Source organism: Corynebacterium sp. (assembly GCF_030532715.1).
Classification (GTDB): domain Bacteria; phylum Actinomycetota; class Actinomycetes; order Mycobacteriales; family Mycobacteriaceae; genus Corynebacterium.
In genome coordinates this window covers 55,065-170,407 of the sequence record NZ_JAUNKO010000003.1, presented here as the reverse complement: position 1 = coordinate 170,407, position 115,343 = coordinate 55,065, and the positions used below count along the sequence as shown (strand labels likewise).

Here is a 115,343-nt window from a genome sequence, read left to right as displayed (position 1 = left end):
GCTGGAGGGAGGCTGGCGAAGTGTCTTCCAAGCAGTCCGCCGGATCATGAACGAACGCTGATACAACGCGCCGTCACTCACCAGATGGCGCGTTGCGCCTTTTCAAGAGTGCCTCACCTCTTGTATAGTGAGGCGCTATAACCAATAATGGGTTTCTACCCAAGATTATCTTAAGGTGGTGACTTTTCCCGTCATGAACGACCAACCCTTTACCGACTCCGAGCGACTCACCCTTGCCCGGGCGGAGATCGAACTCCTCCCCGACAACCTCTTTAGCCTCCGCGGGAGCTGGGCACTACTCAAAGACGCGCTCTACGGAATCGCACACGCGGCATAGCGCAATCACTCGCATCGCAATGACAGGCTAAGCTCGCGCGAGGAACGGTTACACGTCGCGCACGCTAATGGAAATAACGCCAAGGATAAACAAGCCCACCGCCCACGCGATGAAATAGTAAAGGGAACCCACGTAACCCCATGACGTGTTGGCCAAGTCTCCTTGCGTAACAAAAGCCTGCAAGTTACTAAACGGGCCGTGGTTGGAAATCTTCGGACCGTACTTGGGCAGGAAATACACAAACGTTTCTAGGCCGAGGAACCACGACATCATAATGGCGATCGCACCCGCGGTTTGACGCACCAGCATGGCCACCCCCATGGAGAACGTGACAATCAACAGGATCGTGAGCGGATACACCCACAGTGCACGCAGCAGGTATTCATTGTTCCAGATATCAATCTGCTCGCTGACGCTCGAGCCACCGATTATTTTCGCCGCGTACACTCCGCCGAGCAGGGTGGCAGCCGTCATCACCGTGGAAATCACCGCGTAGAGGAACCACTTGCACAGCAGCACGATGAAACGCTGCGGGGTCGCGGCAAACGTCATACCGACGCTGTTGTGTCGGTATTCGGTCGTAACCACCATGATGGCTTGGACAATGATCGCCAAGGTGCCGAAGTAGTAAATGCCTTGCGGGAGCAGATTGAGCTCAATGAAGCCGATCTCGGATTGGCGGGCGTTCCAGGCCAGCAGCACTGGGATCAACGCCCCAACCAGCACGAAGAACAGGCTGGTAAACGCCAAGGCTTTCGTCGTGCTGAGTTTAATCCATTCAGAACGGATGGTGTAGAACGGATTCACGGCAGGCGCTCCTTTGCTTGGTATTCCACGGCGTGCCCAGTCATGGCCATAAACGCGTCCTCCAGGGATGCTTTGCGCTCCGTCAGCTCAAGCACATTGATCTGCGTCGAATAAGCGAGATTACCCACATAATCGCTGCTGCGATCAGGGATGACAAACACCAAGCGGCCTTCCTCATCCTTTTCCTGAGTGAATTCCATCCCCTCCTCTTCGAGAACGCCTGCGAACTCTAGCACGTGCGGAGTACGCACCAGCACCGAGGTTTGGGAAGACTGCTTGATGAATTCATACGTGGAGGAATCCGCCACTAACTGGCCCCGGCCGATCACCACGAGGTGGTCAGCGGTCAGCGCCATCTCAGAAAGCATGTGCGAGCTCACCATCACCGAGCGACCTTCCGCGGCTTGGCCTTTGAGGAAGTTACGCACCCAACGAATACCCTCCGGGTCGAGGCCATTGACGGGTTCGTCGAGCAGCAAGATGCCCGGGTCGCCGAGCAAGGCCGTAGCGAGCCCCAAGCGTTGCCCCATACCAAGCGAAAACTTTCCAGCCTTTTTGTTGGCCACATCCGTCAAACCCACAATGCCCAACACTTCGTCCACGCGCCGCTTCGATATCCCGTTCGACGCCGCAACCCAACGTAGGTGATTAGCCGCAGTACGGTTCGGGTGCACAGCTTTCGCATCAAGAAGCGAACCAACCTCCCGCAGCGGATTGCGCAGGCTGCGGTACCGCTTCCCGTTGATCAGGGCGGTACCGTGGGTCGGTCGATCCAGCCCCAAGATCATGCGCATTGTGGTGGACTTACCTGCGCCATTCGGCCCAAGGAAGCCGGTGACAATGCCTGGCTTCACGGTGAAACTCAGGTTGTCAACGGCGGTCACTCTGCCGTATCGCTTAGTCAGCCCTTTGACTTCGATCATGCACACTAGTGTGGCACATCATCGATCTATTGGTCGCGTTCGGGGGAACTCGCACGGCCCCAAAATCGCTTCGGAATTCGGCCCGCCAAATACGCCTCCCGCCCAGCGATCACCGCGTGCTTCATCGCCTGCGCCATCCGCACTGGGGAGTCCGCGCGGGTCACGGCCGTGGCCAACAGCACTGCGGCGCAGCCCAACTCCATGGCCTGGGCGGCATCGGAGGCGGTGCCAATCCCGGCGTCGCAAATCACGGGCACTTTCGCCGCGGAGGTAATCATCGAAATATTATGCGGATTCTGAATGCCCAAACCGGTGCCGATCGGGGCTGCCAACGGCATCACCGCAGCGCAACCCGCCTCCTCAAGCTGCCTGGCCAAGATCGGATCGTCGCTGGTGTAGGGCAACACCACAAAGCCGTCGTCGACGAGCTGTTCCGCGGCGTCGAGAAGCTCAATGCCGTCGGGCAGCAGCGTACGATCGTCCGCAATCACCTCGAGTTTGATCCAGTTGGTGTGCAACGCTTCCCGCGCTAACCGCGCAGTCAGCACCGCCTCCGCGGCCGTGCGGCAGCCCGCCGTATTCGGCAACGCGCGAATCCCCAATTCCTCCAGCAGCCGCACCATCCCCGTGCCCGTTTTCGAATCCACGCGCCGCATCGCCACCGTGGTGAGTTCCGTACCGGACGCCACCAGCGCCTCCCGCAGCACATGCTGATTCGCCGCACCCCCGGTACCCATAATGAGGCGAGAGCTCAACTCCTCGCCCGCGATCACTAATTTATCCACCTTGCACCGCCGTGAGCACATCAATGGTGCGAGGCGCGAGATCACCGACGGACTCGTCCCAACGGTCCCGTGGGAACACGGTCCCGTCGAGGGCTACAGCAACACCTCGATCCTCGCCCGCGTATTCAACCACCAGTTCGCGAACGCTAGTGGCGTCACCCACCTCGCGCAGCTGACCGTTGAGCTCAACGTTCATTATTGTTCCACTTTCTCAAAGCGGTGCGGATCCGTCAGGCGCATAATCGGGAGGGGTTCTCCAGCGATTTCAGCGAGCACCGCGTCCGCCGTGAGCGCCGACAATAGAATACCGTTTCGCCCATGCCCGCAGGCGGCGATAATTCGATCGTCAACGGCACCGATATACGGCTTATTATCCGGGGAATAGGGGCGCAAACCGGCAACTACCTCGTCGAACGCGTAATCGTCGATGCCGGGGAAGATCAAAGCGGCGTCATCAAGCAATTGTCGGACACCCCCAGCAGTGGGTTCCAAATCGTGCCCGTGTTCGTATTCAGTGGCGCCCACCGCAAGCCCCCAATCACGCGGAACTAAATACACCGCACGACCGTGCACCTTGGCGCGAATCGTGCGGCGTGGGGGTTCTTGCGACGAAGCGCGGCGCCGCAACCGCAGCACCTCGCCCTTCACCTCCCGCATGGGCAAACCAATCAGCTTCTCCGAACCCGCACCCGCGGCAACCACCACGCGCTCCCCCGACACCTGGCTCACATCCTCCACAATGGTGCGCACCCACTTCACCCCGAATTGGTTGCAGCCGCGCGCCAAAGCCGTCATGGCCAACCGGTTATCCACGGCAAGCTCCTCATCACACACGATGCCGCCGCGCAACCCCCGCCGCAAACTCGGCTCCAGCACCCGCAACTCGCGGCGAGTCACGGTACGAAACGCGTCCGGATAATAGCCCGCCACAAACTCCCGAATGGTGGCCAACTCCGCAGCATCCGCCTCGTCCACGGCGGTAAGCAACGAGCCTTCCGCCGTAAACATTTCGCCACCAAGTTCGGATCCCATGTGCATCCAACTGTCCAGAGCGGCCACCCCAAGGAACAACATGTCCTCTTCACCCGGCCACGCCTCCGAGTACGCGCCGAGCATGCCACCAGCGACCCAACCTGCGCCGTCGGTACCTGGCATCTCAGGCGCATACAAAGTTACGTCACATCCAGCACTCGCTAGACGGTATGCACAAGCCAAGCCGACGATGGAACCGCCGATGACACTTACGTTCACTGCCCCTCCTTAGTTCGTTGATTGATTGCAGTTCGTAATTCCCTCACCGCCGCGGCAGGATGAGAGGCTTCAGTAATTGCCCGAACAACAACAATACGCCGTGCACCTGCAACGATGGTGGTACCGACACTCCCTAGATCAATCCCTCCGATAGCAAACCACGGCTTTTCCACACCTTCGGCCACCCCGCACTCCGCAACCTTTTGCGCGGCATAACGCACCAGCTCGAGCCCCACCGCCGGACGCCCCGGCTTCGTCGGGGTGGCCCACACCGGGCCGGTGCAAAAATAGGTCACGTTTGGGTCCACAAGCGCCGCATCCACATCGGCCATAGTGTGGCAGGACCGGCCCAACGCCACGTCTGGGCCGAGGATTTCCCGGGCAATCCGCGGCGAAATATCCGCCTGCCCCATGTGGAACACGTCCGCACCCGCGGCGTAAGCGATGTCGGCGCGGTCATTCACAGCCAGCAGCGTGCCGTAACGCTCGCACACCTCCCGCAAGGCCGCCAGGAATTCTAATTCCTGCGCCGCCTCCATCGCGCCGTATTCCGCCACACCTGGCGAATGTTTATCCCGCAGCTGAATAATGTCCACGCCGGCCGCGCACACGGTCTCAGCGAACTCTACAAGTCCACGCGGATTATTCCCATGCACGTGACGCCGCGCGTCAGTGACCAAGTACAACGTTGCGGAGTCCATGGGACCCCAGCCTAGTGCTCGGGGCGGGTATTCTGAAGCAATGAGCACCCCCGTCACTGAGGATCATTGGCTGGATGCGGTGGACTCACACGAGCCCTCCAAACGCCAACGCGCCTTCGCCATAGTGCGCGGCTGGCTGAATAGTCTCAACGTTCTCTCAACCACACCCGGTAAACTCGCCGCCGTTACCGCGCTGGTAAGCATAGCCATCTTCGCCGCCGGCTACGCCATGTCTGCCACCTCGACGGAACGGCAACAAGCGTTGGACACGCTCATCACCAACACCGAACCCATGTCCTTCGCCTCGCACAATATTTACTCTTCCCTGTCCATCGCAGACACCACCGCCACCACCGGGTTCGCCCAAGCCGGCGTGGAAGACCCCAGCACCCGGGAGCGCTACACGGAAGCGATTCGCCTGGCCAGTGTTTCCCTAGCCGAGGCCGCCGCCCAACAGAACGACGACACCGCGCCGCTGATCCTCACCGTCCAGCAGCAATTACCGGTCTACACCGGATTGGTGGAAACGGCGCGCGCAACCAGTCGGGTTGGCAACCCGGTGGGAGCGGCCTATATGGCGGAGGCCTCCGCGCTGATGCGGGAGGAAATTTTGCCCACCGCCGCCAAGCTGTACAGCAAAACCTCCGACGAAATGACCACACAGCAATCGCTTGTGACCAAAGTGCAGTGGATTCCCATCTCCGGGCTGGTAGCCGCCGTGGCGTTGCTCATTGCGGCCCAGTGGTGGTTGTATCGAGCGACCAGGCGACGCCTCAACGTCGGGTTCGTTGTGGCTACCGCGCTGATGGTGATCGCCACCGGCTGGGTGGGCGCGGCGAACTTCACCAATTTCAGCGCCGGGTCTGCCGCGTACCAGGAGGCCGCCGCACCGCTGTATTCCCTGACCAACGCGCGCATTCAAGCCCAAAAGGCCCGCACCGAGGAAACGCTGTCGCTCATCCGCCGGCAAAACATCAACTCTTCGGACACGACGTTTGCGCAGGCAACAAAGCGGATCCACGATGCCTTGGACCAATTCGAGCGCAGTTCGCTCAACGAAACCACGGCGGATAAGCAAACGCTGCTCACCGCACGCAGCAACGTAGAATCGTGGACTACGCATCACCGTTATGTGCGGCAAGCGCAGGAAACCGGGGATTATTCCGCGGCGATTGCGCACACCTCCGGCACCCCGTCGGCTTTCGACGCCCTCGACCAGGACCTCGCCGCTCTAATGGGAAAGGCGCGGTCCTCACTGCGCAGTTATATCAACGATGGCCTGTCCGCCACCCGCCGCGTGGCTACGCCGGTATTGTTACTGTCACTGTGTTCCATATTCGCGGTTTGGATTGGCATCCGACCTCGATTCCAGGAGTACCTGTGAAACGTTTGTTCAGTGCCCTTTGGAGTGTCGCCCTGCTCACCGCCTGCGGCGCGGGGCCCACGCAACAGACGGAAGAAAGCTGGGTGGCGCCAGTCCCGCGCCCCCTGCCCCACGGCGCCGTACTGGACGAACCCGGCGTGGAAAGCCGCACCATGTCGCGCGAATTTCTAGGCTCCTACCGTCCGGACGGGCGCACACCCGCCGAACGCGTGCCCCACATCCTAGCCCGCGGCCGCATCATCGTTGGGGTGGACCAATCGCAATACCTGCTGAGTTTCCGCGACCCCAGCTCCGGCGAATTGCGCGGCTTCGAGGTGGAGCTCGCCCGCGAGATCGCGCAGGATATTTTCGGCGACCCGAACCGGGTGGAATTCCGCTTCGTAGATTCCACCGACCGTGTCCGCGCGCTGGAGTCCGAGCAGGTGGATATTGTGGTGCAGGCCATGACCATTACCCGCACCCGGCAGGACCAGGTGGCGTTTTCCACCCCGTATTTCACGGCGCAGACGCGCATACTTACCTTGGTGAATGCGCAGGTGTATTCAACCAAAGACTTGGTGGGGAAAACGGTGTGCGTAACGGACCAATCCACGGGGTTGGACACGGCGCGTCGAGAAGCGCCGGAAAGCCACATTCTCAAGGTACGCAATTGGTCGGACTGCCTGGTGGCCCTGCAGCAAAACCAAGCCGTCGCCGTGATATCCGACGACGCAATCCTGTCGGGGCTGGCGGCGCAAGACCCCTACACGCGCATCCTCGACGATGTCCTCGGTGAGGAAACCTTCGGCGTGGCGTTGGCCAAGCCTGGGACTAGGCACGACACCTTGGGGCTAATACGACAAGTGAATTCCACGATTGAACGAATACAGGAGGATAACACCTGGTGGGCAATGTACCACCGGTGGTTGGAGCAGTATCAAACCACACCTGGACCGCCGCCCACGAAGTACCGGGAGGAACGATGAGCGAACCCAACACCCAAGTGTGCGCCGAGCCTGTCACGGAACCAAGCAGCGAGGCGCGGACCGCGGCCGTGCCGTTCGACCCGTTCGCCGACGACGATGAATTCTCCGAGGTCACCGTCGGCATCCCCGTGGATTCCTCCACTCGGGCACGCAACGATGCGTTGACCAAATTCCGGGAACGCCGGGGCAGCCACCGCACGCAGCGCGCCGTGGCGAACGGCATGGTGCACTTGCCGTTTGTGGAGCCTACCGACCCAGCGCGGGCGCTCATCGAACCCGGCGATAAGTTCGACCCCCCAATGCTGCGGCGGGGCGACGTGGTGGCCGGACAATATGAGGTGTTGGGGGTCCTAGCGCACGGTGGGTTGGGCTGGATCTACCTGGCAAATGACCGTAATGTGTCCGGCCGCGTGGTGGTGTTGAAAGGCTTGGCGCGGTCCTTGGCGGACCACGACCGCGCCGTGGCGGAAGCCGAACGCGAATTCTTGGCGGATATTACCCACCCGGGGATTATCAAGATTTTCAATTTCATTGACGATCCCCGCGGCGACCTCATTGTGATGGAGTATGCATCCGGACCATCGTTGCGAGACCGGCGGCGCGACGGGGTAATCAGCCCGGATATTGCCATCGGCTACATGTTGGAAATCCTCCCCGCCTTGGACTACCTGCATTCCCGCGCAGTGGTGTACAACGACCTTAAACCGGACAACATTATTATCACCGAGGACCAGGTAAAGCTCATCGACCTTGGCGCGGTGTCCGGCATCGGCGCGTTCGGCTACATTTACGGCACGAAGGGGTTTCAAGCCCCGGAGGTGGCGCAGGAGGGGCCGTCGGTCGCTTCGGACATTTATACAGTGGGCCGCACCCTCGCCTCACTCATCTGTGACCTTCCGGTCATCGACGGCGCATTCGCCCCCGGCATACCGTCCCCCAGCGACGAGCCACTCTTCCGCCGCTACTTAAGCCTGTACCGGTTGTTGGTGCGCGCCACGGACCCGAACCCGGCGTATCGCTTCCGCAATGTGCGCGAGCTGCAAACCCAATTGTATGGGGTGTTGCGGGAGATTCTGGCGGTGCGGGACGCGCGGCAATTTCCCGCCCAATACTCGTTGTTTTCGCCGCAACGTACCACGTTTGGCACCAAACACACCGTGTTTCGCACCGACCAATTGATCGACGGTATCGAGCGCACGGTGCGCATCACGCCCCCCGAGATCGTTGCCGCGCTGCCGGTGCCGCTGTTAGATACCACCGATCCGGGCGCACACATGCTCAGCGGCTATTCCTACGCGGAGCCCCACGAGGCGTTGGAAACCATCCGGCAGGCGATGGAAGAATACCCCACCAGCACGGAGATTCCGCTTGGAATGGTCCGCGCCCTGCTCGACCTGGGGCTCACGTCGGAGGCACGCGCCATGCTGAACACGTTGGATCGGCTGAGCAACGATTGGCGCCATCAGTGGTATTCGGGGATCACGGACCTCCTGCTCGACGATTACGAGGCCGCCCAAGAACACTTCAACAACGTACTCAATATTCTTCCCGGGGAAGCCGCACCGAAGTTAGCGCTCGCGGTCGTCGACGAATTATTGCTGCAACAGGCCGGCCTCGACCAAACCCCGCTTCTCGACGCCGCAACCATCAGCGCCGCGCAATTACTTAACCTCGCCGAGGAAGACACCCCCCAATTCAATTTCGTGGACCCCACGTGGTCCCACCTGACCCGCGAACCCGCGGCGTTGCGCTTCCACGCCATGCGGCTGTACAGCTTGGTGTGGGCGACGAACCCCACCACCATTTCCTCCGCCTTCGGGTTAACTCGCATGCTCATGGCCGAGGGGCAGGTGGAGCAGGCCGTCGCCGCCTTGGATAGCGTGCCGCAACCGTCCCGCCATCAGCGCATGGCGAAGCTCACCACCATTTTGCACTTGGTGTCTGGGCCCGCCGACCAACTCACCGAGCATCGCATCCGCCGCGCCGCCCGCCGGCTGGAAGAAATTCCCACCAACGAACCGCGCTTCCTGCAAATCAAAATTGCAGTGATGAACGCCGCGCTGAACTGGCTGCGCGCCATGGACTTAGATTGCCCGGCCTCCACCGGAGACCTTTTCGACGTCCCATTCACCCAACGCGGCCTGCGCACCGGCATTTCCCAAGCGCTCCGCCTCCAGGCGCGTTCCGCGCCGTTTGCCAGGCACCGTTACGCGCTTGTGGACATGGCCAATACGGTGCGCCCCACCACCTGGTTTTAACGCTACGCTTGGGTGGCGATCTTCATTGCCTTTCGTGCGATAGCGAGCTCCTCGTTCGTGGGGATCACAAACACCTTCACCTGCGAATCATCCGTGGAAATCTCGCGGGCGCCGTCATTGGGCAGGGCGTTACGTTCGGGGTCAATCTTGATGCCGAAACCTTCCAACCCGGCGAGCGCGTCTGCACGCACATTCGCCGCGTTTTCGCCGACCCCAGCGGTAAAGGTAATCGCATTCACCCGGCCCAACGCAATCATGTACGAACCAATGTATCGCCGAAGCTGGTGAATGTAGACGTTGTAGGCCAGCCAAGCATCCTGATTCTCCTGCTCAATCAAATTGCTAAGCTCGCGGAAATCGTTCACCCCAGCAATACCCTTAACCCCCGACTTGCGGTTGAGCAGCTGGTCGATCTCATCGATGCTCATCCCGGCGCTGCGGTGGAGGTGGAATACAATACCGGGATCAATGTCCCCAGAGCGCGTGCCCATCACCAAACCCGCCAGCGGAGTCATGCCCATCGACGTATCCACAGCCTGGCCGCCCCGAATCGCTGCGGCCGACGCCCCGTTGCCCAAGTGCAAGGTGATTTGGTTTACGGCCTCCGCCGGCATGTCCAACAATTCCGGCACGTGCTGAGACACATATTCGTGGCTCGTGCCGTGGAATCCATAGCGGCGGACACCGTGCTCCGCCGCAACCTCGGCATTAATCGCATACAACGCCGCGGCCGGGGGCATGGAGTGGAAGAAACCAGTATCAAACACCGCTACGTGTGGAACATCCGGCAAGATAGCCCGGGCAACCTCGATGCCATCAATATTGGCGGGGTTGTGCAAGGGGGCGAGCGGGATCAGGTCACGGACCATGCTCATGATCTCGTCCGTAATCAGCTCCGGCTGGGAGAACAAAATCCCGCCGTGCACCACGCGGTGCCCGACCGCCACAATATCCACATCTGACGGGCCGCACCCGTGCTCCGCCATCAAATGAAACGCCATGGCCAGGCCGACCGAATGGTCCGCGATCGGGGCTTCCTTGACGTACTTTTCACCCTCGAACTTCAAGGTCACACGGCCGTTAGCCTCACCGATTTGTTCTACCAGCCCCGAGGCGAACGGCTCGTCCTTGGCGTGCTTCGTCGGGTCAACGAGCTGAAACTTAATGGAAGACGACCCGGAGTTGAGCACCAACACAAGCGCAGAAGACATTTACTTACCCCCAGCCTGAATGGCGGTAATAGCCACGGTGTTCACGATGTCCGGCACCGTCGCACCGCGGGACAAATCGTTCACAGGCTTGTTCAACCCCTGCAGGATCGGGCCGACCGCGAGCGCATGGCCCGTCCGCTGCGCGGTCTTGTAGCCAATGTTTCCGGCCTCCAAATCGGGGAAAATAAACACATTCGCACGACCCGCAACCTCCGACTCCGGCATCTTCTTTGCGGCAACGCCTGGGTCACACGCGGCGTCGAACTGCAAGGGGCCGTCGACAAGCACGCCTGGGTCAAGCTCGCGGGCGGCAGCCACAGCGGCGACAGCGCGATCCACGTCCGGCCCCGTGCCCGAGGTGCCCGTGGAGTAGCTCAAAATTGCCACGCGCGGATCAATGCCGAATTGCTCAGCTGTACGTGCAGAAACCACCGCAATTTCGCCCAGCTGTTCGGCGGTGGGGTTGGGGTTGACGGCGCAGTCGCCGAAAGCCCACAGGCGGCCGCGCATCACCATGAGGAAAATGGAGGAGACCACGGATGTGCCTGGTTTGGTCTTAATGATCTGGAAGCTCGGCTTAATCGTGTGGGCGGTGGTGTGCGCCGCACCCGAAACCATGCCGTCGGCGAGCCCCTTGTGGATCATCATGGTTGCGTAGTAGGAAATATCCTTCATGGTTTCCCGCGCCTCATCCAAGGTCACGCCCTTGGACTTCCGCAGCTCTGCAAACTCCTGCGCGAACTCCTCCGCGCGCGGATCAGCAAGCGGGTTCGAAAGGTGCGCTTTGGAAAGGTCGAGGCCAAGGGCACTAGCCCGCGTGAGAATGTCCTCGGGGTCGCCCAAGATGGTCAACTCACACACATCCTTAGCCAGCAATTGATCAGCGGCCTGCAGGATACGGTCGTCTTCCCCCTCTGGCAGCACGATATGCGCCTTGGTTTGCTTCGCCCGCTCCAACAACCAATGCTCGAACACCACGGCGGACATGACCTGCGCCGCGGTAGCACCCGCGCTAGCCTTGGCGAGTTCCGCGGGGTCCGCCGCAACAGCAGCAACCACCGCTCCCAGGGATTCGGCTTCGCGCACCGTGAGGTCCGCAGCAACGCCGGGTTCGCTGAGAATGGCAAGCGGCACCCCGAGGGCGGCACCGCACTGCGCGTCAAAGTTAAGGTTACCGGTACCGAGGTACACCACGGGTTCGGTGGCGGCATCAGCGACCACATCGGAAATTTCGGCAGCGCCGCGGACCAACGGGCGGACCGGTAAGCCAAAGGGTTGGGCGGCTTCCGGATCCAGACCGCGACCAAGCGCCGTGAGCAGGATCGAGGGGGGGGTATGAGTCACCTGAGGTCCTTTCCTTCACTGTGTGTTTTACGTTTGTTTTAGGTGTGAGTTAGGTTTGAGTTACGTGTGAGTTACGTGCCACATACAATTTTGTGTGATTCGCCCCATAAGTGTAGCGGAGCAAGCGCCGCTCGTCGCGCTTGTTGGGCAAGTAAGAAATAAAATGCCCGCCTCACCAGAAGCGGCAAGACAGGCTGCGGGGCGTGCCCAATTGTGGCGGGGCTTCGCGCGAAATTACTCCGTAAAGCGCACCACCAAAACGAGCTGCTCAGGACTATAGGCGTACCCCATGCAATAGCGGGTGCTGGTTTGAGAAAACGCGTGAAACGCCTCGTCCTCCAAGAACTTCGAGGCCACGCTTTGGGCATTGAGCTGCGCACCCAAGTCGTAGACATAGGCGACTTCCTTTTGCCCCTCAAGCGGCTCCGTCGGAGCCCCCTGCAGAATCTCAGCCGCGCGAGCATTTGCGGCTGCCACATGCTCATACTCGTCGTCGACCATAAGGTTGCCAAAATTAGCTGGCATTTGGTTTCTGATGGCGGTGGCCATGGTGTTGGCCTCAGACAACGTCAAATTAATGTTCTGGATATTCTGCGGATTGGTGGCTTGTTCGCCGCCTACCGCCTGGCCATCCGGAGCGCCCGTGATCAGGGCGATCAACAAGCTCACAAGAAAGCCGAACGTCGAACCGTGCTGCCGCAAAAAATCCATCACGGGTTTCAACACCGAACGCGTCACCCTAGTACCTCCTCTACACAACCTTCAAAAGCGCTGATAGTGGACGTAACTGTGTTTCCCGCAATAATTCCCACTGATCAGCGCTAAGAGCCCAAGCTCACTCCTATCAGTAGGGTACCACCTACGCTACTTCGCTCAGTAAAATATGAGTGCTACATACCCCCGTTGTGCAGGGTTTCCCAATGGTGATCTTGACCTAACCTCGAGCAAAAGTCATCACCGGCAACAGCGTATGGTAGTGAAGAAGAACAAAACCTCGAACACCTCAAGGATGCCTACTGTTATGTCTCGACCGCTGCGTGTCGCCATTGTTGGGGCCGGCCCCGCCGGAATTTACGCCTCCGACCTGCTCATGAAGTCCGACACGGACTGCACCATCGACCTCTATGAGCGCATGCCAGCCCCCTTCGGCTTGATCCGTTACGGCGTGGCACCCGACCATCCACGCATCAAAGGCATTGTGAATTCTTTGTATAAGGTGCTGGACAAGCCAAACCTGCGCCTCTTGGGAAATATCGATGTTGGATCCGAAGTCACGGTCGATGAGCTGCGTGAATTCTACGACGCAATCATTTTCTCCACAGGCGCCACCGGCGACCGCGACCTCGATATCCCCGGCGCAGACCTTGAAGGTTCCCACGGTGCGGGCGAGTTCGTAGGTTTCTACGATGGCAACCCAGAGTTTGAGCGTTCCTGGAACTTGGACGCCAACAAGGTCGCCGTCGTGGGTGTGGGTAACGTGGCGCTGGATGTTGCGCGCATCCTCGCCAAAACGGGCGACGAACTGCACGTAACGGAAATCCCGGACAACGTGTACCACACGCTACAGAAAAACCGTGCGGAAGAAATCCACGTGTTCGGGCGCCGCGGGCCAGCGCAGGCGAAATTTACCCCCTTGGAGCTCAAAGAACTGGATCACTCGCCCACCATCGAGGTGATTGTGAACCCGGAGGATATTGATTACGACGAAGCCTCCGAGCAAGCCCGCCGCAATTCCAAGACCCAGGACCTCGTGTGCTCCATTTTGGAGCAATACGCGATGCGCGACCCGAAGGGCGCCCCGCACAAGCTGATTATTCACTTCTTCGAGTCCCCGGTTGAGATCCTCGGCGAGGACGGCAAGGTAGTGGGCCTGAAAACAGAACGCACCGAGTTGGACGGCACGGGCAATGTGCGCGGCACGGGCGAGTTCACCATTTGGCCGGTGGAGGCGGTATATCGCGCTGTAGGGTACCGTTCCGACGCCGTGACCGACGTGCCGTTCGATAGCGAGCGCGCCGTAATTCCCAATGATGGCGGACATGTGATCGACCCGGAAACCGGCGCTCCGGTGCCCGGGCTGTACACCACCGGTTGGATCAAGCGCGGCCCCGTGGGTTTGATTGGCAATACCAAGTCCGACGCGAAGGAAACCACGGATATTCTCCTGAACGATTGGGCGGCGGGCGCTCTTACCCCGGCACCGCAGCCGGACGCGGATGCCGTGATCGAGTTCTTAACCTCCAAGAACATCGCCTACACCACGTGGGAGGGCTGGCATAAGTTGGATGCCGCGGAGCGCGGCCTTGGCGAGGCCGAGGGCCGGGAACGCAAAAAGATTGTCGAATGGGACGACATGGTGGGTCACGCCCGCCACGATGCGAGTTAGATCCATCACACTCTGAGGCGTCGGCGGTACACGCTGCCGCCCCAGCACCCCATCTCAATACCCCCAGGGTGCCCCGTTTCGGTACTCCGGGGGTTTATTGGTGCCCGTTTTTCAGCTAGATTGGTTGGCGCAACCCCGCACGTCCCCGTCCTGAAGTGTATGTTGATTCGCCATGAACTATTACTTTGCTGTTTCCCACCTCACCCAACTGAGCGCGCTTGAGGTTCACAAGCTGTACAAGCTGCGCGTCGATGTGTTCGTCCATGAGCAGCGCACACCCTACGCGGAGATCGACGATATCGACGCCGCCCCCACCACCTTCCACATGCAGGCTTGGGATGCCCAAAAGCACCTGCTTGCCACGGCCCGCCTGTACCCGGAGGATAATCGCTGGCACTTGGGCCGCGTGTGCGTGGCGCAGCAATACCGGGGCACTGGGATTGGCGCGGACACCATGAAACAAACCTTGCGCTTGGCCTACGAGCAAGATTCCAGCTTGGACGTGTTTATTGAGGCCCAGGAGCAGCACCTCGGATTCTACGAGCAGCTTGGTTTCCACCGCGTCGGCGATACCTTCGATATGGATGGCGTGCCGCACGTTCCCATGGTGATGAAGGCCGGCGACGTCGCAAAACTGTTTGCAAGCCAACCCTGAGTGAATCGTGCACTTCCTTGCGGCAGTAAAGTTAGTGCATGGCATACCATGCAGACTCCATTGAACTCGCCGACAAGGAAGTGCTCACGTGGGAGCTTTTTGGCACCGCCTCCCGCGAACTCGCTGAACAGGTCGCACGCAGCGGTTTCCGCCCAGATATCATCATCGCTATCGCCCGCGGTGGGCTGATCCCAGCGGGCGCGTTATCCTATGCGTTGGGCGTGAAACTCAATGACACCATGAACGTCGAGTTTTATACCGACGTCCACGAAACCCTCCCCGATCCGATTCTGCTCGAACCTTTGCTCGATGAGAATTCCATCGCCGGGAAACGCCTCCTCGTGGTTGACGACGTTGCCGACTCCGGCCGCACCCTCGCACTAGCGCTCGAACTTCTCACTCGGCAGGGCGCCGAGGTGCGCAGCGCCTGCTTATATGCAAAGAGCCGCTCCGTGGCCACCCCCGACTTTGTGTGGAAACACACCGACGAGTGGATTGTGTTCCCCTGGTCGGATCAGCCGCCTGTCACCGCACACTGATCTCCGTGGCGGCTTGTTGCGCGCGCTCACGGGCAATGGTGGTGTTATCCGCCGTTGCCAGCGCCACGCCCATCCGGCGTTTGGTAAACGCCTCCGGCTTACCAAAGAGACGAACATCCGTTTCCTCGATCGCAAGCGCCGCGGCCAACCCGGAATACTCCACGTGTTGCTTATCCACGCCGCCGTAAATCACCGCGGAAGCCCCCGGCGACACGCAGGTCACGTCGATCGGTAGCCCCAATACTGCGCGGGCGTGAAGCTCGAATTCGGAGAGGCGCTGGCTCACCATGGTGACCATACCGGTGTCGTGCGGTCGCGGGGACACCTCGGAAAAGTACACGTCGTCGCCTGCAACGAAGAGTTCCACGCCAAACACCCCGCGCCCGCCGAGCGCGCCCGTGATCCGAGCCGCAACCGAACGCGCATTCGCCATGGCGATGGGGCTCATTTGCACCGGCTGCCAAGATTCCACGTAATCGCCGTCTTGTTGCACGTGCCCGATGGGTTCGCAGAACCAGGTGGCATCGTCGCCGGTGGATGGGTCGATGGAACGCACTGTAAGCAGCGTGATTTCATAATCAAAATTGACAAAACGTTCGATGATCACTCGGCCGCCAGCTACCCTGCCGCCGCTGCGCGCGTGCTCCCACGCCGGGTACATGTCCGCCTCGGAATGCACCACCGATTGCCCCTTGCCTGAGGAACTCATCACCGGCTTCACCACACAGGGAAACCCCATGTGCGCCACACCCTGCTGATATTCCTCGTACGTACCCGCGAACGCGTACGCAGATGTTGGAAGTCCAAGGCGTTCGGCGGCCAGCCTGCGAATTCCCTCCCGGTTCATGGTCAGCTGTGTTGCCCGCGCCGAGGGAATCACGGTCGTGCCCGCCGCCTCGATCTCCACGAGCGCGCCGGTAGCCAGCGCCTCAATCTCCGGCACAATGAAGTGCGGTTTGATGCGGGCGACCAGCTCATGGATCGCCACGGGGTCAGTCATGTCCAACGTGTAGTAATAGTGAGCTACCTGCTGCGCCGGCGCGTATTGGTACCGATCCGCCGCATGCACCTCCACCCCTAAGCGTTGGAAGGCGATCGCCACTTCCTTGCCAAGTTCGCCCGACCCAAGCAGCAACACGCGAGTCGCCGTCGGCGAAAGAGGGGTACCAATCTTTTCCGGCGTAAGCACGTCGAGGTTGCTCCTTTGATCAGTTCAAGGGCGATGGGCTATACGAAGTATAACTAACCATCAGTTTCCGTTCAGAGTCCTGCAATCAAACACTTGAACTAGGATTGCATCACGTCGTGCACCACGATCGTCTGATCGCGGCCCGGGCCGACCCCGATATAGGAAATGCGGCAGCCGGAAAGCTCCTCCAACCTACGCACGTAATCCTGCGCGCGCTGCGGCAATTCCTCGAAGCTGGTACAGCCGCTGATGTCTTCCTCCCACGCCGGCATAGTTTCGTAGATCGGCGTCGCATGGTGGAATTCGGATTGCGTCACTGGCATCTCGTCGTATCGCACGCCGTCCACCTCGTAGGCCACACAAATCGGAATTTCCCCAATGCCGGTGAGCACATCCAGCTTGGTCAAAAACAGGTCCGTAAAGCCGTTCACCCGCGACGCGTACCGAGCGATCACGGAGTCGTACCAGCCGCAGCGCCGCTTACGGCCGGTATTCACACCGAACTCACCGCCGGTGACCTGTAAATACTCCCCCCACTTATCAAAGAGCTCCGTGGGGAACGGCCCCGCGCCCACGCGCGTGGTGTAGGCCTTCACAATGCCCAGCGAACAGGTGATGCGGGTGGGGCCAACCCCGGACCCGACGCACGCCCCGCCGGCGGTGGGGTTGGATGAGGTCACGAAGGGGTAGGTGCCGTGGTCCACGTCCAGCATGGTGGCCTGGCCGCCCTCCATCAACACATGCTTTCCCGCATCCAACGCCTGGTTAAGCTCCAATTCGGATTCCACCATCATGGGGCGCAGCCGCTCAGCATAACTCAGGAAGTACTGCACAATTTCCTCCGCAATGATGGCTTTGCGGTTGTACATTTTCACCAGGATCTGGTTTTTCACATCCAGCGCGGATTCCACTTTTTGCCGCAGGATTGATTCATCAAAAATGTCCTGCACGCGGATTCCCACGCGGGAAACTTTATCGGCGTAGGTGGGCCCGATGCCGCGACCGGTGGTGCCAATGGCACGCTTGCCCAAGAATCGCTCCTGTACTCGATCGAGCACCTGATGGTACGGCGCAACTACGTGCGCATTTGCGGAAATCCTGAGACGGGAGGCGTGGCAGCCACGCGCCTCCAACCCATCAATTTCCGTGAACAGAGCTTCGAGATTAATCACTACACCGTTGCCCAACATCGGCACGGCGTTTTCTGAAAGGACGCCCGCAGGAAGCAGCTTCAGTTCGTACTTTTCACCGCCGACTACAACCGTGTGCCCCGCGTTGTTGCCGCCGTTGGGTTTGACCACATAGTCGACCTGCCCGCCGAGAATGTCCGTGGCCTTGCCTTTGCCTTCATCGCCCCATTGGGCACCGACGATTACGATTGCGGCCATTGAAAAGTCACTTCCTGTAGGAATATAAAGAAGACGGCTTCGTATTCTACTACGCGCTAAACTCTCATTCCATGCGCGTGCACGTCCTCGTTTGTGGCCCCTACCCAGGCACTGTCCCCAGTGGGCTGGCCGTTGATTACCTTCCGGAGCTTCCGAGCCGCCGCGACCTCGCGTTACTCAATGCCACCACGTCCGAACACCTACCGCAGGACCCTACGCCGTCGCTCGACGAAATCGCCCGCCAACCCGACGTCGCACATTTGGGCGAACCCCAGCGCGCCCCTCAATTCGAGTATCTTTCCGAACCGCTGCGCATCGTCGTAGTGGGTTCCGACGCCGCCTTTTCCGCCGTGCTCACCCGCCTTATGCGTATCGACGCCATCTGGGCGGACGTCGCCTTTATCCCCCAGCCCTCGTCCCCCACCGCCACGCACTGGAATATCGGCGATGACCCGTGGGAGCTCGCCCTCCACGGCAGCGTCCGCCCCCTGCCTTTGATTCGCGACGACGCGGGCGTCGCCGTCGCGGGGTCCGCCTCCGTGACCTCTTGGGACGGCACCGAACTCTATGGCGAAATCATTGTGGATTCCGACACCCTATGCGCCGGCCTCACCCAAGGCAGCCGCCGCAGGCATGGCGTCTACGGGGCAAAGCTGGTTCCCATGCTTACCGCCCCCGGTATCGCGGCCGTACCCTACACCACCAGCTTGGAACCCCGTACGGGCCGGCTCGGTTTGCGGGATCGCAGCCCGCGGGGCGTGGTGGATCCCAAGCAACTTGCCACCGGCCGCGCGCTCCAAGCCGGTGGCCGCAATCTGAAAGTGACCATCGACGGCATATCCCGCACCCGCCCCGTCGAGCACGTCACCTTTTACCGGCACCTCCGCGACCTGCAGGCGGTACGCCCGTAGCGCGCCGCGGATCGACCCAATCACTCACGCGCCGCGCCCGTTATCCCACACCTCTGGGGGCTGCGCAGGCGTTTCCGACGTAGGCTTCAGCACTGCTGCCGCGCTCCGCCGGGATAGCCCACAGATTTGCAAAAGGTCCACGATGAGGGATCGAGATTGCGCCAAAATAACGTGCGCGGACAGCACCCGACCCGTTGCGACGTCCATCCCTACCTTGCCACCGAGAATTCGCAGCCGTCGTACCAATTCAGGCAGTTCGGTATTTTCGGTGAGGCTACCGGTGCCGCTAAAAAGTTCGTACAACCGCCGGGTAATCGCGCCAAGTTCAGCGATGACTTCGATTTGCTCGTCCGAAACGGTATCGCCATCTTCGGCGAGGATGAGTGCACGCCGAGCGAGCACTCGCGTGTTCCGAATGGCATTATCCACCGGATTCAAAATCCGAATAAGCGAGCGAACGCGGCGGCGTTGGTGCCACAGGAGCGGCGAGACGTCGATACTCTCTTTGCCCGCCTTAGCCGCGGCGATCATCGCATTAATTCCTTCTTGCGTGCCGCGGGCACTAGCAAGGGCGGCAGAGATCACGATGGTGTCATTAGTACGTAAAGCAGCGGCGACATCATCGAGCACGCGTGCGGTAATACCCAGGATTTTGGCGATCTCGCGTCGTCCGCTACGAAGTGGGGACTCCGGCACAAGGCCCATCACAATCAGGCCAACCACGCCGCCAACAAACGCGTCGATCATGCGATCGGTTCCACCGGTAGAGCCGGGCGGCAGGATCGTAGCAATCAGTATCGAAGCGAACGCCGCTTGGTTGGCCACGAGCACGCCTTTATCCAAAAATGTACCAAGCGCGATGGCAACGATCACCGCCACGGAGATCTGCCACACGCCGGAACCAACGAGGTGGATCATCAGGTCCCCAAGGCCAACCCCGAGGCTTACCCCAGCGACAAGTTCAAGGGAGCGGCGAAACCTCTCCCCACCGGTAGTGGACAACACAATCACGGTGGCCATGGGCGCGAAGAAGGGTTGCGGGTGCCCCACCACGTGCAACGCCACCCAATACGACAACCCAGCGGCTAGCCCCACCTGAAGGATGTACAACCGGGAAGCATGCAGCCGCGCCCACCCCGCGGCGATGCGGGCCGCCGCAGCATGAGTCACACGCGAGGTAGCAGGTGCCATAAGATTCCGCGCTTCCTTCCGAACGTAACACTGGTGGAACGTGGGTGATGTGCACTCCATGGTAGCCGCCCCGGACAGCACAAACCCGCCGCCGGCGCTCTACTTTCAAGCACCGGCGGCGGGAATCGAGCCGAAAATGTTACTTGCTCAGGGTGGTTCCCACGGAGTGGAGGTCCTGGCACGCCTCAACAATGCGGTCGGCCATGCCCTGCTCAGCCTTCTTCATGTACGAGCGAGGATCGTAGACCTTCTTGTTGCCCACTTCGCCGTCGATCTTCAGCACGCCGTCGTAGTTGGTGAACATGTGACCAACGATCGGGCGGGTAAACGCGTACTGGGTGTCCGTGTCCACGTTCATCTTGATGACGCCGTAGCGCAACGCCTCTTCGATCTTCTCCTTCTCGGAGCCGGAACCGCCGTGGAACACAAAGTCGAACGGCAGGGCGTCGTCGGCCAGACCCAGCTTCTTGATCGCAACCTTCTGGCCCATGTCCAGCACCTCAGGGCGCAACTTCACGTTGCCCGGCTTGTACACGCCGTGCACGTTGCCAAAGGTGGCGGCAAGCAGGTAGCGGCCGTGTTCGCCGGTACCCAGGGCGTCGATAGTCTTGGCAAAGTCTTCCTCGGTGGTATACAGGTTGGCGCCTGCCTTCGCCTCAACACCGTCTTCTTCGCCGCCGACAACGCCGATCTCTACTTCGAGGATGATGTGCGCCGCGCGGGCCTTCGCCAGCAGCTCTTGGGCGATCTCCAAGTTTTCGTCGATCGGCACGGCGGAACCGTCCCACATGTGAGACTGGAACAACGGCAGCTCGCCGCGATCCACACGCTCCTGCGAAATCGCAAGCAGCGGGCGAACATACTCATCGAGCACTTCCTTCTGGCAGTGGTCGGTGTGCAGCGCAACGTTAATGTTGTAGTGCTTAGCGGCCTCGTGCGTAAATGCTGCAAGGGCGGCAGCACCCGCAACTTTGTTCTTCACGGACAGGCCGGAACCGAACTCCGCACCACCGGTGGAGAACTGGATGATGCCGTCAGACTCCGCCTCGGCGAAACCGCGGAGCGCGGCGTTAATGGTTTCAGAGGAGGTGCAGTTGATGGCTGGGAACGCGAACCCGCCCTTCTTGGCGCGATCCAGCATCTCGTTGTAAACCTCAGGCGTTGCAATAGGCATATATGTTCCTCCAAGTAGATGGGTTCTTCTGGTTTCGATTATGCCCCGCCCCAGCGCATCAGGTGAGGCCCTTGAAACACTTTTTTGGTTTCGGCTACCGAATTTGTCTGATTAACGTGGGGTTATTTCCGAATCCCCATCGAAAGTGACATTGGACACCTTCGCGGCGGCCTCCATCAGCATCCACCCGGACAATTGCACCGACAGGTCGCGCTCGGGCACTTGCGAGCTGGTCACAGCCCCAGCGATCGAGGAACCCACCGCCCCAGTATTGCGTGGCAGCTTCGCATCCGCCGTCCAATCCGCCGCGAAAACCGGAAGCCCGTCCACTTCCAATCGGTGATTCCACACGCTCTGAGCGGAAGCAATCACAAGCCGGGCGGCCAATTTCTTAGTCGCGCGATTGAGCTTGGTGTCCCCCGGCAACCGCACCGCAACCTCAGCCAAGTACCGAACAAGGATTCCTTTAAACAAACCACCGTCGCCGCCGCCGGTCTCCCAATCAATCACACCCGCAGGTGTTGCCATTTCGCTGGCCACCGCCTGCACCAACTCCCGCAGGCGAATAATGTACGTCATTGACGGCGAAGCCTGCTCCGCCCCCGCGAGGGAAGCAAAGTCCGCGGCGGACTCCACGCCGGATTCCTCCCGCAGCTTGTCGGCGATTTCCAAGCAGGCGCCGATCATCACACCCTGACAGTACGGGTGAATATCTTTCACCACCTCGGGGCCGTGCATGCGCAGCCGCACACCGTCCATGACCAACCCGCGGTCGTTGATTAGGTTGTCAAACACCCAATCGGTAAGTTCCTTCGCCTGCGCGACCTCCCCGATGCGCGCCATCATAATCGCCGCCGGCCCGTTCGTGGGCACGTTATAGAAGGTTTCGTGGGTGCGCCACGGCAGCACCCCAGTGAGCGAATCAATACCGGACATAATGTCCGCTTCCAGCGTTTTTAGCCCCTTGTGAAACCGCTGGCGGCGCAGCAACCCCGCGCGGTGCGCGGCGAGCGCCAACCACGCCTTATCGTCGTAATACCTGTTGTGCTTCCACCCGCGAAGGTTTCGGATACGAATGCCGCGCTGCGTATCTTTAATCCGCTGCTGCCGCAACCGCGTGTTCCGCCGGTGCGCCGCATCCACCAGGCAATCCAAATAATGCGCCTGCCACCAATAGTGCCAGTGCTGGAACAGGTTATCGCGCGTGGTGGGCGGCCAGCACACTACGCAGAGATTCGTACTGGGAATACCCCACAGCCGGCGCGCGTGCCTATCGTTGATCGCAGCCTCAGCAAGGTCCGCGCGATGCGCCCATTTTTCTTCCACCACCGTGTGTGAGCCTTTCTTCGAATCGGATTGCGCTACCAGGCACAGGACAAATCCGCGTGTTGGCGAATCCACGCGTGCATGGCGATGCCTGCCGCCACACCAGCATTGATCGACCGCGTAGAACCAAACTGGGCAATAGAACACGTCATCAACGAGCCCTCCCGCGCAGCCGCAGTCACCCCGGGACCTTCCTGCCCAAACAGCAACATGCATTGCTGAGGCAATTCCGCAGTTTCCAGCGGCACTGAACCCGGAGTGTTATCAATGCTCACCACTGTCAGCCCGTGTGCTATCGTCCATGTTAACAGGGAATTCACGTCCGGATGGTGGAGCAAATGCTGATACCGGTCCGTCACCATCGCACCTCTGCGGTTCCACCGCCGCCGCCCAACAATGTGCACGGTGTCTACTGCGAAGGCGTTGGCCGTGCGCACCACTGTGCCAATGTTCGCATCGTGCTCGAAGTTTTCAATGGCGATGTGCAAGCTGTGGCGCCGCGCATCAATATCCGCGACGATGGCTTCCCGCGTCCAATACCGGTACGCGTCGACCACGTTTCGACGATCACCTTCCGCAAGCAACTCGGCGTCGAAACGCGCATCCGTGGGCACCGGCACACCCGGGTGTTCGACCTCCCAGGGGCCCACGCCCACGCTCGTCCCCCACTCGGTAGGGCCAGGCTTATCCAAGGTCAAGGTCCTCCAAGCCCAGCAAGTAGCGGTACTCCAAACCCTCCGCCGCAATCACATCGCCGGCACCCGTCGAGCGGTCCACCACCGTAGCCACACCCACCACGTCCGCGCCAATGTCCCGCAGCGCCGCCACCGCAGTCAGGGGAGAATTACCCGTGGTAGTCGTATCCTCCACCACCAGTACCTTCTTACCCACCACGTCGGGGCCTTCGATACGGCGTTGCATGCCGTGCTTCTTGGTATCTTTGCGCACCACAAACGCGTCCACGGGGCGGCCGGGAGCGTGCATGATCGCCGTAGCCACTGGGTCCGCACCCAAGGTCAACCCGCCTACCGCGACGTACTCCCAATCAGCCGTGAGCTCCCGCAACAACTCCCCAATAAGTTTCGACGCCCGGTGGTGCAACGTCGCCCGCCGCAAATCAACGTAATAGTCCGCCTCCGCCCCCGAAGACAAAATCACGCTCCCATGAACCACCGAAAGCCGCTTCACCAAATCGGCAAGCTCCTGCCGCTTATCCATTCTTGTGTTCTCCTTTGTGTTTCCCGTCTACTGTAATGCCCAACTCGTCCGAAAGATCGTCAAAAATGCTCGACCCGCGGGAAAGATCACGCGCCACCTTCGGCGAAATCAAATCCTCATCCGCTGGACGATAGCCCCGGTCCCCGATCCCCTCCACCGCATCGCCGCCAACCATGTGCGCGGGGATCTCACCGCGGGACTGCGCCACCGAACGCGACGGCAACTCCACGTGCCGGCGCGGCGTCTTCGGCTCAAACCTCGGCTGCCGCTCCGGCTCCGGTTCCGGCTCTGGTTCTTGCACGAGTACTAGCTCCGGCTGGTGCGCGGCGTCCTCGGGCGTCTCCCCGCCATCGTCTGCCGCGGCCTCCGCAACCCGCAACGGGGTCGGCAACGGCCTCGTCGCATCGCCTTGTTCCAGCTCCAGCGGAATGGTTTGCGCAGGTGGGAGGGCGCGAGCGGCGTCGGAAAGCAACGTCAATGGTTCCAGCGACGCCAACTCATCGGCAACGCGCGCGACCACCCACTCCCCCTCAATCCACACGTGGTCCGCAGCCTCCAATGCCTCCAGCGCGGCATCCACCCGCTCATCCACAAAACGCTCCGCCGCGCCCGGGTCATTCGACACCACGGCAAAACCGGAGGTGTACAACACGCGGTCAAGCTCGCTATGTATCGCATCCAACGCGTTCGCGCGGATCGCCTGAACCATCACGTCCGAAGTTCCGCCTCGACGAATCCCCACAAACGTATCCTCCCCAAGATCCGCAATAGAAAAATCCACGCCGCGGGCAGTACCCGAAACCACGTCGTGCGCCACCCCCTGGCGCTGACCGTGCGCAAACTTCCATTCCCGAAACAGCGGCTGGTTTTTCCGGGCGTACGAATAACCTTGGGATTTCGCCCACTGTTTCCGATCACTGTTCGAACCTACGGGCTGCCGCGCATCCCAATACCAAAACGCGCCACCGCAGGCGCCGAGGAGGACGCCCGCACAAATGACCAGAAAACCATACATCACCCGTGTTAGTTTACCTGGCGGTTAGCCAAATCATCAGCAGCGAAAAGCAACAATTGTGCACTCCCGTATGTTGCTGTCACAGCAGCATCAAGTAGCGGATGATCTAAACGCTTGTTCGCGAGGATGAGGGCGTCGGAGACAATAAACAACGGACCGCCCCAGGAATGAGAAACGCTGGCATAGGTGGCCAGCACCGCGCCGTAGGCAATGAGCTTGGGATCCCGAATAATAGGGATGGCCGCCAACCACGCTCCGGCATACAGCCAGGGGCATTGCGGGCGCGCGCCGCGCCGAAGCTGCCGCAGCGTCATGGCCACGTGCCCGAGGGCGAACCAAGCCGCACCATGCGACAACTTCCGGTTGGCGCGCAGCAACACAAGGTCGCCCATTGCGTGGCCGATGCCGCCGACAACCATGAGCGGGTCTCGGTAATCAATCAGCGGCGGCACGATGAGCATCTTGCTCACTCGCTGCAATGTTCTACGCTTGGTGAGCTTGCCTACCAGCGTTGCCGCGGAGGCTCCAGCTGAAACAAACCGCAACGGCGTGCGAAAATCAGACGGCTTCATACCGCCGTAGACTAGCGTGTTCGATGCCGATTGCGCACGCCCCCGAGTTCCTAGGGGTCTATTTTTTGCTCCCCTACGGTGTCGTTTTCAAAGTTAATCTTCGCGGCGCCGATCTCTGGCAATTCACCCGTGTGTGTTTTCAGCAACTCCGAAACACCCGCCCCAACAATCGTGTTGTCCGCGAGCGACACGCCGTTGATGTCGCCAACGATACGTTCATTACCTACCTGCCCGCCGGTCACCTCTGCACCCACATACACCAGTGGGGTTGCCGGGTTGCGCGGCGTAAACACGTTATCTTTCACAGTAACGTTGTTCAGCGGGCCGCGACCGCCCCCGTAGGTGACTTTCGATTGGTCCACCGGGCTTTCGATGGTGCCGTTCGACATATAAGAATGCAGATTCGTGGGCGCACCGTTGAGATTGGATTCCGTGGAACGGCCATCCCAGATCGATTCGATACCAATGACCGCGCGACGAGCACCACCATCAATCGTGTTGTTCACAAATGAGTTGTCATCCGAGTCGGTGCCAACATACAACAACCAGCTGGGCTGCTGCTCGCCAACCACGGTGACGGAATTGCCGCGAAAAGTATTGGCGTCACTGTCTTGGTACGCCTGCAATAATCCTTGGCCGTGTGACACCTCCGTAAACACGGTGTTGTTAAGCACCTGATTCCGGTTGGAGTTATACGCGATGTGCACGCTGGAAGAATAGCTATTGCTGAGCTCGTTGTGCTCCACAACGTTATCGTTGCAATTATTCTGCATCGAAATATTACGGGTGTTCGCGGTTACCTGATTATCCCGAATCTCACTGTTGGACACTCCAGAGAAGCTAATCCCGTAATACCCACCATGAATATAGTTGCCAACGATAGAAATGTTGCTGTTTTTGTAACGGTTTGGGCTCACAGTGCCATCGGTAACATACCGATCCCAAATCGGGCTGGCGCTATCTTTGAACCGATCATCCGGATCATTGCGCTCCGAGTTCACCGAAATGGATATGACCTGGCCCTTGGTCTCCTTCTCCCCGACGATATTTTCAATGCGGTTCTTTTCTACCCGGATGTTTTCTAACGGGCCGCCGTCCGCGGCCAGCTCGATACCCCGGTAACTCAACCCCTTCATGGTGATGCCGATAATCGCAATATCAGTAACAGCAACCGCGGCAATACCCCTCGTAAACTTCGAATCGCTGAGATCTAGGGTGAAGTCTTTCAACGTGGTGCCACTCGCCCCACGGACAAACTCAAACGTACTCGTAGGGTTATCTTGATCCGCGCCAGTATTCACGTCGATGCTCGCACCCTTGCCGTCCAAATACTTCACCTGTTTCGGCACGGATACCCGCCGGGTAATCACGTATTGCTGTGTCGGGCTCAAGCTCACACCAATCCCACGATCCCCGGCAACGCTCAACGCATGTTGGATCACCTCAGTAGCATCATCGGAAAATTCAAACGCTAACAACGAAACTTCGTTTTCGAACTTAGTTCCATAAATCGCGTTGCCAATTTGGATTTCTAAGTCCGCCCCCTTGTCCTTATTTAAATCTCGCACAAAACGGGCTTCCGAATGCCCATCCGTCACAATAAACTCACGCGCGGTGATGTTCGCCCGGCGCGCTTCCGCAATCGACGCCACCGTTCGAACCTCCTGCTCATCTGGAGTTTCGGATTCCGAAGTCTTGGAAGTTTCCTCCGTGCTCGTCGATTCCTCGGCGCTGGTGGATTCTTCCGTACTCGTAGATTCTTCCGCGCTTTCGGAACCATCCGCATCATCAAGGGGTTCCGGGTCGGGGTCGCGGCCACGATCACCCCGCACGCTCGGGATGCTGGCATTCTCGCCGGCGTTCTCTCCAATACTCCCGCTGGTTCCGCCCCCACCACCGCTGGTTCCACCGCCCCCGCCGCTCGTTCCACCACCGCCGTTACCAGGCTGCGGCTGCACCGGAGCTGCCGGAGGGGCCGAATATTGCGGTTGGGTTGGTGCCGGCACGACTGGGTTGTTGTTTTGTACCGGCGGCGGCGTGGGTTGGGCAGGAGGAACTTCGGGTTGCGGTGCAGTTTCGGGTTGTTGGGGCGTGATGGGCTCGGCGGGCGCAGGTGCGGGAACTACCTCCTGCTGTTGTTGTTGGGGTTGTTGCTCCTGCGGTTGTTCCACGGCGGCCACCGGCACGGGGAAGTTATGCGGCCTTGCAACCTCATCTCCCGAGATTTTTGGGGCTTCGGGCAGCTCGCTTTCCTCAAAATGCGGTTCACTGCGGCGGTGCAACGCTGGGCTGTCCGGCACCGCTACGGCCGGCTGCGCTTCGACGCGTTCCGGCACTTGTGCTGAGGGGGTCGTTTCCTGGCGGTCATCCTGCGATTGCTGGACGGGTTTGTGATTCACTGTGGATTCTTCACAACCGGTAAGGAAGAGACATGCGAGGACTGCAGCGGCCGTTCCCTTCTGAACTCGGGATGTGGGTCGCATCTCTAGGCTCCAATCGGTTTCATCAACTTCGTTGGGCACAAGAATGTGTTAGCAAACTTGCATCCGCCGATGTTAGCAGCATGAAACCGCCTTAAGCAGTGACGAAAACCACCCACCCCCGAATGTGGAGTGGGTGGAAACGCCAGGTCAGAAGCGGCGTCGAAAAGCGATTCGCTTAACTTCCGGTGATGTCGAGCCTGTCGCCAGCGTCAGACACGCGCACGTGGACGGTATCCCCGTCGCGGATATCACCAGCCAGAAGCTTCTTCGCTAACGCGTCGCCGATGGCCTGCTGAATCAACCGGCGCAACGGGCGGGCACCATAGGCGGGGTCGTACCCACGTTCGGCCAACCACGTGCGGGAGCCTTCATCGAGGTCCAGCGTCAGGCGCCGGGCCGCGAGCCGAGCCGCGAGCTGCGCCACCTGGATTTCGACGATGCTGGTGAGCTGCTCCTGGCTGAGCGGCTCGAACATCACGACGTCGTCAAGGCGGTTAATAAACTCCGGCTTGAACGCATGTTTAACAGCTTCCATCATCTGCTCCGGCGTCCCGCCCGCACCCAGGTTCGAAGTTAGGATAAGGATGGTATTCCGGAAATCCACCGTACGACCCTGGCCGTCGGTGAGACGTCCCTCGTCAAGGACTTGCAGCAACACGTCGAACACATCGGGGTGCGCCTTCTCCACCTCGTCGAACAACACCACGGAGTAGGGGCGTCGACGCACGGCTTCGGTGAGCTGGCCGCCGGCGTCGTAACCCACATAGCCGGGGGGCGCGCCAACCAAACGTGCCACCGAATGCTTCTCCCCATATTCCGACATGTCGATGCGAACAATCGCGCGATCATCGTCGAAGAGGAACCCTGCAAGTGCCTTCGCCAATTCCGTCTTGCCCACACCGGTGGGGCCAAGGAACAGGAACGAACCCATCGGCCGGTTCGGGTCGGCAACGCCTGCCCGGGAACGACGCACCGCGTCGGACACCGCCTGCACGGCGTCGAGCTGCCCCACCACGCGGGTGCCGAGCTCGGCCTCCATAGCCAGCAGTTTCTCCGTCTCGCCCTGCATCATTTTGCCGGCAGGAATACCGGTCCACGCGGAAACAACCTCGGCGATGGTGTCGGGGGTGACTTCCTCGTCCAACAGCGTGGTGTCCACCGTAGTTTCGGCGAGCTGCTTTTCCAGCTCGGGGATGCGCCCATACCGGAGCTCGGCAACGCGGCCATAATCGCCATCGCGTTCGGCGATTTCCGATTCCTGCCGCAGCTTCTCCAACTCCTCCTTCACCTCCCGCAACGTGTCCAACGCGCGCTTCTCGTTCGTCCACGTCGCAGTGAGCGAACCGAGCTTCTCACGCTCGTCGGCGAGTTCCCTGCGGAGCACCTCAAGGCGGTCTTTCGACGCCGCGTCCGTCTCCTTCGCCAGCGCCATTTCCTCGATCTCCAACCGCCGTACCGAGCGCTCCAGCTCGTCAATCTCCTGCGGGGAGGAGTCGATTTCCATGCGCAACCGGGAAGCAGCCTCATCGACGAGGTCGATGGCCTTGTCCGGCAGGAAACGCGACGTAATATACCGATCCGACAATGCAGCAGCGGCGACCAACGCGGAGTCTTGGATGCGCACGCCATGGTGCACCTCGTAGCGTTCCTTCAACCCGCGCAAAATACCAATCGCGTCCTCCACCGAAGGTTCACCCACGTACACCTGCTGGAATCGGCGCTCGAGTGCCGCGTCCTTTTCAATGTACTTCCGGTACTCCTCAAGGGTGGTGGCACCCACCAGGCGAAGTTCGCCGCGCGCCAGCATCGGCTTAATCATATTGCCGGCATCCATCGCCGATTCGCCGGTGGCACCGGCGCCGACGATGGTGTGCAGCTCATCAATAAAGGTGATGATCTCGCCGTTGGAATCCTTGATCTCGTCCAGCACCGCCTTGAGCCGCTCTTCGAACTCGCCACGATACTTCGCACCGGCAACCATGGAACCCAAATCCAAGCTAATCAGCGTTTTGCCCTTGAGCGATTCGGGCACATCGCCGGCGACAATGCGCCGCGCCAAGCCTTCCACGATCGCGGTTTTACCCACGCCAGGTTCACCGATCAGCACCGGGTTGTTCTTCGTGCGGCGAGACAGCACCTGCACCACACGGCGAATTTCCGAATCCCGGCCGATTACCGGGTCAATCTTGCCCTCGCGGGCGCGCTTGGTCAGATCCGTGGAGTACTTTTCCAGCGCCTGGAACTGCCCTTCCGGATCTTCTGTGGTGACCTTTTTATTCCCGCGCACGCTTGGGAAGGCTGCGCGAATGTCGTCGTAGGACGGCAACAACTTCGCCGTTTCATCGCTGCCGTGTGCGATTCCAGCGACAATCACCTCGGTAGATAAGAACGTATCTCCGAGTTCCGAAGCTAGGTCGCGCGCAATTCCAAGGGCGGCAACCATGTCTCGGTTGAAATTCGGGCTCGCCATATTCGCCCCGGCGGCGCGCGGAAATGAATCGACTTGGGCTCGAGCACCAGCTCGAATGGCGTCAACATCACCACCGGCGGCCTGCAGCACCGGAATGGCGATGCTATCCGGCTGCTCCAAAATCGCGGCCAACACGTGTGCTGGCCGAATGTCCGGGTTACCCAACGCTGAAGCGCGTTGCACAGCGACCTGTAAGGCCTCCTGTGTCTTACTCGTGTAATTACTCATATGTTCTTTCTCCTCGTCGTACTTGCGTCTACTACACTCAACCTATCAGAAAATTATTTATTCCAGTTGAGTCGTTCGCACTCAACCTGCAAATATGAGGCAAAATATAGGCGTGATCATCGACTGCCTTCGCGCCAATGCAGAAGAGTTCCGGAAACGAACCCAAGAACTCTTTACAAGAGCACGCCCAGAAACGTTGCTACTGTTCCCTACACCTGCGCATAGTTCACTCGTTGACGCCGTTTGTTACCTGATTCAGCGCGCCCCGTTTGACGACAAAACGGTGGCCGTCCTTCGGCAACTCGCCGCCGAGCACCTCCGTTTCGGTGCGCGGCCCGAGCACTACGAAATCTTTGCGCAGGCCATGTGTCGCGCCCTGCAATCCATAGCGCGCGACACTGTTCCCCCTGAAGAAATCATTGAAACGGAGGTGATTTTAGTCAAGGCCGCCGAAATAATGGCAATTGCCGCCCGCGAAGCCGAAGCGGGCGGTGAACGAATTACTTATAACGGCCGCGTTGTTGCTACCCAGCAGCGCAGCCGGGATATTTATGTAGTGCGCTTAGAGGCGGAGCCTATTCCGTTTACGGCGGGGCAATATTTACCTGTCTCCATGCCGTTACTCCAGGGGCATTGGCGGTACCTTTCCCCCGCACTACCCCCAAATAGGTATGGCCACATGGAATTTCATGTGCGCGCCACCGATGAGTGCTCGCGCACACTAGCGAAAGCCAGAATCGGCGACGAATGGATGTTTGGCACTCCACTCGGCCAGATGCACGTGGATTACCAGCGCGACATCCTGATGATTGCGCACACGACGGGCCTCGCACCGATGCGCGCCATGCTCCTCGAACTCGCCGCCCGGCAGGGGCAACCCCGCGTGCACCTCTTCTTCGGCGCCGAGTACCCCGGAGAACTCTACGACCTGCTGGACCTTTGGAACATCGCCGGCACCGCCCCTTGGTTGTCCGTTATTCCCGTCTCCACGCACCCCACCGATAGTTGGTTTGTGGGCGCGACGAAGTTTTCGCAACCCCCGCGCGGCCTCCACTTGCGGCAAACCGGGAAGCTCGGCGAGGTGGTAACTTCCTACGGCACCTGGGATGATCGAGACATCCTGATCGCCGGCCCGCCGAAGGAAGTCCAAGCAATCAAGGAATCCATGATCAAGGCCGGAACTCCGGAATCGATCATCCAGCACGACCCGCTCTAGCCCGCCACTCGCTGTGGTTTACAGCACTGGAATGACTCCGCGTACCCGCTCCACATGTTCGAGGTCGACGTCCGCGTAGATGATTTCCTCCTCTTCGCCGGCTTCCACAATCCGCACCCCGGTGGGCCCGATGATTGCAGAATGCCCCACCCCTACCGGTGCGTCGCCAGGGTCGTTCCCCACGGGCGCCGCCTGATCGCACGCCACCACAAACGCGGTGGAATCCAACGCGCGTGCCACAGTGAGCAATTGCCATTGCGCGATTTTGCCCTCCCCACCAGACCAGGACGCAGGCAGCACGATCACTTCCGCCCCGGCGCGGGCAAGGTCCTGAAACTGGCTTGGAAAGCGCACATCAAAGCACACCGCCACCCCCACCGTGGCCCCGCCAAGCGGGAACGTCACCAGCTCGTCGCCGGGTTTGACGGTATCGGACTCCCGAAAGCCAAACGCGTCATATGTGTGCATTTTGCGGTACCCGCGGTGCAGCCCCGGCCCCGTGATGAGTGCCGTGTTGTAGATCCGCCGCTTACCGTTGTGCTCGTCCGCCGGGGTGAACATTCCCAACACGATGACCACGCCGAGTGATTCCGCAAGTTGCTGCACACGGGTGGCAAACGGGCCGTCGAGAGGCTCCGCGGCGTGGTCGAGCCTTCCGGTGCCAAAGGCCTTCATCGTGGCTTCGGGGAAAACTACCAGCTCAGCGCCACCTTCGGCCGCCTGCCGAGCCCACCGCTCAACCTGAGCCAAATTTTCCACTGTATCGGATCCGCTTCGAAGTTGCACTGCCGCGATTCGCATACCCACACTGTATGTGGAATTTGTACGGTTATCCACAGGCTGGGCGCGCGGCGACGCAGCGCTTCTTTACGCACACCTGGCGGCGGGCGCATCCTCAACACATGATCCTCAAATTTGATCCCCAGCAACGTGTCGAATTTCCCACCCCTGCGCTAGGTTCCGCGTTCCCCATCGGCGGCCCGCGTACCGACGCCGCACTCGCCCACGCCGCTGCACACTGGCTGCACGAGCAGGCGGAATTAGCGTCCCACACGCACGATTGGCGGCACCGGGTTGCGGAATTCCTCGCTTGCGGCGAGGGTATCGACGCCGCCTCCGCTCGACGTTTCCAATGCCAATAGACGCCCGCCTCGCCCAAGCTTGTGCCGACCAGCTCCGCACCGGCTGGTTCGCCCCGCCCACCATCAGCGGCGTCGGCATCATGTTCGATGCTGCCGCTGCCGAAGCCGAACGCATTCGCCAACGCTGGGAAGCGCTCCAGCGCACCCAGAATGTTATCGCCGATATCCTCGAGGATGTCGCCCACGCACAGGTGGATCTCGACCAAGCTTGGGAATGGGCGCGCACCTTCGGCGACGAATCCGAAACCACCACCTCGTTTCTCAACCACCTGCGGGCCATGGGGGCCGCGCTCGATGCCGCCTGCGCAGCCGAAATCGAACTGTTGTGCACGCCGGAAGGGGGCCGTCCGCGCCACGATTTCGCAGACCTCGACGACCTCACCATCGACGCCATTCACGAGCTCAACACCACCGAGGAACTCGAAAAAATTGTCGGCCCCGATGGCCGCATCCTCGAATGCGGCGACGGCCACTTGGTGGTCGCCTACGGGGATCTGGAACACTCCCGACAGGTGGCTACCATCGTTGCGGGCGTGGGATCCTCGCGCCCGGAAACGTGGGTGGAGTACGCGGGGCGGGGGCGTCGATTAGCGCAGGAAACCGGGGCTTCTGTGGTGTGGTTGGGGTACCGCGCCCCCTCCAGCATCCCCGCCGCGCTGGCAGCCGAACCCGCCATCGCAGGCGGCGGTCAACTGCGCGAATTTCAAGCAGCGCTGGCCCGACGCAACCCTGCTCAATTCCGCACGATCGTCGCGCACAGTTACGGAAGCGTCGTTGCTGGGTACGCCGCACGCGCGGGTCTCGACGCCGACGCCCTCGTCCTCATCGGCAGCCCCGGCGTCGCCGCCGAACACGCAAGCGACCTTCACCTTCGTTCGGAGCGGCCCCGCATCATCGCAGCAACCGGAGACCGCGACCCCATTACCTTCGCCGCAGCCGCCGCGGGAGGGGTCCACGGCCCCGACCCCACCCACGAACGCTTCGGCGCCGAACTTTGGCGCACCCCCACCGACCACAGCGGATACTGGGACGATCCCGAATTCTTGCGGAAGGTGGGAGCGTTAGGAAACTAGTAGCGGATGGACATGCGGCCGTCGATACGCCCGTGACGCATATCCTCGAACACGGAGTTCACGTCGTCGAGCTTGCATTCCGTCACCGTCGGCTTAATCATGCCGCGCGCATAGAAATCAAGCGCCTCCTCGAGGTCCTGGCGAGTGCCCACCAGCGAACCCCGAATAGTCAACGCCTTGAACACGATGTCGAAGATCGGGGCGGGGAAATCTCCCGGCGGGAGCCCATTAAACACGATCGTGCCGCCCTTACGCGCCATATCGATGGCTTGTCGGAATGCATCCGGATGCACCGCAGTCACCAGCACGCCGTGCGCACCACCCTTGGTGTACTCCACCACCGCCGCCGCCGGATCCGTATCACGGCCGTTCACCACAAATTCCGCGCCATGCTTACGGGCGAGCTCCAGCTTCTCCTCCGAAATATCCACCGCGATCACGCGCATACCCATGGCTACCGCATACTGCACCGCAATATGCCCCAAACCACCCACGCCGGAAATGACTACGAACTGGCCGGGTCGGGTATCCGTCACCTTCAACCCCTTGTACACGGTGACGCCTGCGCACAGGATCGGCGCCACCTCCACCGGGTTCGCCCCCTCCGGAATGCGGGCGCAATAGCGGGTGTCTACCAGCATGTACTGGCCAAACGAACCGTCCACAGTGTAACCGCCGTACTCCGCGGAGTTGCACAGGGTTTCCCAGCCAGTACGACAGTGCTCACATTCCCCGCAGGCGGACCATAGCCACACGTTGCCCACCATGTCGCCCACCTTCACCCCGTGCTCGCCGGGGCCAAGCGCAACGACCTCGCCGACACCCTCGTGGCCGGGCACGAACGGAGGTTTCGGCTTCACTGGCCAGTCGCCCTCCGCGGCGTGCAGGTCTGTGTGGCAGATGCCGGAAGCGTGCAGCTTCACTAAGGCTTGAAACGGGCCCGGCTTCGGCAAATCCAACTCTCCGACGACGAGCTCAGGGCCAAACTTTTCGACGATCGCGGCAGTAAACTTCTCGGACATAACCCACCCTCCTTAAGGGGAACTTTTTTCAATATGCTGCATAAATGACGAGAGACCGGCATTTCGCCGGTCTCCGTGAAAGGCTGTACGTACTAGAACAGTCCCGTGGGCTTCTCGTTATAGGAAACGAGCAAGCACTTCGTCTCTTGGTAATGGTCCATCATCATCAGGTGATTCTCGCGACCAATACCGGACATCTTGTAGCCGCCAAACGCCGCGTGCGCCGGGTACGCATGGTAATTGTTCACCCACACACGCCCCGCCTGAATATCGCGGCCCGCTCGGTAGGCAATATTCTGGTTGCGCGTCCACACGCCCGCGCCGAGGCCATAAATGGTGTCGTTGGCAATTTCCATTGCCTCGTCGTAGTCCTTGAACGTGGTTACGGCGAGGACCGGGCCAAAGATTTCCTCCTGGAAGCACTGCATGGAGTTGTCGCCCTTCAGGATTGTCGGCTCAATATAGAATCCTCCCTCCAGCCCCTCAAACGTTGCGACGCCGCCGCCGGTAAGCACCTCCGCGCCTTCCGCAGGGCCGGACTTCAGGTAGCCCGTGATCTTTTCCATCTGATCGGCAGAAGCCTGGGCACCCATCATCGTCTCAGTATCCAGTGGATTACCGGTACGAATCTCCTTCACCTTCTGCACCGCAAGCGCAAGGAACTCATCGGCGATGGACTCATGCACCAGCGCACGCGACGGGCAGGTGCAAATTTCACCCTGGTTGAGGGCGAACATGGCCAACCCCTCGATGCACTTCGCGCGGAAATCATCATCCTTATCCATGATGTCTGGGAAGAATACCGACGGCGACTTACCGCCCAGTTCCAGCGTGACAGGAATGACCTTCTCCGCCACCGCCTTCTGAATCTGCTGGCCTACGCCAGTCGAACCCGTGAAGGCAATCTTGGAAATACGGTCGGTGTCCGTCAGGGCATCGCCCACCGTGCTGCCGCGGCCGTTGACCACGTTCAGCACACCCGGCGGAAGCAGATCTTGGATCAGCTCAATGACAACAAGAATGGACGAAGGGGTTTGGGTGGAAGGCTTCAACACCACACAGTTACCTGCCGCCAGCGCGGGGGCCAGCTTCCACGTAGCCATCAAAATCGGGAAATTCCACGGGATGATCTGGCCAACAACACCGATTGGTTCCTTGAAATGGTACGCAACCGTATCGTTGTCGATCTGCGAAATGCGCCCCTCTTGAGTGCGCGCCACGCCTGCGAAATAGCGGAAATGGTCAATAGCCAGCGGGATATCCGCAAGGAGCGTTTCCCGCACCGCCTTGCCGTTTTCCCAAGTCTCCGCGACGGCCAGCATCTCAAGGTTTTCTTCCATGCGATCAGCGATGCGGTGAAGAATCAACGCCCGCTCCGCCGGAGACGTCTCCGCCCAAGCCTTCTTCGCAGCGTGGGCAGCATCCAGGGCACGGTCGACGTCCTCAGCCGTCGATAACGGAACACGACAGAACACCTCACCAGTGACGGGGGTGACATTGTCCATGTACTCACCGGACGCCGGCGGCACCCACTCCCCACCGATGAAGTTCTCGTACTGTTCCTTAAAGGTGATCAACGAACCTTGAGTACCCGGATTCGCATAAACGGTCATCTGCTAGGTTTCCCTTCTTCGTAGGAAGCGCGGCGACCACGCCAGCGCAGGTACCAACAGCCTAACCACGCCTACACGTGTTGTAAATCATATTTTTAAACTTTTCCCACTTTGCAGGCTTGACGCGCGGGTTTACTCCGCCTATTTGCAGGCATTTCGCAACGGCGCGGCAAATTTTGCTATTGCCGGCAAGCTCCCCCAACAGTCACCCCCTGAACTCGGCATATTATACCAATTTTTCACACCGAAGGTGCCCCCAACCTGCGTTAAGGCTCTGCATATCACACGCTCAACCAACATCTATGATGTACCGGTCGCCTGAATCACCACAGTACTTATGCGCTGCAAAATACTACCTGTAAGCACTATTGCTAATTTCTCAACATACCGAAATGACGCTAGGGAATACGAATAAGCGGAGTGCAGAAAACCACTATCGGAGCACTTCCCTTTAGTTATGTGATCTAGGGCATACAAAAAGCCCGCAGAGCGTACCTCCGCGGGCTTTTCTACTCATCAACGCCTGCGCTGACGTGGCTGCCACATCACCACAGCTGTCGAACGTGGCACATGGACGATTTCGCCTCGTGGCCGGGACTGCTCGGTGCGCAACCGCTCATTCTCGGCTTGGAGTTCTTCGATTTGGGCCCGAAGTTCCTCATTATCGCGCCGCAGCCGGTCGTTTTCCCGATCCAGCGCAATAATCGTTTTGATCCCAGCGAGGTTGACGCCCTCCTCCTGACTTAGGCGGTGGATTTCGCGCAGCAAATCCACATCGTGCCGCGAATACCGGCGCCCCCCGCCCCGGGATCGCATGGGCGTCACCAAACCGAGCCTGTCGTAGGCACGAAGTGTTTGGGCGTGCATTCCTGCAAGTTCGGCCGCTACGGAGATGACAAAAAATTCCGCTTCGGACTCGTGCCCGGTCATGGCGCACCCGCCCATCCTTCACGGGGGTCGAAACCAGACGCGCGTTCTGCTTCTGCGTAGGTACGCAGCGCAGTGGCGGATACGGCGCTGAGATCCTTAGGTACGGTCACGTTGACCGTCACGAGAAGGTCACCCGCACTCCCGTCCCGCTTCGGAACCCCGCGGCCCCGCACCCGCAACGTGCGACCATTCGGCGTACCGGCAGGGATTTTCACCCGCACTGGTGTATCCAAGGTCGGAACGCTGACGGTATCCCCGAGGGCAAGTTCGGCGAAGCTCACGGGGACGGTAACCTCGAGGTCGTCGCCGCTCCTGGTGAACACGGCGTCGGCACGCACGTGCACGGTGACGAAGAGGTCGCCGGCGGGTTTCCCCTTCGGTCCCGCTTCGCCTTTACCCGCCAGCCGCACTTTCTGCCCGTCAACGACGCCGGCGGGAATACGCACCGTAATGGAGCGTGTGCGGTGCACGGTACCCAAGCCGGAGCATTCGTGGCAGGGGTCGGTGACGCGCTGGCCGGTGCCGTCGCAATCCTCGCAGGGGGCGGAAAGCCCGAACGCCCCGCGGCTTTCGCTGCGGTAGCCGGAACCGTGGCAGGTGGTGCAGGTGGTGGTGCTGCCGGTCCGGGAGCCGGAACCGTGGCAAGCGGAACACGGCGCCTGGCCGGTGAGTTGAATGGGGATCACCGTACCCTTGGCCGCTTCCCGGAAATCTAGAGTGATTTCCGTTTCCACGTCGGCGCCTCGCGTAGCCCGAGCCGTGTTGCGAGTAGCACCACCGCGGTTGAAAAGGCCACTGAAGATGTCACCAAAACCGCCGTCCTGGCTATATCCTCCCCCGCCGAAAATATCCGAGAAGTCTTGTCCGCGAAACCCGGCACCATAGCCTCCGAGTCCACCGAACCCGCCTGAGGCAAAGGTGCGTTTGAACTCATCGTATTCGGCACGCTTGGATTCGTCTCCGAGCACGTCGTAGGCCTCCGCGGCCTTTTTGAAACGCCGCTCGGCGCTTTGATCTCCCGGATTTTTGTCGGGGTGGTTTGCCCGGGCGAGGGTGCGGTACGCACGTTTGATTTCATCAGCGCTTGCGGACGAGGAAACACCCAGGTCCGCATAGTAGTCTTTTTCCGCCCATTCACTTCGCATTACTGGGCTCCTCCTTCCTAAAGGCTAAAACGTTGTGTGCAACCTTGCACGGATGACATGCACAGGCGGGCCCACACAATTGTGGCGGACCCGCTGTGGCTTAGTTTTTGCGATCAGCGATGATCACCATGGCGGTACGAAGCAGCCGATCGCCCATGACGTACCCGCGCCGCAGCACGGTTCCGATCACTTTGTCGTCGGACTCGGAAAAGTCCTGGACTGCCTCGTGCCGCTCCGGGTCAAATTCGTCGCCTTCCGCGCCGAACTCAGCGACGTGCAAGCCGGTGAGGGTGGCACGGAACTTGTCGTTCAGTGATTTCAACGGCCCGGCTTCCTCGAGCGCGCCGTGCTGTTCGGCCAAGTCAAGGTCGTCGAGCAACGGCAGCAACGAGGTCACAACCTGTGCTTTCGCCATCTCTATCGCTACGGTGCGTTCCCGCTCGGTGCGACGTCGATAGTTTGTGTATTCGGCGGTGATGCGCAACAGATCCTCGGTGCGTTCGGCAAGTTCCGATTCAATTTCGGAGACTTCGCCGTCGCCGTCGTGGTCTGGTTCGACCTCGGTGCCCTCCGCAGGCGCTTCCGTATCGGCGTCTTCGGTAGCTTCGGCGTCTGCGGCTGCTGCCTCGGCTTCGGCTAACGCTTCGTCGATCGCGGCGTCGAGCTTCGGGTCACGCGGGCTGTCACTCACTTCTTTTCTTCTTCCTCGTCAACTACTTCGGCGTCCACAACGTCGTTTTCCGTAGCACCGTCGGCGGAAGCAGACGCGCTCGCGGCTTCAGCTTCGTAGATGGCTTTACCGAGCTCCTGCGACACCGTAGAAAGATTATCGACGGCCGTCTTAATGGCGTTGATATCTTCACCCTTGAGTGCCTCTTCCACGTCCTTGGCTGCGGCTTCGACTTTATCCTTGATGTCGCTGGAGATCTTCTCCTCGTTCTCCGTAACAAACTTACGGGTCTGGTACACCATGGACTCCGCGGAGTTCCGCACTTCCTGCTCCTCGCGGCGGCGCTTATCCTCCTCGGCGTGGGTCTCGGCGTCCTTGATCATGCGATCAATTTCTTCCTGCGACAACCCGGAACCATCCTGAATCTTGATGGTGTTTTCCTTGCCGGTGCCCTTATCCTTGGCGGTCACGTGCACGATGCCGTTGACGTCAATGTCAAAGGTCACCTCGATCTGCGGCAGGCCACGCGGCGCGGGTGCGATACCGCCGAGCTCGAAGGAACCAAGCAGCTTGTTGTGCGCCGCGATCTCACGCTCGCCCTGGAACACCTGGATTTGCACCGACGGCTGGTTGTCTTCCGCCGTGGTGAAGGTTTCCGAACGGGTCGTCGGGATAGCGGTGTTGCGCTCGATGAGCTTGGTCATCACGCCGCCCTTGGTTTCAATGCCCAGGGAAAGCGGGGTGACGTCCAGCAGCAGCACGTCCTTCACCTCGCCGCGGATCACGCCAGCCTGAAGCGCGGCACCAACAGCCACAACCTCATCCGGGTTCACGCCCTTGTTGGGCTCGCGGCCGCCGGTGAGCTCCTTGACCAGTTCGGTGACAGCAGGCATGCGGGTGGAACCACCAACGAGCACCACATGGTCCACGTCCTTGATGGACACGCCAGCGTCCTTGATTACCTGGTTGAACGGCGCCTTGGTGCGGTCCAGCAGGTCTTGGGTGATGCGCTGGAATTCCGTGCGGGACAGCGTCTCATCCAAGAACAGCGGGTTCTTGTCCGCATCCACCGTGATGTACGGCAGGTTGATGCTGGCGCTCTGGGCTGCGGAAAGTTCGATCTTGGCCTTTTCCGCGGCTTCCCGCAGGCGCTGCATAGCCATCTTGTCCTTGGTGAGGTCAATGCCGGAGGTGGCCTTGAACTTTTCCACCAACCAATCCACGATGCGCTGATCCCAGTCGTCGCCACCGAGCGAGTTGTCGCCGGCGGTCGCACGCACCTCCACAACGCCGTCGCCGATTTCCAGCAGGGACACGTCAAAGGTGCCGCCACCGAGGTCGAACACCAGGATGGTCTGCTCCTTGTCGCCCTTCTCCAAACCGTAGGCGAGTGCCGCGGCGGTGGGCTCGTTGATAATGCGGAGCACGTTCAAGCCTGCGATCTGGCCGGCTTCCTTGGTTGCCTGGCGCTGCGCGTCTTCGAAGTAGGCCGGGACGGTAATCACGGCGTCGGTAACTTCTTCACCCAGGTATGCTTCCGCGTCGCGCTTCAGCTTCATCAGCGTGCGGGCGGAGATTTCCTGCGGGGTGTACTTCTTTTCGTCGATACCAACGTTCCAGTCTTCGCCCATGTGGCGCTTCACGGACCGGATGGTGCGGTCAACGTTGGTCACGGCCTGGTTCTTTGCGGACTGGCCGACCAAAACCTCACCGTTTTTTGCAAATGCCACCACCGACGGGGTGGTGCGCGAGCCCTCAGCGTTGGCGATAACTACCGGCTCGCCGCCTTCGAGTACGGCGACAACCGAGTTCGTGGTGCCGAGGTCAATGCCTACTGCGCGTCCCATATTTTGTTTCCTCCTGATGTTTAGGGTTCGTAGTGCAACATTCTCAAAGCCCGAGATTGACATTGCGACACTCAACCTTCGATGACCACTCTAGCAGCCACCTTGAGCGAGAACCACTCAAGCTTTTCACATCGTATAACGGACTATCTATCAAAGTTGTTCCCGACAGACTCAACTTTTTTTGTTATTGCAGGTAGGCGCACCAAAAGTAGGGTTGCACACTACCGAACACGGGGTTTGGCGCGACGCACTCAACGACGGCGGTTTAACACCGAACATCAGGGCTACTGCGCGCGCGCCCAACCCCACCCTTACCCCCTCTAGCCTTTAGGTGACGCAAGCCATAAAATCCGTTATGTTCGGCAGAGATCACCGCCATCACCCGCGTTTCATGAAAGCGAGCCACTATTGCGTGAGCCCTTCAAGGTAGCCCTTCCCACCGGTCGGGCGTTGTCCTATACCTTGGCGCCGCAGGCTGTCGGCGGGCGGATCCGGCCAGCAGGCGACCGGCCCCCCACCTTCTTGCGTACCACCCCCTAGCCATCCCCCTCCATTCGCACATGTGTGCACGACAAGAAGGATCACCTCTCCGCCATGACGTACGTCAACCGTGACCTGGAAAAGCTTCAAGAAAAAGTAGTTGCCCGCGCCCACGAATGGCTCGCCGCGGAACAAAACGCAGCGAAGTCGAAGAGCACCGAACAGCTCGCCGCTATGGTGCACGACCCCACCGGCGTGGAGTTCACCATGCGCTTCGTGGACCGTGTGGCCCGCCCGCACGATAACAACGTCGCCGCCCGCGAGCTCGCCAAACTTACCGACGATAAACTGCCGGACTTTATCGGCCCCGTGGACCGCACCTTGGTGTCCACCGGCGCGAAAATGGCCAAGTTCCTGCCTCACGTGATTATGCCGGCCGCCCGCACTCGCCTGCGCCAAATGGTCAGCCACCTCGTCCTCGACGCAGAGGGCAAGGCGCTGAACAAGTTGCTGGATGAGTCCCGCGAGCGGGGCTATCGGTTGAACGTGAACCTCCTCGGCGAGGCCGTGCTCGGCGACGGGGAGGCGAACAATCGCTTGCGCCGCACCATGGAGTTGTTGAAGAACCCGCGCGTGGATTACGTGTCCATCAAGGCCACCTCCGTGGTGGCGCAGCTCAACCCGTGGGATATTGACGGCAGCACGGAACTGCTCAAGGAGCGCCTGCGTCCCCTGTATCGCCTGGCCATGCAGCGCGACCCGCATCCCTTTATCAACCTGGACATGGAGGAATACAAGGACCTTCATGTGACCATCCGCCTGTTCGAGGAACTCCTCATGGAGGAAGAATTCCTCGGCCTCGAGGCCGGCATCGTTTTGCAGGCCTACCTGCCGGATTCGTTCCCCGCGTTGCAGCGGCTGGCTAAGTTTGCCAAGCGCCGCGCGGAGGCCGGCGGGGCGAAAATTAAGATTCGCCTGGTCAAAGGCGCGAACCTTTCCATGGAAAAGGTTGATGCGGAACTGCACGGTTGGTACCCGGCGCCGTACGCGACCAAGGAAGATGTGGACGCCAACTATCTGCGGATGATGGACTATATCCTGCGCCCCGAGCATGAAAATGTCCGCGTGGGCATCGCCTCCCACAACCTGTTTTCGGTGGCGACGGCCTACGAGCTCAGCGTTGAGCGCGGCGTCGAGGCGCAACTGGACGTCGAAATGCTGCAGGGTATGGCACCCGCGCAGGCTGAGGCTGTGCGCCAAGCCGTGGGCACCGTCATTCTGTACACGCCGGTAGTGCACGCCGAGGACTTCGACGTGGCCGTGAGCTACCTGGTGCGCCGCCTTGAGGAAAACGGCGCCCCCGAGAACTTCCTGTACGCGCTGTTTGGCGGGGACCTTTCGGAGCAGGAAGTGCGCTTCCGCCAGTCCGTGGCGCGCCGCTGGGACGTCGCGGAGGATTCCCGCCGCCTGACCACGCCGGTGACCATGAACGCTTCCGATTCCGACCCTGCGCTGCTCACTACCCTGGAGTGGGCGCGCGAGTTGAGCGATCCGCAGCCGGAGTGGGAGCTCATCACCGACGTGGACGTGGTTGATGCTGCCGTGGAGACCTTGCGCACCTCCCCGCGTCTCGACGTCGCGGAACGCACCACCCTGCTCAACCGCGCCGCCGACGAGCTGGAAAACATCCGCCAAGAACTGCTCGGCGTGATGACGCACGAGGCGGGCAAAACCATCGCCGAGGCAGACCCCGAAGTCTCCGAAGCCATCGACTTCGCGCGCTACTACGCGCAATGCGCCAACGCGCTGAATACGCCCAGCTATTCCACCTTTACGCCCCACGACTTGGTGGTGGTGGCTTCCCCATGGAACTTCCCCGTAGCCATCCCGCTGGGCGGCGTCTTCGCCTCCATCGCGGCCGGTGCGAAGGCCATTTTGAAACCCGCCCCCGAAGTGCGCCTGTGCGCCGAGGTCGCCGTCTCCGCCCTGCGGAAAGCCGGCATCGGCGAGGATTTGGTGCAGCTGCTGCACACCGACGAGGCAGACGCGGGGCGCCGCTTGATGTCCCACCCGGACGTAGACGCCATTATCCTTACCGGCGCTTCCGAAACCGCGTCGCTGTTCCGCGGGTGGAAGCCGGAGATGAATATTCACGCGGAAACCTCCGGCAAGAACGCCATTATCGTGACGCCTTCCGCAGACCCGGACTTGGCGGTTGCGGACGTGTATAAGTCCGCGTTCGGGCACGCCGGGCAAAAGTGCTCCGCCGCTTCCTTGGTCATCCTGGTCGGCGACGTGGGGCGCTTCACCGACCAGCTCATCGACGCCACCCGCACCCTCCGCGTCGGCTACGGCCACGAGCTTTCCACCACCATGAACGGTCTGATTTCGCCCCCCGGCGAAAAACTGCTGCGCGGCCTCACCAAACTGGAAAGCGGCGAAACCTGGCTGGTCAAGCCGGAGAAGCTCAACGAGGAAGGCACCCTGTGGTCGCCCGGCATCCGGGACAATGTGCGCCCCGGCAGCTGGTTCCACACCCACGAGTGCTTTGGCCCCGTCTTGGGCATCATGCACGCCTCCTCCCTGGAGGAGGCCATCGAATGGCAAAACAGCACCGGCTTCGGCCTGACCGGCGGCATCCACTCCCTCGATGAGGACGAAATCGCCCTGTGGAAGGACAAGGTGGAAGTCGGCAACGCCTACATCAACCGTGGCATCACCGGCGCAATTGTGCAGCGCCAACCCTTCGGCGGGTGGAAGAACTCCTCCGTGGGCGTCGGCGCGAAGGCTGGCGGCCCGAACTATGTGGCGCAGCTGGGCACCTGGGAGGACGTGGCCGACATTGAGGTTCCGGCGCTGAGCCTGCAGCCGGAGTTCCGCGAGCTGGCCACCACGGACTTCCTGCGTCGCGCCGCCGCGCTCGACGAGTTGGCGTGGCGTACCGAGTTCGGCGTCGAACAGGACTTCACCGGGCTGCGTTGTGAATCCAACGTGTTCCGCTACCGCCCACTGGAGACCCTTTACGTGGTGGGCGATGATGAAGAGCAGTTCGCCCGCCTGCAGCTGGCGGCCCTGCGCACCGGTACCGAGCTGCGGCGCCTGGAGACCCATGAGTGGTTCCCGCCGCACTCCCGCATCCGCGCTATCGGCGACGCTCCGGTTCCCGGCACCATTTACGAATGGGCAGCCCTCAACGGCTCCGTTATTATCGACGCCCCCGTGCTCGCCGACGGCCGCCGTGAACTGCTGTACTTCCTCAAGGAGCAAGCAGTGTCCACGACGAAGCATCGTTTCGGCTACATCAAGGGCGAAACCAACAAGTAGGTTCCCTGAGCGCATCGCGTCCCCGCCTTGTGCGGGGTTCCCGATGTTGCCATAAGCACCTCCTTGCGAATACCCCGCGGCCCGGTTTCACCTCGGGAATCCTAGGTAACAATATTGCGTATTAGTGTTGGTTATCGGGGTTATCCGTGGCAAAGTTATGGTCGATGAGTAAAAACACCGATCCAACAGAAGCCATCGTCCATGTAGTCGAAGGCGACGCCGAGGTGAACCTCACCCCGGCCCCGGCGATGTCCAGCGGGCAAGCGCCAAAAGTTGATCGCGCCCTGATCCTCGGCCAAGACGGCCGCTGGGTAGCGGGGTGGGCATTGCGGTTCATCATCATGGCCGTGGCCAGCTACATCCTGTGGCTCGGCTTGGCGCAAGTGTGGCAGGGACTCCTGCCCATTTTGCTGGCCATACTCGTGTGCACCGTACTTTGGCCACCAACAAAATGGTTGCGCGATCGTGGAATGTCCCCCGGGCTTGCGGCCGCCGTCACGCTGATCGCAATGTTCAGCGCCATGAGTGCCCTGATCGCCGCCATGGCCCCCAGCGTGCAAAACCAATCCAAGGATTTGTTCGATCAAGCCGTGTCCGGCATCCGGTTCATCCAAACCTGGATCAAGGGCCCGCCACTCAACGTCGACGCCGAACAGATCAACCAAGTGGTCAACGAGGTGGTCAGTCGCGCGCAAGCCCAAGCGAGCAATATCGCAACGGGCGTGTATGCGGGGGTGTCCACGGCGTCGTCAATCGCGGTGACGCTTGGTGTGGTGCTGGTGCTCACGTTCTTCTTCTTAAAGGACGGCGACCAGTTTATCCCCTGGGTGCGCCGCAGCGTCGGCGAAACCGCAGGCTGGCACCTCACGGAAGTCTTGTCGCGTACCTGGAACACGCTGGCGGGTTTTATCCGCGCCCAAGCCATCGTCTCCTTTATCGACGCCGTGTTTATCGGGATCGGCCTGCTGTTCTTCGGTGTCCCCCTCGCCCTCGTCTTAGCGACGCTCACATTCTTCGCCGGCTTTATCCCCATCGTGGGCGCCATCTCCGCGGGCGCAATTAGCGTGCTGGTTGCGCTGGTGTCCAACGGCCCAACCACGGCGCTGGGCGTGCTGGTGATCATCATCCTCGTGCAGCAGCTTGAGGGCAATCTGCTGTCGCCGATGCTGCAATCCAAAGCCATGAATCTGCACCCGGTGATTGTGTTGCTGGCCGTGCTCGTCGGCGGCGGCCTGTTCGGCATCGTTGGCGCGTTCCTCGCCGTGCCCGTCGCCGCAGCCGTAGCGGTGTGGATTCGCTACCACGCGGAAATGGTATCCCTGCGCACCGGCGAAACCACCGTCGACGAAATTGAAATTCAAACGAAGGGGGCAACGTCGACGATGACGCCGCAGGAAACCATGAACAAGATTCGCGCGCGCTTCCACACTTTGGTGAACCGTCGCCACGGTATTATGCGCCGCACGAAGCAATAGCGAAGGCCCTGGGGCGGGGGCTAGGCGTGGGACGGGGGCCAGCGCGAGCGCCCCTCCCATTGGGGGTGGAGGGGTGTATTTCAAAATGTGTCGCATTGCACTGCTTTTATTTTCAGCGGGTTTTGAGGCGCGGGGGTTGCCACATGTTACACATTGCTGCATTCGTGCTTCTGTGGGCTTGCTGAGGGCTTTCTCAGCCGCGTAAGAGTGGGCATCCTGGACCGCTCGCATTGCCCTCAATTCAATTGCGCATCGCGAAAGCGTATGTTGTTTTCCCTGCTTATCGACGCGCGCGGGGGTACCGATTCGCGTTGCGTACAACGCTGTTTGTGCTGCACGAATGCTGGCATGCGGTGTGCCTGGCCGGTACACTGATAGGCACAGGGGACGAATATTTGGGAGGGACCGTAACCATGGCTAAGCAAGCGCCCAGCGTGGGGTTTGCCGTGCATGATCCAGACAACATATTAGGCCGCGAAGAAACCCAACAAAACATCACATTCCTGAGAAACTATTTAGCCGCTACCGAAGACATCGACTGGGAAGTAACCAACGTCCGACGCGTGGTGCGTCGGCTAGCAATGCAATCCGCGCACTATTCCGAGGTGCGCCTGCACAATATCGTCGGGGCGTGCTGGTTGCTTCACTTTTGGCTGCCCAAGCTGCGGGAGTACGCGCTCGCCACGGGGCTGGTGGACTATCACATGCTGCGGGCTATCTGGGTTGGCCTTACCATGGTCACCCCGTCGGAAGAGTACGCCGAAGTATGGGAACAGCTGGATATATTCATTGTGGAATGCCTTTCACCCACGGTGCCACACCAAGCACTGCCGAAACCAAGGTGGGTGTGCAAGCGGCTCCGCGACGAGCTCGTCCGCTTGGGCTTGTACGAAGAATTCGAAGACCCCGTCACCGGGAACGTTGATTTCGATGACCCCGAACCGCCCTACGGGGTGGAGCTACTGCAAACTGAAAACCCCGCGGTGAGCATGCTCCAGGTGACCCTGCGCACGGAAGACGCCCACGAGGCGCACCAAACCATCGCGGCAGATGCCAAAAAGGACAAGCTGCGCCTCGATGAGGTAGTGATGAACCGGCTTTGCGGCACGCTCAGCGCCCGGGAGGCCGCGCGAGAGATTCGAGTGTTCGGCGTGGCCGAGGTTACCCCGACCGATCACGTGGAGATCGTGTACGCGGACGGCTCCGGCAGGCTCACCGCCCAGCAGCGCCGATCCTTGATGCGCGCGAGCCGAACACGGTACCGCACCATCGACAGCGTGGCCAAGATTATCCGCGACGAACACGACCCCACACTGGACCAGATTCTGCTGACCATGCTGCGCGATGGCACCTGCAAATTCCCCGGCTGCACCGTAGACGCCCGCTTTTGCGACATTGACCACGTGATCAATTGGGAGGCCGGTGGCTGGACAACCCTGCCCAACCTCCAGTGCTTGTGCCGTGCCCACCACAATTTCAAGACGGACCGCAACATCCAAGCCCGCAGCGACACCTTCGGCGTGGTCACTTGAACCATGGATGGCCTCACAGTGACAAGCGTTCCGCAGGGGCCACTGGCGGGACAGGTGCGAGGCGACGAAGCCGGGATCACCACGCGCCACGATCACCCCACCCGTACCGATGCGCATTACAGTTCACCGCCAGACCGGAACGGGTTTGGGCGTTGGGGCACCACACTGGCGAAATATCGGAACAACCAACGCAAACGCCATTTGATGACCATGACTTTCCGCAAGCGGCAACTCCGCGATTACGACGACATTCCGCCACTGACGGACAACGACCTGCCGCCCAGCGAAGACACCCCTCCGGACAACCTGGACTAAGCTGTATGTTTACGCGTCTACTATCTGAGTGTTTGCGGGTCGCCTATGCGCCGTGACCATGCATATCCCCTGTAGACCGTTCGGTCTAGTTTGGGGTTGCGAGGTTGCACTCTATTGCGCTATGTTGGGAGAAACTATAGGACCAAAGGAAGTACCAACATGAAAATCGCAATTATTGGCGCCACCGCTCACGGCATTCGCACCGCCGAGCAGTTTGCCGCGCTGCCGAATACGCACGTAGACATTTTCGATTCCCGCCCCGCCCCGTTTGGCCTCACCCACTATGGCGCCAGCCACCCTCACGTTCGCTTTATTGGCAATGTGCACATCGGGCGCGACATTTCCCGCGACGAACTCGACCCGCTTTACGACGCCGTGATTACCGCCAACCACTCCCCGATCAACGAAAGCAACGATGTCTTAGATCTGATTCACACCAAAGGCATCCCGCACACCACGTGGGAACAACCTACAGAGAAGAACCCACCGTTACCGCGGGATTGGTTCGCCACGTTCCGAGCTGCCCAAGAGGTACCTACCTGGATTTAGCGCCTTCCATGTGCTCGTGATACCAATCCTGGTGGGTGAGCACCGAGCTCCCGCCGCCGCCCGTTTCATACCATTCAACGATGGGGGTGTCGGGAGTGACAAAGCAATGCTCCATCAAGGGGGCGCACTGGGATTTCCAATCCTCCCAGGCATGCGACACCACAATCTCAGTGACGCCAAGCACGTTGTAAAACTTGTGGTGCGGCTGGCGGAATACCGCGCGGGCGTCGCAATCCTCGAGAATGTCGTCGATGTCTTCGCCCTCAAAGTCGGGCCCCAAAGGAACCATCACCGCGCCAAGCTTCACGCACGCAAACAGCACTTCCCAATATTCAACGCTGTACTCCCCGAGGAACAGTACGCGATCCGCAAACCCAACACCCATGGCCGCAAGCCCCGCCGCCACGCGCGAAGAAGAATCATCCAAAAGGCGGTAGTTCACGCCCTCGATCCCCGGCAGCGCCACCACGTCGTCGGGCGATTGCAGCAGCTGATACTCCAAGACATCCGCGAACGTGGCAAACTCTGGGCGGTACATGTCGGGCGAGCTCCTTCGGTTTTGCGCAGGCGGTTGATATTCCATCTAGTCCACAACACAGTCGATTGGATTGCATAAAACCCACGTGTTGCTACAGTCAGGATTCCACGTATAAACTTCCCGCGCAATTTAATGAATAATTTTTAATATTCCGCATGTGGGCCAGCAGAGTAGTTTGCCCAATGGCGATCAACAGGCAGGTAGTTATCTCGAACCAAGGATCATTGTTCAGGACCTCTCGCGCGTTGCCCACAATCGAAAATACAATCATCAGCTATCGTAGTTTTCGTGCAGAAAAACCTGGCAATTGACTCTGTGGTGCTGATGGTTTCCAGCGCCACAAATGCGGTCGTCGGTCTTGCATTTTGGGTCACGGCAACCCGGTTGAATAACGCGGAAATTGTCGGGGAAGCCAGCACATCAATTGCGGTAGCGACGACCCTGTCCACACTGGGCATGCTAGGTTTCGCTCAACTCATGGAACGCTTTTTGCCCCGAGCTTCCACCCGCCAAGTGCTGGGCGCAATCGCTTTCGTGGCAGCGTTTTCCCTGTTCCTCGGCTGGCTGTTCGACCTCCCGTGGCTCACCCTCGTCCTAGCGCTGTTCGCGCTGTGCGATTCGTACTTGATCGGCTGCGGCAGGCCGCGCGTCGTTGCGCTGAAAAATCTCATTCACGCAATGAGTAAATTTGCACTGGTATTCGTTTTGCCGATCGACTGGGCGTGGGGAATACCAACGGCAGCGTTACTCATTTTTTATTGTTTCGGTACATTACCGAAACGAAAACTATATACATCTGACGTTTCCCGCTATTTCATGCATAGTGTGGGGTGGCTACTAGCCCAAATGCTACCCGGGCTAGTCATCCCATTGATGGTGAAAGAAACCGGCCTCGATCAAGCGGCCTACTTTAATATCGCGTGGGTCATTGTAAACACCTCATTCGTATTAATTTCAATGATCGGCGGGCCGTTTGTAGCAAAAGTGGCGAATGCGAAAGCAAATATGTCCGACGCCACGCGCACACTAATTCGAATAATCGCGGGAGTGAGTGCACTACGGCTCCTCGGCGTTTCCGGACTCGGCCCAATCGCCTTATTCGTGTACGGTTCCGACTACGCGGAACACGGGTACAAGCTCCTGATCCTCATGGGCGTCGCACACTTGCTCGGCGGCCCAGCGTACCTATACGCCACCCTTTCCCGTATTTTCGGACACATCGGCTACCCCATGCTCATCCAAGCCCTCAACTCCCTCGCCGTCGTGGGTTTGATCTGGCTCATGCTGCCCGCCTGGGGCATTACCAGCGTAGGCATCGCGTACTTGATTGTGGACGCCGCAACCCTAGCCGTCATCATCTGGCCACTCAAGCAGGCTTTGCACCGCGCACTCACAACTCCGCATAACTCACTTTGAGAATTTCAACGACGGGGACACGATAGTCATCTTTCGGCGGGCCCTGCTCCCGGGTGACGCCGTTATTCTCAATCAGCTTGCCGCCATCCTTGGTGGCGTGCGACTCCACCTGAATGGCCAGCCACATCGGCTCGTGCGGGATATCTTTCGTCGTTTCACCGAACATTTCGTCGTCGCAGAAAAACTTGATGCTGTCTTTGCGCCATTCCACGGCGAAGGTTTTAGGTTTCGTTGCGTCGCAATCAACACGGAACTCTTGCTTGCCATTGCCGTGGACAAACGCCTTGGTTTGCTGGCGGTCGGAGCGAAAGTTTTCGGCGATATCAATTTCGGGCGGCCAAATGTCGGACTTCGGCCACAGCAATACATGGTAGGACAGGACGGAATGCGGGAAGGAACGCAAGCGCACATCCCACCGCCCATACAATTTCGGGTCCTTGGAGTAGGACAGGCCGCCGGTGACCCAACCGTTGTAGCCGGGCGCGCCATACAAAATGTTGCCGCGCACCATGGATGGGTCCCAGCGGACGTGGGGATCGGATTTCGGTCGGCCTTCGTAGGGTTCGTAGGTTTGCAGGGAAGCGTTACATGCCGCTAACACCACTGGGGTGAGCAGGAATGCACGTCTGGTCAGCATTTGGACCTCACGAGTAGTTTTTCCAACGCGTGGCGCGCTCGATACAGCGGCGAGTACACACCAAAAGGAACAGTCACCGCCATCACCGCACCGTGTACCGCTTCTCGACGGTGCCCACTGCTCCAGGTTTGCAGTAAAGCCGGCGGCGTTAGATACCTTAGCAACGGTAACTGCACTTTTCGAGCCCCCGGAACCCGCGCATACGCCGTGGTGGCAATGCACGGCACCGCGTGGAACCACACCCGGAACGACCGCGGAGCGCCCAACGCGGCGACAGTTTCCGCACAAATTGACGTGTTCTGCACCCGCTGCGGATCCGTCTCCATCACACTGCCCTCCCGATCCCGATAGTGATAGCCGATAAACGGTATGAGGCGGGCGCGGCGGATTTCGGGCAGGGCGTCGAGAAGCAGCATGAAATCTTCTAGGGAGGAAAGGTGTTCCTGCCGATCAGGGCGGTCAATGGCGCGCTTGAGCACCTCCGCGCGAAATAGTTTGTTCCACAGGTAGCCGCGGATGGTGCCGTCAAAGATCGCTGCCTTCACGTCCTCGATTACGGCCTCATCGGCAACGCCCTCCATGACCCGAATGCGACCCTGCTGGTCATAGTGATGCGCGCGACAAATCACCAGGTCAACGTCGTCGCTCGCGGCGACCATGCGCTGCAAAATGTACGGGTCGAAGGTGTCATCGGAATCCACGAACCAAATCCACTCGCCAGTGGCCTCCCGGATGCCCCGCTCACGCGCCGCCGCAATCCCCAAATTTTCTTGATGAATCACTCTGCCGCCACCCCAATCCTCGGCTATGTTCGGGCTTTCATCAGTGGAGCCATCGTTGATAAGCAACACCTCCACATTCTCAAGCCGGTCAAGGCATGCAAGAACCCGGGGAAGATGCTCGGCCTCGTTGTAAAACGGCAAAATTACGCTAATCATTGTGCAGGGCCTCCAATGCTGCTTCTTCTACTGGAACATCGCCGCGGGATAACACCACCACGGCGCGTCGATTCGGGTGCACCGCGAGTGCACTTTGGAAATCTGGTTGGCTGCCGCTACGCACCCACTCGTGGTCGTCCCACTCCTTGGCGGTCATCACATAGCGGGCGAAGCGGGCAATATCTTGCACGGTGGAAATGCTGCCCGTGGCCGGGGCAAGCGCATCAAACTCGTTGGAAATGCGCGTGTTATTCAGCTCCATGGGGCGCAGTAAACGGGTACGCAATAAGGTCGGATAATCCGTACCCGCCGCCACCGCGAGCGCATGCCCCAACAACGCAATCCCCACCGCCGAGGGTTGGCGCTGGCCGCGCCCATCCAACGAGTCAAACTTGGCGTGATGGATTAACTCCTGATACTTCAGAACCTTAGTGTCCAAGCGCGGGGCGAAACCACCGCGATGGTCCGCAAGCTCCCGCAAGGTGACGTCAGCTGCTGGGGTATCGCGGACGTCGAGAAGCGAGCCCAGTTTCGTACTGCCGGTCACCTCACCGCGGCGCACGGCGTTATACAACAGCTCGATGGTGAACAGTTCCGTCAATGCATCGACCCGGTAAGGCGTGGTCAAACTGGATTCGATGAGGGCGAAGGAAACCTCGCGGTCCACGGCCATCATCGCGATCATCCGGTTTTCGTGAATGTGCGGTGTCACCTTGGCGGCGAGCGCCTCATCGCCACGCGGGGGAATCACCGGCGGGGTCGGCGCCGTCAACACCAACAACAGCGCAACAACAGCAACAACGTATCTCACAGGTAACCCCCTAACCGCACCACCATGCACGTCAGGGCAACCAGCAACACGGGCACGCCGATCCACCAGCTAAACCACCAGCCACGCTCCCGCGCAAGCACCGACCACAGGTACACCCAAAACGCGGCCGCGGCGGCAACACCGGTAACCAGGTACGTGATCATCCCAACCCCCAAACCCCGGGCGAATCCCCCAATGGAACGCCATCAACATCGGTGCGTTCCAGCACCACAACGTGCTCGGACTCCCAGGTGATCTTGTAGGTACTGTAGGTTTCCAACTCTTCGGCCACGCGGCGGAAATCCTGGTCGTAGCCCTTCACCATGCGCTCGTAATGCTGGCGGGTGGTGGTCAAAAACACCACATCGGGTTGCTGCGCCAACACACCAACAAAATCGTTGATGGGGCTGGGCGGGGCCATCATTTCCGCCACGCGATCCATGCGCAGGGTGCCCTCGTAGCTAAGCGGCCCCACCGTAGAACCGTACGGGGCGCGGTCCAACACGAAACGCGCAGCCTGCACCACATCCGCTGGTGTGCGCTCAAACGCGACGTTCACGCCGCGCGCCGTAAACCCAAGGATGCTGCACACGGCCAACACAAGCACCGGCTGCAAGCGCAGGCGCGCAATCATAATGGCCAAAAACGGCGCCGCATACAGGAACACTCGGAGGATAACCTCACCGCCGTAGCTTTGGCCGAAAATCAGCGTCACCGGCGCCAACACCGCGGCGGCTACCACCTTATGTTTCGTGCGCCACCACGCGACCACCGCCACCGCACCCAACGCGAGGGTAAACAACACTCGGAAGCGCTGCATCTGCGTATACAACGGTTCGCCCTGCACGCGTTCCGTAAACCCGGCGGACACCGCCTCGTTGGCTTTGCCGAAGCCTTCGATCAGCACCGGCAAATTGCCCGACCACCAATCCGTAGCACCAAAGACAAACCAGCTGGCGAACAGCACGCCCACGCCCAACCACAGGGTGCGAAACTCGGTAGCCTTCAACGCTGCTAACAGCGCGAGCAATACCACCAGCGACACTGGCGTGAGCTGATGCGACACCACCATCGCCCCCGCCAACGTCAGCGCCACAAACTCATGTTCGCTCCGCAGCGCGAGGGTAATCACCACCATATACAGCAACAACGCTACCGATTGCGGGGAGTAATAATCCTGCGCGCTCCAGTTGATACACACGAACAAGATGCCCGCAAGCAACCCCTGCCGGTGCGTACTGCCCAGCGTCTTGGCCAGGGAATACACCGCCGGAAGGTAGGCCATGGCAATCACCGCCGGGTAAAAGATCAGCAACCGGGTAGTGCCGCTGATCTGCTGGATAAAGCCAGCGGCGGTGAGAAAACCTGGCCAGCTAAAGCGGGCGTCAATGCCGGTTAGCACACCCCAATCCGAAATCGCCTCCGCGAACCCGACGTGCACATAGCCGGTGTTCATCACCGCACCCATGTCCGCCAAATTCACCGTGGCCACGATCATGCCGCATAGCAACGCCAATGCGGCGGGATGCCACCACACCACCAGCACCAGCGCCAACGCGGCGAACCACTGCCACGGTAATACTTGGATCACGCCAGCGGAACCCGCGGCATCGAGATCAATGATCGCCACCGACCACAACCAGAGGGCTGCGGCGAGCACCACCAGCCACCCGCGCCACGAAGAAACCCATTGTCGGGCGGTTGCTCCAAGCTGATCCCACCCGCCCAACTTTGGGTACCCCAACAGCGCCGGCAGGGCCAAAAGTATCGCAGTCAGCAGGGTACTGCGCACGGTCAGTTGCACGGCCAAGGACACGAGAATGCACATGGCCATGGAAATCGCCGGCGTGAGCGCGAGGAACAGCGCGCGATCCCGCGTGAGGCGAGCGGCGATGCCCGCGCCGATCACAAACGGGACGAACCCTGCGGGCCACATCGGGTGCACCACAAATGCCGGCAAGAGCAGGCAAAATGACCACCCTATACGGACAGTCCAGGCTATGACTCGGTCTTGTTCCATACACCCACCGCATCGCTGAGGCGCGCTGCCGCAAACAGGGGCGGACCGCACACATACCCAGCCCCCTCGGCCGCCCGCATCCACCACGGGGCCGGATCCTTCGGCCCTTTCACCGCCCCCTTTGGAATGGTCCCGCGCACGGACGTAGGCACAAACGTTCCGTCGGCAACGCAACGCGCCAACGCGGCTGTAAACCCCGCCCCGAAACCAAACATTTGCCGCATAAGCTGCCGTTTCGTTTCCCGATGATCGTGCCGCACAATAGCCGCCGGCCAGTATTGAATGGTGCCGCCGTGCAATACCACTCGCCGCAGCATGTCAATGTCCTCACCGCCGCGCGTGCACCGCCCCGCGCCGAGCTCCTCCGCGAATCCGCCGATTTTCTGGAACACTTCCGCACGGAACGACATATTCGCCCCGGTGCCAAAGCTGCCGGCCGGGTACGGGTACAGCGGCGGGACTTCCTCCGTTTCTAGGTTCCAGCGGCGCGGGCGATCGCCGAGATCGTAGCTGATGTGTTCCTCAAACAGGCGTTGCGCATCGGTGTGCGGGGTGCTGAGCACGCGTCCGGTCACCGCCCACACGTTGTCATCGTCGCCGTACCCGGCAATCAGCTCCCTCAGCCAATTGGGGTCGATCTCCGCATCGTCGTCCGTAAACGCCAGAATTTTGCCGTTTGCTGCGCGGATGCCTTCGTTTCGGGCTCGCGCCAAACCCCGTTCGGAAGCGCGGATTCCCACCCCGATACCGTCTGGCGAATTGTCCACCACCACGATCTCCGCATCGAGTCCTTCAATGGCGCGTTCAAGGTGCTCAAGCGACAGCGGGCGGCGGCCATCCGTACAAATAATTATCGACGCCGCGCACGTCGGCGCCTTCGGCGGAATAAAGCCCCGCTTGCCCAACGCAAACCCCGCCGCCGCCGCAAGCACATGCAAGCCGGGGCGCGCGGCGTACCTGCGCTCGGGCCCCAGGTTGCTTAACCAGGATTTCATCCTGCCCTCGTGAAATGAACGCTTCAGGTGGTAACCAAGCTTGGTGCGAGAAGCTGGGACGAAATGATCAACCGCAAATGCCGTGTGCCGGATGATTCGGCCGTCAATGCGCTGACACAACTCCGTCTCCTCCCCGCCCGCGGTGTTACCGCCGACGCGACCCAGCGCGGGGGAAAACTCTGGAATAGGGCGGCGAAACGCCATTGCCGCCCCGATCGGGTTGCGAATCTCCTCCCCATCCGGTGGCAGACCCGCATGGTCGCATCCATATACCCATGCGTGGCGAGTATCCCCACCCCCGCGCTCGAACTTTGGGTGCACGGCACCACCAATTCCGACGATGCTGGGGTCATCGAACACGCTCATCGCCGCGCGCCAGCCGGGGCGGGGCACGGCGTCGTCATCAATAAACACGACGATTGGGTTCGATCCTTGGGCCACGCCATGGTTACGGGCTTCCGCCAGCGGGCGGTCCCGGACCACAATGAGCGTATCGCCCGGTACCAGTTCCGCCTCGATCGCAGCGACGCAATCCTGCAAGAAGCCCTCGCGGCCAGCGACGGTACATACGACGACATCAATACTTTCCACGCCACTCCTTCCAGATTGTGCGCAACACGCGCTTGCCGTCCTGCCACGCATCCAAATTGCTTTGGCCGTGGACGCGGTTGTACTCGTGGCTCGGCACCTCCGTGATGTTGGCGCCGAGCTTCGCGGCGCGGCACGCAAACAACGTTTCAATCTCAAAGCCATCACCCCACTGCGGCAGATGCTTCGACACGGAAGGCAACCCCCAGGACTCGAACATGTGCCGCGAGAACGCGTTGAATCCGTAACACAGGTCCGTGAAACTCGTGCCGAACAGCATGTTTGCCAGACGGGTGAAACCAAGATTGCCAGCGGAGCGCAGCTTGGTCAGATCGTCGGAACCCCCACCAAGCAAATAGCGCGAACCCTTGACAAAATCCGCCCCAGTTTCCAACGCAGCAATGAAGCGGGGGATTTCCGAAATCTCCGCTGAGCCGTCGGTGTCCACCATGACGAGGTGGTTACCGGTGGCGGCTACGCAGCCGCACACCAACGCGTTGCCTTTCCCGCGCCGAGTTTGGCCGATGACGCGGACTGGAAAGTCCCGTAAGGCGGACTGGGTGTGTTCGATGTTGCCACCCTCGACGACCACGAGCTCGTACTCTTCCGGAATGTCCGGAAGCAAACGCATGAGATTTGCCGTTTCATTCATTGACGGCAAAATTAAGCTCACACTCATAAACTTGAAACCTCTTTCAGTGTCAATATATGTGGATTTCGCACATATATCGGCGTGCCTCGGAATTTCTTTCCACAGCGATTTCGCGTTTCTGGATTTCGAACAAAATCACCCTTAAAGCGATGTAAGCGTGTAGCATTCAACGCCGCGCAAAAACCGTCCCTTCGAAATGATTGTGTGCAAACTTTCGACAGGGTGGGCACGCTTAACTTTTTGGCATACCCCCTGGTAAAACGCCACTTTTGACCATAAAGAACGGAACGGCGAGAGCTCCGCTGAGCAAAGTCCTCACTACGCCTTGACACCCCCAGAAGGCGTCTCCAATTCGAATTGGAGTTTTCAGATAAAGCAATTGGCATCTACTCGTCCTTCCGCTAATGCTGAATAGTAGACACCCGACAGATAACCGCAAGTTTTTACATCTATTGATAAGGGTTATGCAAAATTTATCAAGGTGAAATTTGCATAACAGATAAGCCCCTGGACGTGGGGCTTTTCAATCAACGTCAAGTGGGCGGACGTCGCTAGGCAACGTTGTTGCTACACCCTAAAGGGGGTGAAACGAGGAGTGTGACGCAATACTGGGCAACCCCGATGCCCAAAAATCCAAAAAACAATGAATGCGGCAGCAGCGCAAGCAACGCCCCCGCGGTCAACGCAACAACCGCCAACGCCCCCAACGTGCGCGGCAACTGCGACACAAACAACACCATTGATTCCCGAAAAGCGCCCGGCAACGACAACCCCCGCAACGCCGCAACCGGCACGATCCACACGGACAGCGCATTGACCAACAACACGCCAGACAACAACCCCGCACGCACCACCACGTTGTCCACGGCCAACCACTCCACCACGGCGAGCAGATGCGCCGCGACCATCAAGAACCACCACCAGGTCAGCGCACCCCCCGGCTCGCACAAACCGCGAAAGAAGGCCGCGATCGGGCGGGGCGGATCGGTAAGCCACACGTGGGTCGAAGCGCGCACTGCGCGCCCGCCAGGAATGACGAACGCGCAGCAAAGCACGGTGACTGCGGATACCACCGCGACATCAGAAAACTTGTCCAACACGCGGTGGAGCAGAGAATCCGGGCCCATATCAACCCTTCACGGCACCAGCCGCCACACCTTCAATGATGTACTTCTGGGCCGAAATATAGAACACCACAATCGGGATAATGGCCAACACCAGCATCGCCATCATCGCACCAAGGTCGCGGTTACCATTGGAACCGACGAAGGACTGCACCACCACGGGGATGGTCTTGTACTCGGTGGACAAACCGATCACCAGATACGGCAGCAGGTAGTCGTTCCACACCCACATGGCGTTGAGGATCGCAACCGTAATCGCGGTGGGCTTCAGCATAGGCAACACCACACGGAAGTAGGTTTGCAGTGGGCCACAGCCGTCGATCATGGCGGCTTCCTCAATTTCCAACGGAATGGACTTCACAAAGCCGGAGAACATGAAAACCGACAAGGCGGAACCGAAACCAAGGTAGAGGATCGTAATGCCAACGGGATTGTTCAAATTCAGGGTGTCGGCGATCTTAACCGTTGGGAACATCACCATTTGGAAGGGGATGACCATGGAAAACACGAACAGATAGTAGATCGCGTTGGTCCACCAGCTCTTAACGCGGGTGATGTAATACGCGGTCATCGCGGAGAAAAACACGATCGCGATCACGGACAAAATCGTGATGACGAAGGACCAGATAATGGCCCAGAAGAAACCGTCCCGCAACAAGCCGACGGCATAGTTCTCAAACCCGACCCACATGTCACCGAGCGGTACGGCGAACGCGTGATCGGAGATGGCGAACTTGCTCTTGAAGGAGTTCATCAGGATGAACAGGATTGGTCCCACGAACACGCAGGTGAGGAATACCAAGATGGCGTACATAAAGATCTGTACGGGGCCGATCTTTTGGGTTTTCATTATGCTTCCACCTCTCGGCTGCGGGTAACCTTCAACTGAATGAGGGCGAAGATAACCACGACCACCACGAAGATCACTGCCTTCGCTTGGCCCACGCCTTCCACGCCGACGCGACTAAACATGGTGTTCACGATGTTCAGGGCGACCATCTCTGTCTGAGCCTGGGGCGCACCGTTGGTCAACGCGAGGTTTTGGTCGAACATTTTGAACGTGTTCGCAAAGGTGAGGAACATGCAGATCGTGATGGACGGCATCACCATCGGGATGGTCACGTGCCGCAGCACGCCCCACTTCGAAGCACCGTCGAGTTGGGCCGCCTCAATGAGCTCCGGCGGCACGTTTTGCAGACCGGCGATGTAGATGATCATCATGTAGCCGACGAGCTGCCAGTTGATCAACACGATCAAACCGAGGTAACCATACTTCCAGTCCGCGATAATCGTGGTGCCGTAATTGGCCAGCACCGCATTAATCATGGACTGCCACGTATAGCCGAGCACGATGCCACCGATCAGGTTCGGCATGAAGAACACCGTGCGGAAGAAGTTCGTTCCCGCCAGCTTTCTCGTCAACGCCCACGCAATGGCGAAGGCGAATACGTTCACCGTTACCAGTGAAACAACGACAACAAGTGCTGTGAAGCCGAACGAGGCGACGAAGCCCTCGCGCTCACTAAAGGCTGCTACGTAGTTATCAATGCCGTTGAACTCGGCATCGGAAATCGTGGTGAAATCCGTAAACGACAGCAGGAAACCAATAATGAACGGCACGAGGAACGCGATCGCGAACGCGATCAGCGTCGGAAGCACAAATATTGGGAAGTACTTTTTTAATGACGCTTGCATAGGATTGCCATTCTGTATGCGATGTGGGGCCCGCAATTGGACCCCACATCAAACGCTAGGAGCTTCTACTTTTTGGAAGCAGCTTTTTCAGCCGCCCAATTGTCAACGAAGGTCTTTACAACCTCGTCCCAAGAAATGTTGCCGGATGCGTACTGGCCCAAAGCCTGGCCAAAGTCATCCTTGAACTGCTGGGAGGGGAAGTACTGGAAGTCCCACGGGACCGGGGTGAGCTCTTCATCATTGATCGCCGCGGCAATCTGGGTAGCCAACGGATCGTTCGGGGCGTCTGCCTCGGTGTAGTTGTTGAACGGCGCGATGAAACCGAGATCCTCAACCACGTGGGTCTTGCCCTCGTCGCTGGTGAACAGCCAGTTAATAAAGTCGATCGTGGCCTTCTGGTCTTCCTCGGTAGCCTTGTTGTTCACGGCGAGGTAGTTTTCGGTACCAACCGCAAGGCCCTGCTTCTCTTCACCCTTGATGCCGGTGTAGATCGGCATGAACTTGATTTCGTCTTCCTTGACGACGTTGCCGGATACTTCCTTGATCTGGCCCCACGCCCAGTTACCGTTTTGCACCATGGCCGCCTTGCCCTGCGCGAATTCCGCCATGGAGTCAGTCACGGACTTCGACGGTGCCAGGGTCTTCTCCACGGTGGAGTTCTCCAGGTACAGGTCGAAGATGTTCTGATATTCCTTGTTGTACTTGAACTTCAGCTCGTCGGTGTCCTCCACGCCCAAGTCCTGCAGCTCGTAGTGCACCGGGATGTTGGCCAGGTGGGTGTACCAACGCCAATCCTCGCCGGATGCCAAGGAGGTGGAAGCGAACGCGCCCTGGATGCCAAGCTGGTCCTTCTTGGACTGCATATCCTCGGCCACGGCCTTCAGCTTGTCAAAGTTCTTGATCTCTTCAACGCTGGTCGCCTTCGCGCCCGGCATGGCGAAGTACTTGTCAAAAATGGCCTCGTTGTAGATGATGCCGTAGCCTTCCACGGCAAACGGCACGCCGTAGACCTTGCCATCTTCGCCCTTGAGCGCCGGGACGTCATCTTTGAGCGCCTTGGTGATATCTGCATCGGTCAAGTCAGCCGCATATTTCTGCCAGTTTTGCAGGCCAACAGGGCCGTTGAGCTGGAACAAGGTCGGGGCGTCCGACTTGCCAACTTCCGCCTTCAGCGTTTGCTCGTAGGTACCGGAAGCAGCGGTGACCACCTTGACGGGAACACCCGTTTCCTTGGTATACGCTTCCGCGACCTTCTTGTAGGCGCTTTCCTGTTCGGGTTTGAAGTTCAGAAAGTAGACGCCCGGTTTGCCATCATCCCCCGAGCCCGAGCAGGCCGCGAGACCGCTGACTGCAATAGCACCGGAAAAAAGGGCCGCAAGAACGCGCTTGTGCACCATGAAGTGTCCTTCCAATAAGGGAATTCCTCCTTCGCAGGAGGTGAATATAGTCTCATCGTACTAGAGGGAGTGACCAGTCATGAAATGGTGCGAACCTTTTGGCTTAAATCACAATGTCGAACATTTGTGTGCCATTAAGAGAAGGGTTAACTAGCGTGACATTTCGCATACATTACCGTGCAGAGAGTGGTAATATCCGGCTTTGAGCTAGGCGCCCGTCTAGCCCTCTCACTACGGATCGTTCGGCACGTACCGCCGATGGAGGAAAACTATGGCAACCGTGACGTTTGAAAACGCCACTTGCATCTACCCCGGTGCCAGCACCCCAAGCGTGGATCGCGTGAACTTGGACATCGCCGATGGCGAATTCCTCGTGCTCGTGGGCCCATCGGGTTGCGGCAAGTCCACTACTCTTCGCATGCTCGCAGGACTTGAAGATGTAACCTCAGGTCGCATCCTTATTGGCGACCGTGACGTTTCCCACGTGGAACCCAAGAACCGCGACATCGCGATGGTGTTCCAGAACTACGCCCTCTACCCCCATATGACGGTGCGGGAGAACATGGGCTTCGCGCTCAAGATTGCTGGCATCGACAAAAAAGAGATCAACGATCGGGTTGAGAAGATCGCCCAAACCCTCGACCTCGCCCCCTACTTGGATCGGAAGCCGAAGGCTCTGTCTGGTGGCCAGCGCCAACGCGTTGCCATGGGTCGCGCAATTGTGCGCCGCCCCCAGGTGTTCCTCATGGACGAACCACTCTCGAACTTGGATGCGAAACTGCGTGTGCAAACACGCACGCAGATCGCCGCTTTGCAGCGCTCACTCGGGGTAACCACCCTCTACGTGACGCACGACCAGACCGAGGCGTTGACCATGGGCGACCGTATCGCCGTACTCAAGGCGGGTGTGCTGCAACAGGTGGGCACCCCGCAAGAGATGTACGACCGCCCCGCCAACGAGTTCGTCGCCGGGTTTATCGGCTCCCCCGCCATGAACATCGGCACCTTCAAGGTTGATTCCGACGGTGTTGCAACGCTCGGCAGCGCCCGTGTTCCGCTGTCGCTTGCCACCCGCAGCGCGCTTACCGACGCCGATGAAGGCAAGGTCACCATCGGGTTCCGCCCCGAAGCACTCGAGATTGTCAACGAGCAGGAAAACTCGATCCCGATTCAAATCGACATGGTCGAAGAACTCGGTTCGGACTCCTACCTCTACGGCCGCCTTGTCGGCGGTGGCGACTTGGGCTCCGGCACTGACGCCAACCCGGACGGCGAATCCACCGACCAGGTCATTGTCCGCACCGCCCCACGCACCGCTCCCCCCACCGGATCCACCATCCACGTCCGCATTAAAGAAGGTGCACAGCACAACTTCTCACATGCGACGGGTGAACGGTTGCCGGAGTAACAGGACTTTCGGGTAGTCCGTAATCAACCCATCAACGCCGAGGTCGATAAGCATTTGCATATCCTCCTCGGCGTTGACCGTCCACGGCACCACGCGCATACCGTGACTGTGCGCGCGTTCGATTAACGCGGCGTCGACAAGCCGAAAATCGGGGGAAAGGACGCTGATGCTGTGGCTGAGCGCGGCGTCGATAATGTCCCCGCCAGGGCCCCACGGCGAACCCTCAAACCACGTGGTTTCATCCCACAGCGCCACCAACGGAATGCGCGGATCCACTGCCCGCACCAGGGGAAACGTACGCCAATCGAAAGACTGCACCATAACTCTCGACGCCACGCCCCACTCCCTCACCGCGCGCATGATCGCCGCCACCGAAACTTCCGGCGACACACTCAACTGCGGGCGGTCCGCCTCTATTTTCGTCTCGATATTGAAGTGCACATCGTACCCCTGTGCGAGCTCGAAGACCTCCTCCAAGCGCACGATACGGTTGCCCGGCACCACCTGCGCGTGCGGAAACTCCGGCAGTAACTTCGCGCATTCCACCTCCCGCAGCTCCGCCCACGTCAACTCGCACACCAACTCCCCGACGCGCGACGAACACTTTTCCGGCAGCAGCACAGGGTCGTGCCACACCGCGGGTACGCCGTCGCGCGTGACCACAATGTCTAATTCAAGGGTAGTCACGCCGAGTTCCAGCGAATTCCGAAACGCGATCGCCGACTCTTCCGTCCAATGTCCCCGCCCTCCGCGGTGCGCTTGCACATCGAATCCTGCGGGGAGTGGGTAGATTTCTTGCCGTTTCACACTGTCCATAACCCCATTTATACCCCCGAATTTGGTCAACTCTCGGGATCCGCGACTTGGGAAAATGAAAAGTTTCACATCCGCCCAATCGATCGTATGAGCGTGCGGAAAGTCGCAAACCTGAAGGCTTACCAAGTGCACTCTTTAGCTCACAAAAGCGCGCGCACTAATGCCCATGTAACGCTCCAACTTTCCCTAACGATACTTGCTGCGAGGCGCGATCAAAATCACCCCCGCCCAAAATTGCGATGAATTCATGCGCAAATGCCAGTTCGGAGTTTTTCATTGTGAACTACCCGCAACGAAAGCGAGCGAGCAAACATCGCGCATTCCACGCTTTTACCGGCTGAAACTAGTTACACAACATCTTCGCGTTTATCAAAGGGGCTACAGGAGCCTCGCGGCCACCCGCAATTTTAACGGTAGCATGATAGCTACCTTTGCCTATAGGGAATTGAACAACGGTATCAAATTTCTACCTACCCCGCCGAGCACTTCACATTGCCCGCCGCAGAACAGCAGCTCCTGCCGCAATCATGCTGGTCATCACGATTGCCCCAACGCAAGCTCGGCGCAAAATCCAGAGGCAGATATTCCCCTCCCTATTCTCTATGACACTTCAATAAAATCACAACAATGTGCGACACCTCGCGCGCCTCAATGCATGCAACACATTCGAGCAAACTTAAGCACATTGCAAGCGGTTAATAATTCGTAGGAACTGCAACAAAATACGATTCTACAACGCCTTTTCCAGGCACTTTGACAAGCTTTTCCAGCAAAGATGCCACACGAGCTACAGCTTGCGGAATAAACAATATAACGGCATTAAGTTTATGCCTTTGCGGCCGTTTGTTCCCGCCCCTCCCCCAATCAAGCTCGCCATAACGTTCTATGCGTTACACTCCATGCAGAAACGTCAACAAGAAAAACAAAGTTTCAAAAAGTACCCCACCCAAGATTTATCTTGTGGCCTCTTTTTCTCATGCTGAGTTCATCTTGATTTCACGAAACGCTTTTACATTGAAGCCCATGAGCAGCGCAGTACGTCGCGGGTTATCGCAACCCTCGGCAGCTTGCACCACCAAACTCTGGTTGATCACGGTGGTGCAAGCGCAGACGATTTCCCAGCCGGGCGAGTCCCCGCTGGGTTCTCGGATGCTGCTGCGCGCACGTGGGTCAGATGTTCTTGGCCCGCTGCTCGGAACCCCAGCCACCGCACACCGGGAAACTTCGGTTGCAACAAAGTCTCTCCCCGGTGGTGCAGGTGGCAATGGGATTCACTACCCCACATCGCACAACTCAGGAAAGGCGGTAGCCGCTGGACTATTTGCAATAACTTACTTCCGTTTCACCGTGGTAGGCGGGCCCTGCACCGCACATTGTTGCACTGTAGGTTCTTTCAGCACGGGTCCAAGTAACAACCAGGCTGTTTCTCATCTTCGGTTTGCATTTTTCTTTTGCGCAGTATGGGACGCTGATACCTCACACGGCACTCGCTTGCACCGGGCTTCCCATGCGGCGCACCCTAGGTTTGTTATGTTGGGCCACCACGCCTCGGGATGCTACGCGCGACGAACCAACCTCGCTTGCGCGCACCACGGAGCACTCCCGAAGCGACATTCAAAACTTACCAAAACACAAGACTTCCGGATTGTGGCGTGGTTGGCAGGTGATTTGCACTCTTCTTGGGCTTCTGACGTGTCAACTGAACCGGCCAACCGCCCACAGCTCCGGATCGTAGATATAGAGTTTGCTGGGCACTCAGCGCGCGCAAAGTATGGAGACGATGTTTTGCTGGCGCTGAATTGCAACTCTGCATCTACAGGGGTTGAGCACGCCTTCTCGGAACCTCAGCCCCCACAAAACTTCATGACAACTCAAGAGATCGTGTTTCCCGAATATTCCTTTTAAGCTGTAGGTCAACTGTTTCAATGTCTTAGAAGGAACGTGATTCACCCATGCCCCTAGCCACCACCACGGTGTTTGGCATCGTAGGGATCGTTCTGTCGCTGCCGGCGTGGTTTGTTTTCCTCCGCGGAGCGCTTCGCCTAGTCCGCTTCGTGTCTGCGGGGCAACCCTCGCCGGGCCGCACAAACCAGCCGGCACGCAGGCTGATCACGCTCTGCAAGGAAGTGCTGTTCCACACGGAGCTCGCCCGCAAACCACTCGTCGCCGTAGCGCACTGGTGTGTGATGGTGGGGTTTTTACTTGGTTCGCTCGTATGGTTCGAGGCGTACATTCAAACCTTCGACCCAGCAGGCGGCTGGCCAGTACTCCACAGGCTCACCGCATACCACTTCATTGATGAGCTCTTAGGGCTTGCCACTGTCCTTGGCATCCTCACGCTTATTGCCATCCGAGTGCACGTCGGCAACGCTAACCGTGTCGATCGTTTTTACGGTTCCAACGCCCGCGCCGCACACTTCGTCGAGGCCGTAGTACTTGTCGAAGGCATTGGCATGCTGCTCGTCAAAGCCGGCAAAATAGCCACCTTCGGGCACGGCCACCCCATCGCCGATTTTCTCACCCTGCACCTTGCACGCCTGCTCCCTGCCAGCCCCGAACTGGTGAGCGCTTTTGCCTTGGTGAAACTACTCACCGGCATGGTGTGGTTATTCGTTGTCGGGCAGCAACTGCACTGGGGTGTAGCGTGGCACCGCTTCCTCGCGTTCTTTAACATTTTCTTCCAACGCAATCCGGATGGCCGCCCCGCCCTCGGCGCCCTCCCCAGCATCGACCTCGAAGTCAACCAGGGCGTGGGCACCCTCGCCGACGCCTCCTGGAAACTGCTTCTCGACGCCGCGACCTGCACCGAATGCGGCCGCTGCCAGGAACTCTGCCCCGCCTGGAACACCCAAAAACCGCTGAGCCCGCGTAAGGTAATCACTGACCTCCGCGATGCCGCACTCGAAGGCACCGACGTGCTCAAGCTCGTGGGCAACACCATCGCCGAAGACGAGTTATGGAGCTGCACCAACTGCGGCGCCTGCGTCGAACAATGCCCCGTCGATATCGAACACATCGACCATGTGGCAAACCTCCGCAGATTCCAAGTACTCGTCGAGTCCGAGTTCCCCAGCGAACTCACCGGATTGTTTAAAAACCTCGAAACCAAAGGTAACCCCTGGGGCCGCAATAACGCCGACCGCGCCGACTGGATCACCCAAGCGCGTCGCGACGGACTCACCGTACCCGAGTTCGACGGCTCCTTCGACGACACCGAGTACCTCTTCTGGGTAGGTTGCGCAGGAGCCTTCGACGACCAAGCGAAGAAAACCACCCGCGCCGTAGCAGAACTCCTCGAAACCGCCGGGGTGAAATACGCCGTCCTGTCCACTGGGGAGACCTGCACGGGCGACCCCGCCCGCCGCGCCGGCAACGAATTTTTGTTCCAAACCTTGGCCACCGCGAACGTCGATACGCTCAATAACGTGTTCGAGGGCGTCCCCGCGGGGCAGCGGAAAATCATCACAGGCTGCGCGCACTGCTTCAACACCCTGCGCAACGAATACCCCGACTTCGACGGCCACTACGACGTCCTCCACCAGACGCAGCTGCTCAACCGCCTCGTGCGCGAAGGTCGGCTCACACCGGTGCCCAGGGACGCTTCGGCGCGCGCCCCGATCACCTACCACGATCCCTGCTTCCTCGGCCGACACAACAAAGTGTTCGACCCCCCACGCGAACTTATCGACGCCGCCGGTGCCGAACTCCGCGACATGCAACGCGCCAAAAACGAAGGGTTCTGCTGTGGTGCTGGCGGTGCCCGCATGTTCATGGAGGAACACCTCGGCACCCGCATTGCCGACGCCCGCGCCACCGAAGCGCTCCACACCGGTGCCGAAACCATCGCCACCGCATGCCCCTTCTGCACATCCATGCTCGTTGGCGGCGTGAAATCCCAAGGCGGCAACGCCCACGTCAAAGACGTCGCACAACTCCTCCGCGACGCCATCCTCATCGACGGCCAACTCCCCAACCCCCAAACCCCCGAGTTCCTAGACCCCCCGCAACGCACAGACCGCAAACCACGCACCCCTGAAATTCCCGAGGTCCCTGCTGTTCCTTCGGCTGTTCCTGGTCCTCCTGTTGCTGGTGTTCCTGGTCCTCCTGTTGCTGGTGTTCCTGGTCCTCCTGCTGCTGGTGTTCCTGGTCCGCCGAGCGTGGCAGTACCCCCGCCCCCCTCGGCGAACGGAGACACTGGGGTTGATGATGCGGAATCTAGGGACTGACCTGCTATAGTTCCCATTAAAGGGATCGTATTTTCAAGCACCTTTCGGGCAGCTGGGGGTGGATTTATTCACCCCCAGCTGTGTACTTGAGAATGTGACCGGAAACATAGGTTTTTGTTTGCGGTTCTTAAGTCCTGCGGAAGGCTTTTTTGGTGGGGAGGGTCGCGGGCGTCGATAAGCGGGGCAGCAGGGGCGGATACAGCAGGTGTTCTATGCGCGATACCTCAACAAAGCCAAAAACAACGCTTTGGAAGTGTGCAACGTTTCCGCATGTTGTTTTCGCTGGTCAGCGAAGTAGAGCGGGGGTAGTTTTTGGCTAGCGTCCAACCCGTTTGCGCAGGTAAAGGCACTAGTAGCGGGGTTGCGGCAGCGATATAATGGAGGTACACAACGGCGAAATCGCAAGCACCGTTGCCGGAAAACTGGGGAGGTGGCAATGAAAAGCAGTGACATCGGGTTCCTGATGCAGAACGAAGACAATCTCATCGGCGAAGCTGAACTCTTGCAAAACAAGATTTTTATGCACTGCTACCTCCTCGCCACCCACGGCTTGGATTTCGGCACACTCAACATTCAAGCGTTGGTAAAGGAATTTGCCTCACAGAGCGGGCAGTACTCGGAACAGCAAATGCATAACATTGTTGGCGGTTGCTTCCTGCTCCACCATTACCTCCCGCGAGTAAAGCGGCTTGCGCTGGAGCAACACCTTGTGAATTACGAAAAGCTACGCACGCTGTGGAAATCGTTGATCACGGTTGCGTTAGACACGCCACAGGCGTTGTGGGATGAGCTGGATGCTGTGATCGTCGATACGCTGACGGCAAGTAAAGAAAACCAAACGCTGCCAACGAACCGGCGGCTGGCCGCGAAAATCCGCGACGAGTTGATCCGGCTGGGCGTGTACGAAGAATTCGAGGAGGAACCCACTCCCGAAGAAAACATGGCGAAGTTGGAAGCGATGCTCGGGGTGGAAATGCTCACGTCTCCGCACCCCGGCGTGAGCGTACTCAACGTCACCATGCCGAGCGACAACGCGTACGAGATCAAACAACGGCTCGAGGCCGTGGCAGAAAGCAACCACCTGCGAGAAGACGAAGTGCTCACCAACTATGTGTGTGGCACAGACAAAGACCGCGACACCACCTGTAGCGTGCGCTTGTTCGGCTTCGCAGACACTGCCGACGCCACGGACCTCACCCCCGTAAGCCTGCACGGCGTGGGGCGACTCACCACCGCGCAACAACAGCGCATCCAGAAACGCCACATTCAATACGACAGTATCCTCGCCGTAGCGGAGATCATTCGCGGCGTGCACAAAGCCACACCCGAGCAACGCCTGCTGGTCATGCTGCGTGACGGGACGTGCCGCTTCCCCGGCTGCAACGTGGACGCAATCTACTGCGAAATCGACCACATCATAAACTTTGAAGTTGGCGGGTGGACCACGCTGTCCAACCTGCAATGCCTGTGCAAGCACCACCACAACTTCAAGACGGACCGGCACGCGCAGGCCACATCCGACACCCTCGGCAATATCACCTGGGAATTCGCAACCGGGATGCGAGTAACCACCGTCCCACAAGGCATCCTCGCCGGCAAAGTTCAAGGAATGTTAGCTGGGATCGAAACAAGGCACGACCATCCCACGAAAACGGATGAGGATTACCTCGAACCCCCGATCCGAAATGACTTTGGCCGGTGGGGCACCACGCTCATCAACTATCGCAATAGGCAGCGGAAACGCTACCTGGAACGAAACCACCTGCGGGCAAACATTCCGCACAACCTACCGCTCGAGGAGGATCCCCCGCCGGCGAGTTTCGAACCACCGCCCGATGATGCCTGGCCGGGGCCGCCCGAAGACTACCTCCCGCCGGGTGCTACAACAGCAACGCGCCAACAACGACCGACGCCACCACGGCGCACCCAAGCACAAGCGGCAGAAACCGCATAGCAAAACGAGGACCAAACGTGCCCGCATGCAGGAGGATCAACTTCACATCAATCATCGGGCCAACCACCATAAACGCCAGCTGGGCAACAGGCGGGGCGTTAGTGAAACTTGCCGCCACGAACGCATCCGCCTCCGAGCACAAACTCAGGATGATCGCCACCAGCACGAAGAACAGCACAGCCAGCACCACGTTCGAAGCGAAACTGTGCGGGACCCACAGCTTGAACGCGGCCGCAACCATCGCGCCGGGGACGAGGAAACCGGCGGCTTGCAGAAAGTCCCGCGCCGCGACGTCGATAAACCCATGGTCATGGGCGTGCGTCTCCGGCATCTCAATCCTGTGCCCAATGCGCGACCACACCCAACCAACAACCACGGCGGCAATGAAACTCGCTAGGAAACGCGCCCACACCATGCGCGGGTTATCCGGAAACGCCACCGCCGTAGCCACAATCACCACGGGATTTACCGCAGGCGAGGCAACCAAAAACACCAACGCCTGCGCCTGGGACACCCCGCGACGCATCAACGAACGCGCAACCGGCACAGAAGCACACTCGCAAGCTGGCAACACCATCCCCGACAACGCCGCCACCGGCATATTCGTAGGTAACTTACGGAACACCGACGCCGGCACCCACGCCGAAATCGCGCCAGAAAGCACCGTCCCGAGAACAAGGAAAGGAATGGCTTGGACCATGATCGCCAAGAACACGGTGCCCCAAGTGTCCAAAGCTTGGGGCAATGTTACTGGGCGGCCCTCCGCAACCAGCACCACGAACGCTCCGCTGATCGCCACGGCTGCAAATAGGGGAAACGCCCACGCGGCGGTAGGAACGTGAATACGCGCATTCATAGGTACGGCCTTTCCGGCGCCTCAATGGGCGCGGCAGTTTCCACATCCACCGCCCCCTGCTTGGCGACGCCCGTGACCACCACCCACTCCGCGTCAGGCACCGCACCACGCATCGCCACCCCGTGCAATGTCGCGTCCGCCGCGCAGCACAACACTCGATAACGGGTAAGCATCCACCCCTCATCCGCCGGCGTCACCTGGCCAACCATACGTACGCGAGTGCCATCAATGTTCTCGTAGTGGGGAAAATCCACCACCGTCATGTCATTGATCCCCTCATGCAAGGGCGGCAGCTCCGCGTCGGCTTTGCCTGCGACCGTCACGCGCGGCGCAACCGGTAGCAACGGACCCGGCGCGGCAACCGCAACCAACGCCAAGGGAATCAGCAGCAGCACCCCAGCTCGAGTACCGTGGTGCGAGCCGATATTACAAAATGCGCGCCATTGCACAGCCAAACCAAGGGCGATCAACGCTACGGCGGCCGCCGCAACAAACCACATAAACCCCGGCTGCACGTACCGGTACACCAATCCGGACCAGCACAAACACAGCAAGGTCAGGCCGGTGGCAAACACCAGCGTCCCGCGCCCAACGTCCCCTGGTGCGGCATTCGTATGCTCCATACCTAACAGGTCTAACATTTCCCTGGCCAGTTCACTATTCTTGGGGCTATGAGCAACGAACACGTCCGAATTAGCGATGCGGAACGCAACAACGCTATCTCCCAGCTGGGGGCGCATTTCGCAGCCGGACGACTCACCTTGCCCGAATACGAAGACCGATGCGATCAGGTTATCTCCGCTACCACGCGGGGAGAAGTGCAGCGCATGTTCCGAGACCTGCCGGCGCACACCGACGAAGGCTCGTACACGGTGTCAGAAATTGACTCGCTGCGGCGCCGTAACGCGAAACCCAAGGCGGCCGCGGTAGCGTTCACCTCGATCGCGTCGGTGGCGGCGGGTTTCCTGCTCAGCCCCGTGTGGTCTGAAAGCGCCGTACTACTCTTGCTCATCCCCACCGTGATCACGTTGTTGTACGTCCTCAAGGTTGGGCCGAAGTCGTGGTACTTGCCGTCGCCGCGGCAACTCGAACGGGAGCGTATCCGCGAATTGCAGGCCCGCGCGAAAATGCGGGAATTGGAGATGCGGCAAGAAAGCCGCGCCCGCCAGCACGAATTGGCCAATCAGGCGCTGAACCTAGCACAGGGTTTCCTCAAGAGAAAGTGAAAAATCTCTCCCAATTTTCGGGGAGAAGTGGCACGATAGTGGAATGACTAGTGTGCCGCCCCGACGTAACCCCCGCGTATTCGACCAATCCGAAAAAATGAAGGATGTGCTGTATGAGATTCGGGGGCCCGTTGCGGCGGAAGCGGAACGCCTTGAACTCGATGGCCACCGCATTTTAAAGCTCAATACCGGCAACCCCGCCGTGTTCGGTTTCGACGCCCCCGATGTGATCATGCGGGACATGATCGCGGCGCTACCCACGAGCCAAGGCTACTCCAGCTCGAAGGGCATTATTCCGGCGCGGCGGGCGATTGTCACACGCTATGAGGTGATTCCTGGGTTCCCGTCCTTCGACGTGGATGATGTATTCCTCGGCAACGGTGTATCCGAACTTATTTCCATGACCACCCAAGCACTGCTCAACGACGGTGACGAGGTGCTTATCCCCGCGCCCGATTATCCACTCTGGACGGCAGCCACTTCCCTCGCCGGCGGCAAGCCCGTGCATTATCGGTGCGATGAGGAAAACGATTGGAGCCCGGACCTTGAGGATATTCGCTCAAAGGTCACGGAAAACACCAAGGCCATCGTGGTGATTAACCCGAACAATCCCACCGGCGCGGTGTACTCGCGGGATACGCTCAAGGCCATCGTGGAGGTAGCGCGGGAGCACGAGCTGCTGATCCTCGCGGATGAGATTTATGACCGCATCTTGTACGACGACGCGCACCATATTTCCATCGCCACCTTATGTCCGGACCTGTTGTGCATCACGTACAACGGTTTGTCCAAAGCGTACCGGGTGGCAGGCTACCGCGCCGGCTGGATGGTGGTGACAGGTCCGAAGCACCACGCCTTAGGGTTCCTCGAAGGCTTGGAGCTTCTGGCCGGCACCCGGCTCTGCCCGAACGTTCCCGCGCAGCATGCGATTCAGGTGGCGTTGGGCGGCAGGCAGTCCATTTTCGACCTCACCAAGCACGGCGGCCGGCTCCTCGAACAACGCAACGTTGCGTGGGAAAAACTCAACGAAATTCCCGGCGTAAGTTGCACCAAACCCATGGGTGCGTTGTACGCCTTCCCCCGCCTCGACCCCAATGTGCACGATATTCACGACGATGCGAAGATGATGCTCGACCTGCTGCGCCAAGAAAAAATCCTGATGGTGCAGGGAACTGGGTTTAACTGGCCAACGCCGGATCACTTCCGTGTGGTGACACTGCCACACGCCGATGACCTCGCTCGCGCCATCGAACGTTTAGGAAATTTCCTAGCAAGCTATAAACAATAGGTATGGGACGACATTCCACAGAGTTTGGCGAGACGCGATTCACCGTATGGCAATGGCTGCTCAGCATACTGCTCGTAGGTAGCTTCTTAGCGACGGCCGCGGGGTTAGTGCTGCTGTGGCCCTCCAGCGAACCACCACGCGTTGCCCCCGAATTCGCGAAAACGTCCGCATTGCCACAGGCCCAAGTTGATGGCCGCGTGGTGATCAGAGACACCGGGGAATGCAACTCCCCTTCCGTGGGCCGCGTCTTTGATACCTCACCCGTGACCTCCCTGGAGCAGCGGACGGATGAGTGCCAGCGCGCCATCGTAGAAATCCTGGAAGGTGACAACGAAGGCAAGCGCACGTTGCTCATGGTGAGCGAGAAACCGGGCGATCCGGACTTGCAGGAAGGCGAAGCCATCCGCATGAGCGAAACCACCGCGGCGGACGGCAGCCACGCGTACACCTTTACGGATTTTCAACGCGACTGGTCCCTAGCATTTTGGTTAGGGCTAACCGCACTCGGCATCGTCCTGATCGGCCTCGGCCCCGGCATTCGTTCCCTCGTGGGCTTAGTGCTCACCTTCGCGGCGGTGGCATTGTTCCTGCTGCCCGCATTGCTTCATGGCGGGCCACCCCTGCTGCTGGCCGTGGTGTGTGGCTCCGCAGTGCTCTTCCCCGTCCTGTATATCGTCCACGGCGTGAGCTGGAAGACTTCGTCCGCACTGTTCGGCACGATCGTTTCCCTTGGCTTAGCGGCAGGGCTTGCGCACCTCGCGATCGCGTCCAGCCAGTTACGCGGGCTTGGCGACGAAGACAACCTGCTGATCCAGTTGTACCTGCCCGATGTGACCGTGACGGGCCTCATGCTCTGCGGCTTTATTATTGGTGCGCTAGGCGTGCTCAACGACGTTACGATCGCGCAAGCGTCGACAGTGAACGAACTTGCCGAAATCGAACCCGACGCCTCCCCCTGGCGGCTCTTCACCGGGGCGATGAAGGTGGGGCGCGACCACATCGCCTCGATGGTGTACACCCTCGTCTTGTCTTACACGGGGGCGGCGCTTCCCCTATTGCTGCTGCTCAGCGTGGCGGATCGACCGTTCCTGCAAGTGCTCACAAGCGACATCATGGCGACGGAGCTGCTGCGCTCCGCGATCGGCGCGTTGGCGCTCACCCTCGCCGTCCCGATCACGACGCTGATAGCGGCGTTTACAGTTGAACCTGAGTGACCCGCCGCCACAGCTCCGAGGCATGGATCGGTTTGAGGTCGGTTGCCTCGAGGCAGATGTTCACGTGCCCTGGGGCGAGGGGTTTCGAAGAATGCGTATGCCCGTGCACCACGCATTCGAAACCATCGCGGGCGATCCATCGGCTGAGCTTCGCTGAACGATGCGGATCCTCAAGGCGAGGCAGATGGGTGAACAATACGCGGCGCCTTAGCACGAAATCGACCGCAATAAAATCAAACACTTGTTCGTATTTTGGGGTCCATGTGAGCATTTTCTTCAGCCCAAACTTCGGGTGGCAGGCATCGTGATTGCCAGGGGTAAGAATCATGGTGAGCCCCTTCGCTAGTTTCAACTCACGGAGTCGACCGAGAGCGTATTCGTCCTTTCCAACCGAGATATCCCCCAAGCAAACCAACGTGGAATTGTCCGGAATCCCATAAAGACCCCCCAAAATGGTGGTATCGTGTTCGCTTGTTGACGCGAATCCGCGCAATTGGGTGAGCAATGGATGACCTAGGTGCAGGTCAGAGGTGATCCAAAAATCGTCGGTATCAAAGCCAGACATCCTTGTCCAATTCCTTCGTTTTACTTGAGTTTTTCCAATTACACTGACTGTAAAACATCTCGATTGGAAGGATGATCGCTATGCCTATGAGTCGTCAATACTCCCCCGAATTCCAACAAAAAGCAGTCCGGGAAGTTTTGAAAGCACAGCGCGACATTCCAGAAATCGCACGCGAGTTCGGTGTGAGCACGGAAACGCTTCGGAACTGGGTCACCGCAGTGCAAGAACGCGAACGCCTCGCCAGCGTACAAAAGGAACAAGCCGAACTTATCGGGCTGCGGGAAGAAGTAGCAAAGCTCCGCGCCCAAGTCGCGGAGCTGCAAAAAGATCGTGACTTGGTCGACACCCTCGAAGCCTTCTTCAAAGAGCGCCGACATCAAGACACCTAACTCTGCTGCAGGAACTCAGTGGCAAGCGCCCTGGGTTCCTTTTTCTGATCCCCCACATTTTGAGCGTTCATATCCTTCAGCGCTTCGGTAGTGAGACGCTGATTCACCGTATTGAGAATCTCACGTGCCTCACTCGTAATCGCCTTACCCCGCATCAACGGCAACACATGCTGCGGAAGAACGAGATTCTTATTATCCTCCAACGTGACAAGGTCACTATCATACGTCGGTGAAGTGGTGTAAATGTCGGCGATGTCCGCCGCGCCGTCGTTCAGCGCGGCAATGGTGAGGGGGCCGCCACCATCAGCGATCGGCACCAGCTCAACCGAAGGAATGTTGTACACCTCCTGCAACCCCTTCGGCCCATACGGACGCTCCTTCAACTCCGGGTTACCCGCGAGCCGCAACCCCTCCATATCCTTAAGGTCTTCGAGCGTAACCAACCGGTGCTGCTCCGCAAACTCACGCGTCACGCGGAACGAATCCTTCGACTCCCCTGGAGCAACCGGGCCCGTGGAAAGGCCAGCGGGCAACACATGGTTCAACGCGTTGAGGACTTCCTCATTCGAAGCACCCACCGGCAGCTCCGCTTGGCCGGACTCTTTGATGTAGTACTGAGCTAGGTTGCCGGAATACTCCGGGACAAGATCAACAGTTCCCTCCTGCAAGGCGCGCAAGTAGGCCTCACGGGAGCCGATGCCGGAGCGTACCTCCACATCGAAACCCTCCTGTTCGAGGGCAACCGCCCAAATCTGGCCGATTATTTCGGATTCCGGAAAATTGGCGGTACCTATGGTGATGTGTTTGCCGTTTTGGACAGTCGTATTCGTCGAATCGGATTGAGAGCTAGTTGGTGTATTAAGCGGATCATGGACACAAGCAGCGAGGAAAAGCGCTGCTAAGGCACAAACTATGGTCTTATTCATCGGAGTCTCCGTTGCAGTATCGCTAATACACTATCCGCTACAAGGGCCAAAACCGTTACAGCCAACGCTCCGGTGAGGACTTGTGCGTAATCCCCCAGCGCCAAGCCGTCAATAACGTAACGGCCCAAACCACCCAAGCCAATAAAGGCCGCGATAGTCGCCGTAGAAAGGACCTGCAACACGCAAGAACGCAAACCGCCAACGATGGTAGGCAGGGCCAACGGGGTGGAAACTTTCAGCATGAGCTGCCCCTCCGTAAACCCCATCGCCTGGGCAGCATCCGTCACCTCAGGCGGGATGTTACGCACCCCGGCGACGGTAGCCGCCAGCAACGGCGGAATAGCCAACAGCAACAACACAATTGTGGTGGGTATCAGCGGAACGCGGATACCAAGGTAAAGGGTGAGCAATGTTAAGACGCCGAGCGAAGGCAACGCGCGCAACGCGCCAGCGCTGGCGAGAACGACGTCGGCAAGCCGAGTACGGGCGATCACTAAACCAAACGGAATTCCGACGAAGACGGCGATCCCCACGGCCAGAACAGAATAGGCTATATGTTCGCCGGTGTGAACGAGAAACTCAAGCACGGGCAGCCACCACCCAAGGCGTGGCAACGCGCTGCGCCAAAAAGAGCACAGCATCGAACACAACGGCTAGCAGCAGGGTGCCGAGAATGCCGAACACAATCTCGGTAGCGAAATAACGGTTAAAGCCATCCGTAAACAAGCTGCCCAGCGAATTCACGCCGATCAGGGCACCGACCGACACCAGACTAATCGTCGACGCGCTGACTACCCGCAAACCGGAAATCATTACCGGCAACGCCAAGGGAATCTCCACCGCGAAGAACTTTCTCCAGGTGGAATAGCCCATGGCGACAGCGGCATCGGATACATCGGCATCGATAGCATCAAAGGCATCCGTGGTGGTACGCACCTGCAACGCAAGGCCGTAGATAGCCATGGCGACGATAACGTTCCACGGCGAGAGGATCGAGGTGCCCAAAAATTGCGGGATCACCACAAACAACGCCAGCGATGGAATCGCATACATGAGCCCCGTTCCGACAACCAGAAACTCGCGCACACGTTTGTTGCGGTGCGCCCACCAACCGAGCGGGACCGCAAGCAGAAACGACATCAGAATCGGCGGCCACGACAGGTTAATATGAGCGAGCATGAGTTCGATCAGCATGTCCCGATTCGTGGTTGCCCAGGTCATGTAACCACCCCGTTCACGCGGCCATTACGGTCCACCACCACCGTGCGTCCGCCGCGCTGTTCAATACGCACCGCGCGATCCGCAACCCCCACAAAGCTCGCAACGAAATCATTCGCCGGATTGGTGACAAACTCCTCTGCAGTGCCGGCCTGCTCGATGTGCGCACTGGTGGACAACAGCACAATGTCATCACCGAGCTGGAACGCCTCATCAATATCGTGGGTAACCAACAAAATGGTCTTGTTCAGCTGGCGTTGCAAACGCATCACCAGCTTCTGCAACTCGCGCCGCACCACTGGGTCCACCGCGGCAAACGGCTCATCCATGAGCAAAATATCCGGATCCGCAGCCAGGGCGCGCGCCACCCCAACACGCTGAGCCTGGCCGCCAGAAAGCTCTGCAGGGTAGCGGCGCGCTAGTTCCGGGTGAAGATCCAACAACTCCATCAACCGCGGCACCCTCGCATCGGCATCCGGAAGCTTGTTCAAATGGGCAACGGTAGCGATGTTCTGCGCAACCGTGCGGTGCGGCAATAATCCCGCATTCTGCATCACATAGCCAATCGAACGCCGTAGCGTCACCGGGTCTACCCGGGAAATATTTTCTCCGCGGACCGTAATGCGGCCTTTTGTTGGCTCGACCATGCGGTTAACCATCCGCAGCAACGTCGTCTTGCCGCTGCCCGAAGAACCGACAAGGCAAGTCGTCTTGCCCTGTTGGAAGTGGTAGGAAAACCCATCCACAGCAGGCGTCGAAGAATCGAAAGTTTTTGTTACCCGATCAAAGGTGATCATACATTCCTAGCGGAAATTGAGGTACGCCTTAGAAGACGTAGGGCCGCGCTGGCCTTGGTACTTCGAGCCAAGCGCTCCAGAACCATAGGGAATCTCAGCGGGCGAGGACATAGAAAAGATGGCAAGCTGCCCAACCTTCATACCCGGCCACAAGGTGATAGGCAGATTAGCCACGTTAGACAGCTCAAGAGTGATGTGCCCTTCGAAACCGGGATCGATAAACCCAGCGGTGGAATGAGTAAGCAATCCCAACCGCCCTAAGGAAGACTTCCCCTCAAGACGACCAGCGAAATGCGCCGGAAGCCGAAACGTTTCGAGCGTAGCGCCGAGCACGAACTCACCTGGATGAAGGACAAAAGGATCCCCCTCATCCACTTCCACCAGGCTCGTGAGATCATCCTGCCGCTGCTTCGGATCAATGTGCGTATAGCGCGAATTATTGAACACGCGAAAAAAGCGGTCCATTCGAACATCGATACTGGACGGCTGAATGAGCTCAGCGTCAAACGGGTCGATGCCTAAGTGGCCCGCATCGATAGCTGCACGAATGTCTCGGTCTGAAAGAAGCACAACTTCATTCTAACGACAACCCCAGTCACATACACCCAATGATTCGGCATTGGGCGGGTGTAATGCTATGCTGAATCAGTCCGCCGATGTAGTTCAATGGCAGAACATCAGCTTCCCAAGCTGAATACGCGGGTTCGATTCCCGTCATCGGCTCCACGCACAAACAAACCCCTACCAGCGAAAATAAACGCAGGTAGGGGTTTTGTTGTTTTGGTTAACGTCGAGGAAGCTCGAGCTCAGGGGTGCTACGAACCACTAAGCCGCCAGCTTCCAGGCGGATGTTGGATTCGCAACCGCCGGAGCAGCCACCTTCGCAGCCGCCACCGTTGCTTTCACAGCTCTTCCCGCAGTCTTTGCCGGAGTCACAGCCGCCGCCGCAACCGCCGCTGCTGCCAAAGTCCGAGGAGCCGAAGGAACCGATCGAACCGGAGCCACCGCCGCACTCGTTGGCCACACGTACCGTTTGCTTACGGTCGTTAATGTCAGCATGTTCCGCGATGAGGTTGCCGTCTTCGTCGTAGGCACGCTCGAACACCACGAGGGTCTTGCCGGCGTAGCCTTCGGGAACCACGAACTTCATTTCCACCGTGCCGTCCGGCGATTCGGGGGTGAATTCCTTGGTTTCCTTGATGCCTGTGCTCTCGCCGGTGGCTTTGTCCATCAGCTCGCCCTTGAGAACGTACTTCTTGCCTACGATCAAACCGGTGTAGTCCACGACGTCGACAATCGTGCCGCCGCTCGGGGGCAGTACCTTGTCGCTGTCCTGCTCATCGGAAGCGGAGGTCTTGATGGACACATTGGTGCCCTCCCAGCGGATGGTGAACTCTTCGACCTTACGAACCACGTCGTTGTGCGTAACAATCAACGTCTGGCCGTGCTTGCCGTCATCCTTCTTCGTCACCACCAGCGCGCCGGAGATAACATCGCCCTCAGCAGACGCCGTAATCTTCGCCTCGCCAGCCTTTTCGTTGATCTTCACGTAGAAATCCATATCGGAGCGGATTTCAGAAGCGTTGATCTTCTTGCCGTCGGCGTCGACGATCTCACCATGGTCGGTGGAGATCTTCAGGGCGGCGGCGTTGGTCTTCACCCGCAGGGGACCCATCACGCCATTGTCTTGGCGGGTGGCTTTCGAGGCGTCAATCTCCACGGACAAGTCCAACGTGGAGGTTTCCGCACGCCCAACATTCGCGCTGCCCGTGAGATACTCGTACAGCTTGTACTCTGCGGACTTGATGGACTTGTCGTTCGTTTCCAAGCCCTTGTATTCGAACTCGTCGGACAGGATGCTCCAAATGGCACCTTGGGTCTGCGCGATAGCAGCCTCAACCGAAAGTTCTTCACTGCTCACGCCGATCGCGGCGCGGATTTCTTCGATGGACACAGCGGGATAGCTATTCGCTGCGATCCAGTTGACCTTGTGGCGAGCCGCCTCATCGGTCTTAAACTTGTTGTTACCTGGGAACTCGTCCCATTTCACAGTCTTCGCGTTGTCCGTGTATACCGCGGGCACACCGAACTCGATGCAATACGCGTGGCGAGTTTCACCGCCAGACTCCAGCTGGAACAGCTGCGTCGCACGCGTCTTGGACCCCTGGTAAACAGCCAACCCGGCGGGCCCCTGGGACACCTTCACCTGTGCGCCTAGTTCCTGCGCCTGCGCGCTGGGCATCAGCGCAACCACGCCGATGACTAAGGCGAACACAGAAAGGATCGCTAGAAAGAAGCGACTTTTCTGTAAATATACGATCATTTCACCCATCATTCTCTATCGGTAATGCGTCAAACCACATCACGGTGGATGGTTTTTCTTGAAAAACGAGCACTGGAAATCTGCGGAAAACCGGAGTGCATGATTAGCCGCAAATTATATACCCGCCTCACTCGCTGACCGTAGCACGAGCGATAGTATCGCAGGCAACCATTGGTGATGGGTCACAATTCGAAGTTTTCTTTATAAAGGCTTAGCGTACCGCTTCTAGCTTGGAAAAGTCCCCCAGCAGCGACGTGAAAACGATGTAAAAATTCCCTATTTCGGGGCTAGAATCGCGGCATGTTACCCGAACTGGCAGGGGTTATAGGACTGAGTGGATGACTCCCATACGTTCCCACAATCAGTCGAACATATCGCCGTACAAAATTTAATCTTGCAAGCTTCAGTTTGTCCTTTACTTTTGGCACTAGAACAAGAGTTCATGCGAAAACAATAACGGAACCCCCAGTCAAAAGACTGAGGGTTCACTAGGAGTGGAAAATTACTTCGAACGACGACGCTTCGCAATAATGAAGATTGCGCCGACTGCGGTAATTACTAAACCAATTGCAACGACCCACAAAACACTCGCACCGGTGTTTGCCAACGTAGGTGCTGCATTGGAAGCAGGAGCGGTGGGAGCGCCCTTTCCGCCTGGTTCCTGTGCCGCAGGTGCCGCGGGGGTGTTCTTAGGCGCGGGATCACCGCCACCTTGGCCCTCGGGTGCTGCTGGTGCAGGTGCCGGGGCTTCTTCCTTCTTCGGTTCGCTGGAGCCGCTGCTTCCAGCGTCAGCGGAACCAGAGGAAGCGAGAGAGCCGATGAGGAGGCCACCGGCGACGAGGGTTACCAGCGCTGCGGCGCCAGCGCCGGAGCTACCAGCATCACTGTCGCCGAAACCGAGGGATCCGACATAGCCGCCGCCACCATTACCTTCGCGGCATGCCGGGGGAATTTCACTGTCGTGGGTGACGCGGACAGTTTGGGCGCGGTCGTTGATGTCCGCGTGCTCCGCGACCAAGCGACCATCTTCATCGTAGGCGCGTTCGAACACCACGAGCGTCTTGCCTGCGTAGCCTTCTGGCACGACGAACTCGACGCGCACTTCACCGTCCGGAGATTCCGGAGTGAATTCCTTTTCGGCGGTAATGCCAGTGCCTTCGCCGGTTGCCTTGTCCATGAGCTCACCCTTGATCACGTACTTACGGCCCACGATCAAACCGGTGTACTTGACCACGTCAACCACGGTGCCACCGCTTCCGGACAGGAAACGGTCGTCGTCGCAGCCGTCGCTAGCGGCGGTAACGATGGAAACCTCGGTCCCCTCCCAACGGATGGTGAATTCTTCAATCTTGCGCACCACGTCGTTGTGGGTGACGATCAAGGTTTGCCCGTGGCTACCATCTTCCTTGGGGGTCACCACCAACGCGCCGGAAATAGCATCCCCCTCGGAAGATGCAGTAATGGTGGCTTCACCAGCGTCTTCGTTGACCTTGAGGTAGAACTCGGTGCCGGGGCGAATGTCTTCCGCAGCCATCGGGTTCCCCTGGGCGTCTACGATGGTGCCGTTGCTGGTGGTGATCTTGAGGCCAGCTGCGTTGGTCTTAAAGCTCAGCGGGCCCATCACGCCGTTGTCTTCACGGCGAGCCTTGGAATCATCGATCTCTACCTCGAGGTCCAAGGTGGAGGTTTCGGCGCGGCCGACGTTAGCCTCACCAGTCAAGTATTCAAACAGCTTGAACTCCGCGCCCTTGATGGTGGCGTCGCCGGTGTCGATGCCCTTGTATACGAACTCATCGGCAAGCAGGCTCCAGATTGCAGCCTGAGTTTGCGCAATAGCGGCCTCAGTGGGCAGCTCTTCCGCGGTCACACCAATCTTGGTGCGCAACTCGTCGATCGAAACTGCTGGGTAGCTATTGGCGGCGATCCAGTTGACCTTATGGCGGATACCTTCATCGGTCTTAAACTTATTGTTACCAGGGAATTCGTCCCACTTAACAGTCTTTGCTTGGTCGGAGTACACCGCATTGACGTTGTACTCAATGCAATACGCCTCACGCGTCGCACCGCCGGACTCAATATTGAATAGGCGGGTCATGATTCGGCGACCTTCGCCCCAGTTGACCTTAAGGCCTTCGGGACCTGAGGAAACTTTGACCTGAGCACCCAACTCCTGCGCCTGCGCGGCCGGCAACACGGAGGTAACCCCGAGCAACAGTGCCAGCACCGAGAGGAATGCAATGAAATAGCGACTTCTCTGTTGATGTAAAAGCATTAGGCCCATCATTCTCGACTAGTAAAACACCACATCACAGTGGATGGTTTTTGAATTGAAAACGGGCACTTCAATAGAAGCTGAAAAACCAACAACTGCGCTAAGAAAATCGACAGCACCACTTTTCAAGCCCGCCTCATCAGCAGACGGTAGCACGAGCACTATCACCTACAGCAACCCTTAAAGAGTGCACAACAGGATTTCGCGCTCCCAACTGAAACCTTACAGCGCGTCTAGCTTGCAAAATTCCCCCTCAGACACTCCCGCATTGCCCACATTCGGGGCTAGCCCAACATGCGCCGCGAGCTGCGATTACAGTCATGAGCGACGCAACAAGGTCGTGCCCGTTGGAGCGCCAATCAACGCGGCAAATTTGGCGGAGTTGCTTGTTTCCAGGCAATCATATTCATATAGAAGTTGAACTTATGCTCAATATTTTCTCAGTTCGCACGTAGATTTTCTACATCGAATTCACTCAGCCGAGAACCGCTGATTTGCTAATAGCAACCTCAATTTAAAAGGCTGCCCACAACAGAAGATGCAAGAGCGCGAATAGCTCAACTGTTCGCACATGACGAAAAACCGCCCCGCACACCGTTGAACGCGAGGCGGCACTTCTAGGCGGTTTTATTCCCCATCCTCCCAGTTGTAGGTACGCTCCACGGCCTTGTTCCATTCCCCGAACAGACGATCAACTTCGCTGGGATCCATTGCGGGTTTCCATACACGGCTCACCCCACCCTGCTCTTTAAGTTGTGTCAAAGATTCCCAAAATCCAATGGACAACCCAGCGGCGAAAGCGGTACCCAGCGCCGTGGTCTCGATAATCTTCGGCCGCACCACATTCGTGCCTAAGATGTCGGCCTGGAACTGCATCAGGAGCTCATTCATCACCATGCCGCCATCCACCTTTAGGTCCGTAATAGGGACGCCGGAGTCTGCGACCATCGCGTCGGCAACTTCTTTCGTCTGGTACGCCGTCGCCTCCAACACGGCACGCGCCAGGTGGTTGCGGTTCGCGAAACGAGTGAGCCCGACGATGACACCCCGGGCGTCGGAACGCCAGCGTGGGGCGAACAAGCCGGAAAACGCGGGCACAATATACACGCCGCCGTTGTCGGGCACGGAGCGGGCCATGTTCTCAATCGCTGCGGCGTTGGGAATAAGCTGCAAATTATCCCGCAGCCATTGCACCAGCGAACCGCCCATGGAAACGGAGCCCTCGAGCGCATACACCGGTTCTTCACCATCGATTTGGTAGCACACCGTGGTAATCAACCCGTGGTCGCTCCACTTTGGGGAGGTGCCGGTGTTCAGCAACAAGAATAGGCCGGTACCGTACGTATTTTTGGCATCACCAGGTTCGAAACAAGCCTGCCCGAACATGGCCGCCTGCTGGTCACCAAGTACACCGCGGATGGGCACACCGCCAAGGGTTCCGCGGTGTCGAATAGTGCGGAAATCACCGACAGACGGCCGAATCTCCGGCAGCATGGAGACGGGAATCCCCATTTCCGCGCAAATTTCCTCATCCCACTGCAATGTGCGCAAGTCCATGAGTAGGGTGCGCGAAGCGTTCGTCACATCTGTCACGTGCAACGCCGGTTCCCCGCCATCACCTTCCGCACCGCCGGTAAGATTCCAAATCAGCCAGGTATCGATCGTGCCGAACAACAGGTCGCCGTCTTCCGCCCGTTTGCGGGCGCCCTCCACATTGTCCAGGATCCATTTCACCTTGGGGCCGGACGGGTACGAGTTCAACAGCAATCCGGTGGTTTCGCGCCACCGTTCAGCACCGTGTTCCCCGGCAAGCTGTTCGCAAATTTTTGTGGTTCGAGTGTCCTGCCAGACAATCGCGTTGTAGACGGGTTCGCCGGTGTGCTTATCCCACACCACGGCGGTTTCGCGCTGATTGGTGATGCCCACGGCGACAATGTCCTCGCGCGCGACGTCGCTATCCGCCAGTGCGGAGGCCACGGCGCGGCGGGTATTGTCCCAGATTTCGCGCGGGTCGTGCTCCACCCACCCCTTCTGCGGGAATATTTGTTCGTGCTCGTACTGGCCGATGGTAACGATCTCACCGTCGTGGTTAAAGATAATGCAGCGTGTCGACGTCGTGCCCTGATCGATCGCGGCAACGTACTTGTGTTCCATAGTCAAGGTTCCTTTAGCTAGAGAGGACGAGTGAGAGCAATCCCACGGCAAATGCGGCGAGACACGGGCCAAGGATGGGGATCCAGGCATATGACCAATTCGGGTTTCCCTTGTCTTTGATGGGTAGGGCAAAGGAATACATCAGGCGCGGACCAAGGTCGCGGGCGGGGTTAATGGCGTACCCCGTGGGCGTGCCCAAGGAGAGGCCAATTGCCACCACGATAAACGACACCGCGAAGTACTTCAGCGATCCGAGCACGGCGTCGCCCCCTGGCGCGAAAGCAATAAAAGCAAGCAGCGCGAAGGTGCCGATGAACTCGGTGGCGAGATTCCAACCACTGTGGTTGTGCGCCGGCTGTGTGAAGAAGATGCTGCCGGTGGCGCGGTTCGCGTGGGTCACCTTGCCGGTATCATCCACGTTGTTTGCGTCGAACATTTGCTTGAACACTACCCAGGCGAGCAACGCACCAACCATGGCGCCGCAAAGCTGGCCCGCAATATAGAACGGCACCAGCCCCCAGGCGACATTGCCTTGCACGGCAACCATGAGCGTCACGGCTGGGTTGAGATGACCGCCGGAAATGTCCGCGACGGAGGCACCAATAAACACGGCGAGGCCCCAGCCGAGGGCGATGACCAACCAGCCGGAACCGCGCGCGGCCGAGGTACGCAACGCATTCGCCGCGCACACCCCATTGCCGAACAACAGCAGCATCGCTGTGCCGAGAAACTCCCAGCCAAATACTTGTCCTGCCCCAATCATTAGCGGTCCTGTCCGGTGTCAATATCCGGCCGCGAATCTTCCACCGCCGTCGCAATCTCATTGGCCTTTTGGTCCGTCACTTGCTGCTCCGCCGCCAATGCGGCCGCCGTGCGATCCTTGAATACCTTCACCTCATGGGCGACCTGCTCGGAGTCCCATCCGCAGGTATCTGCGACGAGCGCGGCCACGGCGTCGGCAGACTCGACACCCCGGTGCGGATACTCCATGGATACCCGCAGTCGCCGATGCAGAATGTCTTCGAGGTGCACCGCGCCTTCGTGGGTGACGGCGTACAGGACTTCCGCAAGTAGGTAGCCTTCCGCATGAGGCACCGGCTGCAAGAGCTCAGGGTTCTCCGCTGCGGGGGCGAGCACCTCAAAAATAAGGGAGCCGTAGCGGCCAAGGAGATGCTCGACCTGGCTTTCGGTGATGCCCAAGCGTCGCGCCAACGCGGGAACCTGGTTTGCCAGCGCGTGGTAACCATCCGCCCCCAACAGCGGCGTTGATTCGGTCACGGATTCGGACACCGCACCGGGGATGTCTTCCACGGCCTTGTCCACCGCGTCCTTTCCAATCACCCGGTACGTGGTGTACTTTCCGCCCGCCACGGACACGAACCCGGGCGCCACTCGCGCCACGGCGTGGTTCCGCGACAGGTTCGTGGTGGAATCGGAGGAACCTTCCACCAGCGGGCGCAGGCCGGAAAACACGCCAACGATATCCTCGTAGCCAATGGGGCGCCGCACCTTCGCGTTGACGTGTTCGAGAATATAGTCGACGTCCGCGCGGGTGGCCGCCGGATCAGCCAGGTTCAGCGTCCAATCCGTATCGGTAGTACCGATGATCCAATACTCGCCCCATGGGATAACAAACAACACGGATTTTTCAGTGACGAAGCACAGCGCGGCGTCCGCTTCCAGGCAGGACTTGGGCACGACAATGTGCACGCCCTTGGATGTATGTACCGAGAACTTACCTTCCACGCCGGCAAGTTTTTCCAGTTCGTCGCTCCACACGCCGGTGGCGTTGATAAACGCGGAGCCGCGGAGGGTAGTGCGTCGACCGGTGTCGCTGTCAACGATCTGCGCACCGACGACCCGTTCACCTTCCTTTTCGAACCCAACCACCTGGGTAGATGTTCGAATGGTGGCGCCAAATTCCGCGGCGGTACGCAGGACGGTCATGGTGTGGCGCGCGTCGTCAACAAGCGTGTCGTAGTAACGCACGCCGCCAACGAGGGCGTCATCCCTCAGCCCCGGCGCAATCTTTTTCGTTGCTTTGTGCGAAAGGTGCTTCTGCATGGGGACGGTCTTCGCACCACCCATCAGGTCGTACAGCATAAAGCCGGACGCCATATACGGACGTTCCCAAATACGGTGCGTAAGCGGAAAAATGAAGCGCAACGGCTTCACCAGGTGCGGCGCGAGGGTTGCCATGGACAGCTCGCGTTCCCGCAACGATTCAGCCACAAGCCGGAAGTCCAACATCGCCAGGTACCGCAAGCCACCATGGAACATCTTCGAAGACCTGCTCGAAGTCCCTGCTGCGAAGTCACGCGCCTCGATCACCGCAACGTTGAGCCCGCGAGTTGCCGCATCCAACGCCGCGCCTGCGCCTACGGAGCCCCCGCCGATAATCACCAAATCAAAATGTTCGTTTTCGAACTTCTGCCAAGCCTGTTCGAAATACTCTTTATTGAAAGCAGTTTTGGAGGTTGTGGCCACCGCTTTACCTTCCTTCAACGAATCAATTTTCGATGTTTATATAACTCGGACTATACCGAAAAATGTGATCGAAGGTGGCTGGGCAGCCCACCGTGAGTAGTGCCACCAATTTGAGTACCATATCGTGTATGCCGAGGGATCTTTTTTACACGTCAGTCGTTGGTTTGGTGCGAACACTCTTCGCCGTTCAAGGGCTCAAACTTACGGTAACTGGGCAGGAGCACGTCCCCCGGCAGGGAGGCGCCGTGATCGTTGCTAATCACACCGGCTACTTGGATTTCACCTTCGTCGGCGTGCCATTTCGCACACAGAAGCGGCTGGTTCGCTTTATGGCAAAATCCAACGTATTTGAGCACCGCATCGCCGGCCCGCTCATGCGCACGATGAAGCACATCCCCGTAGATCGTATCGACGGCCAGGATTCCTACAAACAGGCCGTAGCGATGCTGCGGGAAGGCGAACTCGTGGGCATTTTCCCAGAATCGACTATCTCCCGCAGCTTCGAGATTAAAGACATCCGCAACGGCGCCGTACGCATGGCTCAAGAGGCGAACGTTCCGATCATTCCAGTGATATTGTTTGGCTCCCAACGAATCTGGACCAAAGGCCAGAAGAAGCATCTGGGCCGGACGAAAACACCAGTGCACATTAAAGTGCTGGAGCCGTGGTTTCCACAGGGCACTGCGGACGAGGCGACGGCGGAGCTGCGGCAGCGCATGCAGCGCGGCTTGGAGTCCGTATGGATGGCCTATCGGGAGCAATACGGTAGTTTTCCCCAGGGCGAGTTTTGGGTGCCGGCACGATTTGGCGGCGGGGCACCAACCTTGCAGCAAGCCCAGGTGGAAGACCACATCGTCGACGTGGAGCGCACCCGCATCCGAAAGCTTCGCGACGACCTCGCCGCACTAAACGCGCAGGTAAAGTCACTGTTGCAGCGGCCTTCAAATTCCGCCACGGATGACGATCCACAACTCGTCGCCTGGGTTAAGTCCACCCTTGAGGAACTCACCACGGAAGTCACTCATGGCGTCAGTGACGGCAAGGAAAAGATCACCGCAATGACCGACCAGATTAAAGCGAGCGCAGCCCAGTTGAGCACCCCCGATCTTGCCCCGATCGCCGCCCAAGCACGGGTGATCCTGTCCCGCCTGCCGCACCGCAAGCGGCTGGGTGCCCTACCGAAGGCAATTGTGTGCGACCTCGAGGGCACCCTGCTCACGTCCAACGGCCAGGTTTCCCCTGCCACGCAGGCTGTTTTGGAGCGCGCGCACGACGCGGGAACGGCGATTATTTTGGCTACCGGTTTCACGCGGATCCCCATCAGCCTCGGGCTGCCCGTACACGCCGTCACCTGCGATGGAACGCTGAGCACCCTGGCTACTGGGGAGACGCAGACCATTGCCAACGCGACGAAAGCGGATGGTGTCGCTTGGGTGTTGGAACAGCTCGGCATTGCGCCTGCCGACGCCGTGGCCTTCGGCGACGGGTACAACGACATCGAAATGTTGCAGCTTGTTGGTACCGGAATCGCAATGGGCAATGCCCACCCCAATGTGGTGCGGGCCGCTCGGTGGGCGACGGGCACCAACGATGAGGATGGGATCGCCGAGGTGATTGAGCCAGTGCTGCCCCCGTTGCCGGAGGACTAACTACTGGCACTTCACAATCGGGGAGGGATCGTACTTGGTGGTGGTGGTTTCCCGGGAGATTTCCGCGCCATTGAGGTCCCGTACGATCCTCGTGTCCGAGGTGGTAAACCCGGGCGCGCCTTCCGAGGCGGAACACTTCGGCCCAGACACAGTCACCGTGTGGGGTGAGGTTTGGGCCCAGCGACCACCGGGCACGGATTCCACGTTGACGGTTTTCACGCCCATGAGGCGCACCGTCACATTGGAGGAATCCGCGCTCGCCCGGATCAGCACCGGGTGCGGGGACGTGTTGCGGAACTTCAAGTCAATGGCGCCCTCAAACACCGTGGCTTCCCGGCCCGCCGGGTAACGCGAAATGTAGTAGCTGTGCGGGGTATGTGCCACGTCCTCCATCCCCGCAAAGTAGGACGCGTTGTATAAGGTGGTGGCGAATTGGCTGATGCCGCCGCCCACGGCGGTATCAGCACGACCATTGAGAATGATGCCGGATTCCACAAAGCCTTGCGCCGTGCCGCGCGGACCGGTCCATTCATTCAGGGAGAACACGTCGCCGGGTGCGACCACCGCGCCGTTGACGATTTCGGCGGTACGGCGAATGTTGACCCCGGATGCGGCGGAGAACCCGCCGGTGGTGAACTCACCCACCACTTCATCAAAGGTGGCGCTTTCCGCTTGGGCGGTGGTGAAGGTGGCGGGTTCATCAATGTACACGGCGTCGAACTCGCGGTCTTCCCGCGCTAAAATGCGCTTGTCAAGGTCCTTGAGGGCAAGGTCCCAATCCACCCGCACCCCGTCTTCGTGCGGCTCCACGCCACTAGGGGTAATCTTCGCGTTCTTCTTGGGTTTTTCGGATTTACCGATGCCCTCCGACAGGATATTGCGGGCCACTTCCCCGTTGACGTCACCACGCAAGTGTTTCCCGTCAGGCACAAAGGTGACCACTTCGCCCATCCGCTCTGGCGGAATGACGCCCTCCGCGTCCCGGCCGTGCAAGGTAATCGGCCCAGAGACAGCGGTTTTCGCCTCCCCCTCGGCAACTTTTTCCACAATGTCAGCGGTAATCGCCGGATCGGTGGTGGGCACCTTCACCTTCACACCCGCCGGATTTACCCAATCCTCCTGAATCACTTTCAGCATGTCAACGGTTGTTTTTTGGCCGATGATGGGGTCGGTCACCTTCACGTTTCCGGCTTCGAGGGCCACCGCACCGTCGACAGGCTCTCTGGAAAGCTCGTGGACAAGGCGGTCGGCGGTCACCTTAAACTTCGCCTCGTCCACTTTGCTCACCACCGGAACTTCCTGGGTGATGGGGAACGGGTTCAGCCCGCGGGTCCCCGCAGCCGCCACCGTAGCTTTCCAATCGGGGGCCAGCCCAGCCTCCGCAGGCGCAAAAGTCGCCTTCATATCATTCGCCGTAATCTCAACTTTGGTAGGCGTTTTGGCGGTTTGCAGCCGTTTCTCAGCTTCACTCGGGGAGAGTCCCCCAATAGCTACTCCCGCGACGGTCGTTCCGCGCGGAACCGTGCCACGGGACAGGAAAAAATCCACCCCATAGGCGAGAATGGACAGTGCAAACAGGCCGATCAATAGGCCGAGCACTATCAGTGAGGTCTTCGATGCACGCACGCAAACCAGCGTACCGCGTAAGCTGAGATCAGTTAAAGAATCTCCCTCCGCCCAAACCCGCCGACAACTCCCGAGCACACCCTGTGCTGCATGTTTACTATCACAAGGCGAGACACACCCGATCGGCGCATCTTGGCGCCACGCATATTGTGTTGCATCATGGAAGTAATTCCTTAACAATCGCCCAACGCACGAGAAAGGAGAGCGTGGATGGCCTTTGATACCCAATCACTGACTCGGCGTTCCTTAGGCCCCGCCCTAGCCAGCGCTGTCATTGGAGTGGTGCTAGGGGTGGCAGCCATCGCCGGCATCGCGGAACTTTCGCAGCCTAATGCCGTTCCGCTGCAGCAGGGCGAGAGCATCAAGGATCCGTTGCTGGGCGGTCCGGAATACGGTTCCCGCAAATAGTGCACCGCATCGGCTGGGCACTGCTGACGTTTCTGTGCTTTGTGCAGTCCCCTGGACTCACCGCACCTGACACGAAACATGACCTCGTGGCCAACCCCGCCGGCTTTCTCGCCGGGGCGTTGTCAGCATGGTCCGATACCTTTCCCCTCGGCCAGGTGCAGAACCAAGCCTACGGCTACCTGTTTCCGCAGGGGCTATTTTTCCTCCTTGCGCACCCACTGCCGGACTGGATCGCGCAACGCCTGTGGTGGTCGCTGGCGTTGTGCATCGGCTGGTCAGGATTCCTCCGGCTCACAGAAACCCTTGATCAAGGCACGCCATTAGCGCGGGCATTGGGCGCGGCGGCGTTCGTGTTATCCCCGCATACGCTCACCACCCTAGGGGCGATTTCTTCCGAGACGTGGCCCACCATGCTGGCGCCGTGGGTGGTGCTGGGCGTGCTGGGCCGTAACCCATGGGTGGCCACCCTTGCCGTCGCTTGCATGGGTGCGGTGAACGCAACCGCAACGATTGCGGCATGCGTGCCCGCGGCCGTGATCGCATTATGGCAGCGAAGGTTCCTCGTGTGGGTGCCGTGGGCACTAGTGAGCGTGTGGTGGATTGTTCCACTGTTTGTGCTGGGCAAGTACGCGCCGCCGTTTACGGATTACATCGAAAACGCCGCCGTGACCACGCGCTGGCTGAATCTGACGGAGGTGCTGCGCGGAACTACCAGCTGGACGCCATATGTGACCACAGAACGTTTGGCGGGGCATCAGCTTGTGGTGTGGCCGGAGTGGGTGCTGATTACCTGCGCCGTCGCTGGCTTGGGCATGTTTGGCTTGCGCCGATTGCACCCTGTGTGGCGCACTATGTTTCTGCTGGGCGTGCTCATCCTCGCTGGCAGCGTCCATGCCACCGCGCTTCTCGACGGCCCCCTGGTAGCGCTGCGCAACATCCACAAATTTGACGTGGTGCTGCGCTTGCCGCTCTGCCTTGGTATCGCCGCGTTGCCGTTAGCCGTACGCTGGAACACTCGCCGCGACGCCGCCATATTGATGTCCGCGCTGTGCGTGGTGGTGTCCCTTAGCCCCGCATTTCGGCTACTTCCGGAAGGCTCCTACCCGAAGGTCCCCGGTTACTGGCGCGAGGCCGCCGCGTGGCTCAACGAACACGCCCGCGATACCCGCACCATGATCCTGCCCCCGGCACAGTTTGCCCGCTTTACCTGGGGAAACACTCGAGACGAGCCGTTGCAACCGCTTCTCGACGTCCCGTGGGTGGTGCGCGACGCCATCCCCCTCGTTCCGCCCGAAACCATTCGCGGCTTGGATGGCATTTCCGCAGTGGCGGATCCCTTCACCGCGGCCCGCCGATTGGGTGTGGGCGTGGTGGTGATCCGCAAAGACCTGTTGGGCAAGCATGACCTACCGGAATACCCCGAGTCTGCGGAGGTCCACGAGTTTGGCGAAGTGGATATTGTGGTGCTGGACCGCACGGCCGGCATGATGGTGACGGACACCGCCCCAGTGAAAGTTGCGGGGGGCGGTGAGGTACTCGCACTGCTCGATCAGATTGGCGGCTACCAACCCCGCGAACTGGTGAGCGAGGGTGCGGAGATTGTCACCGACACCCCGATGCACGTAGAGCGCAACTTCGGCCGCGTCGACGGCGCGGTGTCCGCCCCCCTGCCCGAAAACGCCACGGTTCGCGACTATGCATCTGCGGGTCCACGCACCTACCTGGAGACCAGTGGGCCAAAAATATCCGCATCCTCAGCCGGGGACAGTATCCATCAACTGGGGTGGGCGGACCCGGCACGCTCGGTGAGCGCGGCCGTCGATAATCAGGAAAATACGGCTTGGTTCCCAGTGGGCAGGGGTTGGATCGCACTCCACGGCGAATTCCACGATCCCGTCATCACGCTGCGCGGCACGCGACGCATGGAGGTGAAAGTCAACGGCGAACCCGAAATCCTCCGTGCCGGCGTTACCGAAAAGATCCAGCTTTTAGGCGACGTGTCCACCGTCCGCGTCGATGTTGCCTACGGCGGCATCGCGGAAATCGGAGTGGCCGGCCATCCCACCACCCACCGCGTGGTGGTGCCGGATACTTCGCCAAACGTACAGCAATTCGTCTTCCAACGGATCTTTGTACCCACCGGGATGGTACTGCGCCGCTTCACCGCCCCGCGAGATATGGAAGTCCGTGTCGAATGCAAGTACCCAGTCACCCTCGACGGACACGAACACGAATGCGGATCAACGGTGCCGTTGAAGCGCGGTACCCACGACCTGGCCACCCGCAGCGAATGGGTCACCCTCACCACCCCGGAGTTTTCCGCAACGCGCCCCGGCGACCGGCTGCTGGTCACCGGGCGCGCCTATAACCCGGGGATGCGCGCGTTCCTCGGTGCAACAGAACTCGCCCCACGAGCTATTGACGCCGACACCCAAGCTTTTGAATTCCCCCACGGCGACCTGGGCGACGTCAGGTTTGAGTTCGCCGGTGACAGGCCGTATCGGTCCGGACTGGTTGGCGGCGGCGCGTTGGCTTTTGTTGTGCTGGCGACCCTGCTGTTGCGGCGCCGGAAGCTGGAGGTACCTGTGGTGGCTTGGCGCAGCTCGCGCTGGTTGTGGGTGTTTTCCACCGCCGTCGCCGCAATCACCGCTGGGCCGGTCGGCGCAATCGCGGCGCTCGCGGGGTCCCTGTCCCGCAATCGCTACTTCACGCTTGTAGGTATCGGGCTGGCGGGCCTGTGGTTAGCCCACGCCCCCTGGCCGGAACTCGGTTATGCCGGCGACCGCGATTTCTTAGCGTGGGCGTGTTGCGTCTCCCTCGGTGCCCTGGCTCCGACACAATTTCCCAAACTTACGTTGTCCCGCTGGTTACCGGCTCGGGGCGCAACCGCGCCCACAACGTAGTAGGCAGGCGCAACTTACTGCCTGGTTGTTCGATCAACAGGTAGCTTGCGGCCGACACCGGAATGGTCAGGGCGATTGTCAGCAGCACCACCGGCCAGAAATTACCGTCAAAATGGCGGATGCCAAGAATAGGGAATGACACGGACAACACAGCCAAATGCCACAAGAAGAATGAATAGGACCACAACCCCAGCCGCTCAAGTGCTTTGGGGACCCACCAGCCGGGCGCTAGCGCATACGGCACAACAACACTGGCGGCAAAAACCGTGCCGGCAAGGACACGTAAGGCAAATTGCGTCGGGGTGGGGTGGATTAAGCCGGGCGGACCGTACCAAGGTTGGGCGGCCACCCACATGGCTAACGCAGCGACTGCCCACCACAGCGACCTGATGTGGAAGATGCGTTTCACGCGGGCCGGCAATTGTCGGCGCTGGTGATACTCCGCGGCCAGGATGCCCACACAGAACCATGGCAAAAACGCTGGTGGCCAAATCTGCAGATTGACCACCTCCACGGCCTGCACGAATGGCAGCCACGCCCAACCGAAACTCAACAGGCTGAGAGCAAGGACTTTTTGCCAACCCAGGCGATACAGCAACGGCAACGCGAGATAGAACGCAACTTCGACACAGAGTGACCACAGATGCGTGAGCCCAGGGTGCAGCGCATGGGGAACATATATTTGAGTAAAGGTAAAGTTCGCCACAATAGTAACCATCGAAGCCCCGTACGCCTCCGGAATCACCAGGAAGACGAGGAACACGAGGGCGAGGTACGCGGGGAGGATGCGTAAAGCGCGGCGTCGATAATAGCCGGGCGATGGCGGGCGCCACAGCAAAAACGCGGAGAGCGCAAAAAACACGGGCACGAAAAAATCGAAGCGTTCGAGGATTCGCGCGGGGGCGGCAGTTTGAAAGGCCGCGTGAGTGAACACAATGCCTATGGCGGCCACAGCGCGCAACGCTTGCAACTGGGGGTTGTAGGATTGAGGAACCCGCATTCCCCGAAGTCTAGAGGAACCGCATGTCCTACCGCACCATCGCCGTTGGCGCGCTCATCTTGGGCACGCTCGCCGTCGCCCCCGCAGTGGTGCACCAAATTTACAGCTCCGAACCGGTCATGCATTCGGTACTGGTCAGCCCACAAGGAAGCGTGGAAACCAACATTACGCTCGGCGAACCCAGCAAACGCGGACGCATGAAGCTGGAAATATCCCGCTCCGACGGGACCACCGAAACCGTGGAATTGCAAAAGGCGAACGCGTACCCGGTCGAGGGCGGCGGCCTAAAATACATGTTCCCCACTAATACGGAGCGGCGTTCGTACCCGTGGGCGGACGAAGACCCGGTAGATTACGTGGACGCCGAGTTTATCAATGACACCAAGGTATATAAGTTCGCCAATCAGGACACCGCAGTGTGGGTGGAACCGAAATCGGGGACACTGGTAGACATGTACACGCACGGCGCGCGTTGGGATGAGCAAACCAAAGCCCAGCAATGGGCGGTCGCTACCCCACACATTCGGGTGCTGAAGATTCTGGATGTGACCAGGTATTTCGGGTTCATTCTCGGCGGTTTGCTCGTATTCCTCGGAGTGGTGCGCCACATGCGCTCATGAGGCTCAGCCCCAAGCTCCGCGCCGCCCTCGCTGTACTTTTGCCCTGCCTCCTCCTATTTCCACTGCTGCTGCCGGGGCAACTGATACACCGCGACATGGTGGTGCTGGATCATCCGGCGCTCTCGCTCGGCGCGTTCGGCTTCGGCGATCTACCCGCCCGCAACGCACCACAAGATGGCGCCCTCGCGCTGATCGGCACGATACTGCCCGCGTCGTGGGCGGCTCGGGTAGCCCTGTTCGGGGCGGCGATCTGGGGGTGCTGGCACGAACGTAAGTATCCAGCCGCGATGCTCTTGCTGCTGGTCAACCCGTTTGTTGTGGAGCGTCTGCTGCAAGGCCAATGGTCGTTGGTGATTGCGGCACTTCTACTGCCGATTGTGGCCAATCCAGCGGCCGGCGCGCAACGCTTTGTTGCGTTGTGGTTGTGCTCGCTGACCCCGACCGGCGCTGTGGTTGGGGTGATCACGGCACTGGTTGTTGGCGGACAACGAGCCCGCCTTGCTGGGTTCGGTCTTGCGTGCGCATTACCGTGGATCGTGCCCTCGCTGATACATTCGGCACCCGCGAGCGCGGGGGCTCAGGTGTTCGCGGCGCGCGCAGAAACGTATGTGGGAACGCTCGGCGCCCTCGCCGGCCTCGGCGGGATTTGGAACTCACATTCGGTTCCCGCATCGCGACATGCGGGATTCGCGCTGGCCGGAATCGCTTTGTGTGCGTTACTGCTCACCGCATTCCGCAGCATTCCCAACCGGTTGCTTGCCCTCGCCGGCGCCGGGTTTGTGCTGTCCACGCTGGGTTGGTTAGCCCCGGCTTTGCTCGAACCCCTCTTGCAGGTCCCGGGCGGCGGCCTGCTTCGCGACGGCCAGAAATGGATCATCCTCGCCATTCCGGCCTACGTCGCCCTCGCACGGCACGTTCGAATGGTTTGGCTGTTGGTTTCGCTCACATTGTTACAGGTGCCAGACGCCACGGCCGCGCTGTGGGAACTTCGCCCGACAAACGCCCTCGTGGCGCGTTACGGCGCCGGCGAGGACGTCCTATTCACCGATCTACCAGGCACCCTCGACCCCCGCACCAAGGCTTCGGCAAGCGTCGAATCGGGCGAACTCATTGTCGATGGCTCGCGTATCGACGCCCCCTCCCCGCGCTACACCGCAGCCCTTTCCGCGTGGCACCACCGCGACCTTGCCGGGCTGCAACGACTCGAAGTAGGCATCGTCGTGGATGGCGAGCATGTCACCCAAATTCCAAATGTAGTGCCGCGCCGCGGTTGGGAATGGCGCACAGGATTCGGACTTAGTATCGCTTGGCTACTTCTTCCAATACTTCCGCTACTGCCTGCCCTGTGGCGCTCCAGGAAAAATCACTCGCGTCGATCGGAGGACTCGGCGGGGCGTATAAAAACCGCTCCGTTAACCGAATAAGTTCCGCCTTATTGTTGGCCAACCCGCCGAGCTGCACACTGTCTTGCAACCCTCCGGAACTGAAATAACCCACAGTAGGAACGCCGTGCAATGCCGCTTCCGTCACCGCCAGGCCCCAACCTTCCTTCCGCGACGGCATAAGGTGCACTTTCGCGCGGTCGAGCAGCGCGTGCTTATGCTCCTCTGTGACTTGGCCATGAAATACAACGCGATCGGCCACGCCCAACTCCCGCGCATATGTATGCAATTTCGACGCCCACCAGCCCGAGCCAATCACATCGAGCACAACGTCTGGGAGGGCTGCAACCACATCCATCGCATGTTCGATTTGCTTGTGCGGCACCAGTCTGGAAAGCGTGACCACGTGAATGCCCTCATGCGGCAGCGGGGTGAACGCTGGGACGGGGTCAACACCGTTACGTATCACCGTGATGTCGCGCACCCCAAGCGATTCCAATTCGCGTCGGCTGGCCTCCGAAACGGTGATGTACCGGCAACCACGGTACACCCGGGGGCTCACCTGGGATTCCAAAAACCACCCGACCTTGGACAGGATTTTGCCTGCCACCGGCCATTGTTCCTTGTGGCAGTGGTGCGTCAGCAGCACTGTCGGCGCGCCGGAAAAGACACGGGCGAAAAACGGAATGCCGTTTTGCGTATCTATCACCACGTCGGTCCCTTGAAGCTCGCCGAAGCCAAACCGTCCGAGCAGCATGGCTAGCCAAGCCCGCGGGTAGACGGTGAATTTTCCGCCGCGTCGAATAAACAACATACCGTCGCGGCGTTCGCTTCCTCGACCGGCTGTGCAGTACACAACCTGGTGACCTTGCTGGGCGAGGTAGCTACCCACCCGCTCCAGATAGCGCTCACTGCCACCACCTTGCGGGTGAGTGGTGTCGCGCCAACACATGAGAACAATTTTCATACCGGACCCAGCCTATACAATCCCCTATCATGCGCCACTTTGCCACCCTGCGTCGTTCTCTTAGCCTCCTTGCATCCTTTCCCGAAGAGCAACGGAACCCGGATCGCTTTTACACCGGGCTGGCGGAGGATACCGCCAAGCTCATTGAACTCTTCGCCCCACTGAGCGGTGCGCGGGTTCTTGACGTGGGTGGCGGCCCCGGCTATTTCGTGAACGCGTTCGCACGGCGAAAGGCTTGGTACCTTGGCGTTGATCCGTTTGAACGCTCCCATGTCTGCGCCGCTGGAGACGCGCTCCCGTTTCCCGATAATACTTTCGATATCACATATTCTTCAAACGTAGTGGAACACGTTGCCAACCCCTGGGACATGTGTTCGGAAATGTTGCGGGTGACGCGGCCAGGGGGGATAGCCGTAATCAGCTACACCGTGTGGCTCGGACCGTTCGGCGGGCACGAAACGGGGCTGTGGCAGCACTACATCGGCGGGGAGTTTGCGCGTGATCGCTACACTCGCATCCACGGGCACCCGCCGAAAAATTCCTTTGGCACCACCCTTTTTAACGTGTCCTGCGCGGCTGGCTTGCGCTGGGCCAACCAAGCGCGAGGTGCGCGGCTTATCAAAGCCTTTCCGCGCTACCACCCGTGGTGGGCTTGGTGGCTCGTGCACGTCCCCCTCGTGCGCGAAGTGTTCGTGAGCAACCTTGTGGTGGTGTTGGAAAAGAAATAGCCCCCACCGAGAGCCGGTGGGGGCAAAGGTCATGTTAGGAAGCGTCGCTGATGCGCTTCTTCAATGCCTCAAATTCTTTCAGAACTTCGGCCGGGACCTTCGGGCCAAGTTCAGCCAGCCAAGCTTCGTTGTCTTCGACGTCTGCGGCCCACTGTTCGGCGGGTGCACTCAAAGCTTCGCGGATGTCTTCCAGCGGGGTTTCCAAACCGGTGAGGTCGAGATCCTCAACGCGGGCGGTCAAGCCGGCGACGGTCTGCTCGGCGTCGACACGCCCTTCGATGCGGTCAACGATCCACTTGAGCACGCGGCTGTTGTCGCCGAAGCCGGGCCACAGGAAGCGGCCGTCTTCGCCACGGCGGAACCAGTTCACAAGGAACACCTCGGGCATCTTGTCGCCGCCGCGGTTACCCATGTCGATCCAGTGCTGGAGGTAATCGCCAGCGTTGTAGCCAATGAACGGGAGCATCGCCATGGGGTCGTGGCGGAGGGAACCGACCTTCGCTTCCGCAGAAGCAGCCGTCTGGCCAGACGCCAGCAGCGTGCCGATCATGGTGGCGTGATTCCAGGAGTGCGCTTGGGTAACCAGCGGCACGGTGTCGGCACGGCGGCCACCGAACAGAATGGCGGAGATCGGTACGCCGGCGGGATCATTGAACTCGGGCGCAGCCACCGGGCACTGAGAGATCGGCACGCAATACCGAGAGTTCGGGTGCGCGGCAGGTTCCTCAGAATCGGGGGTCCAATCGCGGCCCTTCCAGTCGATCAGATGCTCCGGCTCGCCTTCGAGGCCTTCCCACCAGACGTCACCATCGTCGGTGAGTGCGACGTTGGTGAAGATGGAGTTGCCCGGCTCCATGGTGTACATGGCGTTCGGGTTGGAGGAGTAGTTGGTGCCGGGGGCGACGCCAAAGAAACCGTTCTCCGGGTTCACGGCGTACAGGCGCCCGTCTTCACCGAAGTGCATCCACGCGATATCATCGCCGACAACTTCCGCGCTCCAGCCGTCGATGGTGGGCTGTAGCATCGCCAGGTTGGTTTTACCGCAAGCCGATGGGAAGGCGGCGGCAATGTAGTAGTCCTTCTTCTCCGGGGAGGTCAACTTCAGGATCAGCATGTGCTCCGCAAGCCAGCCCTCATCCTTAGCCATGATGGACGCAATACGCAGCGCGTAGCACTTCTTGGCCAAAATTGCGTTGCCGCCATAACCGGAACCGTAGGACCAAATCTCGCGGGTTTCCGGGAAGTGGGTGATGTACTTGGCGTCGTTGCAAGGCCACGGCACATCTTCCTGGCCGGGCTCCAGCGGATAACCCACAGAGTGCAAGCAGCGCACGAAGTCACCGTCGGTGCCAATTTTTTCTAGCGCCTCGGAACCCATACGCGTCATAATGCGCATAGACATGACCACATAAGCGGAGTCCGTAAGCTGCACACCCAACTTCGGGTCCGGGTCGGTGATCGGGCCCATGCAGAACGGCACCACATACATGGTGCGGCCCTTCATGCAGCCACGGTAGTGCTCCGTCATCTCCGCCCGCATTTCAGCTGGGTCGACCCAGTTATTCGTCGGGCCTGCGCCCTCTTCGGTTTCGGAGCAGATAAAGGTGCGAGTTTCTACACGAGCAACATCCGAAGGATTGGAACGAGCAAGGAAGCTGTTTGGCTTCTTTTCCTCGTTGAGTTTGATGAAGGTACCTGCTTCAACCAGTTCAGCGCCTAGCCGATCCCACTCTTCACTCGAGCCGTCTGCAAATACTACGGCCTCTGGCTGGAACAATTCGACTGCTTCGGCGATCCACTCAAGCAGTGCTTCGTTCTTGGTAGGGGCGGGACCCACAAGACCTTTGATTTCTGGTGCGGACATTAGCTCTCCTGACTTAAAAGTCGTTCGACAGACTTAACACCAACCACAATAACGATGTTCTATGCCCCTCGTCTCTGCCTTCGGTGAGAAACACACCACACTGAGACATAACCACTCCCCAACCCAAGGAAATAGCATGTGCACTAGCTATTTTTCTGAGAAAGCCACTAGAAAATTACCCCCACGGGGTTGATTTACTTCTGGTTAGCCACACTCAAACCCACGGCCGGAAGCCCGCCCAAGTCCCGTTTGCCCACAAACACTCTCCCCTATAGCACTAGCGATACTCCGCGCTGGTAGTATCCAGTTGCGGTGTGCCCTCCGTATTGAGTTCCTACAGACATACGGGGCACAATAGTGCAGATGTCTCATACTGATAATTTCCTCAACACGCCCACTGGGGATCTCCCCGCTGGCCGCCCGCTGCAGTCCTCCTTTGATGATGGGCTGGATTACCCTCGCCTCGGTAGCGTGAGCTTCCGCCGCGGTACGTTAACGCCGAACCAAGCTCAGCTGTGGGAGGAGCACTGGCCGCGGCTGGGTCGCGTCCTCGCTGATGAGCGTATCGACGTCGCGTCCTGGTTCGGCCGCTCCGGCCACCCAACGATCGTGGAGATCGGTTCGGGCACCGGAACCTCCACGGCCGCAATGGCGCCGTTAGAGGCGGACACGAACGTGATCGCCGTAGAACTATATAAACCTGGGCTCGCAAAACTCTTAGGCGCGGTCGTGCGAGGAAACATCGGTAACGTTCGAATGGTGCGCGGAGACGGCGTCGAAGTGCTCAATCGAATGTTCGAACCGGAGTCGCTGGATGGGATCCGCGTGTTTTTTCCAGACCCGTGGCCGAAAGCCCGCCACCATAAACGGCGCATTATTCAATCGGGCACATTAAGGTTGTTTGCGTCCCGACTACGCGCGGGCGGCGTGCTCCACGTCGCCACGGACCACACCGATTATGCGGAGTGGATCACGGAGCTGATCAATGTGGAGCCGCAGTTGGAGTGGATGGGCTGGCCGTGGCCGGAGTGCCCACAACTGACCGACCGCCAAGTGATTACTAAATTTGAGGGAAAAGGCTTAGACAAGAACCATGTCATTACCGAGTTTCTCTGGCGAAAGAAGCCTTAAGTGTCTGAAAATCCGTTTGTAACGCACAACTACAGCCCGACCGACGTACCGGGGCCGCCGAGTTTGCTGCTCGTGTGGGACGCCCCGAACTTGGATATGGGCTTGGGTTCCATCATTGGCGGCCGCCCCACCACGGTGCATCGCCCGCGGTTCGATGCAGTGGGTCGTTGGCTGTTGGATCAGGCCGCTGCGCTGGGCGAGGGCATCCTTCCGGAGGCGACGGTGTTCACCAACGTCACCCCCGGTGGCGCGGACGCAATCCGCCCGTGGGTGGAGGCGTTGCGCAACGTAGGTTTCGCGGTGTTCGCAAAACCCAAGCTCACGGAGGAATCCGATGTGGATCCGGATATGCTGGAGCACATTCGGCGCCGCCACAACGAGGGTGCTTTGCGTGGCCTAATTGTGGCCAGTGCGGATGGTCAGAATTTCCGCGAAACGTTAGAAGAGCTTGCGGTCGATATACCCGTTAGGGTTTTAGGCTTCCATGAGCATTCGGCGTGGGCCGTGGCATCGGAAAACCTTGGATTCACGGATCTTGAAGATATTCCCGGCGTGTTCCGTGAACCGCTGCCACGCATCAGCCTAGATTCGCTGCCGGAGGGTGGCGCTTGGCTGCAACCGTTCCGTCCGCTGTCTGCCCTGCTGTCTGGGAGGAAGGACTTGTAACGCATGTTTCTTGCGTGGGGGCGTTTCGCCTACCGTTTCCGTCACATAGTGCCGTTTGTGATTATCGGCTTCATCGTGGCCCTGTACCTACTGGCGGGCACGAAGCTCGGCGAACGCATGAGCCAGGAAGGTTGGGATGATCCCGGCTCTTCCTCGACGCGGGCTGCCCAAATTGAGCAAGAGGTGTTCGGGCGCGACAACCGGGGCGATGTGTTGTTGTTGGTTACGGCCGAGTCGGTGGATGATCCCGCCACATACGCGGCCGTCGGCAAGCATTTGGAGGCGCTACAGGCGAAGCACCCCGAGGAAATCGCGCAGATAGACAGCTACTTTTCCACGCCGACGGGCAAACTCACCACCGAAGACCGCCGCATGGCCTTTGCCACCATTGGCCTCAAGGGTGACGGCGAGGACGTACTGAAGAATTTCCGCAAGGTGAAAGACGACCTCACGGACGTGGACCTCCCCGACGGCACCATGATCGAGGTCGCCGGTTCCACCGCGATTGCCGACGCCCTGGACGAAGGCATGGCCGGCGACATTAAGCGCGCGGAACTCTACGCGCTGCCAGCGGTGGCGCTGCTGCTTCTGTTCGTGTTCGGCTCCCTCGTTGCCTCCACCATGCCACTCATTGTGGGTGTGCTCTCCATCTTGGGCTCGCTGGGTGTGCTCTCGCTGCTGGCCACGCAAACGCAGGTGAACGTGTTTGCGCAATCCGTGGTGACACTGCTGGGCCTCGGCCTCGCCATCGACTACGGCCTGTTTATGGTGTCCCGGTTCCGCGAGGAACTCGATGCGGGGGCCCCAGTGAATAGGGCGGTAGCCACAACCACCGCAACCGCCGGCACCACCGTGGTGTTTTCCGCCGGTATGGTGGCTGTGGCGCTGTCCGGCTTGCTACTCTTCCCGCAGGCATTTTTGAAATCCGTGGCGTACGGGGCGATCAGCGCCGTGGGCTTGGCGGCGCTGCTGTCCATCACGGTGCTGCCGTCACTGTTCGGCCTGCTGGGCACGAACATCGACAAGGGCATGATCCGGCGGCCGAAAAACCGCAGCTCCGATTGGGAGGACACGGTGTGGGCGCGGATCCCCACCTGGGCGATGCGGCACGCCAAGAAAATCACCTTCCTCGGCGTGGCACTGCTGATCCTGCTCACCCTGCCACTGTTCGGCGTCAAGTTCGGCGGCATCAACGAAACGTACCTGCCCCCAGCGAACGACGTCCGCATCGCGCAGGAAAAGTTTGACGAGAATTTCCCCATCCGCACCGAGCCCATCAAGCTGGTAATCACCGGCGCGGATGAACAAGGCGTGGTGTCCATCTACCAACAAGCCAGCGCCATCGACGGCCTAACTGGGGTGTTCGGTGCAAGCCGACCAACCAAGGAAGGCACCACGGTGCTGTCCACGGGCATTGCGAATCGGGAGGACTACGGGCGGATTGTCAACGAGCTGCGCAAGATCGAAGCCCCGGAAAACGTGGATATTTATATCGGTGGCACGCCGGCATTGGAGGTGGAGTCCATCGAGGCGCTGCTCAGTACCCTGCCGTGGATGTCGCTGTACATCGTCGCCGCCACCTTCATACTGATGGCGCTGGTGTTCGGGTCAATTATCTTGCCCGCCAAAGCCGTAATCATGACGATCCTCGGCCTCGGCACCACGCTCGGCGTACTCACCCTCATCTTCGTCGACGGCCTCGGCTCGAGCGTGCTGGGTTTTACCGCCGGCCCGCTCATGAGCCCCGTCCTCGTGCTCATCATGGCTATCGTGTACGGCCTGTCCACGGACTACGAAGTGTTCCTCGTATCCCGCATGGTGGAATCCAGAAACCGGGGCTCAAGTACGGATACCGCGATCCGCTACGGCACGGCCCATACCGGCGGAATCATTACCGCGGCGGCGGTCATCATGATCGTGGTGTGTGGGGCGTTCGGCTTCTCCAACATCGTCATGATGAAGTACATCGCCTTCGGCATGATCGTGGCGCTGTTCCTCGACGCAACGCTGATCCGCATGCTCCTTGTCCCGGCCGTCATGCACCTGTTGCGCGACGATAACTGGTGGGCGCCCGCCCCCATTAAGAAGGCCGCGGACCTGCTCGGCCACGGCGGGCCCCCGACGGCGCGCGAGGTGAAGGAAGTGCCGATGCCCCGGGCCGTCGATACGCATGAAGACCTCCCCCTGCACAGCGCCGCCCTCGACGACGCCACCGCCATGCGCGGCGGCCGCAATTCCCGCGACGACGCTGAACTCATCCCCTTCAGCGTGCTCATGGCCCGCCACGGAGAGGACCGATCATAGTCCGCAACCTCCGCCGCTACCTGCCAATCATTCTCATCGCCGCCGCGCTTTGGTTTTTCCGCGACGAGCTTGACCCCGCAGCCGCGCTCGAACAGCTGCGCAATGCCGCGCCCGGCCAGCTCGCGCTCGGCGTGGTGTGTAGCGTACTGTCGCTCACCGCAATGGCTGAGGTCATGCGCACACTCCTCGGCGCGGGAGGCACCCACCCCACATTGCGGGACACCACTAGCCTCACCTTCGCCGCGAACGCGCTTTCAAGCAGCTTCCCAGGCGGGGCGGCGATTTCCACCGTGATGCAATTTCAGGTGATGCGGCAATGGCGGGCCAGCCCCCTGCTCATCTCTTGGTTTATCGTATTTTCCGGAGCGCTGTCTACGGTATGGCTCATTGCGCTCGGCGTGGGTGCAGTCGCCCTCCAAGGCGCAGACTTTCGATTGAGCTCCATGGTGCTGCCGCTCGTGGGGATGCTCATGCTCGCCGGACTCATGTGGTGGATCACCAACCATCCCGAGCCCGTGGCGCGGTTCGCGGAACGAGCGCTACCCCCACTTTTGCGGTTAGCTCCCCGCCGCGCGCCAGCCCTCGAAGATATTACCGCCCACATTTACCAACTTGAGGCTGTGCGCTTGACCCGGTTCCGCTTCGGCTGGGCTGCGTGCTGCAGCCTCAGCAACTGGCTTCTCGACGCCGCGACCCTCAGCCTCGCACTCTGGGCTATCACCGACACCCCGCCAGCGTTCGGGGCCGTGTTGCTGGCATTTATCACCTCAAAAATTGTCGGATCTACCAACCTCACGCCCGGCGGCCTCGGGCCCGTCGATGGCGCGCTCGTAGGCACCCTCATCGCCACCGGCGTAGCCAGCCCCGACGCCCTCGGCGCCGCCATCCTCTATCGCGCGATCTCCCTCGGCCTCATCACCGCCTGCGGCTGGGTCATCTACCTATTCAGCCCGTGGCGATCCCTCAACACAGCAGCAAGGTAAACTGATCAACCATGACCCTCGTCCTTGACCTGCTGGCCATGGCCATATTCGGCCTGCTTGCCCGCGCCGCACATCAAACCCCAGACATGCCGTTCACCTTCGCAGGCTGGGTAGACACCACGTGGCCGTTCCTGTTGGGCGCCCTCGTCGGACACCTTGTGTTCCGCCTCATCCGTATGCGACTGCCCAGTGGGCTCGTGGTGTGGGTGTGCGCTGTCGTAGTGGGCCTAGGCATCTGGGCAATCCGCCACCAGGCGATGCCGCACTGGTCGTTCATCCTCGTGGCATCTACCATGTCCGCCATCCTGCTCTTCGGCTGGCGCGGCCTCGGGCGGCTCGCCGACCGCCGGCGGCAACGAGCCTAAGTGAGTCCTACCGTGGGGCGCGGATTACGCTCCACCCACCGGGCAAAACCAAAAGCACCCGCCTGACAGGGAGGAAAGGCGGGTGCTTAAGCTTAAGCCGGCTTCAATATTACGGGTTCAGCAGGTGCAGAATATTGAACCAAGCGACGCCGATGGTGCCAAAAATATCACCGAATGCGTCGAGAGCGGAGCTCAGCTGAGTCAAGTCACCCTGGTTAGTGGTAGCAGTCTCTTTCATGATCACCTTAAATCTAGCCGGAACTTCTTACATAGGCATGATCGTTCGCTATTGATCGAACGTTACCTCACCAGAGAAATTTATATATCCCGTGGTTGGGGCCGCAAGTCAACCCGCCCGAATGGGGTTCGACCACACGGGCGAAACCGACAAAAGGTGGCGCTTCCCGAGGGGGCAATTCTCAGGAAGCGCCACACAAACTGAAAAAGTTATAATTTGCACAACTTACATCGGCATGATGGTGTGCTTCTTTGGAACCTGCTGCTCTTGCTTCGTTTCCAATTGCCGCAGCGCCTGCCGCAATGCCACCCGCGTCTGATTAGGCTCGATCATGGCATCGATATAGCCGCGCTCCGCCGCCACATACGGACTGGTCATGTTTTCGTCGTAAAAATCCATAAAGATCTTCTTCAAATGCTCCCGCTGTTCCGGCGGGGCGGCAGCCAATTGCCTACCCTGGATCATCACAACGGCGGCGGCCGCACCCATGACGGCAACTTGCGCAGTTGGCCACGCCAAGTTGATGTCACCGGTTAGGTTCTTGGACCCCATCACCGCATAGGCCCCGCCATAGGCCTTACGTACGATCAGCGAGATTTTCGGCACGGTGGCCTCCACCACCGAGAAACCAAGCTTGGCTCCGCGGTGAATCAGGCCAACCTTCTCCTGCTGCACACCGGGCAAATAGCCGGGCGTATCAACCACGAAAATAAGCGGGATATTGTACGCATCACAAATACGAATAAAGCGGGCGGCTTTATCCGCGGCGTCGGCATCAATACACCCCGCGTAAAACAGCGGCTGGTTGGCAACGATACCCACTGAGCGGCCATCCACCCGAGAGAATGCAGTAATAATATTCGGCGCGTAGTCCGGCTGCACTTCCAGCACATCATCGTTGTCAAAGATGCGGGTGAGCAGGTCCATCATGTCATACGCAGTGTTAGTGTCGTCCAACATGAAGTGGTCCAGCGCGGCGTCGCGTTCTGTGGGTTCGTCTGTATCCGCCCAAAACACTGGGCTCGGCTCATCACAGGAAGACGGCAAGTAATCCAGCAGATCGTGCACGTAAGCGAACGCCTCGTCCTCGGACTCCGCCACGTAGGATACGTTGCCGTTGAGCGCCTGCTCGTGGGCGCCACCCAGTTCAGCGGAGGTGATTTCCTCGCCGGTCACCTCGCGGATCACATCGGGCCCGGTGACGTACATTTCCGCGCGGCCTTCAACGGCGATCACGAAGTCGGTGGTGACGGGGGCGTACACGGCGCCACCGGCAGACTTGCCCATCATGATAGAAATCTGGGGGCTTCGCCCAGACAACGGCAACTGCCTGCGGGCGATCTCGGAGTACATCGCCAACGAAGTCACCGCGTCTTGAATACGCGCCCCGCCGGAATCTTGGATACCAATGACAGGGCAGCCGATTTTGATGGCCATATCCATGACCTCGCAAACTTTCCGCCCGAAGGTAACACCGACGGACCCGCCGTACACCGTTTTATCGTGCGCATATACAGCGACAGGTCGACCACCAATGCGACCGTATCCGGTGACCACACCATCACCGTACGGGGCGTCCTTTTCGTCGGGCGTGCGGCCCAAGGCACCGATTTCTACGAAGGATCCGGGGTCAAGGAGGCGTTCGATGCGTTGGCGCGGGGTGGTGAGGCCGGCAGCATCGCGCTTTGCCCGGGCACGCTCGCTGCCAGGGTCTTGCGCCTTGGCAAGCCTGGCGCGCAAGTCAGCGAGCTTTTCTGCCGTTGTCATTGATTAGTTTCCTTCTTGACCAGCCTCAATTTCATTCAGGCGGCGGCTCAGGTGTGCGCCGACCGTTCCGATTTCAGGCTCGTCCACGATAGCGAGGTGATCACCTCGAAGCTGGATAATATCTAACTGTTTTACGATAGCGGACCACCCGCCGTCAGCGTGAATGCGGGCATAACGAGGCTCAAGTTCGATCGCGCCATCGTGCATACGTTCAGCGCGGAACAGCATGACTGGCACCTGCACATCCGCCCAGTTCTCAAGGCGTACTCGGTCAAGAATGCGGTTATCCACAAAACTTGCGCGCTGGTGTTCTAACACTCCCGCGGACAGGCCGTGCGCTTGGGTATCCGCATTTGCGAGGAATTCGGCCATCATGGTCAACAGCGCATCCTCACCCGCGGTCTCCAAAAGCTCGTAGGGGACGGGGAAGTCCAGATTGTAGGTCTTCTTAGCAAACTTGGAGTAGCGTTCCCACCGCGCGCGGGTTTCCTCCGGGGTGTCCGGTACCTCTTCGGCGGGCTGCACAGTATCCAGCAAGGCGATAAGTGCAACGTTGACGTCACTGTCTACCAGCTGGTGTGCCACCTCGTAGGCAAGGGCACCGCCGAAGCTCCAACCGCCCAACACAACTGGGTGGCCGTCAGCGTAGGTCCGGATTTCGCCCAAGTATTCGCTGGCTCGTTCCGCGAGCGAACCTTCGAGACGTTCCACGCCGTACACCGGCACATCCGCGGGCAGGCGCCGCATCAATGGCTGATACACCACCGACGAACCACCCGCCGGGTGGAACAGGAACACCGCGGGTTTCGACGACCCCGCGGGCCGTTCGCGCAGGACCCGGATGTTGCCGTCGACTTCGGTTTCGAGACCTTCGCGCACAATATTGGCGAGCGCCTCCAAGGTCTCCGATTCGCGCACCTGCGCAATGCTCACGTCCAGGCCAGCCCGTTCGGTAAGCCGTTCGGAAATCGCTTCGGCGTGCTCCTCACTGAGCTCGGGAAGTTCGCTGGTCACACCGGCCGGGGCGACGCCGGTGATACCCGCCCACGTGGCAAACACAAGGCGTTCGGACGCGTCACGGGGCGCAACGCCCACCCCGCCGGTGGCAGATTTCGGCGCGGCTGCAAGCTCTTCGGGTGCAGACGACTCGCCCGCCACGAGGTCTTCCACCATTTGGACGACGTCGGCGACGGAAGCGTCGCGCAACGCCTGCACCTGCAACGGAGGGATCTGGAAGTCATGTTCGATGCGGTTCTTGATGCGCATGCCCATGAGTGAATCCAAGCCCAAATCAATAAGAGGTAACTCGCCAGGCAGGTCATCAACGTCGTAGCCCATGGACTCCGAGACGATTGCGCGCATCCGCTGCTCCACGGTCTCCCCGGAAGCGGGATCCCAATAAACCGCCTCGATTTCGGCATCGAGTTCGGTGAAGGTCGGCGTGGCCACCGGTTGCCGAGCTGGCGCGGACTCGGGGACCACACCACCGGCGGTGGCGAAACCCTCCGCCACCAGGGTGGTTGCGTCACCGGTCACTCGGTGCACCGTCACCGACACTCCGCCCAGGCTGCGGTGTGCCACAGTGGTGAGATCGCCGGACGGGGGCAGCGGGCCGTGCTCCTCGACCGCGACCACGTGGGCTTGGGGCAGGACGGCGACGGCGGCGGCGTCGATAAGCGCTTCGGCGGAAGGCACCTGCTCCGCAAGCGCGCTGAACGCCACGGAACCATCCGGCAAGTTTACGCGGTGCCCCGGCAGCGTCACGTTCTGCGAAGAGGGGCGCGCGGCAGTCCAATACCGCTGGCGCTTCCACGCCACGCCCGGCGTATCCGCCGCAACACCAGTGCCCGTAAGCAACTCCAGCGCAATCGGCTCACCAGCAACGTACAGCTTGGCCAGCAACTCCCGCAGCGAATCGGAGGGCGACACCTTGCGCTTGAGGCTGTACAGCAATTGCGCATCGCCCTTGCCCACGGAAAACGCCGTATTCATCATGCCCATGAGCGCCACCGGGTTCGGGCTGATCTCCACCAGAATTTCGTGGCCCGCAGCGAACGCCGCGGTCGTGGCCTCGAGGAACCACACGGAGCCCCGGGTGCAACGCAACCAATAATCAGACTCGTGCACCACGGACCCCGCCGGGTACACCACGCCCTTATCCACGGAGCTGAACAGCGGCACGCGGAGCGGCAGCGGCGTAATGTCTGCGGTTTCGGCAGCGAGTTCGCCGAGCAGCGGATCCACAGCGCTCGTATGTCCGGCCCCCTTCACGTCGAGCAAACGTGCGAACTTTTCCTCCGCCTCAAGCTTTTCCACGAGCTTGACCACGGCGTCGCGCGGGCCGCCCACGGTGGTCATACCCGGGCCTGCGTACACGGCCGGTTCGATGCCCGCGAACTCTGGATTTTCCGCGATGCATTCGGCGAGGTCATCTGCCGCGAATTCCACCACCGCCATAGCGCCAAGCTGGTCTTCGGACAGGGAATTCTCGCCCTCCCCCATGAGCCGGGAACGATGGCAAGCGACGCGCATCGCATCCTTGGCGGTAAGCCCGCCCGCGGCGTAGGCGGCGGCGATCTCCCCCATAGACATGCCCAGCACGGCTGCGGGACGAGCGCCCAAATGTGCGAGCAGGTCGGTGAGCGCTATTTGGATAGCGGTGATCCCTACCTGCGCGGTTTCAGTGTTATACGTTTGTTCGTCGTCTTCAATAATGTCGAGGAGCGACCAGCCGGATTCCAGTTCGATTTCCGCGTTGAGCGCTGTGATGCGTTCCCGGAAAAACGGCGACGTGTGGAGCAAGTCTTTTGCCATCTTCCGATGCTGCGCGCCGAAACCGGAGTATACGAACACAGGTCCGTGCGCAAAGGGAGCATCCGCGACGGCGATACCGGCGCTCTTTTTGCCTTCCGCGACGATACGCAGCCGTTTGATCGCCTCATCCGCGCTGCTCGCAGTGACTACCGCGCGGGATCGACCATGGTTTCTACCGGCGAGTGAGCGCGCAACCTCGGCCAGGTCCGCGCCCTGCTCGAGGAAGTCTGCAACGTCCGCGGCCGCCTGTCGACGCCGCGACGGCAACAGCCCGCTCACCGGCAACAGGTACTGCTCCGTATCCAGTTCTGGCTCACAGTTCTCGGCTTTACGTTCGTATTCCGAGGGGTCGAACTCAGCGACGACAGCGTGCGCGTTAGTGCCGCCGAAACCAAAGCCGGAAATGCCCGCAATTGCGCGGCCCGAATACTTCGGCCACTCGCGGGGATCCTCCACTACTTCGAGCCGCTCCCGATCGAAGTCAATGTATGGGTTTGGTCCGGAGTAATTCAGCGACGGCGGCAACACCCCGTGTTTCATCGACTGCACAACCTTGATCAAACCGGCCGCACCCGCCGCCGATTCGGTGTGGCCAAAGTTTGTTTTCACGCTGCCCAGCAGCAACGGCTCGTACGCAGTACGTCCGCGGCCCAGCACTTGGCCCAATGCGCTCGCCTCAATGGGATCGCCGAGGATCGTACCGGTCCCGTGGGCCTCCACATAGTCCACCGCGTGCGGGTCGATACCGGCATCTGCATAGGCGCGCTCCAATACCGCCACTTGTGCTTCTGGGTTCGGAGCGGTCAAGCCGTTGGATCGGCCGTCCGAATTCACGGCAGTTCCCTTAATCACTGCAAGGATGTTGTCGCCGCTGGCGAGCGCGTCGTCGACACGCTTCAGCACTACGATGCCAGCGCCATCGGAGCGAACGAAACCGTCAGCGTCTTCGGAAAACGCGTGGATTTTGCCGGACGGGCTGAGCACGCCGAGCTCACCGAACGCGGTAGTAGCAAATGGGTTCGCCAGAATGTTCACACCGCCAGCAAGGGCGATATCCGCGTCGCCGCACCGCAGCGCACGCACCGCATGATGCACACTGACCAGGGACGACGAACAGGCGGTATCAACGCTGACAGAAGGGCCACGGAAATCAAATACGTAGGAAACCCGGTTCGCAATAATCGAACTCGCGGCGCCGGTAAGGGCATACGGGTGCGCCTCCGCGGGGTCGGCGGCGATCATCATCCCATAGTCATTATTGGAGGAGCCTATATATACGCCCACGTTTTCCCCACGCAGGGTATTCGCAGGAATATGCGCCTGTTCAAGCGCCTCCCACGCGAGCTCGAGAACGATTCGTTGCTGCGGGTCCATGTTCGCCGCCTCGAGCGGGGACAGGCCAAAAAACTCCGCATCGAAACTCGCAATGTCTTCTATATAACCGCTGATGGTTTGCGTGGCGGCCATTTTGGCCATCATCACGTCATCCGTAGCGTATTCCGACCAGCGGCCTTCCGGAAGCTCGGACATGGCGTCGCGCCCGGAAATAATAAGATCCCAAAACTCGGCAATCGTATGCGCTTTGGGATACCGGGCGGCCATGCCCACAATGGCGATATCGTGTGTACCCGGCGAATCTGAAACCAGCGTAAATTGGGGGCGCTCAACCTTTTTAGGTTGGTCCGAGGGGCCGTGAATAAGGCGCTGGCTTAGCGCGGCAATCGAGGGATACTCGTATGCGATGGTGGCGTCTAATTGCACGTCAAGTAGATTTTCCAACTCACCTGAGAGGATAACGACGTCGCGTGAAGACAATCCAAAATTCTCCATGGATTTGTCTTCAGTAATCTCATCTTCAGGCAGACCTGTAGCGGAAACTATCCATGCCCGCAGCCAAGCTTTGAGCTCTGACACGGTCATTTGACGCTGATCCATCACTACACCTTCACACTTCTATGAGTAAGTTCTAACCCCTCTAGGCTACCCGCAGCACATAGGAAGAATATTTTTACCCTAGGCGTGTTGAAACCCAAGGTAAAACGGCACAGTTGGGTTCGCCTAGTAAATTCTCAGGGTAACAGAGTCATCGCGCAACCACGATATTCCGTTACAGCATCGATAAAGCCCTCGCCTAGGCCCCACACCACCCCAACAAAAACAACGCTCGAACCCCGATAAAGGGGTCCAAGCGTTGCTGTTGTTCGCACGAGTGCGGCGTTATTGCTCAGCTAAGTACGCGTTCTTGCACACGCGGCGAGCGATTTTACCGGAGGAGCTCCGGGGAATTTCGCCCAAGCCGACGATGCGCACATCGTGGGGCACCACACCGTGATGCTTGGACACTGCGGCGCGGATTGCCTCGATGGCGGCGGCGTCACCGGATTCGTCCTTGGTGCGCTCACGCTCAGCGAAGATCACCAGCTTCTCCACGTCGTCACCCTCAATGGCGAAGGCGGCGATCGCGGCGGGCTCAATGTGATCCGTCGCGTGATCCACGGTGTACTCGATGTCCTGCGGGTAGTGGTTGCGGCCAGCCACCACAATCAAGTCCTTCAGGCGACCGGTGATATACACCTCGTCGTCGATGATGACGCCAAGGTCACCGGTGGCCATCCAGCGATCGTCATCAGGGAAACCTTCCGCGCGGGAGTTTTCAGGCAGCCGCGCGATCAACGTGTTGTGGAACGTGGCGGCCGTTTCCTCGGGGCGGTCCAAGTACCCCACAGCCATGTTCTGGCCATGCGCCCAGAACTCGCCGACCTGGCCATCCGCCAACTCGGTGCGGGTTTCCGGATCAACAACCACCAGCGCCTGCGGGCGCACCACGGAACCGTTGGACATCAACGGCATCGCCTTTTCGTCGTCTTCCGCGACGATTTCCACATAGCCTTCGCTGAGCTTGTCGCGGTCGGCGAAGATAATCAGCGGGCGATTGTCAGTCTGCGGCGTGGTCACCAGCAGGGATGCCTCGGCCAAACCGTAAGACGGGCGGATCATGGTGCGCTCCAAGCCATACTTGGAGAACGCGTCAAAGAACTGGTTCACAGCCTTCGGGGTGACCGGCTCCGAACCCACGATCAGCCCGCCGATGGCGCTCAGATCCAGCTCTTCACCTTCCGCCGGTTGGGCGTAGCGCACGCCCAGTTCGAGGGCGAAGTTCGGCACCACGGTGTACACGTTGACGTCGTTTTCGCGCTTGTGCAGTTGCTTGGTCCAGCGGGAGGGCTGCTGGATGAAATCGCGCGGCGTCATAAATTCCATGTTCAACCCAAGCGCGGTGACGAACGCGGCGAGGATAATGCCCATGTCATGGTGCAGCGGCAACCAGGTGACCAAGCGCAGCGGGGTTTGCAATTTCGCTGCGGTGAAGATTTGCAGCACGTTGGTCATCACGGAGCGGTGCGTCAACACCACGCCAGCCGGAACGCGGGTGGAGCCGGAGGTGTATTGCAGGAACGCCACCATGTCCAGCGGGCTCTGCTGCGACTGCTGCATCATCGCCTGCACCTCGGGCAGCGTCAGCGGGTTCGCCCAGCTTTCCGCGAGGGAATCCGGCAGGGAGTCCACGGAGAGGATGCGGGGACGCTCGGCGGCCGGGATGTCGGCAAAGTGCGCGCGCACGGAGGCTGCGGACGGGGTATGCGTCAACACAATCTTGGGCTTGCAATCCGCAAGCACGGCCTTCAGATGGTCGGCGTGGCCCGGTTCGTTCGGGTCGTACAATGGCACCGGCACCATGCCGGCATACATGGCGCCAATAAACCCAAACAAGTATTCGGGGCTATTGCCGGCCAGTACTGCCACGCGGTCACCGATGGAGCCCACCTGCTGCAGGCGCGCAGCCACGGCTTTGATGCGGATGTTTACTTGAGTACGGGTGTAGTCCACGGCGACGCCGGAACGATCAGCGGAGAAGTCCCAGAATCGCATGCAATGCCGATCCCCACCTCCCTG

95 protein-coding genes, 1 tRNA gene and 1 pseudogene (2 of these 97 cut by a window edge) are annotated in these 115,343 nt (G+C 59.7%); 36 read left to right on the top strand and 61 right to left on the bottom strand.

Annotated features, from left to right (window positions below; genetic code table 11):
• Nucleotides 1-61: the 3' portion of a hypothetical protein gene (locus tag Q4D83_RS06030; protein WP_303173860.1), read on the top strand. The gene continues 167 nt to the left of window position 1, outside the view; 61 of the gene's 228 nt are visible here — the last part of the coding sequence; its start codon lies off the left edge, out of view; its stop codon occupies nt 59-61.
• 132 nt (nt 62-193) lie between these two features.
• Nucleotides 194-337 carry a hypothetical protein gene (locus Q4D83_RS06025; protein ID WP_303173858.1) on the top strand — a complete coding sequence of 48 codons (144 nt, stop codon included), beginning with the start codon at nt 194-196 and terminating at the stop codon, nt 335-337.
• Nucleotides 338-385: 48 nt separating this feature from the next.
• Here the strand turns inward: Q4D83_RS06025 and Q4D83_RS06020 are convergent, their stop codons facing one another.
• From Q4D83_RS06020 to thiE, 6 genes are read right to left on the bottom strand one after another with little or no spacing between them, the layout of a single operon-like run.
• The gene (locus tag Q4D83_RS06020; RefSeq protein ID WP_303173856.1) at nt 386-1,144 is read right to left on the bottom strand and encodes a multidrug ABC transporter permease; all 759 of its coding nucleotides are present in this window, start codon (nt 1,142-1,144) and stop codon (nt 386-388) included.
• A complete protein-coding gene (locus Q4D83_RS06015) occupies nt 1,141-2,067 on the bottom strand; it encodes an ABC transporter ATP-binding protein (RefSeq protein ID WP_303173854.1) in 927 nt (308 codons plus the stop codon). Before Q4D83_RS06015 ends, Q4D83_RS06020 begins: the two co-directional genes overlap by 4 nt.
• A gap of 26 nt (nt 2,068-2,093) precedes the next feature.
• Complete coding sequence (locus Q4D83_RS06010) at nt 2,094-2,873, bottom strand: thiazole synthase (protein ID WP_303174156.1); 780 nt, start codon at nt 2,871-2,873, stop codon at nt 2,094-2,096.
• Nucleotides 2,845-3,048, bottom strand: a complete 204-nt coding sequence (thiS, locus tag Q4D83_RS06005; RefSeq protein WP_303173852.1) for a sulfur carrier protein ThiS — start codon at nt 3,046-3,048, stop codon at nt 2,845-2,847. The genes Q4D83_RS06010 and thiS overlap by 29 nt, the downstream gene beginning before the upstream one ends.
• Nucleotides 3,048-4,103 carry a glycine oxidase ThiO gene (thiO, locus tag Q4D83_RS06000; protein ID WP_303173850.1) on the bottom strand — a complete coding sequence of 352 codons (1,056 nt, stop codon included), beginning with the start codon at nt 4,101-4,103 and terminating at the stop codon, nt 3,048-3,050. The genes thiS and thiO overlap by 1 nt, the downstream gene beginning before the upstream one ends.
• Nucleotides 4,100-4,804, bottom strand: a complete 705-nt coding sequence (gene thiE / locus Q4D83_RS05995) for a thiamine phosphate synthase (protein ID WP_303173848.1) — start codon at nt 4,802-4,804, stop codon at nt 4,100-4,102. The genes thiO and thiE overlap by 4 nt, the downstream gene beginning before the upstream one ends.
• A 40-nt stretch (nt 4,805-4,844) precedes the next feature.
• Between thiE and Q4D83_RS05990 the strand changes: the two genes are divergently transcribed.
• Genes Q4D83_RS05990 through Q4D83_RS05980 form a run of 3 tightly spaced genes read left to right on the top strand, consistent with a single transcriptional unit; the run spans nt 4,845 to nt 9,411 of the window.
• Entirely contained in the window at nt 4,845-6,188 is a 1,344-nt protein-coding gene (locus Q4D83_RS05990; RefSeq protein ID WP_303173846.1) for a hypothetical protein, read from the top strand.
• Nucleotides 6,185-7,153, top strand: coding sequence for a glutamate ABC transporter substrate-binding protein (locus tag Q4D83_RS05985; protein WP_303173844.1), 969 nt, complete (start codon nt 6,185-6,187; stop codon nt 7,151-7,153). The genes Q4D83_RS05990 and Q4D83_RS05985 overlap by 4 nt, the downstream gene beginning before the upstream one ends.
• Nucleotides 7,150-9,411, top strand: a complete 2,262-nt coding sequence (locus Q4D83_RS05980; protein WP_303173842.1) for a serine/threonine protein kinase — start codon at nt 7,150-7,152, stop codon at nt 9,409-9,411. The genes Q4D83_RS05985 and Q4D83_RS05980 overlap by 4 nt, the downstream gene beginning before the upstream one ends.
• A gap of 2 nt (nt 9,412-9,413) precedes the next feature.
• Here Q4D83_RS05980 and Q4D83_RS05975 read toward each other — a convergent pair whose 3' ends face one another.
• From Q4D83_RS05975 to Q4D83_RS05965, 3 genes are all read right to left on the bottom strand, one after another.
• Nucleotides 9,414-10,622, bottom strand: a complete 1,209-nt coding sequence (locus tag Q4D83_RS05975; protein ID WP_303173840.1) for an acetate kinase — start codon at nt 10,620-10,622, stop codon at nt 9,414-9,416.
• The gene (gene pta, locus Q4D83_RS05970; RefSeq protein ID WP_303174155.1) at nt 10,623-11,945 is read right to left on the bottom strand and encodes a phosphate acetyltransferase; all 1,323 of its coding nucleotides are present in this window, start codon (nt 11,943-11,945) and stop codon (nt 10,623-10,625) included.
• A gap of 255 nt (nt 11,946-12,200) precedes the next feature.
• Nucleotides 12,201-12,704, bottom strand: a complete 504-nt coding sequence (locus Q4D83_RS05965; RefSeq protein WP_303173838.1) for a hypothetical protein — start codon at nt 12,702-12,704, stop codon at nt 12,201-12,203.
• Between the two features lie 283 nt (nt 12,705-12,987).
• On the opposite strand from Q4D83_RS05965, the gene Q4D83_RS05960 reads away from it, so the two are divergent.
• The 3 genes from Q4D83_RS05960 (at nt 12,988) to Q4D83_RS05950 (ending at nt 15,546) form a co-directional block, all read left to right on the top strand.
• Nucleotides 12,988-14,352, top strand: coding sequence for an FAD-dependent oxidoreductase (locus Q4D83_RS05960; protein ID WP_303173836.1), 1,365 nt, complete (start codon nt 12,988-12,990; stop codon nt 14,350-14,352).
• A 172-nt stretch (nt 14,353-14,524) separates the two neighbouring features.
• The gene (locus Q4D83_RS05955; protein ID WP_303173834.1) at nt 14,525-15,007 is read left to right on the top strand and encodes a GNAT family N-acetyltransferase; all 483 of its coding nucleotides are present in this window, start codon (nt 14,525-14,527) and stop codon (nt 15,005-15,007) included.
• Nucleotides 15,008-15,045: 38 nt separating this feature from the next.
• Complete coding sequence (locus Q4D83_RS05950; RefSeq protein WP_303173832.1) at nt 15,046-15,546, top strand: phosphoribosyltransferase; 501 nt, start codon at nt 15,046-15,048, stop codon at nt 15,544-15,546.
• On the opposite strand, the gene purT is transcribed toward Q4D83_RS05950, so the two are convergent.
• Together purT and Q4D83_RS05940 are read right to left on the bottom strand one after the other, a co-directional pair.
• The gene (purT, locus tag Q4D83_RS05945) at nt 15,533-16,735 is read right to left on the bottom strand and encodes a formate-dependent phosphoribosylglycinamide formyltransferase (protein WP_303173829.1); all 1,203 of its coding nucleotides are present in this window, start codon (nt 16,733-16,735) and stop codon (nt 15,533-15,535) included. The genes Q4D83_RS05950 and purT overlap by 14 nt on opposite strands.
• Before the next feature lie 98 nt (nt 16,736-16,833).
• Nucleotides 16,834-18,123 carry an adenylosuccinate synthase gene (locus Q4D83_RS05940; protein WP_303173828.1) on the bottom strand — a complete coding sequence of 430 codons (1,290 nt, stop codon included), beginning with the start codon at nt 18,121-18,123 and terminating at the stop codon, nt 16,834-16,836.
• A 71-nt stretch (nt 18,124-18,194) separates the two neighbouring features.
• Between Q4D83_RS05940 and Q4D83_RS05935 the strand changes: the two genes are divergently transcribed.
• Nucleotides 18,195-19,034, top strand: a complete 840-nt coding sequence (locus tag Q4D83_RS05935) for a hypothetical protein (protein WP_303173827.1) — start codon at nt 18,195-18,197, stop codon at nt 19,032-19,034.
• A 24-nt stretch (nt 19,035-19,058) separates the two neighbouring features.
• Here the strand turns inward: Q4D83_RS05935 and Q4D83_RS05930 are convergent, their stop codons facing one another.
• The 9 genes from Q4D83_RS05930 to clpB form a co-directional block, all read right to left on the bottom strand.
• The gene (locus tag Q4D83_RS05930) at nt 19,059-20,225 is read right to left on the bottom strand and encodes an aromatic acid exporter family protein (protein ID WP_303173825.1); all 1,167 of its coding nucleotides are present in this window, start codon (nt 20,223-20,225) and stop codon (nt 19,059-19,061) included.
• A gap of 139 nt (nt 20,226-20,364) precedes the next feature.
• Entirely contained in the window at nt 20,365-21,399 is a 1,035-nt protein-coding gene (fbaA, locus tag Q4D83_RS05925) for a class II fructose-bisphosphate aldolase (RefSeq protein ID WP_303173824.1), read from the bottom strand.
• Nucleotides 21,400-21,510: 111 nt separating this feature from the next.
• Entirely contained in the window at nt 21,511-22,725 is a 1,215-nt protein-coding gene (locus tag Q4D83_RS05920; protein WP_303174153.1) for a glycoside hydrolase family 76 protein, read from the bottom strand.
• Nucleotides 22,726-22,760: 35 nt separating this feature from the next.
• Nucleotides 22,761-23,423, bottom strand: a complete 663-nt coding sequence (locus Q4D83_RS05915) for a TrmH family RNA methyltransferase (RefSeq protein ID WP_303173821.1) — start codon at nt 23,421-23,423, stop codon at nt 22,761-22,763.
• Entirely contained in the window at nt 23,410-23,943 is a 534-nt protein-coding gene (gene pyrE, locus Q4D83_RS05910; protein WP_303173820.1) for an orotate phosphoribosyltransferase, read from the bottom strand. Before pyrE ends, Q4D83_RS05915 begins: the two co-directional genes overlap by 14 nt.
• Entirely contained in the window at nt 23,936-24,961 is a 1,026-nt protein-coding gene (locus tag Q4D83_RS05905; protein ID WP_303173818.1) for a hypothetical protein, read from the bottom strand. The genes pyrE and Q4D83_RS05905 overlap by 8 nt, the downstream gene beginning before the upstream one ends.
• Before the next feature lie 5 nt (nt 24,962-24,966).
• Nucleotides 24,967-25,530, bottom strand: coding sequence for a lysoplasmalogenase family protein (locus Q4D83_RS05900; RefSeq protein WP_303173817.1), 564 nt, complete (start codon nt 25,528-25,530; stop codon nt 24,967-24,969).
• Nucleotides 25,531-25,580: 50 nt separating this feature from the next.
• A complete protein-coding gene (locus Q4D83_RS05895; protein ID WP_303173815.1) occupies nt 25,581-27,929 on the bottom strand; it encodes a NosD domain-containing protein in 2,349 nt (782 codons plus the stop codon).
• Nucleotides 27,930-28,188: 259 nt separating this feature from the next.
• Nucleotides 28,189-30,711 (bottom strand): ATP-dependent chaperone ClpB, encoded by a 2,523-nt coding sequence (gene clpB / locus Q4D83_RS05890; RefSeq protein ID WP_303173814.1) that lies wholly within the window; start codon nt 30,709-30,711, stop codon nt 28,189-28,191.
• 94 nt (nt 30,712-30,805) lie between these two features.
• On the opposite strand from clpB, the gene Q4D83_RS05885 reads away from it, so the two are divergent.
• Nucleotides 30,806-31,927 (top strand): FAD-binding oxidoreductase, encoded by a 1,122-nt coding sequence (locus tag Q4D83_RS05885; protein ID WP_303173812.1) that lies wholly within the window; start codon nt 30,806-30,808, stop codon nt 31,925-31,927.
• 18 nt (nt 31,928-31,945) lie between these two features.
• On the opposite strand, the gene Q4D83_RS05880 is transcribed toward Q4D83_RS05885, so the two are convergent.
• Nucleotides 31,946-32,728: a carbon-nitrogen hydrolase family protein gene (locus Q4D83_RS05880; protein WP_303173811.1), complete on the bottom strand. Its 783-nt coding sequence runs from the start codon at nt 32,726-32,728 to the stop codon at nt 31,946-31,948.
• A 101-nt stretch (nt 32,729-32,829) separates the two neighbouring features.
• Here Q4D83_RS05880 and Q4D83_RS05875 point away from each other — a divergent pair, with 101 nt between their 5' ends.
• Both Q4D83_RS05875 and Q4D83_RS05870 read left to right on the top strand, forming a co-directional pair.
• Nucleotides 32,830-33,069, top strand: a complete 240-nt coding sequence (locus Q4D83_RS05875; protein ID WP_303173809.1) for a hypothetical protein — start codon at nt 32,830-32,832, stop codon at nt 33,067-33,069.
• Nucleotides 33,060-34,142 carry an alpha/beta hydrolase gene (locus tag Q4D83_RS05870; RefSeq protein WP_303173807.1) on the top strand — a complete coding sequence of 361 codons (1,083 nt, stop codon included), beginning with the start codon at nt 33,060-33,062 and terminating at the stop codon, nt 34,140-34,142. Before Q4D83_RS05875 ends, Q4D83_RS05870 begins: the two co-directional genes overlap by 10 nt.
• Here Q4D83_RS05870 and adhP read toward each other — a convergent pair.
• The 6 genes from adhP to dnaK all read right to left on the bottom strand — a co-directional run bounded on the left by adhP (nt 34,139) and on the right by dnaK (nt 41,369).
• Entirely contained in the window at nt 34,139-35,164 is a 1,026-nt protein-coding gene (gene adhP / locus Q4D83_RS05865; protein ID WP_303173805.1) for an alcohol dehydrogenase AdhP, read from the bottom strand. The genes Q4D83_RS05870 and adhP overlap by 4 nt on opposite strands.
• A gap of 92 nt (nt 35,165-35,256) precedes the next feature.
• On the bottom strand, nt 35,257-36,777 hold the full coding sequence (locus Q4D83_RS05860; RefSeq protein WP_303173804.1) for an aldehyde dehydrogenase family protein: 1,521 nt from the start codon (nt 36,775-36,777) through the stop codon (nt 35,257-35,259).
• Nucleotides 36,778-37,293: 516 nt separating this feature from the next.
• Complete coding sequence (locus Q4D83_RS05855) at nt 37,294-37,707, bottom strand: heat shock protein transcriptional repressor HspR (protein WP_303173802.1); 414 nt, start codon at nt 37,705-37,707, stop codon at nt 37,294-37,296.
• Complete coding sequence (gene dnaJ, locus Q4D83_RS05850) at nt 37,704-38,852, bottom strand: molecular chaperone DnaJ (RefSeq protein ID WP_303173800.1); 1,149 nt, start codon at nt 38,850-38,852, stop codon at nt 37,704-37,706. The genes Q4D83_RS05855 and dnaJ overlap by 4 nt, the downstream gene beginning before the upstream one ends.
• A gap of 100 nt (nt 38,853-38,952) precedes the next feature.
• A complete protein-coding gene (gene grpE, locus Q4D83_RS05845) occupies nt 38,953-39,543 on the bottom strand; it encodes a nucleotide exchange factor GrpE (protein ID WP_303173797.1) in 591 nt (196 codons plus the stop codon).
• Nucleotides 39,540-41,369 carry a molecular chaperone DnaK gene (gene dnaK, locus Q4D83_RS05840; RefSeq protein WP_303173796.1) on the bottom strand — a complete coding sequence of 610 codons (1,830 nt, stop codon included), beginning with the start codon at nt 41,367-41,369 and terminating at the stop codon, nt 39,540-39,542. Before dnaK ends, grpE begins: the two co-directional genes overlap by 4 nt.
• 594 nt (nt 41,370-41,963) lie before the next feature.
• Between dnaK and Q4D83_RS05835 the strand changes: the two genes are divergently transcribed.
• The 5 genes from Q4D83_RS05835 to Q4D83_RS05815 all read left to right on the top strand — a co-directional run bounded on the left by Q4D83_RS05835 (nt 41,964) and on the right by Q4D83_RS05815 (nt 49,044).
• On the top strand, nt 41,964-45,173 hold the full coding sequence (locus tag Q4D83_RS05835) for a bifunctional proline dehydrogenase/L-glutamate gamma-semialdehyde dehydrogenase (RefSeq protein ID WP_303174152.1): 3,210 nt from the start codon (nt 41,964-41,966) through the stop codon (nt 45,171-45,173).
• A gap of 164 nt (nt 45,174-45,337) precedes the next feature.
• Nucleotides 45,338-46,648 (top strand): AI-2E family transporter, encoded by a 1,311-nt coding sequence (locus tag Q4D83_RS05830; RefSeq protein ID WP_303173794.1) that lies wholly within the window; start codon nt 45,338-45,340, stop codon nt 46,646-46,648.
• 413 nt (nt 46,649-47,061) lie between these two features.
• On the top strand, nt 47,062-48,180 hold the full coding sequence (locus Q4D83_RS05825; protein ID WP_303173792.1) for an HNH endonuclease signature motif containing protein: 1,119 nt from the start codon (nt 47,062-47,064) through the stop codon (nt 48,178-48,180).
• An 18-nt stretch (nt 48,181-48,198) separates the two neighbouring features.
• Entirely contained in the window at nt 48,199-48,495 is a 297-nt protein-coding gene (locus Q4D83_RS05820; RefSeq protein ID WP_303173791.1) for a hypothetical protein, read from the top strand.
• Between the two features lie 159 nt (nt 48,496-48,654).
• Complete coding sequence (locus Q4D83_RS05815; protein WP_303173789.1) at nt 48,655-49,044, top strand: hypothetical protein; 390 nt, start codon at nt 48,655-48,657, stop codon at nt 49,042-49,044.
• On the opposite strand, the gene Q4D83_RS05810 is transcribed toward Q4D83_RS05815, so the two are convergent.
• Nucleotides 49,031-49,582, bottom strand: coding sequence for an AMP-binding protein (locus Q4D83_RS05810; RefSeq protein ID WP_303173788.1), 552 nt, complete (start codon nt 49,580-49,582; stop codon nt 49,031-49,033). The genes Q4D83_RS05815 and Q4D83_RS05810 overlap by 14 nt on opposite strands.
• 288 nt (nt 49,583-49,870) lie before the next feature.
• Between Q4D83_RS05810 and Q4D83_RS05805 the strand changes: the two genes are divergently transcribed.
• Nucleotides 49,871-50,998 (top strand): lipopolysaccharide biosynthesis protein, encoded by a 1,128-nt coding sequence (locus tag Q4D83_RS05805; protein ID WP_303173787.1) that lies wholly within the window; start codon nt 49,871-49,873, stop codon nt 50,996-50,998.
• Here Q4D83_RS05805 and Q4D83_RS05800 read toward each other — a convergent pair.
• From Q4D83_RS05800 to Q4D83_RS05750, 11 genes are all read right to left on the bottom strand, one after another.
• Nucleotides 50,973-51,635 carry a glycoside hydrolase family 16 protein gene (locus tag Q4D83_RS05800; protein WP_303173786.1) on the bottom strand — a complete coding sequence of 221 codons (663 nt, stop codon included), beginning with the start codon at nt 51,633-51,635 and terminating at the stop codon, nt 50,973-50,975. The genes Q4D83_RS05805 and Q4D83_RS05800 overlap by 26 nt on opposite strands.
• The gene (locus tag Q4D83_RS05795; RefSeq protein ID WP_303173785.1) at nt 51,629-52,573 is read right to left on the bottom strand and encodes a glycosyltransferase family A protein; all 945 of its coding nucleotides are present in this window, start codon (nt 52,571-52,573) and stop codon (nt 51,629-51,631) included. The genes Q4D83_RS05800 and Q4D83_RS05795 overlap by 7 nt, the downstream gene beginning before the upstream one ends.
• Nucleotides 52,566-53,384: a serine hydrolase domain-containing protein gene (locus Q4D83_RS05790; RefSeq protein WP_303173784.1), complete on the bottom strand. Its 819-nt coding sequence runs from the start codon at nt 53,382-53,384 to the stop codon at nt 52,566-52,568. The genes Q4D83_RS05795 and Q4D83_RS05790 overlap by 8 nt, the downstream gene beginning before the upstream one ends.
• Nucleotides 53,381-53,548, bottom strand: a complete 168-nt coding sequence (locus Q4D83_RS05785; protein WP_303173782.1) for a hypothetical protein — start codon at nt 53,546-53,548, stop codon at nt 53,381-53,383. Before Q4D83_RS05785 ends, Q4D83_RS05790 begins: the two co-directional genes overlap by 4 nt.
• Nucleotides 53,545-55,404 (bottom strand): hypothetical protein, encoded by a 1,860-nt coding sequence (locus tag Q4D83_RS05780; RefSeq protein ID WP_303173780.1) that lies wholly within the window; start codon nt 55,402-55,404, stop codon nt 53,545-53,547. The genes Q4D83_RS05785 and Q4D83_RS05780 overlap by 4 nt, the downstream gene beginning before the upstream one ends.
• On the bottom strand, nt 55,383-56,990 hold the full coding sequence (locus Q4D83_RS05775) for a glycosyltransferase (protein ID WP_303173778.1): 1,608 nt from the start codon (nt 56,988-56,990) through the stop codon (nt 55,383-55,385). Before Q4D83_RS05775 ends, Q4D83_RS05780 begins: the two co-directional genes overlap by 22 nt.
• Nucleotides 56,977-57,666: a glycosyltransferase family 2 protein gene (locus Q4D83_RS05770; RefSeq protein WP_303173776.1), complete on the bottom strand. Its 690-nt coding sequence runs from the start codon at nt 57,664-57,666 to the stop codon at nt 56,977-56,979. The genes Q4D83_RS05775 and Q4D83_RS05770 overlap by 14 nt, the downstream gene beginning before the upstream one ends.
• Before the next feature lie 524 nt (nt 57,667-58,190).
• A complete protein-coding gene (locus Q4D83_RS05765; protein ID WP_303173774.1) occupies nt 58,191-58,766 on the bottom strand; it encodes a hypothetical protein in 576 nt (191 codons plus the stop codon).
• Between the two features lies 1 nt (nt 58,767).
• Nucleotides 58,768-59,613, bottom strand: a complete 846-nt coding sequence (locus Q4D83_RS05760; protein WP_303173772.1) for a carbohydrate ABC transporter permease — start codon at nt 59,611-59,613, stop codon at nt 58,768-58,770.
• Nucleotides 59,613-60,458 carry a carbohydrate ABC transporter permease gene (locus tag Q4D83_RS05755; protein ID WP_303173771.1) on the bottom strand — a complete coding sequence of 282 codons (846 nt, stop codon included), beginning with the start codon at nt 60,456-60,458 and terminating at the stop codon, nt 59,613-59,615. The genes Q4D83_RS05760 and Q4D83_RS05755 overlap by 1 nt, the downstream gene beginning before the upstream one ends.
• A 65-nt stretch (nt 60,459-60,523) precedes the next feature.
• The gene (locus tag Q4D83_RS05750; protein WP_303173769.1) at nt 60,524-61,855 is read right to left on the bottom strand and encodes an ABC transporter substrate-binding protein; all 1,332 of its coding nucleotides are present in this window, start codon (nt 61,853-61,855) and stop codon (nt 60,524-60,526) included.
• Between the two features lie 271 nt (nt 61,856-62,126).
• On the opposite strand from Q4D83_RS05750, the gene Q4D83_RS05745 reads away from it, so the two are divergent.
• Nucleotides 62,127-63,263: an ABC transporter ATP-binding protein gene (locus Q4D83_RS05745; RefSeq protein WP_303173768.1), complete on the top strand. Its 1,137-nt coding sequence runs from the start codon at nt 62,127-62,129 to the stop codon at nt 63,261-63,263.
• Here the strand turns inward: Q4D83_RS05745 and Q4D83_RS05740 are convergent.
• The gene (locus Q4D83_RS05740; protein ID WP_303173766.1) at nt 63,231-64,079 is read right to left on the bottom strand and encodes a glycerophosphodiester phosphodiesterase family protein; all 849 of its coding nucleotides are present in this window, start codon (nt 64,077-64,079) and stop codon (nt 63,231-63,233) included. The two genes, Q4D83_RS05745 and Q4D83_RS05740, sit on opposite strands and share 33 nt — an antisense overlap.
• Before the next feature lie 1,952 nt (nt 64,080-66,031).
• Between Q4D83_RS05740 and Q4D83_RS05735 the strand changes: the two are divergent.
• Both Q4D83_RS05735 and Q4D83_RS05730 read left to right on the top strand, forming a co-directional pair.
• A pseudogene (locus tag Q4D83_RS05735) lies at nt 66,032-68,257 on the top strand ((Fe-S)-binding protein); the annotation flags it as partial.
• Between the two features lie 484 nt (nt 68,258-68,741).
• A complete protein-coding gene (locus Q4D83_RS05730; RefSeq protein ID WP_303173762.1) occupies nt 68,742-70,259 on the top strand; it encodes an HNH endonuclease signature motif containing protein in 1,518 nt (505 codons plus the stop codon).
• On the opposite strand, the gene Q4D83_RS05725 is transcribed toward Q4D83_RS05730, so the two are convergent.
• Nucleotides 70,186-71,115 (bottom strand): permease, encoded by a 930-nt coding sequence (locus tag Q4D83_RS05725; protein WP_303173761.1) that lies wholly within the window; start codon nt 71,113-71,115, stop codon nt 70,186-70,188. The genes Q4D83_RS05730 and Q4D83_RS05725 overlap by 74 nt on opposite strands.
• Nucleotides 71,112-71,738 (bottom strand): hypothetical protein, encoded by a 627-nt coding sequence (locus Q4D83_RS05720; protein ID WP_303173759.1) that lies wholly within the window; start codon nt 71,736-71,738, stop codon nt 71,112-71,114. Before Q4D83_RS05720 ends, Q4D83_RS05725 begins: the two co-directional genes overlap by 4 nt.
• 48 nt (nt 71,739-71,786) lie before the next feature.
• On the opposite strand from Q4D83_RS05720, the gene Q4D83_RS05715 reads away from it, so the two are divergent.
• Genes Q4D83_RS05715 through Q4D83_RS05705 form a run of 3 tightly spaced genes read left to right on the top strand, consistent with a single transcriptional unit; the run spans nt 71,787 to nt 74,843 of the window.
• A complete protein-coding gene (locus tag Q4D83_RS05715; RefSeq protein WP_303173757.1) occupies nt 71,787-72,341 on the top strand; it encodes a DUF1707 domain-containing protein in 555 nt (184 codons plus the stop codon).
• A gap of 43 nt (nt 72,342-72,384) precedes the next feature.
• The gene (locus tag Q4D83_RS05710; protein WP_303173755.1) at nt 72,385-73,629 is read left to right on the top strand and encodes a pyridoxal phosphate-dependent aminotransferase; all 1,245 of its coding nucleotides are present in this window, start codon (nt 72,385-72,387) and stop codon (nt 73,627-73,629) included.
• 2 nt (nt 73,630-73,631) lie between these two features.
• Nucleotides 73,632-74,843, top strand: a complete 1,212-nt coding sequence (locus tag Q4D83_RS05705) for a YibE/F family protein (protein ID WP_303173753.1) — start codon at nt 73,632-73,634, stop codon at nt 74,841-74,843.
• On the opposite strand, the gene Q4D83_RS05700 is transcribed toward Q4D83_RS05705, so the two are convergent.
• Entirely contained in the window at nt 74,824-75,408 is a 585-nt protein-coding gene (locus Q4D83_RS05700; RefSeq protein WP_303173752.1) for a metallophosphoesterase, read from the bottom strand. The genes Q4D83_RS05705 and Q4D83_RS05700 overlap by 20 nt on opposite strands.
• An 80-nt stretch (nt 75,409-75,488) precedes the next feature.
• Between Q4D83_RS05700 and Q4D83_RS05695 the strand changes: the two genes are divergently transcribed.
• A complete protein-coding gene (locus Q4D83_RS05695; protein ID WP_303173750.1) occupies nt 75,489-75,797 on the top strand; it encodes a transposase in 309 nt (102 codons plus the stop codon).
• Here the strand turns inward: Q4D83_RS05695 and Q4D83_RS05690 are convergent.
• Genes Q4D83_RS05690 through dcd form a run of 5 tightly spaced genes read right to left on the bottom strand, consistent with a single transcriptional unit; the run spans nt 75,794 to nt 79,308 of the window.
• Nucleotides 75,794-76,723, bottom strand: coding sequence for an ABC transporter substrate-binding protein (locus tag Q4D83_RS05690; RefSeq protein ID WP_303173749.1), 930 nt, complete (start codon nt 76,721-76,723; stop codon nt 75,794-75,796). The two genes, Q4D83_RS05695 and Q4D83_RS05690, sit on opposite strands and share 4 nt — an antisense overlap.
• Nucleotides 76,720-77,256, bottom strand: coding sequence for an ABC transporter permease (locus tag Q4D83_RS05685; RefSeq protein ID WP_303173748.1), 537 nt, complete (start codon nt 77,254-77,256; stop codon nt 76,720-76,722). The genes Q4D83_RS05690 and Q4D83_RS05685 overlap by 4 nt, the downstream gene beginning before the upstream one ends.
• A 46-nt stretch (nt 77,257-77,302) precedes the next feature.
• Nucleotides 77,303-77,944, bottom strand: a complete 642-nt coding sequence (locus Q4D83_RS05680) for an ABC transporter permease (protein WP_303173746.1) — start codon at nt 77,942-77,944, stop codon at nt 77,303-77,305.
• A complete protein-coding gene (locus Q4D83_RS05675) occupies nt 77,941-78,738 on the bottom strand; it encodes an ABC transporter ATP-binding protein (protein WP_303173745.1) in 798 nt (265 codons plus the stop codon). Before Q4D83_RS05675 ends, Q4D83_RS05680 begins: the two co-directional genes overlap by 4 nt.
• A 6-nt stretch (nt 78,739-78,744) precedes the next feature.
• The gene (gene dcd / locus Q4D83_RS05670) at nt 78,745-79,308 is read right to left on the bottom strand and encodes a dCTP deaminase (protein ID WP_303173743.1); all 564 of its coding nucleotides are present in this window, start codon (nt 79,306-79,308) and stop codon (nt 78,745-78,747) included.
• Nucleotides 79,309-79,390: 82 nt separating this feature from the next.
• Between dcd and Q4D83_RS05665 the strand changes: the two genes are divergently transcribed.
• Nucleotides 79,391-79,464, top strand: a tRNA-Gly gene (locus Q4D83_RS05665).
• A gap of 58 nt (nt 79,465-79,522) precedes the next feature.
• Here the strand turns inward: Q4D83_RS05665 and Q4D83_RS05660 are convergent.
• From Q4D83_RS05660 to Q4D83_RS05640, 5 genes are all read right to left on the bottom strand, one after another.
• Nucleotides 79,523-81,061: a VaFE repeat-containing surface-anchored protein gene (locus tag Q4D83_RS05660; protein ID WP_303173742.1), complete on the bottom strand. Its 1,539-nt coding sequence runs from the start codon at nt 81,059-81,061 to the stop codon at nt 79,523-79,525.
• A 502-nt stretch (nt 81,062-81,563) separates the two neighbouring features.
• Nucleotides 81,564-83,285 (bottom strand): VaFE repeat-containing surface-anchored protein, encoded by a 1,722-nt coding sequence (locus Q4D83_RS05655; protein WP_303173741.1) that lies wholly within the window; start codon nt 83,283-83,285, stop codon nt 81,564-81,566.
• A 675-nt stretch (nt 83,286-83,960) separates the two neighbouring features.
• The gene (gene glpK, locus Q4D83_RS05650; RefSeq protein WP_303173740.1) at nt 83,961-85,487 is read right to left on the bottom strand and encodes a glycerol kinase GlpK; all 1,527 of its coding nucleotides are present in this window, start codon (nt 85,485-85,487) and stop codon (nt 83,961-83,963) included.
• Between the two features lie 13 nt (nt 85,488-85,500).
• Nucleotides 85,501-86,250, bottom strand: a complete 750-nt coding sequence (locus Q4D83_RS05645; protein ID WP_303173738.1) for an MIP/aquaporin family protein — start codon at nt 86,248-86,250, stop codon at nt 85,501-85,503.
• The gene (locus Q4D83_RS05640; protein WP_303173737.1) at nt 86,250-87,974 is read right to left on the bottom strand and encodes a glycerol-3-phosphate dehydrogenase/oxidase; all 1,725 of its coding nucleotides are present in this window, start codon (nt 87,972-87,974) and stop codon (nt 86,250-86,252) included. Before Q4D83_RS05640 ends, Q4D83_RS05645 begins: the two co-directional genes overlap by 1 nt.
• A gap of 128 nt (nt 87,975-88,102) precedes the next feature.
• On the opposite strand from Q4D83_RS05640, the gene Q4D83_RS05635 reads away from it, so the two are divergent.
• Entirely contained in the window at nt 88,103-89,623 is a 1,521-nt protein-coding gene (locus Q4D83_RS05635) for an HAD hydrolase family protein (RefSeq protein WP_303173736.1), read from the top strand.
• Here Q4D83_RS05635 and Q4D83_RS05630 read toward each other — a convergent pair whose 3' ends face one another.
• Entirely contained in the window at nt 89,624-91,249 is a 1,626-nt protein-coding gene (locus Q4D83_RS05630) for a VanW family protein (RefSeq protein WP_303173734.1), read from the bottom strand.
• Nucleotides 91,250-91,459: 210 nt separating this feature from the next.
• Between Q4D83_RS05630 and Q4D83_RS05625 the strand changes: the two genes are divergently transcribed.
• Together Q4D83_RS05625 and Q4D83_RS05620 are read left to right on the top strand one after the other, a co-directional pair.
• A complete protein-coding gene (locus Q4D83_RS05625; RefSeq protein WP_303173732.1) occupies nt 91,460-91,657 on the top strand; it encodes a DUF2613 domain-containing protein in 198 nt (65 codons plus the stop codon).
• Nucleotides 91,657-94,560 carry an alpha-(1->3)-arabinofuranosyltransferase family protein gene (locus Q4D83_RS05620; RefSeq protein WP_303173730.1) on the top strand — a complete coding sequence of 968 codons (2,904 nt, stop codon included), beginning with the start codon at nt 91,657-91,659 and terminating at the stop codon, nt 94,558-94,560. Before Q4D83_RS05625 ends, Q4D83_RS05620 begins: the two co-directional genes overlap by 1 nt.
• Here the strand turns inward: Q4D83_RS05620 and Q4D83_RS05615 are convergent.
• Entirely contained in the window at nt 94,508-95,560 is a 1,053-nt protein-coding gene (locus Q4D83_RS05615) for an acyltransferase (RefSeq protein ID WP_303173729.1), read from the bottom strand. The genes Q4D83_RS05620 and Q4D83_RS05615 overlap by 53 nt on opposite strands.
• Before the next feature lie 23 nt (nt 95,561-95,583).
• Between Q4D83_RS05615 and Q4D83_RS05610 the strand changes: the two genes are divergently transcribed.
• Nucleotides 95,584-96,180, top strand: a complete 597-nt coding sequence (locus Q4D83_RS05610; protein WP_303173726.1) for a hypothetical protein — start codon at nt 95,584-95,586, stop codon at nt 96,178-96,180.
• A 1,296-nt stretch (nt 96,181-97,476) separates the two neighbouring features.
• Here Q4D83_RS05610 and Q4D83_RS05605 read toward each other — a convergent pair.
• Nucleotides 97,477-98,529, bottom strand: coding sequence for a glycosyltransferase family 4 protein (locus tag Q4D83_RS05605; RefSeq protein ID WP_303173723.1), 1,053 nt, complete (start codon nt 98,527-98,529; stop codon nt 97,477-97,479).
• 29 nt (nt 98,530-98,558) lie between these two features.
• Here Q4D83_RS05605 and Q4D83_RS05600 point away from each other — a divergent pair, with 29 nt between their 5' ends.
• Nucleotides 98,559-99,257, top strand: a complete 699-nt coding sequence (locus Q4D83_RS05600) for a class I SAM-dependent methyltransferase (RefSeq protein ID WP_303173722.1) — start codon at nt 98,559-98,561, stop codon at nt 99,255-99,257.
• Between the two features lie 34 nt (nt 99,258-99,291).
• Here the strand turns inward: Q4D83_RS05600 and Q4D83_RS05595 are convergent, their stop codons facing one another.
• The gene (locus tag Q4D83_RS05595) at nt 99,292-101,121 is read right to left on the bottom strand and encodes a phosphoenolpyruvate carboxykinase (GTP) (RefSeq protein ID WP_303173721.1); all 1,830 of its coding nucleotides are present in this window, start codon (nt 101,119-101,121) and stop codon (nt 99,292-99,294) included.
• Between the two features lie 363 nt (nt 101,122-101,484).
• On the opposite strand from Q4D83_RS05595, the gene trmB reads away from it, so the two are divergent.
• Genes trmB through Q4D83_RS05570 form a run of 5 tightly spaced genes read left to right on the top strand, consistent with a single transcriptional unit; the run spans nt 101,485 to nt 106,570 of the window.
• Nucleotides 101,485-102,252, top strand: coding sequence for a tRNA (guanosine(46)-N7)-methyltransferase TrmB (gene trmB, locus Q4D83_RS05590; protein WP_303173720.1), 768 nt, complete (start codon nt 101,485-101,487; stop codon nt 102,250-102,252).
• On the top strand, nt 102,253-102,918 hold the full coding sequence (locus tag Q4D83_RS05585) for an NYN domain-containing protein (protein ID WP_303173718.1): 666 nt from the start codon (nt 102,253-102,255) through the stop codon (nt 102,916-102,918).
• 3 nt (nt 102,919-102,921) lie between these two features.
• Nucleotides 102,922-105,222: an MMPL family transporter gene (locus tag Q4D83_RS05580; RefSeq protein WP_303173716.1), complete on the top strand. Its 2,301-nt coding sequence runs from the start codon at nt 102,922-102,924 to the stop codon at nt 105,220-105,222.
• A complete protein-coding gene (locus Q4D83_RS05575; protein ID WP_368502202.1) occupies nt 105,216-106,205 on the top strand; it encodes a YbhN family protein in 990 nt (329 codons plus the stop codon). The genes Q4D83_RS05580 and Q4D83_RS05575 overlap by 7 nt, the downstream gene beginning before the upstream one ends.
• Nucleotides 106,206-106,216: 11 nt before the next feature.
• Complete coding sequence (locus tag Q4D83_RS05570; protein WP_303173714.1) at nt 106,217-106,570, top strand: DUF3054 domain-containing protein; 354 nt, start codon at nt 106,217-106,219, stop codon at nt 106,568-106,570.
• A gap of 109 nt (nt 106,571-106,679) precedes the next feature.
• Here Q4D83_RS05570 and Q4D83_RS05565 read toward each other — a convergent pair whose 3' ends face one another.
• The 4 genes from Q4D83_RS05565 to Q4D83_RS05550 all read right to left on the bottom strand — a co-directional run.
• Nucleotides 106,680-106,808, bottom strand: coding sequence for a hypothetical protein (locus Q4D83_RS05565; RefSeq protein WP_303173712.1), 129 nt, complete (start codon nt 106,806-106,808; stop codon nt 106,680-106,682).
• Between the two features lie 225 nt (nt 106,809-107,033).
• Entirely contained in the window at nt 107,034-108,575 is a 1,542-nt protein-coding gene (locus tag Q4D83_RS05560; protein WP_303173710.1) for an acyl-CoA carboxylase subunit beta, read from the bottom strand.
• A 3-nt stretch (nt 108,576-108,578) separates the two neighbouring features.
• Nucleotides 108,579-113,324, bottom strand: a complete 4,746-nt coding sequence (pks13, locus tag Q4D83_RS05555) for a polyketide synthase Pks13 (protein ID WP_303173708.1) — start codon at nt 113,322-113,324, stop codon at nt 108,579-108,581.
• A 282-nt stretch (nt 113,325-113,606) separates the two neighbouring features.
• Nucleotides 113,607-115,343, bottom strand: partial view of a FadD32-like long-chain-fatty-acid--AMP ligase gene (locus Q4D83_RS05550; protein ID WP_303173706.1) — the 3' portion only. The gene runs 114 nt beyond the window's last position; the window shows 1,737 of its 1,851 coding nt (coding positions 115-1,851); the start codon falls outside the window, past its right edge; the stop codon is at nt 113,607-113,609.

Bases quoted from the DNA above. Each gene is read 5' to 3' on its own strand.
- Q4D83_RS05715 (WP_303173757.1), top strand. From the start codon at position 71,787: ATGAGCAACGAACACGTCCGAATTAGCGATGCGGAACGCAACAACGCT.
- Q4D83_RS05975 (WP_303173840.1), bottom strand. From the start codon at position 10,622: ATGTCTTCTGCGCTTGTGTTGGTGCTCAACTCCGGGTCGTCTTCCATT.
- adhP (WP_303173805.1), bottom strand. From the start codon at position 35,164: ATGTCCGAGAAGTTTACTGCCGCGATCGTCGAAAAGTTTGGCCCTGAG.
- fbaA (WP_303173824.1), bottom strand. From the start codon at position 21,399: ATGCCTATTGCAACGCCTGAGGTTTACAACGAGATGCTGGATCGCGCC.
- Q4D83_RS05615 (WP_303173729.1), bottom strand. From the start codon at position 95,560: ATGCGGGTTCCTCAATCCTACAACCCCCAGTTGCAAGCGTTGCGCGCT.
- Q4D83_RS05795 (WP_303173785.1), bottom strand. From the start codon at position 52,573: ATGATTAGCGTAATTTTGCCGTTTTACAACGAGGCCGAGCATCTTCCC.
- dnaJ (WP_303173800.1), bottom strand. From the start codon at position 38,852: ATGCGAAGTGAATGGGCGGAAAAAGACTACTATGCGGACCTGGGTGTT.
- Q4D83_RS05740 (WP_303173766.1), bottom strand. From the start codon at position 64,079: ATGGACAGTGTGAAACGGCAAGAAATCTACCCACTCCCCGCAGGATTC.
- Q4D83_RS05880 (WP_303173811.1), bottom strand. From the start codon at position 32,728: ATGCGAATCGCGGCAGTGCAACTTCGAAGCGGATCCGATACAGTGGAA.
- Q4D83_RS05570 (WP_303173714.1), top strand. From the start codon at position 106,217: ATGACCCTCGTCCTTGACCTGCTGGCCATGGCCATATTCGGCCTGCTT.
- Q4D83_RS05720 (WP_303173759.1), bottom strand. From the start codon at position 71,738: ATGGAGCATACGAATGCCGCACCAGGGGACGTTGGGCGCGGGACGCTG.
- dnaK (WP_303173796.1), bottom strand. From the start codon at position 41,369: ATGGGACGCGCAGTAGGCATTGACCTCGGCACCACGAACTCGGTTGTC.
- Q4D83_RS05780 (WP_303173780.1), bottom strand. From the start codon at position 55,404: ATGGAACAAGACCGAGTCATAGCCTGGACTGTCCGTATAGGGTGGTCA.
- Q4D83_RS05580 (WP_303173716.1), top strand. From the start codon at position 102,922: ATGTTTCTTGCGTGGGGGCGTTTCGCCTACCGTTTCCGTCACATAGTG.
- Q4D83_RS05605 (WP_303173723.1), bottom strand. From the start codon at position 98,529: ATGAAAATTGTTCTCATGTGTTGGCGCGACACCACTCACCCGCAAGGT.
- Q4D83_RS05610 (WP_303173726.1), top strand. From the start codon at position 95,584: ATGTCCTACCGCACCATCGCCGTTGGCGCGCTCATCTTGGGCACGCTC.
- Q4D83_RS05980 (WP_303173842.1), top strand. From the start codon at position 7,150: ATGAGCGAACCCAACACCCAAGTGTGCGCCGAGCCTGTCACGGAACCA.
- glpK (WP_303173740.1), bottom strand. From the start codon at position 85,487: ATGGAACACAAGTACGTTGCCGCGATCGATCAGGGCACGACGTCGACA.
- Q4D83_RS05815 (WP_303173789.1), top strand. From the start codon at position 48,655: ATGAAAATCGCAATTATTGGCGCCACCGCTCACGGCATTCGCACCGCC.
- Q4D83_RS05990 (WP_303173846.1), top strand. From the start codon at position 4,845: ATGAGCACCCCCGTCACTGAGGATCATTGGCTGGATGCGGTGGACTCA.
- Q4D83_RS05855 (WP_303173802.1), bottom strand. From the start codon at position 37,707: ATGACCGGGCACGAGTCCGAAGCGGAATTTTTTGTCATCTCCGTAGCG.
- Q4D83_RS05940 (WP_303173828.1), bottom strand. From the start codon at position 18,123: ATGGCCGCAATCGTAATCGTCGGTGCCCAATGGGGCGATGAAGGCAAA.
- Q4D83_RS05870 (WP_303173807.1), top strand. From the start codon at position 33,060: ATGCCAATAGACGCCCGCCTCGCCCAAGCTTGTGCCGACCAGCTCCGC.
- Q4D83_RS05625 (WP_303173732.1), top strand. From the start codon at position 91,460: ATGGCCTTTGATACCCAATCACTGACTCGGCGTTCCTTAGGCCCCGCC.
- Q4D83_RS05930 (WP_303173825.1), bottom strand. From the start codon at position 20,225: ATGGCACCTGCTACCTCGCGTGTGACTCATGCTGCGGCGGCCCGCATC.
- Q4D83_RS05710 (WP_303173755.1), top strand. From the start codon at position 72,385: ATGACTAGTGTGCCGCCCCGACGTAACCCCCGCGTATTCGACCAATCC.
- Q4D83_RS05955 (WP_303173834.1), top strand. From the start codon at position 14,525: ATGAACTATTACTTTGCTGTTTCCCACCTCACCCAACTGAGCGCGCTT.
- Q4D83_RS05835 (WP_303174152.1), top strand. From the start codon at position 41,964: ATGACGTACGTCAACCGTGACCTGGAAAAGCTTCAAGAAAAAGTAGTT.
- trmB (WP_303173720.1), top strand. From the start codon at position 101,485: ATGTCTCATACTGATAATTTCCTCAACACGCCCACTGGGGATCTCCCC.
- Q4D83_RS05750 (WP_303173769.1), bottom strand. From the start codon at position 61,855: ATGGTGCACAAGCGCGTTCTTGCGGCCCTTTTTTCCGGTGCTATTGCA.
- Q4D83_RS05565 (WP_303173712.1), bottom strand. From the start codon at position 106,808: ATGAAAGAGACTGCTACCACTAACCAGGGTGACTTGACTCAGCTGAGC.
- Q4D83_RS05770 (WP_303173776.1), bottom strand. From the start codon at position 57,666: ATGAGTGTGAGCTTAATTTTGCCGTCAATGAATGAAACGGCAAATCTC.
- Q4D83_RS05705 (WP_303173753.1), top strand. From the start codon at position 73,632: ATGGGACGACATTCCACAGAGTTTGGCGAGACGCGATTCACCGTATGG.
- Q4D83_RS05680 (WP_303173746.1), bottom strand. From the start codon at position 77,944: ATGACCTGGGCAACCACGAATCGGGACATGCTGATCGAACTCATGCTC.
- Q4D83_RS05860 (WP_303173804.1), bottom strand. From the start codon at position 36,777: ATGACCGTTTATGCGAATCCGGGTACTCAAGGTTCGTTGATCACCTTT.
- thiS (WP_303173852.1), bottom strand. From the start codon at position 3,048: ATGAACGTTGAGCTCAACGGTCAGCTGCGCGAGGTGGGTGACGCCACT.
- Q4D83_RS05755 (WP_303173771.1), bottom strand. From the start codon at position 60,458: ATGCAAGCGTCATTAAAAAAGTACTTCCCAATATTTGTGCTTCCGACG.
- Q4D83_RS05885 (WP_303173812.1), top strand. From the start codon at position 30,806: ATGAGGCAAAATATAGGCGTGATCATCGACTGCCTTCGCGCCAATGCA.
- Q4D83_RS05875 (WP_303173809.1), top strand. From the start codon at position 32,830: ATGATCCTCAAATTTGATCCCCAGCAACGTGTCGAATTTCCCACCCCT.
- Q4D83_RS06010 (WP_303174156.1), bottom strand. From the start codon at position 2,873: ATGTGCTCACGGCGGTGCAAGGTGGATAAATTAGTGATCGCGGGCGAG.
- Q4D83_RS06025 (WP_303173858.1), top strand. From the start codon at position 194: ATGAACGACCAACCCTTTACCGACTCCGAGCGACTCACCCTTGCCCGG.
- clpB (WP_303173814.1), bottom strand. From the start codon at position 30,711: ATGAGTAATTACACGAGTAAGACACAGGAGGCCTTACAGGTCGCTGTG.
- pks13 (WP_303173708.1), bottom strand. From the start codon at position 113,324: ATGGATCAGCGTCAAATGACCGTGTCAGAGCTCAAAGCTTGGCTGCGG.
- Q4D83_RS05660 (WP_303173742.1), bottom strand. From the start codon at position 81,061: ATGATCGTATATTTACAGAAAAGTCGCTTCTTTCTAGCGATCCTTTCT.
- Q4D83_RS05760 (WP_303173772.1), bottom strand. From the start codon at position 59,613: ATGAAAACCCAAAAGATCGGCCCCGTACAGATCTTTATGTACGCCATC.
- Q4D83_RS05800 (WP_303173786.1), bottom strand. From the start codon at position 51,635: ATGCTGACCAGACGTGCATTCCTGCTCACCCCAGTGGTGTTAGCGGCA.
- Q4D83_RS05700 (WP_303173752.1), bottom strand. From the start codon at position 75,408: ATGTCTGGCTTTGATACCGACGATTTTTGGATCACCTCTGACCTGCAC.
- Q4D83_RS05675 (WP_303173745.1), bottom strand. From the start codon at position 78,738: ATGATCACCTTTGATCGGGTAACAAAAACTTTCGATTCTTCGACGCCT.
- pyrE (WP_303173820.1), bottom strand. From the start codon at position 23,943: ATGGATAAGCGGCAGGAGCTTGCCGATTTGGTGAAGCGGCTTTCGGTG.
- Q4D83_RS05960 (WP_303173836.1), top strand. From the start codon at position 12,988: ATGTCTCGACCGCTGCGTGTCGCCATTGTTGGGGCCGGCCCCGCCGGA.
- Q4D83_RS05900 (WP_303173817.1), bottom strand. From the start codon at position 25,530: ATGAAGCCGTCTGATTTTCGCACGCCGTTGCGGTTTGTTTCAGCTGGA.
- Q4D83_RS05595 (WP_303173721.1), bottom strand. From the start codon at position 101,121: ATGTCCGCACCAGAAATCAAAGGTCTTGTGGGTCCCGCCCCTACCAAG.
- Q4D83_RS05725 (WP_303173761.1), bottom strand. From the start codon at position 71,115: ATGAATGCGCGTATTCACGTTCCTACCGCCGCGTGGGCGTTTCCCCTA.
- Q4D83_RS05785 (WP_303173782.1), bottom strand. From the start codon at position 53,548: ATGATCACGTACCTGGTTACCGGTGTTGCCGCCGCGGCCGCGTTTTGG.
- Q4D83_RS05935 (WP_303173827.1), top strand. From the start codon at position 18,195: ATGCGCGTGCACGTCCTCGTTTGTGGCCCCTACCCAGGCACTGTCCCC.
- Q4D83_RS05745 (WP_303173768.1), top strand. From the start codon at position 62,127: ATGGCAACCGTGACGTTTGAAAACGCCACTTGCATCTACCCCGGTGCC.
- Q4D83_RS05810 (WP_303173788.1), bottom strand. From the start codon at position 49,582: ATGTACCGCCCAGAGTTTGCCACGTTCGCGGATGTCTTGGAGTATCAG.
- Q4D83_RS05695 (WP_303173750.1), top strand. From the start codon at position 75,489: ATGCCTATGAGTCGTCAATACTCCCCCGAATTCCAACAAAAAGCAGTC.
- Q4D83_RS05825 (WP_303173792.1), top strand. From the start codon at position 47,062: ATGGCTAAGCAAGCGCCCAGCGTGGGGTTTGCCGTGCATGATCCAGAC.
- Q4D83_RS05635 (WP_303173736.1), top strand. From the start codon at position 88,103: ATGCCGAGGGATCTTTTTTACACGTCAGTCGTTGGTTTGGTGCGAACA.
- Q4D83_RS05645 (WP_303173738.1), bottom strand. From the start codon at position 86,250: ATGATTGGGGCAGGACAAGTATTTGGCTGGGAGTTTCTCGGCACAGCG.
- Q4D83_RS05830 (WP_303173794.1), top strand. From the start codon at position 45,338: ATGAGTAAAAACACCGATCCAACAGAAGCCATCGTCCATGTAGTCGAA.
- Q4D83_RS05600 (WP_303173722.1), top strand. From the start codon at position 98,559: ATGCGCCACTTTGCCACCCTGCGTCGTTCTCTTAGCCTCCTTGCATCC.
- Q4D83_RS05560 (WP_303173710.1), bottom strand. From the start codon at position 108,575: ATGACAACGGCAGAAAAGCTCGCTGACTTGCGCGCCAGGCTTGCCAAG.
- Q4D83_RS05765 (WP_303173774.1), bottom strand. From the start codon at position 58,766: ATGGGCCCGGATTCTCTGCTCCACCGCGTGTTGGACAAGTTTTCTGAT.
- Q4D83_RS05690 (WP_303173749.1), bottom strand. From the start codon at position 76,723: ATGAATAAGACCATAGTTTGTGCCTTAGCAGCGCTTTTCCTCGCTGCT.
- Q4D83_RS05950 (WP_303173832.1), top strand. From the start codon at position 15,046: ATGGCATACCATGCAGACTCCATTGAACTCGCCGACAAGGAAGTGCTC.
- thiE (WP_303173848.1), bottom strand. From the start codon at position 4,804: ATGGACTCCGCAACGTTGTACTTGGTCACTGACGCGCGGCGTCACGTG.
- Q4D83_RS05730 (WP_303173762.1), top strand. From the start codon at position 68,742: ATGAAAAGCAGTGACATCGGGTTCCTGATGCAGAACGAAGACAATCTC.
- Q4D83_RS06015 (WP_303173854.1), bottom strand. From the start codon at position 2,067: ATGATCGAAGTCAAAGGGCTGACTAAGCGATACGGCAGAGTGACCGCC.